The 115,343-nt window shown below is 49.6% G+C and carries 87 protein-coding genes, 2 tRNA genes and 2 pseudogenes (2 of these 91 only partly in view); 28 read left to right on the plus strand and 63 right to left on the minus strand.

Annotated elements, in window-relative coordinates; all coding sequences use genetic code 11:
* Positions 1-749, minus strand: the 5' portion of a protein-coding gene (sltY, locus tag K6Q96_RS13855; RefSeq protein WP_251876481.1) for a murein transglycosylase. The gene continues 1,177 nt to the left of window position 1, outside the view; 749 of the gene's 1,926 nt are visible here — the first part of the coding sequence; its start codon is at positions 747-749; the stop codon falls past the left edge of the window.
* A 463-nt stretch (positions 750-1,212) separates the two neighbouring features.
* On the opposite strand from sltY, the gene ettA reads away from it, so the two are divergent.
* The 3 genes from ettA (at position 1,213) to K6Q96_RS13870 (ending at position 4,516) form a co-directional block, all read left to right on the plus strand.
* Positions 1,213-2,880 (plus strand): energy-dependent translational throttle protein EttA, encoded by a 1,668-nt coding sequence (gene ettA / locus K6Q96_RS13860; RefSeq protein WP_251876482.1) that lies wholly within the window; start codon positions 1,213-1,215, stop codon positions 2,878-2,880.
* A gap of 185 nt (positions 2,881-3,065) precedes the next feature.
* A complete protein-coding gene (locus tag K6Q96_RS13865; protein WP_251876483.1) occupies positions 3,066-3,437 on the plus strand; it encodes a PilZ domain-containing protein in 372 nt (123 codons plus the stop codon).
* A gap of 44 nt (positions 3,438-3,481) precedes the next feature.
* The gene (locus tag K6Q96_RS13870) at positions 3,482-4,516 is read left to right on the plus strand and encodes a M23 family metallopeptidase (protein WP_251876484.1); all 1,035 of its coding nucleotides are present in this window, start codon (positions 3,482-3,484) and stop codon (positions 4,514-4,516) included.
* Between the two features lie 74 nt (positions 4,517-4,590).
* Here K6Q96_RS13870 and radA read toward each other — a convergent pair whose 3' ends face one another.
* The gene (radA, locus tag K6Q96_RS13875) at positions 4,591-5,970 is read right to left on the minus strand and encodes a DNA repair protein RadA (protein WP_062660509.1); all 1,380 of its coding nucleotides are present in this window, start codon (positions 5,968-5,970) and stop codon (positions 4,591-4,593) included.
* 150 nt (positions 5,971-6,120) lie between these two features.
* Here radA and K6Q96_RS13880 point away from each other — a divergent pair, with 150 nt between their 5' ends.
* Complete coding sequence (locus K6Q96_RS13880) at positions 6,121-8,457, plus strand: PilZ domain-containing protein (RefSeq protein ID WP_251876485.1); 2,337 nt, start codon at positions 6,121-6,123, stop codon at positions 8,455-8,457.
* A gap of 69 nt (positions 8,458-8,526) precedes the next feature.
* Here K6Q96_RS13880 and serB read toward each other — a convergent pair whose 3' ends face one another.
* Positions 8,527-9,492 carry a phosphoserine phosphatase gene (gene serB / locus K6Q96_RS13885; RefSeq protein ID WP_251876486.1) on the minus strand — a complete coding sequence of 322 codons (966 nt, stop codon included), beginning with the start codon at positions 9,490-9,492 and terminating at the stop codon, positions 8,527-8,529.
* 183 nt (positions 9,493-9,675) lie between these two features.
* On the opposite strand from serB, the gene K6Q96_RS13890 reads away from it, so the two are divergent.
* The gene (locus tag K6Q96_RS13890; protein ID WP_251876487.1) at positions 9,676-10,284 is read left to right on the plus strand and encodes a YtjB family periplasmic protein; all 609 of its coding nucleotides are present in this window, start codon (positions 9,676-9,678) and stop codon (positions 10,282-10,284) included.
* A gap of 99 nt (positions 10,285-10,383) precedes the next feature.
* On the opposite strand, the gene deoD is transcribed toward K6Q96_RS13890, so the two are convergent.
* The 7 genes from deoD to prfC all read right to left on the minus strand — a co-directional run bounded on the left by deoD (position 10,384) and on the right by prfC (position 19,018).
* Positions 10,384-11,109: a purine-nucleoside phosphorylase gene (gene deoD, locus K6Q96_RS13895; protein ID WP_002538934.1), complete on the minus strand. Its 726-nt coding sequence runs from the start codon at positions 11,107-11,109 to the stop codon at positions 10,384-10,386.
* Positions 11,110-11,209: 100 nt separating this feature from the next.
* A complete protein-coding gene (locus K6Q96_RS13900) occupies positions 11,210-12,430 on the minus strand; it encodes a phosphopentomutase (RefSeq protein WP_251876488.1) in 1,221 nt (406 codons plus the stop codon).
* Positions 12,431-12,440: 10 nt separating this feature from the next.
* Positions 12,441-13,772: a thymidine phosphorylase gene (deoA, locus tag K6Q96_RS13905; RefSeq protein WP_251876489.1), complete on the minus strand. Its 1,332-nt coding sequence runs from the start codon at positions 13,770-13,772 to the stop codon at positions 12,441-12,443.
* A gap of 68 nt (positions 13,773-13,840) precedes the next feature.
* Entirely contained in the window at positions 13,841-14,614 is a 774-nt protein-coding gene (gene deoC / locus K6Q96_RS13910; RefSeq protein WP_251876490.1) for a deoxyribose-phosphate aldolase, read from the minus strand.
* A 522-nt stretch (positions 14,615-15,136) separates the two neighbouring features.
* Positions 15,137-16,375 (minus strand): NupC/NupG family nucleoside CNT transporter, encoded by a 1,239-nt coding sequence (locus tag K6Q96_RS13915; protein WP_251876491.1) that lies wholly within the window; start codon positions 16,373-16,375, stop codon positions 15,137-15,139.
* Between the two features lie 201 nt (positions 16,376-16,576).
* Positions 16,577-17,344: a TatD family hydrolase gene (locus K6Q96_RS13920; protein ID WP_251876492.1), complete on the minus strand. Its 768-nt coding sequence runs from the start codon at positions 17,342-17,344 to the stop codon at positions 16,577-16,579.
* Positions 17,345-17,428: 84 nt separating this feature from the next.
* On the minus strand, positions 17,429-19,018 hold the full coding sequence (gene prfC / locus K6Q96_RS13925; RefSeq protein WP_002538944.1) for a peptide chain release factor 3: 1,590 nt from the start codon (positions 19,016-19,018) through the stop codon (positions 17,429-17,431).
* A gap of 449 nt (positions 19,019-19,467) precedes the next feature.
* Here prfC and K6Q96_RS13930 point away from each other — a divergent pair, with 449 nt between their 5' ends.
* The 6 genes from K6Q96_RS13930 to K6Q96_RS13955 all read left to right on the plus strand — a co-directional run bounded on the left by K6Q96_RS13930 (position 19,468) and on the right by K6Q96_RS13955 (position 40,693).
* A complete protein-coding gene (locus K6Q96_RS13930) occupies positions 19,468-33,021 on the plus strand; it encodes an Ig-like domain-containing protein (RefSeq protein ID WP_251876493.1) in 13,554 nt (4,517 codons plus the stop codon).
* An 87-nt stretch (positions 33,022-33,108) separates the two neighbouring features.
* Positions 33,109-35,286: a type I secretion system permease/ATPase gene (locus K6Q96_RS13935; RefSeq protein ID WP_251876494.1), complete on the plus strand. Its 2,178-nt coding sequence runs from the start codon at positions 33,109-33,111 to the stop codon at positions 35,284-35,286.
* Positions 35,279-36,661, plus strand: a complete 1,383-nt coding sequence (locus tag K6Q96_RS13940) for an HlyD family type I secretion periplasmic adaptor subunit (RefSeq protein ID WP_251876495.1) — start codon at positions 35,279-35,281, stop codon at positions 36,659-36,661. Before K6Q96_RS13935 ends, K6Q96_RS13940 begins: the two co-directional genes overlap by 8 nt.
* Positions 36,662-36,685: 24 nt before the next feature.
* Positions 36,686-38,104 (plus strand): TolC family outer membrane protein, encoded by a 1,419-nt coding sequence (locus K6Q96_RS13945; RefSeq protein WP_251876496.1) that lies wholly within the window; start codon positions 36,686-36,688, stop codon positions 38,102-38,104.
* Positions 38,101-38,694: an OmpA family protein gene (locus tag K6Q96_RS13950; protein ID WP_251876497.1), complete on the plus strand. Its 594-nt coding sequence runs from the start codon at positions 38,101-38,103 to the stop codon at positions 38,692-38,694. Before K6Q96_RS13945 ends, K6Q96_RS13950 begins: the two co-directional genes overlap by 4 nt.
* A 61-nt stretch (positions 38,695-38,755) precedes the next feature.
* Positions 38,756-40,693 carry an EAL domain-containing protein gene (locus K6Q96_RS13955; protein WP_251876498.1) on the plus strand — a complete coding sequence of 646 codons (1,938 nt, stop codon included), beginning with the start codon at positions 38,756-38,758 and terminating at the stop codon, positions 40,691-40,693.
* Positions 40,694-40,742: 49 nt separating this feature from the next.
* Here K6Q96_RS13955 and rimI read toward each other — a convergent pair whose 3' ends face one another.
* The 4 genes from rimI to ubiT all read right to left on the minus strand — a co-directional run bounded on the left by rimI (position 40,743) and on the right by ubiT (position 42,703).
* Positions 40,743-41,189: a ribosomal protein S18-alanine N-acetyltransferase gene (rimI, locus tag K6Q96_RS13960; RefSeq protein WP_251876499.1), complete on the minus strand. Its 447-nt coding sequence runs from the start codon at positions 41,187-41,189 to the stop codon at positions 40,743-40,745.
* Positions 41,179-41,574 (minus strand): DNA polymerase III subunit psi, encoded by a 396-nt coding sequence (locus K6Q96_RS13965; RefSeq protein ID WP_251876500.1) that lies wholly within the window; start codon positions 41,572-41,574, stop codon positions 41,179-41,181. The genes rimI and K6Q96_RS13965 overlap by 11 nt, the downstream gene beginning before the upstream one ends.
* A gap of 114 nt (positions 41,575-41,688) precedes the next feature.
* On the minus strand, positions 41,689-42,192 hold the full coding sequence (locus K6Q96_RS13970; protein ID WP_251876501.1) for a GNAT family N-acetyltransferase: 504 nt from the start codon (positions 42,190-42,192) through the stop codon (positions 41,689-41,691).
* Positions 42,176-42,703, minus strand: a complete 528-nt coding sequence (gene ubiT, locus K6Q96_RS13975; RefSeq protein ID WP_251876502.1) for a ubiquinone anaerobic biosynthesis accessory factor UbiT — start codon at positions 42,701-42,703, stop codon at positions 42,176-42,178. The genes K6Q96_RS13970 and ubiT overlap by 17 nt, the downstream gene beginning before the upstream one ends.
* A gap of 199 nt (positions 42,704-42,902) precedes the next feature.
* Between ubiT and K6Q96_RS13980 the strand changes: the two genes are divergently transcribed.
* The 3 genes from K6Q96_RS13980 to K6Q96_RS13990 all read left to right on the plus strand — a co-directional run bounded on the left by K6Q96_RS13980 (position 42,903) and on the right by K6Q96_RS13990 (position 46,987).
* The gene (locus K6Q96_RS13980) at positions 42,903-44,945 is read left to right on the plus strand and encodes a sensor domain-containing protein (protein WP_251876503.1); all 2,043 of its coding nucleotides are present in this window, start codon (positions 42,903-42,905) and stop codon (positions 44,943-44,945) included.
* Between the two features lie 168 nt (positions 44,946-45,113).
* Positions 45,114-46,109: a ubiquinone anaerobic biosynthesis protein UbiU gene (gene ubiU, locus K6Q96_RS13985; RefSeq protein ID WP_251876504.1), complete on the plus strand. Its 996-nt coding sequence runs from the start codon at positions 45,114-45,116 to the stop codon at positions 46,107-46,109.
* Between the two features lie 11 nt (positions 46,110-46,120).
* On the plus strand, positions 46,121-46,987 hold the full coding sequence (locus tag K6Q96_RS13990) for a U32 family peptidase (protein WP_251876505.1): 867 nt from the start codon (positions 46,121-46,123) through the stop codon (positions 46,985-46,987).
* A 45-nt stretch (positions 46,988-47,032) separates the two neighbouring features.
* Here the strand turns inward: K6Q96_RS13990 and nlpI are convergent, their stop codons facing one another.
* Positions 47,033-47,938: a lipoprotein NlpI gene (gene nlpI / locus K6Q96_RS13995; protein ID WP_251876507.1), complete on the minus strand. Its 906-nt coding sequence runs from the start codon at positions 47,936-47,938 to the stop codon at positions 47,033-47,035.
* A 78-nt stretch (positions 47,939-48,016) separates the two neighbouring features.
* A complete protein-coding gene (gene pnp / locus K6Q96_RS14000; RefSeq protein ID WP_046303875.1) occupies positions 48,017-50,146 on the minus strand; it encodes a polyribonucleotide nucleotidyltransferase in 2,130 nt (709 codons plus the stop codon).
* Positions 50,147-50,220: 74 nt separating this feature from the next.
* Between pnp and K6Q96_RS24880 the strand changes: the two genes are divergently transcribed.
* Positions 50,221-50,355: a hypothetical protein gene (locus K6Q96_RS24880; RefSeq protein ID WP_256481771.1), complete on the plus strand. Its 135-nt coding sequence runs from the start codon at positions 50,221-50,223 to the stop codon at positions 50,353-50,355.
* Between the two features lie 191 nt (positions 50,356-50,546).
* Here K6Q96_RS24880 and rpsO read toward each other — a convergent pair whose 3' ends face one another.
* From rpsO to rlmE, 13 genes and pseudogenes are all read right to left on the minus strand, one after another.
* Positions 50,547-50,816 carry a 30S ribosomal protein S15 gene (gene rpsO, locus K6Q96_RS14005; protein WP_002540321.1) on the minus strand — a complete coding sequence of 90 codons (270 nt, stop codon included), beginning with the start codon at positions 50,814-50,816 and terminating at the stop codon, positions 50,547-50,549.
* 131 nt (positions 50,817-50,947) lie between these two features.
* Entirely contained in the window at positions 50,948-51,898 is a 951-nt protein-coding gene (gene truB, locus K6Q96_RS14010) for a tRNA pseudouridine(55) synthase TruB (RefSeq protein ID WP_251876509.1), read from the minus strand.
* Positions 51,898-52,290 carry a 30S ribosome-binding factor RbfA gene (rbfA, locus tag K6Q96_RS14015; protein ID WP_002540323.1) on the minus strand — a complete coding sequence of 131 codons (393 nt, stop codon included), beginning with the start codon at positions 52,288-52,290 and terminating at the stop codon, positions 51,898-51,900. Before rbfA ends, truB begins: the two co-directional genes overlap by 1 nt.
* A gap of 85 nt (positions 52,291-52,375) precedes the next feature.
* Positions 52,376-55,075, minus strand: a complete 2,700-nt coding sequence (infB, locus tag K6Q96_RS14020; protein WP_251876511.1) for a translation initiation factor IF-2 — start codon at positions 55,073-55,075, stop codon at positions 52,376-52,378.
* 21 nt (positions 55,076-55,096) lie between these two features.
* Positions 55,097-56,584 (minus strand): transcription termination factor NusA, encoded by a 1,488-nt coding sequence (gene nusA, locus K6Q96_RS14025; RefSeq protein ID WP_251876513.1) that lies wholly within the window; start codon positions 56,582-56,584, stop codon positions 55,097-55,099.
* 21 nt (positions 56,585-56,605) lie between these two features.
* Positions 56,606-57,061: a ribosome maturation factor RimP gene (gene rimP / locus K6Q96_RS14030; protein WP_062667298.1), complete on the minus strand. Its 456-nt coding sequence runs from the start codon at positions 57,059-57,061 to the stop codon at positions 56,606-56,608.
* 169 nt (positions 57,062-57,230) lie between these two features.
* Positions 57,231-57,307, minus strand: a tRNA-Met gene (locus K6Q96_RS14035).
* A 74-nt stretch (positions 57,308-57,381) separates the two neighbouring features.
* Positions 57,382-57,468 (minus strand) — tRNA-Leu (locus tag K6Q96_RS14040).
* A gap of 101 nt (positions 57,469-57,569) precedes the next feature.
* Positions 57,570-57,809: pseudogene (gene secG / locus K6Q96_RS14045) on the minus strand (preprotein translocase subunit SecG); the annotation flags it as partial.
* Between the two features lie 211 nt (positions 57,810-58,020).
* The gene (gene glmM / locus K6Q96_RS14050) at positions 58,021-59,358 is read right to left on the minus strand and encodes a phosphoglucosamine mutase (protein WP_251876517.1); all 1,338 of its coding nucleotides are present in this window, start codon (positions 59,356-59,358) and stop codon (positions 58,021-58,023) included.
* Positions 59,355-60,206: a dihydropteroate synthase gene (gene folP, locus K6Q96_RS14055; protein ID WP_251876520.1), complete on the minus strand. Its 852-nt coding sequence runs from the start codon at positions 60,204-60,206 to the stop codon at positions 59,355-59,357. Before folP ends, glmM begins: the two co-directional genes overlap by 4 nt.
* Before the next feature lie 87 nt (positions 60,207-60,293).
* Complete coding sequence (ftsH, locus tag K6Q96_RS14060) at positions 60,294-62,243, minus strand: ATP-dependent zinc metalloprotease FtsH (RefSeq protein ID WP_251876522.1); 1,950 nt, start codon at positions 62,241-62,243, stop codon at positions 60,294-60,296.
* Between the two features lie 50 nt (positions 62,244-62,293).
* The gene (gene rlmE, locus K6Q96_RS14065) at positions 62,294-62,923 is read right to left on the minus strand and encodes a 23S rRNA (uridine(2552)-2'-O)-methyltransferase RlmE (protein WP_002540334.1); all 630 of its coding nucleotides are present in this window, start codon (positions 62,921-62,923) and stop codon (positions 62,294-62,296) included.
* A 131-nt stretch (positions 62,924-63,054) separates the two neighbouring features.
* Between rlmE and yhbY the strand changes: the two genes are divergently transcribed.
* Entirely contained in the window at positions 63,055-63,351 is a 297-nt protein-coding gene (gene yhbY / locus K6Q96_RS14070; RefSeq protein WP_002540335.1) for a ribosome assembly RNA-binding protein YhbY, read from the plus strand.
* A gap of 81 nt (positions 63,352-63,432) precedes the next feature.
* Here yhbY and greA read toward each other — a convergent pair whose 3' ends face one another.
* Positions 63,433-63,906, minus strand: a complete 474-nt coding sequence (greA, locus tag K6Q96_RS14075; protein WP_197475417.1) for a transcription elongation factor GreA — start codon at positions 63,904-63,906, stop codon at positions 63,433-63,435.
* 476 nt (positions 63,907-64,382) lie between these two features.
* Between greA and K6Q96_RS14080 the strand changes: the two genes are divergently transcribed.
* Complete coding sequence (locus tag K6Q96_RS14080) at positions 64,383-65,327, plus strand: porin (RefSeq protein WP_251876524.1); 945 nt, start codon at positions 64,383-64,385, stop codon at positions 65,325-65,327.
* A 102-nt stretch (positions 65,328-65,429) separates the two neighbouring features.
* The gene (dacB, locus tag K6Q96_RS14085) at positions 65,430-66,845 is read left to right on the plus strand and encodes a serine-type D-Ala-D-Ala carboxypeptidase (RefSeq protein ID WP_251876526.1); all 1,416 of its coding nucleotides are present in this window, start codon (positions 65,430-65,432) and stop codon (positions 66,843-66,845) included.
* Here the strand turns inward: dacB and K6Q96_RS14090 are convergent.
* The 10 genes from K6Q96_RS14090 to murJ all read right to left on the minus strand — a co-directional run bounded on the left by K6Q96_RS14090 (position 66,820) and on the right by murJ (position 81,541).
* Positions 66,820-67,671, minus strand: coding sequence for a magnesium transporter (locus tag K6Q96_RS14090; protein WP_251876528.1), 852 nt, complete (start codon positions 67,669-67,671; stop codon positions 66,820-66,822). The two genes, dacB and K6Q96_RS14090, sit on opposite strands and share 26 nt — an antisense overlap.
* Before the next feature lie 490 nt (positions 67,672-68,161).
* Positions 68,162-71,395, minus strand: coding sequence for a carbamoyl-phosphate synthase large subunit (carB, locus tag K6Q96_RS14095; RefSeq protein ID WP_251876530.1), 3,234 nt, complete (start codon positions 71,393-71,395; stop codon positions 68,162-68,164).
* A gap of 16 nt (positions 71,396-71,411) precedes the next feature.
* The gene (gene carA / locus K6Q96_RS14100) at positions 71,412-72,551 is read right to left on the minus strand and encodes a glutamine-hydrolyzing carbamoyl-phosphate synthase small subunit (RefSeq protein ID WP_046304409.1); all 1,140 of its coding nucleotides are present in this window, start codon (positions 72,549-72,551) and stop codon (positions 71,412-71,414) included.
* A 516-nt stretch (positions 72,552-73,067) separates the two neighbouring features.
* Positions 73,068-73,874: a 4-hydroxy-tetrahydrodipicolinate reductase gene (dapB, locus tag K6Q96_RS14105; RefSeq protein ID WP_251876532.1), complete on the minus strand. Its 807-nt coding sequence runs from the start codon at positions 73,872-73,874 to the stop codon at positions 73,068-73,070.
* 170 nt (positions 73,875-74,044) lie between these two features.
* Positions 74,045-74,989, minus strand: coding sequence for a 4-hydroxy-3-methylbut-2-enyl diphosphate reductase (ispH, locus tag K6Q96_RS14110; RefSeq protein ID WP_251876534.1), 945 nt, complete (start codon positions 74,987-74,989; stop codon positions 74,045-74,047).
* Between the two features lie 11 nt (positions 74,990-75,000).
* Positions 75,001-75,432 carry an FKBP-type peptidyl-prolyl cis-trans isomerase gene (fkpB, locus tag K6Q96_RS14115; protein WP_046304412.1) on the minus strand — a complete coding sequence of 144 codons (432 nt, stop codon included), beginning with the start codon at positions 75,430-75,432 and terminating at the stop codon, positions 75,001-75,003.
* A 149-nt stretch (positions 75,433-75,581) separates the two neighbouring features.
* A complete protein-coding gene (lspA, locus tag K6Q96_RS14120) occupies positions 75,582-76,094 on the minus strand; it encodes a signal peptidase II (RefSeq protein ID WP_251876535.1) in 513 nt (170 codons plus the stop codon).
* A 22-nt stretch (positions 76,095-76,116) separates the two neighbouring features.
* Positions 76,117-78,945 (minus strand): isoleucine--tRNA ligase, encoded by a 2,829-nt coding sequence (gene ileS, locus K6Q96_RS14125; protein WP_251876536.1) that lies wholly within the window; start codon positions 78,943-78,945, stop codon positions 76,117-76,119.
* A 33-nt stretch (positions 78,946-78,978) separates the two neighbouring features.
* Complete coding sequence (gene ribF / locus K6Q96_RS14130) at positions 78,979-79,920, minus strand: bifunctional riboflavin kinase/FAD synthetase (RefSeq protein WP_251876537.1); 942 nt, start codon at positions 79,918-79,920, stop codon at positions 78,979-78,981.
* 61 nt (positions 79,921-79,981) lie between these two features.
* Complete coding sequence (murJ, locus tag K6Q96_RS14135; RefSeq protein ID WP_256481772.1) at positions 79,982-81,541, minus strand: murein biosynthesis integral membrane protein MurJ; 1,560 nt, start codon at positions 81,539-81,541, stop codon at positions 79,982-79,984.
* A 297-nt stretch (positions 81,542-81,838) separates the two neighbouring features.
* Between murJ and rpsT the strand changes: the two genes are divergently transcribed.
* Entirely contained in the window at positions 81,839-82,099 is a 261-nt protein-coding gene (rpsT, locus tag K6Q96_RS14140; protein ID WP_062667270.1) for a 30S ribosomal protein S20, read from the plus strand.
* Between the two features lie 62 nt (positions 82,100-82,161).
* Here rpsT and K6Q96_RS14145 read toward each other — a convergent pair whose 3' ends face one another.
* The 4 genes from K6Q96_RS14145 to nhaA form a co-directional block, all read right to left on the minus strand.
* Complete coding sequence (locus K6Q96_RS14145) at positions 82,162-82,458, minus strand: ArsR/SmtB family transcription factor (RefSeq protein ID WP_062667269.1); 297 nt, start codon at positions 82,456-82,458, stop codon at positions 82,162-82,164.
* A 115-nt stretch (positions 82,459-82,573) separates the two neighbouring features.
* Entirely contained in the window at positions 82,574-83,461 is an 888-nt protein-coding gene (nhaR, locus tag K6Q96_RS14150; RefSeq protein WP_251876538.1) for a transcriptional activator NhaR, read from the minus strand.
* 60 nt (positions 83,462-83,521) lie between these two features.
* Positions 83,522-83,791, minus strand: coding sequence for a hypothetical protein (locus tag K6Q96_RS14155; RefSeq protein ID WP_251876539.1), 270 nt, complete (start codon positions 83,789-83,791; stop codon positions 83,522-83,524).
* Positions 83,763-84,953: a Na+/H+ antiporter NhaA gene (nhaA, locus tag K6Q96_RS14160; protein ID WP_251876540.1), complete on the minus strand. Its 1,191-nt coding sequence runs from the start codon at positions 84,951-84,953 to the stop codon at positions 83,763-83,765. The genes K6Q96_RS14155 and nhaA overlap by 29 nt, the downstream gene beginning before the upstream one ends.
* A gap of 424 nt (positions 84,954-85,377) precedes the next feature.
* Between nhaA and K6Q96_RS14165 the strand changes: the two genes are divergently transcribed.
* The gene (locus K6Q96_RS14165; RefSeq protein ID WP_251876541.1) at positions 85,378-86,523 is read left to right on the plus strand and encodes a Na/Pi symporter; all 1,146 of its coding nucleotides are present in this window, start codon (positions 85,378-85,380) and stop codon (positions 86,521-86,523) included.
* Between the two features lie 175 nt (positions 86,524-86,698).
* Here K6Q96_RS14165 and K6Q96_RS14170 read toward each other — a convergent pair whose 3' ends face one another.
* The 5 genes from K6Q96_RS14170 to rppH all read right to left on the minus strand — a co-directional run bounded on the left by K6Q96_RS14170 (position 86,699) and on the right by rppH (position 92,136).
* Entirely contained in the window at positions 86,699-87,538 is an 840-nt protein-coding gene (locus K6Q96_RS14170) for a thymidylate synthase (protein WP_251876542.1), read from the minus strand.
* A gap of 92 nt (positions 87,539-87,630) precedes the next feature.
* The gene (gene lgt / locus K6Q96_RS14175; RefSeq protein ID WP_251876543.1) at positions 87,631-88,431 is read right to left on the minus strand and encodes a prolipoprotein diacylglyceryl transferase; all 801 of its coding nucleotides are present in this window, start codon (positions 88,429-88,431) and stop codon (positions 87,631-87,633) included.
* A 13-nt stretch (positions 88,432-88,444) separates the two neighbouring features.
* Positions 88,445-89,251, minus strand: a complete 807-nt coding sequence (locus tag K6Q96_RS14180) for a sulfite exporter TauE/SafE family protein (RefSeq protein ID WP_251876544.1) — start codon at positions 89,249-89,251, stop codon at positions 88,445-88,447.
* Between the two features lie 80 nt (positions 89,252-89,331).
* Entirely contained in the window at positions 89,332-91,590 is a 2,259-nt protein-coding gene (gene ptsP, locus K6Q96_RS14185; RefSeq protein WP_251876545.1) for a phosphoenolpyruvate--protein phosphotransferase, read from the minus strand.
* A gap of 21 nt (positions 91,591-91,611) precedes the next feature.
* Entirely contained in the window at positions 91,612-92,136 is a 525-nt protein-coding gene (gene rppH / locus K6Q96_RS14190; RefSeq protein WP_251876546.1) for an RNA pyrophosphohydrolase, read from the minus strand.
* 602 nt (positions 92,137-92,738) lie between these two features.
* Between rppH and mutH the strand changes: the two genes are divergently transcribed.
* Complete coding sequence (gene mutH / locus K6Q96_RS14195; protein WP_251876547.1) at positions 92,739-93,422, plus strand: DNA mismatch repair endonuclease MutH; 684 nt, start codon at positions 92,739-92,741, stop codon at positions 93,420-93,422.
* Positions 93,423-93,424: 2 nt separating this feature from the next.
* Here the strand turns inward: mutH and K6Q96_RS14200 are convergent, their stop codons facing one another.
* A complete protein-coding gene (locus tag K6Q96_RS14200) occupies positions 93,425-93,724 on the minus strand; it encodes a DUF6482 family protein (RefSeq protein WP_062667251.1) in 300 nt (99 codons plus the stop codon).
* 256 nt (positions 93,725-93,980) lie between these two features.
* Between K6Q96_RS14200 and K6Q96_RS14205 the strand changes: the two genes are divergently transcribed.
* Entirely contained in the window at positions 93,981-95,015 is a 1,035-nt protein-coding gene (locus K6Q96_RS14205) for an NADP(H)-dependent aldo-keto reductase (RefSeq protein WP_251876548.1), read from the plus strand.
* A 95-nt stretch (positions 95,016-95,110) separates the two neighbouring features.
* Here K6Q96_RS14205 and K6Q96_RS14210 read toward each other — a convergent pair whose 3' ends face one another.
* Positions 95,111-95,362 (minus strand): hypothetical protein, encoded by a 252-nt coding sequence (locus K6Q96_RS14210; RefSeq protein WP_062667242.1) that lies wholly within the window; start codon positions 95,360-95,362, stop codon positions 95,111-95,113.
* A 573-nt stretch (positions 95,363-95,935) separates the two neighbouring features.
* On the opposite strand from K6Q96_RS14210, the gene K6Q96_RS14215 reads away from it, so the two are divergent.
* Positions 95,936-96,364, plus strand: coding sequence for a PACE efflux transporter (locus tag K6Q96_RS14215; protein ID WP_251876549.1), 429 nt, complete (start codon positions 95,936-95,938; stop codon positions 96,362-96,364).
* 55 nt (positions 96,365-96,419) lie between these two features.
* On the opposite strand, the gene K6Q96_RS14220 is transcribed toward K6Q96_RS14215, so the two are convergent.
* The 7 genes and pseudogenes from K6Q96_RS14220 to xerD form a co-directional block, all read right to left on the minus strand.
* On the minus strand, positions 96,420-97,754 hold the full coding sequence (locus K6Q96_RS14220; RefSeq protein WP_062667240.1) for a sigma-54-dependent transcriptional regulator: 1,335 nt from the start codon (positions 97,752-97,754) through the stop codon (positions 96,420-96,422).
* Between the two features lie 414 nt (positions 97,755-98,168).
* Positions 98,169-98,516 (minus strand): annotated as a pseudogene (locus K6Q96_RS14225) (amidohydrolase family protein); the annotation flags it as partial.
* 75 nt (positions 98,517-98,591) lie between these two features.
* Complete coding sequence (gene lysS / locus K6Q96_RS14230; RefSeq protein WP_251876550.1) at positions 98,592-100,106, minus strand: lysine--tRNA ligase; 1,515 nt, start codon at positions 100,104-100,106, stop codon at positions 98,592-98,594.
* 27 nt (positions 100,107-100,133) lie between these two features.
* Positions 100,134-101,232, minus strand: a protein-coding gene (gene prfB, locus K6Q96_RS14235; protein WP_152442392.1) for a peptide chain release factor 2 whose coding sequence is annotated in 2 segments (ribosomal slippage) — positions 100,134-101,156 and positions 101,158-101,232 — 1,098 coding nt in all. Because the reading frame shifts where the segments join, the coding sequence is not laid out codon by codon here.
* Between the two features lie 220 nt (positions 101,233-101,452).
* Positions 101,453-103,180 carry a single-stranded-DNA-specific exonuclease RecJ gene (gene recJ / locus K6Q96_RS14240; RefSeq protein ID WP_251876551.1) on the minus strand — a complete coding sequence of 576 codons (1,728 nt, stop codon included), beginning with the start codon at positions 103,178-103,180 and terminating at the stop codon, positions 101,453-101,455.
* Positions 103,181-103,343: 163 nt separating this feature from the next.
* The gene (dsbC, locus tag K6Q96_RS14245) at positions 103,344-104,084 is read right to left on the minus strand and encodes a bifunctional protein-disulfide isomerase/oxidoreductase DsbC (RefSeq protein WP_251876552.1); all 741 of its coding nucleotides are present in this window, start codon (positions 104,082-104,084) and stop codon (positions 103,344-103,346) included.
* 107 nt (positions 104,085-104,191) lie between these two features.
* Complete coding sequence (xerD, locus tag K6Q96_RS14250; protein WP_348651399.1) at positions 104,192-105,088, minus strand: site-specific tyrosine recombinase XerD; 897 nt, start codon at positions 105,086-105,088, stop codon at positions 104,192-104,194.
* Between the two features lie 183 nt (positions 105,089-105,271).
* On the opposite strand from xerD, the gene fldB reads away from it, so the two are divergent.
* On the plus strand, positions 105,272-105,790 hold the full coding sequence (gene fldB / locus K6Q96_RS14255; RefSeq protein ID WP_251876553.1) for a flavodoxin FldB: 519 nt from the start codon (positions 105,272-105,274) through the stop codon (positions 105,788-105,790).
* 81 nt (positions 105,791-105,871) lie between these two features.
* On the opposite strand, the gene brnQ is transcribed toward fldB, so the two are convergent.
* On the minus strand, positions 105,872-107,176 hold the full coding sequence (brnQ, locus tag K6Q96_RS14260; protein WP_251876554.1) for a branched-chain amino acid transport system II carrier protein: 1,305 nt from the start codon (positions 107,174-107,176) through the stop codon (positions 105,872-105,874).
* Between the two features lie 279 nt (positions 107,177-107,455).
* Between brnQ and K6Q96_RS14265 the strand changes: the two genes are divergently transcribed.
* From K6Q96_RS14265 to K6Q96_RS14275, 3 genes are all read left to right on the plus strand, one after another.
* On the plus strand, positions 107,456-108,190 hold the full coding sequence (locus tag K6Q96_RS14265) for a tRNA1(Val) (adenine(37)-N6)-methyltransferase (protein WP_251876555.1): 735 nt from the start codon (positions 107,456-107,458) through the stop codon (positions 108,188-108,190).
* Between the two features lie 60 nt (positions 108,191-108,250).
* The gene (srmB, locus tag K6Q96_RS14270; RefSeq protein WP_251876556.1) at positions 108,251-109,492 is read left to right on the plus strand and encodes an ATP-dependent RNA helicase SrmB; all 1,242 of its coding nucleotides are present in this window, start codon (positions 108,251-108,253) and stop codon (positions 109,490-109,492) included.
* Positions 109,493-109,739: 247 nt separating this feature from the next.
* On the plus strand, positions 109,740-111,281 hold the full coding sequence (locus tag K6Q96_RS14275; RefSeq protein WP_046303903.1) for an alanine/glycine:cation symporter family protein: 1,542 nt from the start codon (positions 109,740-109,742) through the stop codon (positions 111,279-111,281).
* A 70-nt stretch (positions 111,282-111,351) separates the two neighbouring features.
* On the opposite strand, the gene yaaA is transcribed toward K6Q96_RS14275, so the two are convergent.
* Together yaaA and K6Q96_RS14285 are read right to left on the minus strand one after the other, a co-directional pair.
* Positions 111,352-112,125 carry a peroxide stress protein YaaA gene (yaaA, locus tag K6Q96_RS14280; protein WP_251876557.1) on the minus strand — a complete coding sequence of 258 codons (774 nt, stop codon included), beginning with the start codon at positions 112,123-112,125 and terminating at the stop codon, positions 111,352-111,354.
* Positions 112,126-112,238: 113 nt separating this feature from the next.
* The gene (locus K6Q96_RS14285; protein WP_251876558.1) at positions 112,239-113,696 is read right to left on the minus strand and encodes an alanine/glycine:cation symporter family protein; all 1,458 of its coding nucleotides are present in this window, start codon (positions 113,694-113,696) and stop codon (positions 112,239-112,241) included.
* A gap of 613 nt (positions 113,697-114,309) precedes the next feature.
* Here K6Q96_RS14285 and K6Q96_RS14290 point away from each other — a divergent pair.
* Entirely contained in the window at positions 114,310-114,492 is a 183-nt protein-coding gene (locus tag K6Q96_RS14290; RefSeq protein WP_002540400.1) for a DUF3545 family protein, read from the plus strand.
* A gap of 211 nt (positions 114,493-114,703) precedes the next feature.
* Here K6Q96_RS14290 and K6Q96_RS14295 read toward each other — a convergent pair whose 3' ends face one another.
* Complete coding sequence (locus K6Q96_RS14295; RefSeq protein WP_353621768.1) at positions 114,704-115,129, minus strand: hemerythrin domain-containing protein; 426 nt, start codon at positions 115,127-115,129, stop codon at positions 114,704-114,706.
* A 182-nt stretch (positions 115,130-115,311) separates the two neighbouring features.
* A protein-coding gene (ung, locus tag K6Q96_RS14300; protein ID WP_251876559.1) for a uracil-DNA glycosylase crosses the window boundary here: on the minus strand, positions 115,312-115,343 show its end. 646 nt of this gene lie beyond the right edge of the window; the window shows 32 of its 678 coding nt (coding positions 647-678); its start codon lies beyond the right edge, outside the window; its stop codon occupies positions 115,312-115,314.

Consider the following 115,343-nt stretch of genomic DNA (forward strand, 5'->3'; position numbering starts at 1 on the left):
AGGCGTTCAAAGGCAATACGGGCCAGGTGTCGATTAAAGGCGGTGACTTTGCTTTTTTTGGAGAAATCCGCCACGCCATGAGGCTTGTTATAAAGCGCCAGAATTTCTTTGGCCTGACGTTTGGCATGAGTGGTGGTTAGTTGCTTCTGAAGATAGGTCATCAACGACTTGTTGCGGTTATCAAACGCCAGCAGCATGCGCTCGAGCACCAGATTATCTGTCAGCTTGCCATTGTCTTTGAGGTAATCAAACAGCTTGTCACACGCCCTATCGACAGACGAACCTGACAGATAGAGGGATTTCGCCCCTGACAGCGCCAGCGATTTGTCGCCAGCTTTGCTATGCGCATAGTAATAATTACATTGATAACTCTCTCCCCGGGGGACAGTGTCCTGAAACGTCAGTAATTGCGACCATTTCCCCCGTGAAGCTAATACATTGAGGTGACGCGCCCGCACGGTGCCGGTAAACGGCAAATCAGCATGCTTTTTCAAAAAAGCGTTCACGTCTTTAGTGCTGGCACTATTGAAATCGCGCATAAAATCGCGGTAGTCCAGATACGGATAAAGTGGGTAATCCTTCACATTGGACTTCAGGCGAGAAAACGTCGCCATGTCGTTGCGCTCAATCGCAGCGATAGCTTTTTCGTAACGGGTACGTTGTTCGTCGATCGTAAGTGCATTGGCAGGAAAAACACTGCCAAGCAGTAGCACCATGCCGAGAGGCGCTGCAAAGTAAAATCTATCCACTGACGTTATATATTCTTTTGTAATTATTGAGTTTTTCATTAATAGCATTTCAGATGCTTCTCCCCGGCGCGCTTAGCTTTAAGCTTATACCCAATCCATCGAATTAGATGGAAGATCAGGTCCGTTGCACCATCTTCTATATATCAAACTCCCTGGCCTCTCGCTGCAAAGAAACTGTTACTGAAAACGACAAACGAGACATCGAGCATGAGAGATGAAAGTGTGTCTCTTTTGTTTTGTTTTTTTTCGCAGCAAATGGTTCCCGAAAACTATACTCTGACCAGCTAAAGTCTGACCTTTAATCGGTTTGAGACCTAAGGTCTGTTGATCTTTGATGATGACTTTTGCAGCAAAATTTAATCAACAAAGGTCAACAGACCCTTGGGTTGTTACAATGCATCAACGAAGCAGGTAGAATATCCGGCTAATCATTTCCATTTAGTGACAAGAGAACGCGAGCAGAATGGCTGAGTACGTTTATACCATGTCGCGCGTTGGCAAAATCGTGCCACCGAAGCGTCAGATCCTGAAAGACATCTCTCTGTGCTTTTTCCCGGGTGCCAAAATCGGCGTATTGGGTTTAAACGGCGCAGGTAAATCCACCCTTCTACGCATCATGGCGGGTATCGATACCGATATCGAAGGTGAAGCACGTGCACAACCTGGCATCAAAGTGGGTTACCTGCCTCAGGAACCAAAACTGGATGAAGACAAAACGGTTCGTGAAACTGTGGAAGAAGCGGTTTCTGACGTGGTTGATGCCCTGTCTCGCCTTGACGCTGTTTACGCCGCTTATGCAGAACCAGATGCAGACTTCGACGCGCTGGCAAAAGAGCAAGGCGAACTGGAAGCATTGATCCAGGCAAAAGACGGCCACAATCTTGATAACGCCCTTGAGCGTGCTGCGGATGCACTGCGTCTGCCAGAGTGGGATGCGAAAATTAAGCACCTGTCAGGTGGTGAGCGCCGCCGTGTTGCTATCTGTCGTCTGTTGCTTGAACGCCCAGATATGCTGCTGCTCGACGAACCAACGAACCACCTGGATGCAGAATCTGTGGGCTGGCTGGAACGCTTCCTGGTTGATTACAACGGCACCGTTGTAGCAATCACGCACGACCGTTACTTCCTCGACAACGCAGCAGGCTGGATTCTGGAACTTGACCGTGGTGAAGGTATTCCATGGGAAGGTAACTACACTTCTTGGCTGGAGCAAAAAGACGCGCGTCTGCAACAAGAAGCGTCATCTGAAAAAGCCCGTCAAAAGACTATCGAGAAAGAACTTGAGTGGGTTCGCCAGAATCCTAAAGGTCGTCAGGCAAAATCTAAAGCACGTATGGCGCGCTTTGAAGAGCTAAACACCACTGACTACCAGCGCCGTAACGAAACGAACGAACTGTTCATCCCACCGGGTCCACGCCTGGGTGACAAGGTTATTGAAGTGAATAACCTGACCAAGTCATTCGGTGACCGCGTCCTCATCGACGATTTGTCGTTCAGCGTGCCTAAAGGTGCGATTGTGGGCATCATCGGTGCCAACGGTGCGGGTAAATCTACCCTGTTCAAGATGCTAAGCGGCACCGAGCAGCCGGACAGCGGTTCTGTTGAAATGGGTGAAACCGTACAACTGGCGTCTGTTGATCAGTTCCGTGACAGCATGGACGACAACAACACCGTTTATCAGGAAATCTCTGAAGGTGCAGAAATTATCCGCATCAACAACTTCGAGATCCCTGCACGTGCTTACTGTTCGCGCTTTAACTTCAAAGGCAGCGATCAGCAAAAACGTATCGGCGACTTGTCAGGTGGTGAGCGTAACCGTGTTCATCTTGCAAAACTGCTAAAAGCGGGCGGTAACGTACTGCTTCTCGATGAACCAACCAACGACCTGGACGTAGAAACCCTGCGTGCACTGGAAGAAGCGCTGCTGGAGTTCCCTGGCTGTGCCATGGTGATCTCGCACGACCGCTGGTTCCTTGACCGTATCGCGACCCACATTCTGGATTACCGTGATGAAGGTCAGGTGAACTTCTTCGAAGGTAACTACGCAGAATACAGCGATTGGCTGAAGCAAACGCTGGGCGCAGCAGCTGCACAGCCACACCGAATCAAGTACAAGCGCGTGACAAAATAATCACCGCATGTCGAATAGAGGGTCACATCATGTGGCCCTCTTTATTTTGGTTACCTGCCAGTTAGCTTTGACTATCGATTGATTCATTATTAAGACGCGCAGAACATCACGGAGACTAAACGTCGAAGTAGAGATATAACGTCGACTCTCCTACACTTGGTGTAAAAGGAATTGAGGGCTTTTCAATGGCAGAACGTCGTAAATTTTCCCGCGTGGTGTATCGTACGCCAGCCACTATCAGGCAAAACGATAAAAGCTGGGAAACCAAAGTACTGGATCTTTCATTGAAAGGTGCATTGCTTGCCACGCCCGCCGGCTGGGAATCCGGTAACGCTGACGACTATGATTTGAGTTTTCGTCTGAACGATTCAGACATTGAGCTGGATATGGATCTGAAGCTTATTCAGGAAAGCGATGAATACCTGCGTTTTCAAATCGACCATATTGATATCGACAGTGCCAGTCACCTTAAACGTCTAGTGGAGTTGAACGTCGGTAACGATGATTTGCTTCACCGTGAAATTGCACAACTGACAGATCTGAAAGATACCGTATAATCGCGGTGGTCATATTAAGCGCATATACATGAAGTAGTAGTAACATGCCTCACAACATCCGAATCGCCGTCTCTCATGCGAATGGCTCCCGACATTTTGTGCTTTCCCCTTCACTCAAGAAAGTGTTGCTCTCGCTGCTAGCGACCTTAATTATCGGCATCTTTGCCAGCATCGCGACGATTTATTATCTGAACCATCGCTCGACCACGGCAGAAGTGACGCTCAAAAACATGACAGAACAAAGCTCCGAACTTGTTGGTCAGCTTGAAGACCTGAAACAAAAGCGTCAGCAACTCGAGCAGTTGATAAACAATAAAGAAGAAGAATACGCTCAAATCATCGAAGAAAAAGACAGCCAACTAAGCTATCTGACACAACGTGTTTCGACAGTTGAAGAAGTGTTAGGTCTGGAAAAAGAAGGCGATGAATCTTTGCCTTTGGCGGAACGCTTGGACGTCGCAGCCATCAACTCTGCTGTCCGCGCTACTATGTTGCAATTGATCCCTAGCGGTAAACCGATCGAGAGTTACCGTCGCTCGTCTGGCTATGGCTCACGCACCCATCCAGTAACCGGAAATAAGAAGTTTCACCTTGGCTTGGATTTGACTGCTGATATCGGCACACCAGTATACGCACCTGCTGATGGTGTCGTGGAATACAAGCGACCAAGCCGTAAAAAAGGCTATGGCAACATGCTGAAGATTGACCATGCCTTTGGTTTTATGACCTTGTATGCGCACCTTGATAAGTTCAACGTTGAAACCCGTCAGTTTGTCAAAAAAGGCGACTTGATTGGCTGGTCCGGTAACACAGGATTATCGACAGGTCCGCATCTTCACTATGAAGTACGATTCCTCGGCCGAGCTCTAAACCCTAAACGCTTTATCGCCTGGACACCAGATAACTTCGAATCCCTGTTCGAACAAGAGGATAAAGTGAATTGGGCAAGTTTGGTGAAGATTGTCGAAAGCATGGTTTCTACACAGGTTCAGTTAGCATCAGATGCAGTGGCACAATCTGGCACAGTTACTGCGAAAAGCTTGGATGAACCTGTCGTCACTCTCGCTGCTACCGAGTAGATAAGAACAAGATACAAAAAAGGCGCCAATTCAAATCGGCGCCTTTTTTAGTTGAAGTATCAATAGTAGAGCTGTTAATCCATCTCATCCAACACGGTCAGCACTTCAGATAGCTTGTTCACTCCATACACCTTCATACCCGGAATATCTTTTTTAGGTGCATTGGCCATAGGCACGACAGCACGCTTAAAGCCGTGCTTAAATGCTTCTGACAAACGCTCCTGACCGCTTGGCACAGGGCGAATTTCCCCAGCAAGGCCCACTTCACCGAAGACCACCAAATCACGTGGCAATGGACGGTCACGGAAGCTTGAAATTAGAGCCAAAAGCAAGGCGAGGTCTGCACTGGTTTCAGTAACTTTGACGCCTCCGACTACGTTGACGAACACATCCTGATCCGACATTTGCAGGCCGCCGTGTTTGTGCAAAACAGCCAGCAATAACGCCAATCGGTTTTGCTCAAGACCCACAGCCACACGACGAGGATTAGCCAGTTGGCTGTAATCCACCAACGCCTGAAGTTCTACAAGCAGTGGACGCGTACCTTCCCAAAGCACCATCACTGAACTGCCAGAGGTGGCTTCTTCACCGCGCGAAAGGAAAATTGCAGATGGGTTACTGACTTCGCGAAGTCCCTGCCCTGTCATCGCAAACACGCCCAATTCATTCACCGCACCAAAACGGTTTTTATGACTGCGTAGGGTACGGAAACGACTATCACTGGAGCCATCAAGCAATACCGAACAGTCTATACAGTGTTCAAGCACTTTCGGGCCCGCGAGTGTGCCGTCTTTGGTGACGTGACCAACCATAAAGATCGCTACATTGTGCTGCTTGGCATATCGGGTCAGGGCTGCAGCAGATTCACGAACCTGCGCCACACTACCCGGCGCAGAGGCGATATCGGCACAATGCATCACCTGAATCGAGTCGATAACCATAATTTTTGGCTGCTCAGTGCGGGCAATCGAACAGATAGTTTCGACGTTGGTTTCTGACAGCATCTTGAGGTTGTCTTTCGGTAGGCCTAGTCGCTCAGCGCGCATGGCTACCTGCTGGAGCGACTCTTCACCGGTGACATATAGCGTTGGCATCTGACTAGCCAACCAACACATGGTTTGCAGTAAAAGCGTACTTTTACCGGCACCAGGGTTACCACCAATCAAAATCGCCGCTCCTGGCACAATACCGCCACCTAGCACTCGATCGAGTTCTTTAAAGCCACTGGTAAAACGCGGCACTTCCTGAAGATCGATAGCAGAGAGCGTCTGAACTTTGGCTTCCGTTGCACCTGCATAACCGGCATATTTTTCTGTGCGCGCCACAGTCGGTGAAGCGGCCAAACGTACTTCAGTGATCGTGTTCCAAGCCCCACAAGCGGTGCATTGTCCCTGCCAACGCGGATAGTCCGCTCCGCAGTCATTACACACGTAAGCACGTTTTGTTTTTGCCATGATTGCTCCTGTTACCAATTCTTACATGTATTGCATGCAAGTCTGCGCATAAGTTCACGCCAGAGAAGGGAAAAAAGGTAAGATAAAGGCGCGATTTGCCGATATACCTTGTGTATTAATTATTTCAGGATTCTACCAGACTTTATCGAGATGAAGGACTACGACAAGACGCTGTTCGATCAGCTACTCCCCCTCTACGAGCAAGACGCTTTCGATGCAGTTCTTGCAGAGCTTACACCGAATGATAACGCGTCCGAGCGGCTAATCGCCAAAATGGAAGTGCGACGCCTCATGTCTCCTTGCAGCAAGCCAGTTGACCTTCGCGGCAAGGTAGTTGGTGAGTGCCGCCGCTATTTCCTTCATGATGTAAATCACTGGATGGACGATGTCGCTATTAATCTGTACCACCGTCGAGTCGATATCTATCAGGGAAAAATGACCATTGGGCTTTGGGAGGAGCTCCACAACACACCGAACAGTTACCGTGTTTTGCAACGCGAGGGCGATGCGCGTGCGATGGAATCATTAGATACTGTCGACGCTGTACCTATTCGTTTTGGTCACTATCTGTCGAGAAGCGAAAACCGTATCCAGCTTTCAACCCGCATTCAAGCTTTCCTGCCTGATGGCACGGAAGTCAATGGGTCGACCATCGACATTTCCAATTCCGGTATGCAGGTCAAACTGCCCTCTTCGTTTCGCTATGAAACAGGTTCGACGCTGGTGATTTACTTTCCGCAGTTTGGCGATGAATGCCAGCTTGCAGAGCTTTTCACTGGGCTGAACTATCGGGTGGTAGGCGTTGAGCTCAACCTCAATGGCGACAATTTCCAGCGTTTACGCCTACGTTTGATGAGCAGTACCGATGCCATCAAAGAAGCAATCGAGATAAAATCCCAAACGGATAGTTTGGCTGCAAAAACCGAAAACGAAGACAAGTTCCTTTCTACCCGCTCCCGCGCTTATGAGCAGGTCTTCCTTGAACAAACACCTTCGTTGCCCCTGTTTTTCTGTGGCAACAAACTCAGATACAGTCTGCTCACTGAGCAAAACCGTGAACTTTGGGATTACTGGCATGACGAGCGAAACCAGCCGGTGATAGACAAACTGTTTTCTCCCAAGCGTTTGCAGTACTTGGCACTGGAAGGCTTAACAAACAGCGAAACCCTGGTTTATTGCTTCAATCATCAGCATGGTGAGAAAACCTACTTCTTCTCAGCCTGTCCAACAGAACTTGATGCAGAGCTTCGCCACTTGTTCTGGCATGTGGGTAGCTCACGCTCTTCCTGGCGCGTACTTCGTGTCACTATGGCGAAGATCAGCGAAGAAGATGCGCGACGGTTGCAGGAAGTCTCCCCTGCTTACATCCAGCAAATTGACGATCTGACCCATATTGCGACGATTCAGGACCTTACGCTTTCGCACGTAAACGGAGATTTTCGTATTCCAATCAAGCCAAAGCATTCGGTCAAAAACCTCAATCAGTTTGCCCATCCACGGGACCCTATTTTACCTGTAGAAGCCCTACCATCAGTATTGGCACCGCAGCGCAAAGAGCCGCGTTATCAACACCGAACTAAAACAACGCTGGTGCATCACCTAAGCGGCGAGTTACAAGGACAGACTATCGATTTCTCTACTCAGGGGCTGAATGTAGTGCTGGATGAACCTTTTAGCGGCAGTAAGCAGCAGGAAGTCTCGGTAACTTTCACTGATCTCAAGCGCGTTGACCCTAAAGCGCCACTCGGCAACGTGCCTTATAAGGTGGTTCAAATCAGTGAAGACAGGACTAACATTAGGCTGGCTCTGCTAAAAGACAGATATAGCAAGCACCGTAGTCACTACCTGCAACGCCTGATAGAGCACAATCAACACAAGCTTTTGCTCGACAGCGAAAAGCTTCCTGATGCACCGCTTTTGCACGCCATGCACCAGATGTTACTAACCCGTCTGTCCGCAACCCCTTATTTCATTGTTCGCCGTGGTGAAACGCTTCAGGTGACCGCGATTGGCGCCAATTTCCCGGGTAATGAGCTTAGCCGTCTGCTGCAGAAAAATGCGGGTTCCGGCATGATGTCGCTGCGCTCAGTGATTGGCGAGTATCTGTCAAAATACGCCAGTCCTGTCACCCGCATTCGCAACCGCGAAGCCCAAGTCCGCCATGAGTTTTATATTTCAGCAACAGTCACCGACGGTGCCATTATCGACATAACATCCCGACCACTGGAGAGCTTCAGCTCACCGGAAGAGCGCAAGATGTTTATCTCACAGGCTAGAAAACGCGGTAAGTTCTTTGCTGTCAGAAACTGGCTGCAACCGCTTGATGATGGCATTCAATGGCTGCCTCCAGAAACGCTCGAGTCGCTATTATCTCTATCGACCCAACGCGCCAGACAGTTGGAAATGGAATTCACTGACCTCTGTGCTTACGGTGAGATGAGTGATATTACGGATGAAGTACTAAGGCGCCTAGAAATCGGCGGCTGAGCCCAAAGAAACAATGAAAAAGCAAAAGGGATGTCATTCGACATCCCTTTCTTGTTTGGCTTGCTTAATTTACCAGCTCAGGCGCTGAGGCAGCAAAGAGGCTGACAACACACAGAGTACGCCTCCCAAATCGGCATGACGAACCGCCACCTGCGCCGCCTGCTGCACTTTTGGCTTAGCATGGTAGGCAATACCAAGACCTGCGGCAGACATCATGACCAAATCATTGGCACCATCTCCGACCGCTACTGTATTACCTGGCATAAGCTCATAGCGGTCAGCCAGATCACGGAGAATGTCAGCTTTACGCTGCGCATCCACCACCGAGCCTGCCACTTCACCAGTCAGTTTTCCGTTCTCAATCACCAGTTGGTTTGACTCAGCATAGGCCAGTGACAGGTCTTCTTTCAGCTTGTCCGAAAACCAGGTAAAGCCACCTGACGCTATCGCGACTTTCCAGCCACGCGCCTGCAAGGAGGCCGTCAGTTGCTTCATGCCCGGCATGTAAGGAATGTTATCGCGTACTTGCTCTAGCACAGACACATCCGTGCCTTTCAGCGTTGCAACACGTTGGCGAAGGCTAGCTTCAAAGTCGAGTTCGCCCCGCATGGCACGCTCCGTCACTTCCGCCACTTGCTCACCGACACCTGCCAATTTGGCGATTTCATCAATACACTCAATTTGAATCGCGGTTGAGTCCATGTCAAACAGCGCTAATCCCGGCTCATAAAGGTTAGGGATATTCTCCAGCGCAGCACAATCCAATGCCAATGCATCGCAAAGCTGCACCACTTCCGGAGTCAGCTCACCACGCATCAGCAGGACTTCGTAAAGTCCAACAGTCCAGCCTGTCAGGGGAAATACTGGCTCACCGAGCAGAAAAGAAAGGTCATCCAGAGAACCAGGGCTTATGTGCAAGCCATACAGAATCCATCCTGCCTGACGACTGTCGGAAGGACGAAATTCTCGGATAGAAGGAAAACGGTTGAGCAGCTTAACGTGCTTTTTGATCGGATAGGCTGAAAATGCATCCATTGCATAAATTCCTTTTAGTCAGATGTCCCTACTATATCAAAGAGTGCGGCAGATCACAGCAGGGGGCGTACTTGTCACTTACTTGCTTTTTTCCAATCAGAACAGCAAACTGAATCAGTGAGTGTTCACCCCACTCCATTTGTTGCGGTAACACGTTGGACACCGCCTTAGCTTGGACAGCTTATGCTTCAAATCAATAAAAAACGCCTAAAAAGGCTTTGGCAGTTTATTGTTGTAGTTGCTTGTTTTTCTACAGTAATGATGCTGTTTATGTACAGTAACCAACTGAATAATCGCAATTACAAAATGCTCTACGACCAGACAGAATCTCTGTCCCGCGTTATTCTCCGTCAAGCCGCAGCTTCTTTGAATAAAGCGCTCTCGAATGATGACATGGAAGCCGTGCAGCAGTTAGTCACTAACCTACAGAACGAACCGTTGATCCTTGATGCGGCTGTTTATGATGTAAAAGGGAATTTGGTGGCAAGCTCCTTAGGGGCAATGCCTCTAGAACAACTGACTGGCCTCAATACACCGCTCTCTGTCGCCAGTATTGGCAGGCAACAGCTTGTTGAACCGATCGCAGAAGATGGTCATATATCGGGCTTTGTGCGTATCACGCTTGAACATGGACAGGTGATTAAAGCGGCCTCAAACCGCCTTGAGCAAAGCATCAACTTAGTACGCGCCATGATTCTGGTGGCCATCGCCACAGGTGCCCTGCTGATCTTCACTTTCGCTAACCGCAAGGACTTATTGCGCTCCACGTTTTTGTTGAAGAGTAACGACTAGAAGAACAAAGAGCCGTCCTAGGTCCTAGCGGGAGTTTTCCCCAAAACACAAAAAGGATGGCCTAAGCCATCCTTCTTCATCGTCATCTGTCATTAGAACTTACGCTTCTTCCGCGTCGCCCAGCAGTACAGATTCCAGTGCGATTTCAATCATTTCGTTGAACGTGGTTTGACGCTCGTCAGAAGTGGTTTGCTCGCCAGTCTTGATGTGGTCAGATACAGTACAGATAGTCAGTGCTTTCGCGCCGAATTCTGCTGCTACACCGTAGATACCCGCTGCTTCCATTTCCACACCCAGGATGCCGTACTTCGCCATGGTGTCGAAGAAATCTGGTTCTGGAGAGTAAAACAGGTCAGCAGAGAAGATATTACCTACACGTACATTGATGCCTTTCGCTTTCGCTGCATCAACTGCATTGCGGGTCATCTCGAAATCAGCAATCGCAGCGAAATCGTGACCGTTGAAACGGGTACGGTTGATTTTCGCATCAGTAGACGCGCCAACACCGATGATAACTTCACGCAGTTTTACGTCTTCACGAACTGCACCACAGCTACCCACGCGGATGATTTTCTTCACGCCGAAGTCTTTGATCAGCTCAGTCGCGTAGATTGAGCATGATGGGATACCCATACCATGGCCCATGACAGAGATTTTGCGGCCTTTGTAGGTGCCGGTGAAACCGAACATGTTGCGAACATCACAAACTTGCTTAACATCTTCCAGGAAGGTTTCTGCAATGTATTTTGCGCGCAGCGGGTCGCCTGGCATCAGAACTACATCTGCAAAATCACCCATTTCGGCATTGATATGTGGAGTTGCCATTTTCTATTTCCTTTTGATCAAATTTCGGAGTCAACCGATGCTTATCTGGCCGCAGCTTAGGTAATTTTCCAAACTGCTGCGACCGGAATTTAGTGTGGAATTACAGGAAAGATTTTCCATATTCCATGTCTGATGTGCCGAAGTACCTCGCCAGAGTCTGACCGATGTCTGCGAAAGTGTCGCGACGACCGAGCGAGCCTGCTGGTACATGTTTACCGTAAACCAGAACAGGAATGTGCTCGCGGGTGTGATCCGTGCCTTCCCACGTTGGATCACAGCCGTGGTCAGCGGTCAGGATCAAAACATCATCTTCTTTCAGCATTTCGAGGATTTCAGGCAAACGCTTGTCGAAATACTCCAGTGCTGCAGCATAGCCTGCCACGTTACGACGGTGACCGTAGTGAGAGTCAAAGTCCACGAAGTTGGTGAAGATGATGCTGTTGTCACCTTCTTGGTTCATCGCATCTTTAGTTGCATTGAACAGGGCTTCCAAACCAGTCGCTTTCACTTTCTTGGTGATGCCAACGTGCGCGTAGATATCTGCAATCTTACCGATAGACATAACCTCACCGCCTTTCTCATCAACCAGCTTTTGCAGCACGGTCGCTGAAGGCGGCTCAACAGACAGGTCACGGCGGTTACCGGTACGCTCAAACTGGCCTTTACCCGACCCGATGAACGGACGCGCGATAACACGGCCAATGTTGTAGTCTTCCAGCTCTTCGCGGGCGATCTGGCAAAGTTCCAGTAGACGATCCAGACCGAAGGTTTCTTCATGACACGCGATTTGGAATACCGAGTCCGCAGAGGTGTAGAAAATTGGCAAGCCAGTTTTCATGTGCTCTTCACCCAGATCGTCAAGGATCTGCGTACCTGATGCATGGCAGTTACCCAGATAATCCGGCAAACCTGCACGCGCCAAAATGCGGTCGGTTAGCTCTTTCGGGAAGCTGTTTTCTTTGTCAGTAAAGTAGCCCCAGTCAAACAGTACAGGTACACCGGCAATTTCCCAGTGACCTGAAGGGGTGTCTTTACCAGAAGACAACTCAGCCGCATGGCCGTAAGCACCGATGATTTCCGCGCTTGAGTCCAGACCTTCAGGGAAGTAGCCTGATGATTCTTCACACGCTTTGCCCAAACCCAGTGCATTGAGGTTTGGCAGCGTGAGTGGACCTTGGCGGTCATCATTGTTCGCGTTACCTGCTGCACATGCTTTCGCGATCGAGCCCAGAGTATTCGCGCCCACATCCCCAAACTTGTGAGCATCTTCGGTTGCACCGATCCCGAAGGAATCCAGTACCAAAATAATCGCGCGTTTCATGATCGCCTCCTTAGACGTCTTGTGGGCCAATCTGGCGGTAAACTTCAGGGGTCGCTTCTGGCGCTTCGTCTTCGATGCGCATGGCAGCCTGAAGTGCTGCAGCTGCTTGTTGCCATGCAGCTTCATCCTTGGCATGTACTACCGCCAATGGCGTGGTGCTGTCAGCTTGCATCCCCAGACGGATAACATCGCTAAAGCCCACTGAATAATCGATCGTATCACTTGCAACACGGCGTCCACCGCCAAGGCCAACGACAGCCATGCCAATCGCACGGGTGTCCATCGCTGATACAAAACCAGCGCGGCTTGCAAACACAGGTTTCACCACGTTTGCCGCTGCCAGATACTTACTATAGTTCTCAACGAAATCGAGTGGACCACCCAAACCTGCCACCATTTTGCCGAAGCATTCTGCTGCCTTGCCGTTGTCCAGCACGGTTTGCAGTTTGTTCATGGCTTCATCTTTGTCTTTTGCCAGACCACTGATGGTCAGCATTTCCGCACAAAGTGCCATGGTAACGGCGTAAAGGCGCGGGTTACGGTATTCGCCCGTCAAAAACTGAACCGCCTCTTTCACTTCCAGTGCGTTACCTGCACTAGAAGCCAATACCTGATTCATGTCGGTGAGCAGTGAGCTGGTGAGGGTACCCGCGCCATTAGCAACTGCCACTATCGATTTCGCCAGTTCTTCTGATTTCTCGTAGCTCGGCATAAACGCGCCAGAGCCTACTTTTACATCCATCACCAGCGACTCTAAGCCTGCCGCCAGTTTCTTCGACAGAATAGACGCGGTGATCAGAGAAATATTATCGACGGTCGCTGTCACATCGCGGGTTGCATATACACGCTTATCCGCGGGTGCCAAATCACCGGTTTGGCCGATAATCGCCACACCTGCTTCTTGAGCCACCTTACCGAAGACATCGTTGTTCGGCGTGATGTTATAACCCGGAATCGCTTCCAGTTTGTCCAGCGTACCACCGGTATGACCGAGACCACGGCCTGAAATCATTGGCACGTAACCACCACATGCTGCCACCATAGGGCCAAGCATCAGGGAGGTCACATCACCCACACCGCCAGTACTGTGTTTATCGACGATGGGGCCATCAAAATTCATGTGTGACCAGTCAATCACCATGCCAGAGTCACGCATGGCACAAGTCAGTGCGACACGCTCGTCCATGGCCATGTCATTGAAGTACACTGCCATGGCAAATGCTGCAATCTGTCCTTCAGAAACAGTCTCTTTTGCAATGCCCTGGATAAAGAAATTAATTTCTTCAGAAGTCAGCGCAATGTTGTCGCGCTTCTTCCGAATGATTTCTTGGGGAAGGTACATAATCGACCTCACGTACTGGGTGTCAAAAACAGGGGGAGCCGAAATTGTCAGCTCCCCAACAGAAGTGCTTAGTAGCCGCCTTCTGCCGCTTTTTCGCCTTCACCCAGGGTGTGAAGCAAGTTCGCCAACAGGCTTGATGCACCAAAACGGTAATGCGCATTGTCAGCCCACTCGCCGCCCAGGATACGGTCAGCCATCGCCAAGTATTCCGATGCATCTTCAGCAGTGCGTACACCGCCAGCAGGCTTAAAACCAACCTTGTCTGCAACGCCCATCTCTTTAATCACAGTCAGCATGATTTCTGCTGATTCTGGTGTCGCGTTTACTGGCACTTTACCGGTAGAAGTCTTGATGAAATCTGCGCCCGCTTCGATAGAGATTTCAGATGCACGCTTGATGAGTGCTGCTTCTTTGAGCTCACCGGTTTCGATGATCACTTTCAGCGTCACGTCACCACAGGCTGCTTTACATTGTTTAACCAGCTCAAAACCGGTTTTCTCATCACCCGCGATAAGTGTGCGGTACGGGAACACAACGTCAACTTCGTCGGCACCGTAAGCCACAGCCGCTTTGGTTTCAGCCACTGCGATTTCGATGTCGTCGTTACCGTGTGGGAAGTTAGTCACGGTTGCGATTTTGATTTCAGGTGTGCCTTGCTCGCGAAGTTGCTTTTTCGCCACAGGAATAAAACGTGGGTAGATGCAGATAGCAGCAGTGTTACCTACTGAGGTTCTCGCGCTCTTACACAGTTCGATAACTTTCGCATCTGTGTCGTCGTCGTTCAGGGTGGTCAAATCCATCAGTTTCAGGGCACGAAGAGCTGCTGCTTTTAGATCGCTCATGACTTTCTCCAGTCGTAAATATTCAAAACCAAGTAACAAACTATGCGAGGCTCTGCTCGACATAATCTGATGAGCGGACTTGGCTCCTTGAAGTTTGGCGCGCTGCATGGTCAGCGCCAATCAACATTCCTTGTTGCCGCACACCCTTTGGCATTCTGCCGGGTGTCCACCTGTCTCATCGTGCTGCAATTTTTTACACGTTGGAGCAGGTTTGATGTCTCACCTTTCCGCTGTCTGTGAAACAGTAGTGAAATTAATGAAAGACCACTTCTGAAACTTTGACAGCGTTCACCAATTTTACCAATCTTCCTTTGGTTACACTAGGTGTTACCTGTTTCTGTTGAAAAACACTTTGTTGCCGATAGTGCAAACTTGAGCGGGCATTTTTAGGTGTTACTGGCATCACTATAAGTGGCGAATAAGCATCACTTTGTCTTATTCCTGACGATTGGGCTCCCGAAACTCCGGGCATAAAAAAACCGCCTCACAAGGAGGCGGTTTTAGAATCTCTTTACTTGCTGATTACAGCGTGGCCAGAGTCAGGAAGAAACCAGCGATTGTTGCACTCATCAGGTTAGACAGAGTACCCGCACATACTGCTTTTACACCGAAACGAGCGATATCGTGACGACGGGTTGGCGCGATGCTGCCCAGACCGCCCAGCAGGATTGCGATAGACGACAGGTTAGCAAAGCCACACAGTGCGAACGAAATGATTGCTGCAGTCTTCTCAGACAGGTCACCGATGATTGGAGTGAAGTTCAGGTACGCAACGAATTCGTTAACAACAATCTTCTGACCGATGAATGAACCCGCGATGTCAGCTTCTGCCCATGGAACACCAATCAGGAATGCCAGTGGCGCGAACACTTTACCCAGAATCCACTCTAGCGTCAGGCCTTCGATACCGAACCAACCACCAATGCCAGACAGCATGCCGTTGATCAGCGCAATCAGACCGATGAATGCCAGCAGCATAGCACCGATGTTCAATGCCAGTTGCATACCAGAAGATGCGCCGCCCGCTGCTGCGTCGATAACGTTTGCAGGCTTGTCTTCATCTTCGTCACCGTCTTGACCCAATTGCTCGATTGGCTCGTCAGTTTCTGGCTTGATGATTTTTGCGAACAGCAGACCACCTGGTGCCGCCATGAATGATGCTGCGATCAGGTATTCCAGAGGTACACCCATTGCAGCGTAACCTGCCAGTACACCACCTGCTACAGATGCCAAACCACCACACATAACTGCGAACAGTTCAGACTGGGTCATTTTTGGCACGTAAGGACGAACAACCAGAGGCGCTTCAGTTTGACCAACGAAGATGTTCGCGGTTGCTGACATTGACTCGGCGTGAGAAGTACCCAGCACTTTACGCAGTGCGCCACCCAAGATACGGATAACAAACTGCATGATACCCAGGTAGTACAGCACGCTGATCAGCGCAGAGAAGAATACAACGGTAGGCAGAACCTGGAACGCAAAAATAAAGCCGATACCATCTACAGAGAAATTTACCAGGCTGCCGAACAGGAAGCCGATACCGTCTTTACCGTAGTTGATGACGTTCTGTACAGCATTAGACATGCCATTCAGGATTGCTTGGCCCGCTGGGACAAACAGGATGAAACCACCCAGAATAAACTGGATCGCAAATGCACCACCTACGGTACGCAGGTTGATGGCTTTGCGGTTGTCAGATAGCAGTACTGCGATACCCAGCAGTACAACCATCCCTACAATGCTCATAATCAGGCTCATAAAAGGGTTCCTAAAAAAGTCTTGGCGTCTCGACAAATTGGGAGTGTTATTCCGGCGGCGATTATACGCATTGGTCGGGGAGCAAAGGAATGCACAAGTCACACTTGAAGTGAAAAATTTGGTGAAATTCACTCAAAAAGGTGACGAGGGTCTATTTTTGTGACCTATGCACGACGCAAACGTTTGGGCAAACGATGCCATTCAGACGTTCAATGCAAAACATGCTGTCGAGTTTTGTTTGGTGGCGTGAACAATTTCCCCGACATCGACCTCTTTTAGCGTGGCCAAAGCGTGGGCAATCAGTGGTAATCTCTCCGGTAAATTGGGTTCCCCCTGAAAGCCAAAAATGGGCATATCAGGTGCATCTGTCTCTAAAACCAAAGAAGAAAGTGGCAAGTTTTTCACAGCATTTCGAGTCTTATTCGCGCGTTCGTAAGTTATGGTGCCGCCGATTCCGAGTAAAAAGCCGCGCTTTATGTATTCAAGTCCGATCTGCTCGCTGCCGCTAAAGGCGTGCAAAACGCCTTTCAATGTTGGAAAGCCATTCAGAATTTGCAGTAATTCGTTGTGTGATTTTCGGCTGTGAAGAATCACTGGAAGCTGATATTTCACTGCCAGTTTAAGTTGCTCGTTAAGGAGCCATTTTTGGCGTTCAGGGTTAGCATTCTCTATCGCAAAATCCAGCCCACACTCGCCAACAGCAACCAATCCTTTCGGCGCGTCAGCCAAAAACGCATCTAGCTTTACAATATCTTCGTCTTGATGCGATGCCATCCAAACAGGATGCAATCCAACTGCATACGAGATCTCGGGAAATGTCTCAGCCAATGCTGCCACCCGACCCCAGTTTTCTGTCGCTACAGCAGGTACCACAAGATTGTTTACTCCCGCGGCTACTGAGCGCCTCACCCAATCTTCAGGGTGGTCAGCAAACGGAGGGAAATCAAAATGGCAGTGGGTATCAATCATTGCAGCAAAGACTCTGTGGGCTACGTCTATATAGAGGATACAAAAAAGCCGCCTTCTGGGGCGGCTTTCTTTTACGTCTTGTGATTAGTGCTCACGTGTTGCACGGAAGCTCACATCTGGGTGACGTTCTTGCGTCAGGCTCAGGTTCACCATGGTTGGCGCAATGTAGGTGAGGTTGTCACCGCCATCCAATGCCAGGTTGGTTTGGTTCTTGCGCTGGAAATCATCCAGTTTCTTCGCATCACTACACTCTACCCAGCGCGCTGTCGCAACGTTAACAGGCTCGTAAATCGCTTCCACATTGTATTCAGACTTCAGGCGTGCAACAACCACATCGAACTGAAGTACACCCACCGCACCGACTATCAGGTCATTGGATGTCATTGGGCGGAACACCTGTACCGCACCTTCTTCAGACAGCTGTACGAGACCTTTCAGCAATTGTTTTTGCTTCAGTGGATCACGCAGACGGATACGACGGAACAGTTCAGGCGCAAAGTTTGGAATACCTGAGAACTTGAGATCTTCACCTTGCGTGAAAGTATCACCAATCTGGATAGTACCGTGGTTATGAAGACCAATGATGTCACCAGCAAAAGCTTCTGCTGCGCGGGCACGATCACCCGCCATAAAGGTTACCGCATCAGAAATTGATACCATTTTACCGGTACGCACATGCTTCATCTTCATGCCCTGGCTGTACTTGCCAGAGACAATACGCATGAACGCGATACGGTCACGGTGTTTAGGGTCCATGTTCGCCTGGATTTTGAACACGAAGCCAGAGAACTTCTCTTCGCCCGCTTCAACCGCACGCTCATGAGTTTGACGTGGCAATGGTGCAGGTGCCCACTCAGTCAAACCGTCCAGCATATGATCAACACCAAAGTTACCCAGTGCCGTACCGAAAAAAACAGGTGTCAGTTCGCCGCTCAGGAACAGTTCCTGATCGAACTCATGAGAGGCACCCAATACCAGCTCAAGCTCTTCACGCAGTTGCTCTGCCAGACTTTCACCCACAGCTTCATCCAGCTCTGGATTATCCAGACCTTTGATGATGCGAGAGTCCTGTATGGTATGGCCCTGACCTGTTTGGTACAGAATCGTTTCATCACGGTGGATGTGATAAACACCTTTGAACTCTTTACCACAGCCAATCGGCCAGGATACTGGTGCACACGCAATATTCAGCTCGCTCTCAACTTCATCCATCAACTCCATTGGATCACGGATATCGCGGTCAAGCTTGTTCATGAAAGTCACGATTGGCGTGTCGCGCAGACGTGTAACTTCCATCAACTTACGGGTGCGATCCTCAACACCTTTCGCCGCATCGATAACCATCAAACAAGAGTCAACAGCCGTCAGGGTGCGGTAAGTATCTTCTGAGAAATCTTCGTGTCCCGGGGTATCAAGCAGGTTGACCAGACAATCATTGAACGGGAACTGCATAACAGAAGTGGTGACCGAGATACCACGTTCTTTTTCCATCTCCATCCAGTCAGACTTAGCGTGCTGGTTAGAGCCGCGGCCTTTTACCGTACCGGCAGTCTGGATCGCGCGTCCGAATAACAGCACCTTTTCAGTGATGGTGGTTTTACCGGCATCCGGGTGCGAGATAATCGCAAACGTACGACGCTTGCCGACTTCTTGCTGAAGTGGAGAGTTTGACATGCTTAAGCTTTTCCGGGTTAAACAGCGCGCAGGCATAAAATGGAGCTGCACGCAGTTGTAGATGAATTCAAATCGGCGGGTATTTTGTACGATCTCGGGTTGAGACTCAACGCTAGCCCGAAAAATCCTTAAATAGGAGCGAGAGAAAGAAAATTCTCTTCGGAAAACATACTCATATTTAGCACATCGAAAGTGTCCAATTAATGACACAACAACCAGTGCATAACGTCACTTTTAGAATCTGATCGCACCTAACCGCAACAAATCCTTCATATTAATTCAGACACTTAGCATCAATAAGTATAGTTTTTACAATCAGCGTCACTTTTTTGGCGATATTGTTTGAAGTCAAGTCTTATAACAAATCTATTTGCATAGTAATATATGCGATACTTATGTGTCCTTTTTGACACGAAAAATCAAAATTAGCCTTTCGCAGGAAGAGATTCATGGATTCGATTATCACCAAGCAGGCTGCAAAAGTAATTTCAGTAAACGGCAACGCATTCATCAAAGTGAACGGGAAAGACGTCCCCATCGCGGAGTTTCTAGACCTAAACGTCGGCACTGAAATCTTTATCCCTGAGGGTGCCAACGCCCTTCTATCGCTTGAAGACGGCACAATGCTCCCTGTTGGTGAACAAGACTCACCTGCACAAGATTTTTTAGACTCTCCTTTGGACGATGAAATCGCTGCTATTCAGGCATTGATTGAAGACGGTGTCGACCCAACGGAAGTTCTGGAAGCAACTGCAGCTGGTGGAACTCCTACAAGTTCAGGCTCGCAAGCGCCAGAGGCTATTGCTCGTATCGGTGAAGAAACTATCGCTCAAGCTGGTTTTGATACAACTGAAATCATACGTGGATTTAACACGTTTACCCCTTCTCGAGTGGAGACAACCCAAGTAGATAGTGATATCCAACCTGAAATTGTTGTTTTTTCACCGACATCAACTGTCAGCGAAGGACAGCCTGCGGTTTTCACTATTGCTCTAGCCTTTGAAGGACAAGCAGTAAGTCTGACAAGTAGCCTAACATTGAGTGTCCAACCTCTGACTGGTGGCGATTTCAGTGCAGAGTCAGAAGATCTTGGTGAGCTTGAGTACTTTGATGGTACGTCATGGCAACCAATTGTTGGTGGACAAATAACATTGCCTGCTGGTCAAGGAAGTATTCAAGTTCGTGTTAACACAGTCAATGAGGACGGTACGCCAGTTTATGAAGGACTGGAAAATTTTGGCCTTATTGTTTCAGAAGTAGTGGTAGGTACTTCCCCTTCACTGACTAGCAATGGCGAAGTAGGTGTTACTGGGGAAGCCAGCGTTGTAGATGATAGAACTGGTTCTGTAACAGAAGGCGTTGTGTCTGACGATGATCGCCCAACATTGACAGTTTCCAACGCAGGAGAAATTAGCGAAGGAAATGATGTTGTATTTGCTGTTTCACTCTCCAACCCTGTTGATGGAAGCTTGAACTACAAGTTTTCTCTACAGAACGCCGGTATCGAACGTGATGATATTACAGGTGTAACCATTAATGATGGAGAACCTCTAACTTCAGAACAAATTGATTTACTTTTCAGCGGTGGCCTAGAGCTAAATATTGACGGCTTCGACACTCTTTTCAACGTTGTTCTAAATACAAATCCAGATTCAGTTTTTGAAGGTGATGAGAGCTTTGAATTAAATGTCGAATCTGTAGTCGGTAGTCAGGTTATTTCTGACAGTGGTTCAGCAACCATCTCCGATGACGGAGTGATCGACGGCGAGCCCGGTGGCGACTCTGATATCCCAACCCTGACTGTCTCCGGCGGCGGCGAAATCAACGAAGGCAAGAACATTGTCTTTGATGTCAAACTCACCAAAGCGGTCGACGGCGACGTCACCTACGCCTTCAGCCTTGGCAATGCCCAGATTGATGCTGACGACATTGAAGGCATCACGGTCAATGGCACACCGGTCGACATCGGCGCGTTCCTGGCCGGTAACATCACGGCCGCTATCGATGGCAGCCAGCAAAGCTTCAAGGTGGTTATCGACACCAAGGGCGACAAGGTGTTTGAAGGTGACGAGAGCTTCACCCTCAACGTGTCGGCAGACACCGGTATCACCGTCGACGGCCAGAGCGGCAACCTGATCCTGAATGGCGATGCCAATGCAACTGTTTCCGACGACGGCACCACCCATGGCAAGCCGGGTAACGACGACCGTCCTGAGCTGACAGTCACCGGCGGTGGCGAAGTCAACGAAGGCAAGAACATTGTCTTTGATGTCAAACTCACCAAAGCGGTCGACGGCGACGTCACCTACGCCTTCAGCCTTGGCAATGCCCAGATTGATGCTGACGACATTGAAGGCATCACGGTCAATGGCACACCGGTCGACATCGGCGCGTTCCTGGCCGGTAACATCACGGCCGCTATCGATGGCAGCCAGCAAAGCTTCAAGGTGGTTATCGACACCAAGGGCGACAAGGTGTTTGAAGGTGACGAGAGCTTCACCCTCAACGTCTCGGCAGACACCGGTATCACAGTCGACGGCGATAACCGCTCACTGGTGCTGACCGGCAACCAGGACGCGACCATCTCTGACGACGGCGTGATCGACGACAAGCCCGGCGGCGATTCAGACATTCCAGCACTGACAGTCACCGGCGGTGGCGAAGTCAGCGAAGGCCAGGACATCACCTTCAACGTCGATCTGTCTAACAAGGTCGCCGGCCAGGTGACGTACACCTTCGGTATCGACCAGAACGGCGTCGAGCGCGGTGACATCACCGGCATGACCATCAACGGTAAAGCATTGACCACTGATGACATCGACGATGTCTTTGCCGGCACCTACACCCTCGATATCAGCGGCGGCAACACCAACTTTGACGTGGTCTTCAACACCCGTGATGACCAGCGCTTTGAGGGCGATGAAAGCTTCACCCTCAACGTGTCGGCAGACACCGGTATCACCGTCGACGGCCAGAGCGGCAACCTGATCCTGAATGGCGATGCCAATGCAACTGTTTCCGACGACGGCACCACCCATGGCAAGCCGGGTAACGACGACCGTCCTGAGCTGACAGTCACCGGCGGTGGCGAAATCAACGAAGGCAAGAACATTGTCTTTGATGTCAAACTCACCAAAGCGGTCGACGGCGACGTCACCTACGCCTTCAGCCTTGACAATGCCCAGATTGATGCTGATGACATTGAAGGCATCACGGTCAATGGCACACCGGTCGACATCGGCGCGTTCCTGGCCGGTAACATCACGGCCGCTATCGATGGCAGCCAGCAAAGCTTCAAGGTGGTTATCGACACCAAGGGCGACAAGGTGTTTGAAGGTGACGAGAGCTTCACCCTCAACGTGTCGGCAGACACCGGTATCACCGTCGACGGCCAGAGCGGCAACCTGATCCTGAATGGCGATGCCAATGCAACTGTTTCCGACGACGGCACCACCCATGGCAAGCCGGGTAACGACGACCGTCCTGAGCTGACAGTCACCGGCGGTGGCGAAGTCAACGAAGGCAAGAACATTGTCTTTGATGTCAAACTCACCAAAGCGGTCGACGGCGACGTCACCTACGCCTTCAGCCTTGGCAATGCCCAGATTGATGCTGATGACATTGAAGGCATCACGGTCAATGGCACACCGGTCGACATCGGCGCGTTCCTGGCCGGTAACATCACGGCCGCTATCGATGGCAGCCAGCAAAGCTTCAAGGTGGTTATCGACACCAAGGGCGACAAGGTGTTTGAAGGTGACGAGAGCTTCACCCTCAACGTGTCGGCAGACACCGGTATCACCGTCGACGGCCAGAGCGGCAACCTGATCCTGAATGGCGATGCCAATGCAACTGTTTCCGACGACGGCACCACCCATGGCAAGCCGGGTAACGACGACCGTCCTGAGCTGACAGTCACCGGCGGTGGCGAAATCAACGAAGGCAAGAACATTGTCTTTGATGTCAAACTCACCAAAGCGGTCGACGGCGACGTCACCTACGCCTTCAGCCTTGGCAATGCCCAGATTGATGCTGACGACATTGAAGGCATCACGGTCAATGGCACACCGGTCGACATCGGCGCGTTCCTGGCCGGTAACATCACGGCCGCTATCGATGGCAGCCAGCAAAGCTTCAAGGTGGTTATCGACACCAAGGGCGACAAGGTGTTTGAAGGTGACGAGAGCTTCACCCTCAACGTGTCGGCAGACACCGGTATCACCGTCGACGGCCAGAGCGGCAACCTGATCCTGAATGGCGATGCCAATGCAACTGTTTCCGACGACGGCACCACCCATGGCAAGCCGGGTAACGACGACCGTCCTGAGCTGACAGTCACCGGCGGTGGCGAAATCAACGAAGGCAAGAACATTGTCTTTGATGTCAAACTCACCAAAGCGGTCGACGGCGACGTCACCTACGCCTTCAGCCTTGGCAATGCCCAGATTGATGCTGATGACATTGAAGGCATCACGGTCAATGGCACACCGGTCGACATCGGCGCGTTCCTGGCCGGTAACATCACGGCCGCTATCGATGGCAGCCAGCAAAGCTTCAAGGTGGTTATCGACACCAAGGGCGACAAGGTGTTTGAAGGTGACGAGAGCTTCACCCTCAACGTGTCGGCAGACACCGGTATCACCGTCGACGGCCAGAGCGGCAACCTGATCCTGAATGGCGATGCCAATGCAACTGTTTCCGACGACGGCACCACCCATGGCAAGCCGGGTAACGACGACCGTCCTGAGCTGACAGTCACCGGCGGTGGCGAAGTCAACGAAGGCAAGAACATTGTCTTTGATGTCAAACTCACCAAAGCGGTCGACGGCGACGTCACCTACGCCTTCAGCCTTGACAATGCCCAGATTGATGCTGATGACATTGAAGGCATCACGGTCAATGGCACACCGGTCGACATCGGCGCGTTCCTGGCCGGTAACATCACGGCCGCTATCGATGGCAGCCAGCAAAGCTTCAAGGTGGTTATCGACACCAAGGGCGACAAGGTGTTTGAAGGTGACGAGAGCTTCACCCTCAACGTGTCGGCAGACACCGGTATCACCGTCGACGGCCAGAGCGGCAACCTGATCCTGAATGGCGATGCCAATGCAACTGTTTCCGACGACGGCACCACCCATGGCAAGCCGGGTAACGACGACCGTCCTGAGCTGACAGTCACCGGCGGTGGCGAAGTCAACGAAGGCAAGAACATTGTCTTTGATGTCAAACTCACCAAAGCGGTCGACGGCGACGTCACCTACGCCTTCAGCCTTGGCAATGCCCAGATTGATGCTGACGACATTGAAGGCATCACGGTCAATGGCACACCGGTCGACATCGGCGCGTTCCTGGCCGGTAACATCACGGCCGCTATCGATGGCAGCCAGCAAAGCTTCAAGGTGGTTATCGACACCAAGGGCGACAAGGTGTTTGAAGGTGACGAGAGCTTCACCCTCAACGTGTCGGCAGACACCGGTATCACCGTCGACGGCCAGAGCGGCAACCTGATCCTGAATGGCGATGCCAATGCAACTGTTTCCGACGACGGCACCACCCATGGCAAGCCGGGTAACGACGACCGTCCTGAGCTGACAGTCACCGGCGGTGGCGAAATCAACGAAGGCAAGAACATTGTCTTTGATGTCAAACTCACCAAAGCGGTCGACGGCGACGTCACCTACGCCTTCAGCCTTGACAATGCCCAGATTGATGCTGATGACATTGAAGGCATCACGGTCAATGGCACACCGGTCGACATCGGCGCGTTCCTGGCCGGTAACATCACGGCCGCTATCGATGGCAGCCAGCAAAGCTTCAAGGTGGTTATCGACACCAAGGGCGACAAGGTGTTTGAAGGTGACGAGAGCTTCACCCTCAACGTGTCGGCAGACACCGGTATCACCGTCGACGGCCAGAGCGGCAACCTGATCCTGAATGGCGATGCCAATGCAACTGTTTCCGACGACGGCACCACCCATGGCAAGCCGGGTAACGACGACCGTCCTGAGCTGACAGTCACCGGCGGTGGCGAAGTCAACGAAGGCAAGAACATTGTCTTTGATGTCAAACTCACCAAAGCGGTCGACGGCGACGTCACCTACGCCTTCAGCCTTGACAATGCCCAGATTGATGCTGATGACATTGAAGGCATCACGGTCAATGGCACACCGGTCGACATCGGCGCGTTCCTGGCCGGTAACATCACGGCCGCTATCGATGGCAGCCAGCAAAGCTTCAAGGTGGTTATCGACACCAAGGGCGACAAGGTGTTTGAAGGTGACGAGAGCTTCACCCTCAACGTGTCGGCAGACACCGGTATCACCGTCGACGGCCAGAGCGGCAACCTGATCCTGAATGGCGATGCCAATGCAACTGTTTCCGACGACGGCACCACCCATGGCAAGCCGGGTAACGACGACCGTCCTGAGCTGACAGTCACCGGCGGTGGCGAAATCAACGAAGGCAAGAACATTGTCTTTGATGTCAAACTCACCAAAGCGGTCGACGGCGACGTCACCTACGCCTTCAGCCTTGGCAATGCCCAGATTGATGCTGATGACATTGAAGGCATCACGGTCAATGGCACACCGGTCGACATCGGCGCGTTCCTGGCCGGTAACATCACGGCCGCTATCGATGGCAGCCAGCAAAGCTTCAAGGTGGTTATCGACACCAAGGGCGACAAGGTGTTTGAAGGTGACGAGAGCTTCACCCTCAACGTGTCGGCAGACACCGGTATCACCGTCGACGGCCAGAGCGGCAACCTGATCCTGAATGGCGATGCCAATGCAACTGTTTCCGACGACGGCACCACCCATGGCAAGCCGGGTAACGACGACCGTCCTGAGCTGACAGTCACCGGCGGTGGCGAAGTCAACGAAGGCAAGAACATTGTCTTTGATGTCAAACTCACCAAAGCGGTCGACGGCGACGTCACCTACGCCTTCAGCCTTGGCAATGCCCAGATTGATGCTGATGACATTGAAGGCATCACGGTCAATGGCACACCGGTCGACATCGGCGCGTTCCTGGCCGGTAACATCACGGCCGCTATCGATGGCAGCCAGCAAAGCTTCAAGGTGGTTATCGACACCAAGGGCGACAAGGTGTTTGAAGGTGACGAGAGCTTCACCCTCAACGTGTCGGCAGACACCGGTATCACCGTCGACGGCCAGAGCGGCAACCTGATCCTGAATGGCGATGCCAATGCAACTGTTTCCGACGACGGCACCACCCATGGCAAGCCGGGTAACGACGACCGTCCTGAGCTGACAGTCACCGGCGGTGGCGAAGTCAACGAAGGCAAGAACATTGTCTTTGATGTCAAACTCACCAAAGCGGTCGACGGCGACGTCACCTACGCCTTCAGCCTTGGCAATGCCCAGATTGATGCTGATGACATTGAAGGCATCACGGTCAATGGCACACCGGTCGACATCGGCGCGTTCCTGGCCGGTAACATCACGGCCGCTATCGATGGCAGCCAGCAAAGCTTCAAGGTGGTTATCGACACCAAGGGCGACAAGGTGTTTGAAGGTGACGAGAGCTTCACCCTCAACGTGTCGGCAGACACCGGTATCACCGTCGACGGCCAGAGCGGCAACCTGATCCTGAATGGCGATGCCAATGCAACTGTTTCCGACGACGGCACCACCCATGGCAAGCCGGGTAACGACGACCGTCCTGAGCTGACAGTCACCGGCGGTGGCGAAGTCAACGAAGGCAAGAACATTGTCTTTGATGTCAAACTCACCAAAGCGGTCGACGGCGACGTCACCTACGCCTTCAGCCTTGGCAATGCCCAGATTGATGCTGATGACATTGAAGGCATCACGGTCAATGGCACACCGGTCGACATCGGCGCGTTCCTGGCCGGTAACATCACGGCCGCTATCGATGGCAGCCAGCAAAGCTTCAAGGTGGTTATCGACACCAAGGGCGACAAGGTGTTTGAAGGTGACGAGAGCTTCACCCTCAACGTCTCGGCAGACACCGGTATCACAGTCGACGGCGATAACCGCTCACTGGTGCTGACCGGCAACCAGGACGCGACCATCTCTGACGACGGCGTGATCGACGACAAGCCCGGCGGCGATTCAGACATTCCAGCACTGACAGTCACCGGCGGTGGCGAAGTCAGCGAAGGCCAGGACATCACCTTCAACGTCGATCTGTCTAACAAGGTCGCCGGCCAGGTGACGTACACCTTCGGTATCGACCAGAACGGCGTCGAGCGCGGTGACATCACCGGCATGACCATCAACGGTAAAGCATTGACCACTGATGACATCGACGATGTCTTTGCCGGCACCTACACCCTCGATATCAGCGGCGGCAACACCAACTTTGACGTGGTCTTCAACACCCGTGATGACCAGCGCTTTGAGGGCGATGAAAGCTTCACCCTCAACGTCTCGGCAGACACCGGCATCACGGTCGACGGCGACAACCGCTCACTGGTACTGACCGGCAACCAGGACGCGACCATCTCTGACGACGGCGTGATCGACGGCAAGCCCGGCGGCGATTCAGACATTCCAGCACTGACAGTCACCGGCGGTGGCGAAGTCAGCGAAGGCCAGGACATCACCTTCAACGTCGATCTGTCTAACAAGGTCGCCGGCCAGGTCACTTACACCTTCGGTATCGACCAGAACGGCGTCGAGCGCGGTGACATCACCGGCATGACCATCAACGGTAAAGCATTGACCACTGATGACATCGACGATGTCTTTGCCGGCACCTACACCCTCGATATCAGCGGCGGCAACACCAACTTTGACGTGGTCTTCAACACCCGTGATGACCAGCGCTTTGAGGGCGATGAAAGCTTCACCCTCAACGTCTCGGCAGACACCGGCATCACGGTCGACGGCGATAACCGCTCACTGGTACTGACCGGCAAAGAAAACGCGACCATCTCTGACGACGGCAATGATGGCACCCCGGGCAATGGCGACGATGACGACGACCGTCCTGAGCTGACAGTCACCGGCGGTGGCGAAGTCAACGAAGGTCAGGACATCACCTTCAATGTCGATCTGTCTAACAAGGTCGCGGGCAAGGTGACGTACACCTTCGACATCGACCAGAACGGCGTCGAGCGCGGTGACATCACCGGCATGACCATCAACGGTAAAACATTGACCACTGATGACATCGACGATGTCTTCGCCGGCACTTACACCCTTGATATCCAAGGCGGCAACACGAACTTTGACGTGGTCTTCAACACCCGTGATGACCAGCGCTTTGAAGGCGACGAGAGCTTCACCCTGAACGTCTCGGCAGACACCGGCATCACGGTCGATGGCGATAACAGCTCACTGGTACTGACCGGCAACCAAGACGCGACCATCTCCGATGACGGCGTGATCGACGGCAAGCCCGGCGGCGATTCAGACATTCCAGCACTGACAGTCACCGGCGGCGGCGAAGTCAACGAAGGCCAGGACATCACCTTCAATGTCGATCTGTCTAACAAGGTCGCGGGCAAGGTGACGTACACCTTCGACATCGACCAGAACGGCGTCGAGCGCGGTGACATCACCGGCATGACCATCAACGGTAAAGCATTGACCACTGATGACATCGACGATGTCTTTGCCGGCACCTACACCCTCGATATCCAAGGCGGCAACACGAACTTTGACGTGGTCTTCAACACCCGTGATGACCAGCGCTTTGAGGGCGATGAAAACTTCACCCTGAACGTCTCGGCAGACACCGGCATCACGGTCGACGGCGATAACAGCTCACTGGTACTGACCGGCAACCAAGACGCGACCATCTCCGATGACGGCGTGATCGACGGCAAGCCCGGCGGCGATTCAGACATTCCAGCACTGACAGTCACCGGCGGCGGCGAAGTCAACGAAGGCCAGGACATCACCTTCAATGTCGATCTGTCTAACAAGGTCGCGGGCAAGGTGACGTACACCTTCGACATCGACCAGAACGGCGTCGAGCGCGGTGACATCACCGGCATGACCATCAACGGTAAAGCATTGACCACTGATGACATCGACGATGTCTTTGCCGGCACCTACACCCTCGATATCCAAGGCGGCAACACGAACTTTGACGTGGTCTTCAACACCCGTGATGACCAGCGCTTTGAGGGCGATGAAAACTTCACCCTGAACGTCTCGGCAGACACCGGCATCACGGTCGACGGCGATAACAGCTCACTGGTACTGACCGGCAACCAAGACGCGACCATCTCCGATGACGGCGTGATCGACGGCAAGCCCGGCGGCGATGATGACCGTCTGACTATTTCAATTGAGGGCAATAAAGAAGTTAGCGAAGGCAAAATCGCCTGCTATAAGATCACTCTGGACGGCCAATCAGATAAGGAAGTTACGTTCAAACTCGCATTGACAGAAGGCACTGCTGACTCTGATGACTACGGTAACGTCACTGTCTATTTCCTCAACACGTACAATAAGTTCGAGGCTATTACTCCTGACGCTGACGGTTACTACACTGTACCGGCTGGAGTGAATCAGTTACTAGCTTATGTCGATACGAAGCAAGACCATGTATTTGAGGGCGATGAAAGTTTCACTTTGACAGTGATTCCAGGAGAAAACGTTAAAGGCATTACTGATAACAAGTCTGCTACTGCGGAAACAATCATATCCGATGATGGCCAAATCAATGACAAGCCAGGTGGTGATGACGACCGCCCAACCCTTACCGTTGCAGACGCCGGCGAAGTGGCCGAAGGCACAAATGCCATCTTCGATGTGGCGCTTGGTAACAAGGTCAAGGGCGATGTCACCTACACCTTTACGCTTTCAGGCAACAGCGACAACGCCGCTGACATCAGCAGAGATATTATCGGCCTGACCCTGACCAATCAAAACGGCGACGCGATTGACAGTGTAACCGTAACGATGAACCCGGATGGTACCTACTCTGCCACCATCGATGGCTCTGTGACCGACTTCAAGGTGGTTGTTGAAACCAATCAAGACAGTGCGTATGAGGGAAATGAAGGCTTCAAACTTGACGTCAGCACCAACACCCCTCTGGCCACAACTGGCAACGATACCTCCGGCGTCGCAACCATCATCGACAACGACAACCCGCCTGTAGCCATTGATGACTACAAGGAGTCCAACACCTTGTTCCAAGAGTCCTTTGAGTTCGGCAACGGCTCAAAAGGCTGGGTCGTCGTTGATGAATTCAATGGCTGGAACATCACAAATGGCCTAGAAATTCAGACTGGGAACGTTGGAGGAAGCACCGCTTCTGATGGAAGCAGTCACGCAGAACTCGATAGCCATGGCGCAGTGAGTTCTGTTGAAATCAGTCGTGTTCTCGACTCCGGTGACGGCGTGATTGCAGGTCAACCCTATACGCTGACTTTCGATTTCAAACCACGCCCGCGCCACGAAGATGATAGCGACATGGTTTTCACATTTGGTGATTACAGCTACAAAGTTATCGTCAGTGCTTCAAAAAACATCTCTTTTGAAGCACTGCAGGAAGGCGCTCCCGTCATTACCTCATCGTCCGCTGGAAATGGTTGGACAACAATCTCAGTAACCTATACCGCACAAGATGATGCGGAGATTAAGCTTGCCTTTGCCAATGACGATGAAACCACGAATAACGACACCTATGGTGCTTACATCGACAATATCGAAGTCAACGGCCCACAACCGTACTGGGTAAACAACAGTGATGCAGAAGGCATTTTCATTGCCTTTACCGACATAGCGCATAATGATACCGATGCAGATGAAGGTGACACGGTTTCTGTCTGGAATAAAGACGATCTAAACAGCTTTGTCTTGGTGCCAAGCGAGGCTGGTTCGATCGAACTTAGCGACGATGGACAAGGCTTGGTATTCAAGCCAAATCCAGATTATAACGGCCCTGTGCAAATCGAATATTTTGCAACTGACGGTACCAACAAGTCGTTGGAGCCTGCAGATATTCATATCTATGTGAATGAAGTGAATGCCAACGATGATGGCACAGGCTTGGTGTTTGAAACCTCTAGCGACGATGGTTGGCAGAATCTTGATGGCAACAGCATTCTGACCATTAGTGCGGTTAAGATCGGTGAAAATGGACAGCGTGTGCCGCAAGGGGATTTAGTCACAGAAAACTCCAAGCACGTGCATAACAAACATGGTATCGGTGTGGCCGATGAAGCCCGCGAAGGTAATGCCGGCGATGTCAGCTATCAGGTCGAGTATGATCACGGTACGAACACCTCGGAAGCGTTGGAGTTGGTTCTCACCTCAGCAGCAGAAAAGCTAGAGATTGGCATTGCCCGTCTATTCCAGAATGAGCACGGCCAGGGTAACCATGAAGTTGCCAAATGGACCGCGTATGGCGAAGACGGCCAAGTTATCGCTACCGGCGAATTCAATTTTGGCGACAGAACCAGTGGTAAAGGTGTCATCACCATTGAAGCCGAAGGCATTTACAAAGTAGTTCTCGAAGCATTGCCACGTGTCAACGAAACCGGCTCTGACAAAACCAGTGGCGACTCATCTGACTTCACCATCACCTCTGTGGCGGTATACAGCGACCAAGCAAAGTACACCGTTACCGAAACTGAAACATTGGATTCTAAAACCACCGCGCAGGGCTCACTGTTGGATAACGATGGAGATCCCGAAGGACACAGTTTCAAAGTCACGGAAGTCAATGGCAAACCTCTAGAAGTATTCGACGCCGACGGTTTTTCCACTGTCATCTTTGATGAGGGAACACTGAACATAAATGGTGTGACGGGAGAGTTTAGTTTCACAGCCAATGACCGTGAAGAGTTGGGCAAAGGTGAAACAGATACCTTTACTTTTAACTACACAATCAAAGACGCGAAAGGCGATACAGATACCGCGAAAGTGTATATCGATATTATTGGTAAAGAAAACACACCGGTTGAGCCAAAGCCAACTTATGACAATAAGTTTGAATCAGGAAGTGGGAATGATACTTACCAATTTATGAGTTCTCACAACCTTCACAATATCAGTATTAGTAGCCCAGCCATTAGGCCCAACGATTATAAAAACTGGATTAAAGTTGATGACGAGCTTTACGAAAATGCCAATGCCGGTGCAATAGATATTAACGTTCTTCATAGTGAGTTTGGTCAACCAGTACTTGAACACCCATATAACGGCCATCAATCATTCATTAACCTGATTGATACCGATGACTTTATAAATAGTGGTGGAGGTAATGATAACGTTGAAGCCGGCGGAGGAAATGACACTATTTGGCTGGGAGACTCTGGCAATGAACCATCACCAAATGACCTAACCACTTTCGCGCGTTTCATTGAAAGTGAATTTACAACCGGACATGGAGATCAAGCTCAGCCAAATACAGATTTCTTAATAAATGGCGAAGACTCCAACTTCACGGGCGTGCTAACAGGTGACCCGAGTGCCGATATTGCGCATGGTCAAGCTGGGGATGATGTGATTTTAGGCCAAGCTGGAATTGATGTTATTTTTGGTGGCTCCGGCCAAGATAAACTGGATGGTGGCACCAGTAATGATTTCATCAGAGGTGGCTCAGGTAATGACACTATCATCGGTGGTGCTGGTAAGGACTTAATGCGCGGTGATTCAGGCAAAGATACCTTCGTTTGGACCCGAGACCACGTCGATCTAGCAACGGACAGTCAGACCTTCACCAAAGACACTATCGTTGATTTCAACGCAACGTCTACTGGAAAAGATAAAGATACCCTTGATATTTCAGGACTACTGCAAGACAACTCTGTTATCACCCTTAGTGGAGATGACAGCGGTACGACAATATCGATCGATATAGACGGTGACGGCTATGCAGATCAATTGATTGTGTTGGAAAACACCTCTTTCAAAGATGTTGAAGGGGTGATCAAAAACGGAATGTTTGATGAAAACACTACTGCTCGCCTTTCCGAGCAGAGTGGTGCTGAGACATCCGCCCCAGAAAGCAATAAGGTTGTTATTGACCTGAATGGCTTTGATAATCCGTAACCAAACTAATGGGCCTAACCTCAGCTAGGCCCATTTTTTGCTTTTAATTTTTGTAAGTTTATTTTTGACTTTTTAAGAGAGAAATAGGTGACTGACGCAGCGATTGCCGAACGCAAACCGCAGCAGTGGCGCATTAGTGCGTCAACGCAGGCGGTAGACGACCCGTTGTTAGATTGCTTGGTCTTTTTGACTGAGCACTATGGTTCGCCGTGCTCGGGGGATGCTCTAACGGCAGGCCTTCCGATGACAGACGCCCTGCTGACACCGGATTTGTTTCCTCAGGCTGCAGCCCGTGCTGGGCTGACGGCCAAGCTTTCTCGCAGGCAATTAAAAGCAATACCAAAGCTCTTATTGCCTTGCATACTTCTTTTGACTGACAAAAAATCCTGTATTCTTCGTGAGATAAACACCAACGAAAGCACGGCGCTAATCCAAACTTCTGAAACCGGCGGAGAAGAAGAAATCTCCCTTGCAGACCTGGAAGCCATGTATACGGGCTACACATTTTTGGTTAAACGCCAATACCGTGGTGACAATAGCGTCGATCTGCACCTTCACGACACCAAAATCCATTGGTTCTGGCAGACCGTCAAAGACGCCTCGCCCATTTATCGCGATGCGCTGATTGCCTCTGTACTAGTCAATATTTTCGCGTTGGTTTCACCACTGTTTGTCATGAATGTCTACGACAAAGTGGTGCCTAACCTTGCGTTTGAATCACTTTGGGTGCTGGCAACCGGTGCGTTGATTGCCTTTAGCTTTGACTTCCTGATGAAAAAAATGCGCTCTTACCTGATTGATATTGCAGGTAAGAAAGTCGATATCATTGTGTCTTCTCGTCTGTTCGCTCGCCTTATGGGGGTCCCACTTGAGAAGCGAGCAAAAAGTGTCGGCGGTATGGCGAAGCAGCTTGGCGAATTTGACAGCATCAGAGACATGCTGACCTCTGCCACCATCACCACCTTAGTAGATTTGCCGTTCGCGCTTTTCTTCCTGTTTGTGATTTATATATTCGCTGGTGATTTGGCAGCCGTCCCTGTCGTCGCTGGCATTCTTATTATCGGCTATGCCCTACTGGTTCAGCCAAAGCTCAAAGCTGCTATTGAAGAATCAAACAAATATGCAAGCCAAAAGCATGGCCATTTGATTGAAAGTCTCTCCGCACTGGAAGGCATCAAAGCCAATGTCGCGGAAGGCATAGTTCAAAAGAGCTGGCAACAGATGACCGCTCACACGGCAAACTGGAACCTTAAGGTGAAACAAATCACCAACTCGGTTTCCTATTTTGCTTCTTTTATAGTTCAGGTCACCTCTGTCGCCGTTGTTGTGCTCGGTGTTTATCGCGTGGCAGATGCGCAAATTACCATGGGGGGGATTATCGCGGCGGTCATGCTTTCAAGCCGGGCCGTGTCGCCAATGGCGCAACTGGCAGGTCTCATGAGCCGCTGGAATCAGACACAATCTGGTATGCGTCAGCTCAATGCCATGATGGATCAGGAAGATGAATTTGCGGACAAAGGCCACTTGGTTAGCCGCAAGCGCCTAAAAGGTGATATCTACGCAGACAATATTGGTTTTAGCTACCCAGAGTCAGAAAAACCAATCCTCCACCCCACCAGCCTGACCATCAACGCTGGCGAAAAAATTGCCATTCTGGGTAAGAACGGCACAGGTAAAAGTACCCTTATCCGAATGCTATCAGGCCTTTATCTGCCAACGGCAGGCAGCTTGCGATTTGATGGTGTCGATGCCAAGCAAATTCACCCAGCAGATCTGCGTCGCAATGTGGGTTATCTAGCACAGGATGTAACGTTATTCCACGGTACGATACGCGAAAATATCATGTTTGGCACAAGACAGGTGACAGAACACCAGTTAATCCGTGCCACACAACTGTCCGGCGTAGGGATTTTTACGTCACAGGACAGCGAAGGTCTTGATAAGCAAGTGGGCGAGCGTGGCGAGGCACTTTCCCGTGGTCAGCGACAATCTGTCGCACTGGCTCGCGCCCTGCTCAATGACCCGCCACTACTCATCATGGACGAGCCAACCGCCAGCCTTGATGCCCATGCGGAAAACCAATTTATTCATGCTATGAAGTTCGCGTCGAAAGACCGCACTTTGGTCATGATCACCCACAAGATGGCGCTGCTTCAGTTGGTTGACCGTGTGATAGTGATGGATAAAGGCCGCATTGTCATGGATGGACAAAGGGATAAGGTGCTTGAGCGTCTAAACGGCAACGGAGGAGGTCAAAATGACTAACGCACTAAAGCGTGAAGACATTGAAATGACCGATGACGTCTATGGTGCCATGCTGACAGACGCACCGGTGCGATACCGTCTTGTTATCTGGGGCGTATTTACTTTCTTCGCTGCCATTATCGCCTGGGCGGCATTTGCTTCTTTAGACCGTGTCACCCGCGGTGAAGGCAAGGTTATTCCTTCCTCTCAGGTCCAGCTCATTCAAAGCTTGGATGGCGGTATTTTACAAGCCATGTATGTGCAAGAAGGCCAGTTAGTCAAACAAGGCGAGCCCCTAGCCCGCATTGATGATACCCGCTTCCGTTCTGACTTTGCGCAGCAAGAAGAAGAAGTCTCCAGCCTACGTGCCAACATTATTCGTATGCGCTCAGAGCTTCGCAGCATTGAGCTGTCTCCTACCGCGCCAAATTGGCGGGAACAAATTGCCATCACCCTGTCTCCGCTTGAGTTTCCTACCGAGCTTGAAGAGTCAGAGCCTGCGCTTATTGAAGGACAGCGTCAGGAATACGAAGGTCGTTTATTGGATCTGAAAAACCGCCTTGAGATTCTGGCTCGCCAGATTTTACAAAAGCAACAAGAGAGTCAGGAAATTGAATCCAAAATCCGTACTTTGTCAGACAGTTTTGGCCTGATAAAGCGTGAACTCAAAATTACTATTCCATTGGCGAAAAAAGGCATCGTTTCAGAAGTCGATTTGCTCAAACTCGAACGCCAGGTCAATGATCTTAAAGGCGAGTTGAACTCCCTTCGTCTAATGCAGCCCAAAATCAAAGCGACAGTAGATGAAGCAATTTTGAAACGTCGTGAAGCAGTACTCGCATTCAGCAATGAAACCCGCTCAAAGATGAGTGAGTTGGAAACCCGTCTTTCTCGCTTAAGCCAAGCGCAGGTAGGTGCACAGGATAAAGTAGACAAAGCCGTCATCACGGCGCCAGTTACTGGCACAATCAAAACCATTCATATCAATACCCTCGGTGGCGTCGTGCAGCCGGGTGTTGATTTGATAGAAATCGTTCCTGCCGAGGATAAACTTCTTATCGAAGCCAAGATCGCACCGAAGGATATCGCTTTCCTGCACGCAGGCCTGCCCTCCGTCGTCAAGGTAACGGCATACGACTTCACACGCTATGGTGGCCTCAACGGTACGTTAGAGCACATCAGTGCGGATACCACGCAGGACGAGGAAGGTAACAGTTTTTATTTGGTTAGGATCCGGACGGAGAATTCCAGTTTGGAGAAAAAGGATGGCAGCGAACTGCCGATTATTCCCGGCATGTTGACCTCAGTCGACATCATTACTGGAAAACGAACTGTACTGGAATATCTGCTCAACCCAGTTTTGCGAGCAAAAGAATCCGCTTTACGTGAGCGATAAATAATAACAATCAAGGAGAGAGAAATGAGAAAGAATGTTGGCCACTCGCTCAGAAAAAGCGTGGCGGCATTGGCAGTGACTGTTGTATTGCTTCCGACGACCGGAGCAGCTCAGTCACTTGAGCAAGCCGTGGCATCTGCATTGGATACTCATCCTCAAATCAGGCAGGCATTCAATCGCTTTAAAGCAAGCGAAGAACTCATCAAACAAGCCGAATCCGGCTACTATCCAACCCTAGATTTTGATGCAGGCATCGGTAGAGAGTGGACAGAGAGCCCATCTACACGCCGTGACTCTGCTCAATATGGTGTGGGCGAAGAAGTCGAACTCACCCGCAGGGAAATAGGTGTTTCCCTGCGTCAGGTATTGTTCAACGGTTTTCAGACCATGAACGAAGTTGAACGTTCAGAATATGAAGCGAGTGCAGACCAATGGGCCCTCTTTTCCTCTGCGGAAGATTTAGCTCTTGAAGTAACCCGCGCATATCTTGAATTCCTGCGGGCTGAACAAATTGTTGTGCTAGCAGAGCGCAATCTGGAAAGTCACCAAATCATTTACGATCAAGTGAAGCAAAAAACTGACTCGGGTCTCGGCTCAACAGCGGATTTGTCTCAGGTAACCGGACGCTTAGCTCGAGCTCACTCAAACCTGATTTCGGCACAGAATAATCTTTCTGATGCTCGTATTGTCTATCAGAAATTGGTGAATACAACACCAGAAGATATGCGCATCCCTGTTCCTGATGCACTCATGCTTCCTGAGAGTCTAACTCAGGCCCTGGATATGGCAAAAACAAGCCATCCTACGTTGAAATCTGCAAACAATGATATTCAGGCAGCCACTGCCCAACGTGATGCGACAAAGGGTAACTACTATCCACAGGTAACCTTTGACCTCTCAGCTAGTTGGGACGATAACCTTGATGGAAACGACGGCACCACGGCAAACCCCTTTGACTCTCCAGCAGATGTAGGTGGTAATAGTGACGAAGTGCTCGCTATAGTTCGCCTGAACTACAACCTATTTTCCGGTGGTGCCGATCGCGCGCGTGAAAGAGAGGCGGCTTACAGCATCAACGAATCAAAGGCAATTCAACAAGAAGCTTACCGCGATATCGTTGAAGGCACGACATTGGCGTGGAATGCTCGAGAATTCCTGAACCAACAGATGCAATACCTACGCCAGCATGTCGAGGCTTCAATTGAAACACGCAACGCTTATGAAGATCAGTTCAAACTGGGTCAACGCACCCTCATCGACGTTCTGGACTCAGAAAATGAGCTGTTCCAGGCACGTCGTGAGTATCTCACGGCTGAATACGACGACCTGATAGCACGATACCGCTTGCTTAACGCCACAGGTCAGTTGCTTGAGTCTCTGAGAATCACAATACCAGAGGTTTGGAGCGGTGAAGATAACTACAAAGGAGGTGTTCAATCATGAAAAAACTTCTTATCGCTCTTCCTATGCTAGTTTTGGCTGGATGTTCTTCACAAGAAGTAATTACGATGAAAGACAGTTCGGTGCAGCTGAATGACCTTCGGGATCTCGATTACGATGGTGTTATTGAAGCGCGTGAACAATGCTCGGAAACACTGTCAGGTGCATTAGTGAATAATGATGGGTGCCCTAGTGATAAAACCGTACAACAAAGCTTCCGTTTAGATGTGAAATTCGCTAACGATTCCTCTGAATTGCGTCCAAGCAACTATGCCAAATTGGAGCAATTGGCTGACTTTCTGAATGATCAAAAGGAAGCAACCGTCACTATCGAAGGTCACGCCAGTAAGGTGGGTAACCCAGACTATAACCTCGCATTATCCCAGCACCGTGCTGATGCTGTTGCAAAGGCTTTGGTCAACGATTTTGGCATTGATGCGTCACGCGTTGAGGCCATTGGCTATGGCGACACCGTACCACTGATCGATGAAGAGTCTGAATATGCACATGATGTGAACCGACGTGTCATGGCCACCCTTTCAGGTAGCTACAGCACCACGGACATGCGCTGGACTATTTTCACAGCCAATTGATGGGTAAAGGCCGGCAGCTTCTGTCGGTCTTCACTTGCTGTGTGTTAATTAGAGACTCACTATGTTTACACGACGCTCGCCACTGGTTGGGGTTTACCTGTCGGCCATTTTGCTGCTCATGTTGTCGCTACTCGCTATGTTGTCGAGCGGCATTAGTCAACAACGACAACAATTGACCCGATATGCTGAAACAGTTGAAACCCAGTTGACCCAGATTCTGCCTACCTTGGTGGCTTATTACGACACAGATGCGATTTCTCGTATCACTGAGGCAACTCTTTCATCTGAATTGATCCAGATAACATTGACCGACCAGATCACGGCTGAGCAAGGTATTTGGTCTAGGGAAGACGCAGTTATCCAAACAGCCTTCTGGTTTGAAAAACTGGATTCAGTGCAGCCTATCGAGCGGGTTATTCAACTGCACCACGATGGTTCAGAAGTAGCGACCTTGACTCTGTCGTTCTCATCCCATTTCGCCAATCAGCAGATTGCGAAAGACTTCAATCAAAGCGCACTGACATTGAGTGCTGCGATTGCTGTATTGCTGGCCATTTTCACCCTAGCGTTCAACCATGGAAAGAGAGCCGTAGCACGCGTCACTAAAACACTAAATAGCTTGGCTGAACAAGACTTCACCTCCTCTCAGTCAAAGCAGCGTTCTGGCGTGAAGTCGCTGGATGCCGCATTGGATAACCTTTCATCTCACATCCAACGGATGATCCAATCGCTCCACAAAGAGCTAAAAACGCTGAATAACAGCATGATGTATGATGCAGCATCCGGTTTACCAAACCGTCAATTTTACATCCACCAGCTCAACAGTTGGATGGGTGATGATGAAAGTGTCCCGAGTGCTGTTGTGATCGCTAATATGGAGTGGCTAGACACCATCTATCGCCGCTACGGCTATGCCGCTCGCGACGAAACATGGCGCTTGTTGTCTGCCTCATTGCAATCAGCTTTCAGTGCCTACCCCAATGTGTGCGTGGCACGCATCAGCGAAACGGAGATTGCATTGCTTCTTCCTGAGTGTAGCGAAGAGCAGAGCCGTAATAGCCTTCACACTCTTATCAGTACCCTCAACAACGAAGTCAATATGGCAGGTTTTGATACCAATGAAGGTTTCCACATTGGCGTGGTACATGGCCATGGTTTGCCAGGAACGCAACTGATGTCACTGGCTGACAACGCCCTGCAACGGGCTATCAAGCAACACGATGTGTTTGTGTTTAACCGTGGGTCAGAAGAGCAGGTAATCGACCGCGAAACCTGGCGTTCATTGCTCAATGGGGCTTTAAAGAGTAAGGCTGTACGCCTGTTGTCTCAGCCTGTCTATCGTTTTTCTGGCGATACAACAGAGCCACTACACCAAGAAGTCTTTACTCAGGCGCACATTGAAGGAACCTGGCAGTCCGGTGGAAGACTGATGCCTTATATCCAGTTATTTGAGAAAGGCGTTGAGTTTGATCGTGTTGTAGTGGAGCAGTTGGTCAAACTTCACAAAAAAGCACCTATTTCGCAGCCTTATGCCCTAAACCTGACAGATGAGAGTCTGGAAAACAGACTCTTCATCAGTTGGCTTCAAAATGTACTGAAAAGCGAACTGCCGGCAGATAAGATCTGTTTTGAGATCAGCGAAGCCAGTACGAGGAGTAATCTGACTGCTTGCATCAGCTTTAGCGAAGCAATGCGAAAAGTCGGTGCTAGGATAGGCATCGATCACTTTGGGCGCTATTTGCAGGAGGTCGAGTACCTGTCTGCATTGAAGCCAAGTTACGTGAAGTTAGATCAGGCATTCAGTCAGAACCAGAACGCACAGAACCGCGTATTTACCGAAACACTGGCTAACATTGCTGAATCAAAAAACCTCATTGTGATTGCCACTGGCGTAAAAGACGATGAAAGTAAGGCGAGGGTCAATACCGACTTTATTGATGCTTACCAGGGATTCATTCATCCACCCAAGCCAATCAGTCAACCAGAACAAACCGCTTAAACAAGAAAACCCGCTATTGCGGGTTTTCTTTTAAGGGCATCTGGCCGATTTATTCGAACCAGTAGCTCATAATGAGCGCATCTTCTCTGCCGGATGCTGTCGGGTAGTAATCATACCGACGGTCGAACTCGTTAAAGCCAAAAGCTTCATAAATTCTGATAGCCGCTTGATTACTCTCACGCACTTCCAACCAAGCTTCTTCTCCACCCGCTTCGCGCATGCAATCAAGAAATGCCTGAAGTAGCTGCTTGCCATACCCCTTTCCCTGACATTCCGGAGAGACAGCAATATTTAACAAGGATGCTTCTCCTGCCACACATTGAGCAAAGAAGTAGCCTATCAGTTGATTATCCAGAACCAACACACGGTTACAGCCAAATTTGGCTTCTGGTTTTCTTAGCAGACTGTCAGCCCAAGGATGGGTATGTGCGTTTTTTTCTACGCGCACGACTTCGTCTAGCCATTGGCTGTCCATCGGAAGAATGTCAGGATTCATACTGCTTTATCTGCTGCCAAAGCTGTTTCTTGGCAAATTGATCATTTTCGAGTACTGCAAGTGAAGGTGACGTTAACATCTTCACCCCGTCAATATCCATTTGTTGGGTGCCAGCAAACCAACACCACTCTAACTGGTGTTTATCAAGCAAATTAACTGCCTGCGGTGGAAGATGAAGCGCTTGTTTAACGGATAATTTCATGCTGGCAAGTACCTTACTGAATAGCAGGGCTTCCTGCTCAGTGGGTTTGGATTCACACACCAGCAGCAGCTTACAATCGTCAGGCAATGAAACAGGCTGAGGAGACACATCAGGATAACACTCAGGACGTCTCACATCCCATACCGTGATCCCCATTTCCTTTAGTCTCTGTAAATCGTTCATGCCTGCCTCACTGACTCTTCTTTGTGGATAAATGCTATCAAAACCAAGTGGAAACAACACAAAGAACAAGAGCTGCCGCTGCAGCCCTTAACTTTTGGGTTAGAGCAAGACGACTTACAGCGCATCAAACTCTGGGCAGTAAGCCACTTCACCACTGGCTTGCTCGAATGCACCTTTGGCAAATTCAAACGCCATGAAGGCTTCTGCTGGTACATCCCATTTACAGCGGAGACCAAAGCCGGATGCTGGCTTGAAGCCAAAGCGGCTGTAGTAAGCCGGGTCACCCAGCACCACACATGCGGGATAGCCAAATTCGTTCAGCGTATCAAAACCTTCGCGAACCAGCTGAGCAGCAATGCCCTGTTGGCGATAATCAGGGTGAACACACAAAGGGGCTAAACCCTGAACACCAGTATCAGACTCGCCGACTTGTACAGGGCTGAACATAAGGTGTCCTACCAATTCACCGTCATCGTTACAGGCAACAAGAGACAGCGTGTTATGGCCATTCTCACGCAGCGCACGGACCAAAGCCGCTTCCGCTTCAGTCGGGAATACGTTTTTAAGCAATCTATCAATGGCCAGCTGATCAGCCAGCGCTTCAGATCTTATGAGCATATTGGGCCTCGTTGACATTGGGTGTCGATTGTAGCCCTTTTTGTACGAAGTCTGCCAATGGAAATAGTGCCTGACGCAATACAGATGGTAGTGAATCTAAGTCGACACTGTCCATCAGGTTTTTCACTTCCAAACCCAGCTCAGTATCACCCTCGATCAGCAGTCGGCGTTGGAAGAACAGAGTGTCTGGATCTTCCTTGCGAGCGGCAATAAGGATCAAGTCGTTAATATCACCACTAAAACGCACATCGGCATTTTCAATGTCACTGCGCACCACCAGCTCGTCATCGACAAAACTGATGAAGCTCTTCAAGTCTATGTCGCGCACATACACTTCAAGCCAACGATTTTCAAGAAACTCGAATTCACCATCATCCAGAGCTTCATGAAAAACACGCTTCAGGGTTTCCAGCATGACTTTTTGCTGGACCGAAGCAGGAACAAGCTTTACGGGAAAGCGAAGAAATCCAGGTGCCTGTTGCACCAGCGTTGAATGGAGTTTGTTGAACAAAGTGATGTTCCAATATGAATAGGCCGAAAGTACTCGCCATTGTATGACACTGCTCGCGTGTTTTTTTATGCCTTGAGTCAAAAAAACAAAGCTCTTCTCCATAAAGGTTTAACGTTGAGCTCTCACATTATATAGTGTTGTCTCAATAATGGAGTTGAATTTGGATATAGCTTTGCTAGCTACGATGTATGGTGCCTAAATGCCCGTTGAGCAGTTGACCTATTGGTTTTCACGTCTTACTCAAAACAGTCCGTTTCTCTTTGCCGTTCTCGATAAACATCACCAATACCTCTGGGTGAGCCAGCGCTATTGTGAAATAAGCGGACTGGAGCAGGACGAACTGGTAGGAAAACAGGATCGCGAAATCCTTGGTGCCAGTTTTTATGATGCGCTAAAGCCTCACTATGAGTGCGCCTTTGGTGGAGAAGCCTCTGAGGGAGAAATCGTCCTGAACGATGGTATTCATGACTCCAGCTTTCATTTCAGCGTGACGCCACTCGCCAACAGCGAGTGGGCCGACAGCGCGGTCATTTTCCATGCGGCAGATACCTCAGAGAGGCAGGTTCTTACCAGCGCACTCGAATCTTCAGAAAGTCGATTCAATAACCTTTGCCAGCTCGTGGGTGAAGGATGTTGTGTGCTGGACGACGGTGTAGTTCTGAGCGCCAATAAGCATGCAGTGAAACTGCTTGGTTTTGACAGCCAGAACGAGATTCTCGGCGAAGACATAGAAAACCTGCTGGTGCCAGCAGTTAAAGGCCAATCTGTTGTCGCTTCCCTGACCTCACTTAAATCGGGGCAACAGCTGGTATGCCAGACTAAAGGCACTGGCGACAGTCAAACCATCAATGTGTCCTATGGTTCAGTGAGTCTGCTGGGTGGCAGTGGTGCTATCATTACGCTTTCCCGTACCGCAGCCGTCTCTGACCACAAACAGACTATTGAAAAACTGGCCCAGTTTGATGCCTTAACTGGGCTCTACAACCGTCACGGCTTCTCCCGACGCCTAGAGCAGCTCATCAAAAGCAATACGCCGCTTCTGATGTTTTACCTTGATGTCGACAACTTCAAAAACATCAACGATTCCCTCGGACACCATATTGGTGACCGCGTCTTACAGGACATCGCACAACGTCTTCGTAAGCAACTACCGGCCGATACTATTCTTGGACACCTTGGTGGTGATGAATTTGCTATTTTGCTTCCAGAACAAAGCAGCGATGAAGTGGCTAAGGAGCTTTCGCAGAAAGTGGTCGACGTGATCAGCCAGCCGTTCGACCTCTACCATTTCAGCAAGTACCTCGCCTGCTCTATTGGTATGGTGAAATTTCCGGGCGATGGTAAAGATGCCCGCAGCCTGCTCCAAAATGCCGATACCGCGATGTACGAGGCGAAAGAGCAAGGTCGCAACCGTGTGGTGATTTACAACCAGCACATGAACAAAGAAGCGCGCATGCGTCTTTGGCTGGAAATAGAACTTCAAAAAGCTTTGCAAAACAACGGACTGGAAGTCTGGTATCAACCCAAAGTTAACGCCAAAGACTACACCATTAATGGAGCAGAAGCGCTGGTGCGCTGGAAGCACCCGGTGGAAGGGTATATCAGTCCAGGGCGCTTTATTCCGGTTGCTGAACGCTCCGGCATGATTGAATTGCTGGGTCGCAATGTCATGCGTGAAGTATTTCAGACTGTCCGCCGCTGGCAGAACATGAAAGTGTTGCCAGGTCGCGTGGCCATTAACCTGTCACCGCAGCAGTTTCGTAACCCAAACCTGACCTCGCACATGAAAAAGCTGCAGGCAGCAACCCAAACCGATCCCTCACTGATTACGTTTGAGTTGACAGAAAGCGCGGTGATGAATGACGGCGAACACGCAATACAGATGCTCAATGCCATCAAAGATCTCGGCTTCTCACTGTCGATTGACGATTTTGGTACCGGATACTCATCGCTATCTTATCTCGCCAAGTTCCCATTGGATGAGATTAAGATTGACCGCGCCTTTATCTGCGACATGGAGACTTTCCCCAAGCAGGTCACCTTGATTGAGAACATCATCAATCTCGGACGCTCGCTAAATATGTCCGTGGTGGCAGAAGGTGTGGAGTCCGGTAAGCAAGCCAGTGTGCTTGCAAACCTCAAGTGCGACACGATTCAAGGGTTCCACTTCTATAAGCCCATGCCTCGGGCTGAATTTGAAGCTTTATTGATCAACAACCGCAAAGCAAAAATTGCTTCGTGAGGAATGAGTAGAGGTGCCATCGGTACCTCTTTTCTTATCCCTCTTATCAGTTTGTTGGCACTAACCTGCCTTATATCAAAATCCCACTCCCAAACTCTCCCTACAATTCAGGGTTTATCGAAATACGAATAACCAGCCTGATGCTGACCACGCGAAGTGGGGAGAAATATGGAATTGCTTTGCCCGGCAGGTAACCTTCCTGCCCTGAAAACCGCCATCGATAATGGCGCGGATGCGGTATACATTGGCTTTAAAGACGGCACCAACGCCCGCCACTTTGCCGGTCTGAACTTTGATGGTAAGAAGCTGGAAAAAGCCGTTTCTTACGTTCACGACCGCCAGAAACATATCCATGTTGCGCTAAACACTTTCGCACATCCAGATGGCTTTCAACGTTGGACTGACGCCGTAGATGCGGCAGTGGATCTGGGCGTCGATGCACTGATCATTGCCGATCTCGCCGTGCTTGATTATGCCGCCACCAAACACCCTGATATGGAAATTCATCTCTCGGTGCAGGCGTCAGCCACCAACAGTGCCGCCATCCAGTTCTATAAAGATCATTTCAATGTTAAACGTGTAGTGCTGCCACGCGTGCTGTCCATGCATCAGGTGAAGCAATTAGCTCGCACCACAGACGTGGATTTGGAAGTGTTTGCCTTCGGTAGCCTCTGCATCATGTCAGAAGGTCGTTGTTATCTCTCCTCTTACCTGACTGGTGAGTCGCCGAATACCGTCGGAGCCTGCTCACCGGCCAAGTACGTGCGCTGGCAAGAAACCTCAGAAGGTCTCGAATCACGCCTGAATGACATTTTGATCGATCGCTATAAGGCGGGCGAAAACGCAGGTTATCCGACGCTGTGTAAAGGCCGCTTCGTCACTGACAGTGAGCCTTTCCATGCATTGGAAGAACCCACCAGTCTCAACACCCTATCAATTCTGCCTGAACTGTTTGAAGCCAATATCGCGTCAGTGAAAATCGAGGGCCGTCAGCGCAGCCCTGCCTATGTTGAGCAGGTCACCCGTGCATGGCGTCAGGCAATCGACAGCTATCAACGCAATCCGGACAATTACCAGGTGCTGCCTCAATGGAATCAATGCCTGGACAGTGTTTCAGAAGGCGCGCAAACCACCCTTGGTGCCTATCACCGTAAATGGCAGTAAAGGAGACTCCTATGAAATACTCACTTGGCCCACTCCTCTACTTCTGGCCAAAAAGCGATGTAGAAACCTTCTATCAAAAAGCGGTGAGCAGTGATGCGGATATCGTCTATCTCGGTGAAACCGTGTGCTCCAAGCGACGTGAAGTGCGTCCTGCAGACTGGATGAACTTGGGCCGCGAACTGGCAGCCGGTGGTAAACAAGTCGTGCTTTCCACTATGGCGCTGCTGGAAGCGCCAAGCGAAGTGAAAGTGATGCAAACCTACATCGACAATGGCGAATTCATTGTTGAAGCCAATGATGTCTCCGCTATTCAACTGGCGCACGAAAAAGGCATTCCGTTTGTTGCAGGACCGGCATTGAACCTATACAACGCGCAAGCACTTCAAGTGATGCTGAAAAAAGGTATGACCCGCTGGTGTATGCCTGTTGAGTTGTCACGTGAATGGCTACGCAAACTGCTGAAGGAAGCCGAGACGATTGGGATTCGCGATCAGTTTGAAGTGGAAGTCTTCTCTTACGGCAACTTGCCACTGGCCTATTCCGCCCGCTGTTTCAGCGCACGTGCTGAGAATCGCCCAAAGGATAAATGCGAGACCTGCTGCATCAACTATCCGCAAGGTCTTGAAGTAAAAAGTCAGGAAGGCCAGTCTGTGTTTACCCTAAATGGTATCCAGACTCAATCTGGCTACTGTTATGACCTAAGTGCAGATATGGCGTCGATGGAAGGCCTGGTGGATGTCGTACGTATCAGTCCGCAAAGCGGCGCGACGCTTGATGTGCTTGCCGGCTTTAAACACGGTGAATCGGGTTTTGCACCAAAAAGTCATTTCTGTAATGGCTACTGGCACAGCATTGAAGGGATGGCGACACAACGTTAAAAAGAAAAAAGCCGCGAACGCGGCTTTTTCTTTGTCTAAAACCCATCAAGAAGATGGTGGATGACTCAGATCGTAAGCGATACGGCTCAACTCCAGCATGGAGTAGCGGTGCTCGACGAAGTCATACACATTGCCAGACATTGCCAGCTTATAAAGGGCCACGGCTGAATTAATATCACCCTGCGCCTGATAGCGCTTGGCAAGATAGAAGTAGCCTTCGCAGAGTCGTTCTGCAAGCTGGGCATTATCCGTACTGGTGTTCATCACCTCAGTGAAGAAAGCTTCTTCACTGATATCATTCAGGTACATCCTTGCCAGCAACCAGCCCCAATCAAGCTTATCTGAGCGGTCATAGCGCACTCTCAGACCCTGCTGCGCTTTTTCCGGGCCATCTTTTTCGAGCTCCGCAAGATACAGCCACAATGCACGGTAGGCGTCATTCTCGTTATCGTTGTAGTGCTTGAGCAGATCGCGGACAGCCAGTTCGTAACGGCCGCCGTAATACAAAGCAATACCGCGGTTTCGCTCAGCAAACTGGTGCTGCTCGTTCAGTTCAAGGCTAGAGTCAAAAGCTTCATAGGCGGCGTCATACATGCCACTTTGGGTAAAGTAGACACCCAGAATATTAAACACATCCGGCTGAGCAGGGTTATAAGAAAGTGAGCGATTAAAATCCAGACGCGCCAGATCGCGAAGACCCAAGCTGTCGTTAATCAGGCCACGCTCGTAGAAAAGCTGCGCCCGGTCTCTTTCGGTTAAGTCATCACGCAGTAAAATTTGGTCGATACGCGCCAGCTGCACTTCCTGCTGCGTGGTTGGCTGCAGTGGCACCGCCATTGGCAACATATGCCAAGGCTGGTCTTTGTTCACTGAGTTGCCCGAGGTCACACAGCCTGACAACAGCAGTGCAGAGCCTAGAACCGTCAGTGGCAGCCAGTTAAGTTTTCGCATTAGCGCTTCTCTCCTGAAAAACAAAAAGGGGGCATTGCCCCCTTTGTTATACCGTGTTTCACGCTAAAGCGTAAACCGTTATGCGTCAGCTTCTGGCTGTGCGTCAGTTTCTGAAGCTTCCGGCGCTTGCTCTACCGCTTCTTTCATTGACAGACGGATACGACCCTGACGGTCGATTTCCAGAACCTTAACCTGTACTTCCTGACCCATTTCAACGTAGTCAGACACTTTCTCGATGCGCTTATCAGCCACTTGAGAAATGTGTACCAAGCCTTCTTTGGTGCCGATAACAGACACGAAGCAACCGAAGTCTACGATACGAGTGACTTTACCTGTGTAGATACGACCTACTTCCACTTCTGCAGTCAGCGCTTCGATGCGCGCGATAGCCGCTTTCGCTTTCTCGCCGTCGGTTGCTGCGATCTTCACAGTACCGTCGTCTTCGATTTCGATAGTGGTTTCAGTTTCTTCAGTCAGCGCACGGATAACCGCACCGCCTTTACCGATGACATCTTTGATCTTCTCTGGGTTGATCTTGATGGTATGGATACGTGGTGCGAATTCAGAGATATCGTCACGTGCAGAAGAGATAGCCTGATCCATCACGCTCAAGATGTGCAGACGCGCACCTTTTGCTTGGTTCAGAGCGATCTGCATAATCTCTTTGGTGATACCTTCGATCTTGATGTCCATCTGCAGTGCAGTCACACCGTCGTCAGTACCTGCTACTTTGAAGTCCATGTCGCCCAGGTGGTCTTCGTCACCCAGGATGTCAGACAGAACAACAAAATCCTCGCCTTCTTTCACAAGACCCATCGCGATACCCGCAACAGATTTCTTGATTGGTACACCTGCGTCCATCAGCGCCAGCGATGAACCACAAACAGACGCCATTGAAGAAGAACCGTTAGATTCAGTGATTTCAGATACTACGCGAACCGTGTATGGGAATTCTTCCTGAGATGGCATCACTGACTGGATACCACGCTTCGCCAGTTTACCGTGGCCGATTTCACGACGCTTAGGAGAGCCAACAAAGCCGGTCTCACCTACACAGTACGGAGGGAAGTTGTAGTGGAACAGGAAGTTATCCGTTGTTTCACCAGTGATTGAGTCGATGATTTGCGCATCACGCTGAGTACCCAGAGTTGCCGTTACCAGCGCCTGAGTTTCACCACGGGTGAACAGTGAAGAACCGTGGGTACGTGGCAGAACGCCAGTACGAACGTCCAGTGCACGAACCATGTCTTTCTCACGACCGTCGATACGTGGTTCACCAGCAATGATACGGCTACGTACTACGTTCTTCTCAAGGCTGTACAGCATGCCTTGGATTTCACGTGCGTCCAGCGTCTCGTCTTGCTCAAGCAGTTGCTCTTTCACGCTTGACTTGATTTCGCCAACACGGTCGTAACGCGCCATTTTCTCAGTGATTTGGTACGCTTCGGTGAATTGTGCTTCAGCCAGTTCAGCAACACGCGCTTTCAGCTCGGTGTTCACTTCTGGTGCAGTCCAATCCCAAGCTGGAGTAGCAACTTCTGCTGCGAACTCGTTGATAGCCTGAATAACCACTTGCTGTTGATCGTGACCGAACACCACCGCTTGCAGCATTTGCTCTTCAGACAGACGGTCAGCTTCTGATTCAACCATCAGAACTGCGCCTTCAGTACCAGCAACAACCAGATCCAGACGGCTGTTCTCAAGCTCTGTGTTGCTTGGGTTCAGTACCAACTCATCGTTGATGAAACCAACGCGTGCAGCACCGATTGGGCCGTTGAATGGGATGCCAGAAATCGCCAGCGCCGCAGAAGTACCAATCATGGTCACGATGTCTGGGCTAACGTTCGGGTTTACAGAAACCACAGTCGCGATAACCTGCACTTCGTTTTTAAAGTTGTCAGGGAACAGCGGACGGATTGGACGGTCGATCAGACGCGCAGTCAGGGTTTCGCCTTCAGAAGGGCGACCTTCACGCTTGAAGAAACCACCTGGGATTTTACCTGCCGCGTAAGTACGCTCTTGGTAGTTAACAGTCAGAGGGAAGAAGTCTTGACCTTCAACCGCTTCTTTTTTACCAACAACAGAAACGAATACTGAAGTATCGTCCATGCTAACCATAACTGCAGCAGTAGCCTGGCGAGCCATTACGCCAGTTTCCAAAGTCACGGTGTGGTTACCGTACTGGAACGTTTTTACGATTGGATTCACGGGAGATTCCTTGTAGTTGTGCGCGAATACGCGCGGTTTTACTTTTCTTTCAAAGGTCTCACCAATCGCGACTAATGAGAAAGTTTTCGCCTTGGCTGGAAAGCTTTCTCAATAGTCGCGACCTGATGGTCGACTTCGTTGACTGTGAGTCCGATGAAAGCGCCAACATTATACACGGCTACACGATGAACGGTAACGTGAGACCGTAAGTTTCGTGCGTAAATGCCACAAAAATCTACGGATGTTGAAGGTTTATCCGCAATCGCCCTTTTAGGTATTGTGCGGAAAGCGAACCGAAGGCTAAGCCTAGTCTAAGGGAGGAGGTTTCGGGGAGCAAAAACGAGAAAAGGAGCCACAAGGGCTCCTCTTCGGAATGCGATACTTAAAAGCCAAAGGCTTATTAGCGGCGCAGACCCAGACGCTTGATCAGCTCCAGGTAACGGTCAGCATCTTTACCTTTCAGGTAGTCAAGAAGCTTACGACGGCGAGAAACCATGCGCAGCAGACCGCGACGGCTGTGGTGGTCACCTTTGTGCTCAGCGAAGTGGCCTTGCAGGTGGTTGATAGAAGCAGTCAGCAGAGCTACTTGTACTTCTGGAGAACCAGTGTCGTTTGCGCCTTGCGCGTATTCAGCAACGATTGCTGCTTTAGTTTCTGCATTCAGAGACATAGTCTTTTCCTAAATGTAAAAGGTTTTAATTTGTGTCAGCCAATCTCTGATTCAGCCGACACCCGAGGCGGCGAATTCTACAGCGATTCCCAACATAAGGCAACCGCTGCAGGCTTCATCACGCCATAAATTTATACGTCGTGCGTACGCACCAAACGGCGCGGCTTCAACATGCCCTCAGCATCGATTTCACCGACACCGATAAAGGCATTGTCTTCACCCATGGTCACACGGACGACTTCGCCTTCTGCAGGCGCATTTGGGATTTGAACGGCCTGGCCTTGCAGTGCGTAACTCGCCACCACTGGCAACAAGTTCACTTCACGCAAATCCTGTACAGCAGTATCCAGTGGCAGAAGCAGTGGATCCAGCAACTCACGCGGCTGAATGTCTTGCTCGCGAGCTTGTTCAAGCAGCGCTTCCAATTGCTCAAGCGTCACCATTTTCTCGTATGGATAGCCTGAAACGCCAGTACGGCGCAGCATGGTCACGTGTGCACCACAGCCCAGCATCTCACCCAAGTCGTCAACGATAGTGCGGATGTAAGTGCCTTTCGAGCAATGGACTTCCATCTCAACTTCATGACCTTCAAAGCGTAGCAGTGAGATTTCGTACACAGTGATCTTGCGGGCTTCACGCGGGACTTCGATACCTTTGCGGGCATATTCGTAAAGCGGCTTACCTTCGTACTTCAATGCTGAGAACATCGAAGGAACTTGCATGGTTTCACCACGGAACGACGCTATGCTGCGCTCCAGATCACCCATGCTCACTTTCACTTCACGGGTTTCAACCACTTCACCGTCAGAATCTGAGGTGTTCGTGCGCTCGCCAAGCTTGGCAATCACACGGTAGCGTTTGTCAGAATCGAGAAGGAACTGCGAGAACTTGGTCGCTTCACCGAAGCAAATTGGCAGCATACCGGTTGCCAGTGGATCCAATGCACCGGTATGGCCTGCTTTTTCAGCGAAGTAGATGTTTTTAACTTTCTGTAACGCGGAGTTCGATGTAATGCCTGTCGGCTTATCCAGCAGGATAATGCCGTCGACAGGGCGTCCGCGACGACGTGGACGGCGACCCATTACTCTTCTTCTCCGTTTTCATCCACACGGCGCTCTTCGTCTGATTTCACGGCTTGAGAAACCAGGTTGGAGATACGCATACCTTCTGTAAGTGATTCATCAAAGAAGAAAGTAATTTCAGGAGTGACACGCAGACGAATCGCTTTGCCCAGCAGGCTTCGGATGTAGCCAGTTGCTTCTTGAAGCGCTTCAAGACCACCTTGTGGGGTTTGCTCACCCATAGTCAGGAAAGTCACGAATACTTTTGCGTAAGCCAGATCACGGGACACTTCTACGCCGGAAACTGTGACCATACCAATGCGTGGATCTTTAATTTCGCGTTGCAGGATCAGGGCAATTTCTTTTTGCAACTGCTGCGACACGCGTTGAGTGCGGCTAAATTCTTTTGCCATAACGCTCTTCTCTCATAAGAAATGGGGGGAAAGCGCTGAGCACTTCCCCCCATGGTGTTTATAAACAACCTGTTACAGTCGGTTATTATTCGATAGTACGTTTCACTTCGACGATTTCGAATACTTCGATTTGGTCGCCTACACGTACATCGTTGTAGTTCTTAACGCCGATACCACACTCGTAACCTTTCGCCACTTCTTGTACGTCGTCTTTAAAGCGACGCAGTGACTCAAGCTCACCTTCGTAGATAACCACGTTATCGCGCAGTACGCGGATTGGGTTGTTACGCTTGATGGTACCTTCAGTAACCATACAGCCTGCAATTGCGCCCAGTTTCGGTGACTTAAACACGTCACGTACTTCTGCCAGACCCATGATTTCTTGTTTGAACTCAGGTGCCAGCATGCCGCTCATCGCTTGTTTCACTTCGTCGATCAGTGCGTAAATCACTGAGTAGTAACGAAGATCCAGGCTTTCAGCGTCGATGGTCTTACGTGCAGATGCATCAGCACGTACGTTAAAGCCAACCAGAATCGCGTTCGATGCTGCTGCCAGTACTGCGTCAGTTTCAGTGATTGCGCCCACACCAGAGCCAACAATCTTCACTTTCACTTCGTCGGTAGACAGTTTCACCAGTGAGTCAGCAATCGCTTCAACCGAACCTTGTACGTCTGCTTTCAGAACGATGTTCAGTTCAGACACTTCGCCTTCAGCCATGTTAGAGAACATGTTCTCCAGCTTCGCTTTCTGCTGGCGAGCCAGTTTCACGTCGCGGAACTTACCTTGGCGGTAAAGTGCTACTTCACGTGCTTTACGCTCGTCACGTACTACAGTCGCTTCGTCACCCGCTTGAGGAACACCTGACAGACCCAGAATTTCCACAGGGATAGATGGACCTGCTTCGTCAATTTCTTTACCGTTCTCGTCGCGCATCGCACGAACACGACCATATTCCAGGCCACACAGAACGATATCGCCACGCTTCAGCGTACCTTCCTGAACCAGAACAGTTGCTACTGGACCACGGCCTTTATCCAGACGTGATTCAACAACCACACCACTCGCCATGCCATCACGTACTGCTTCAAGTTCCAGAACTTCTGATTGCAGCAGGATAGCTTCCAGCAGCGCATCAATGTTCAGACCTTGCTTCGCAGAAACGTGAACAAACATGTTCTCGCCGCCCCAGTCTTCCGGGATAACGTTGTGCTGCGCCAGCTCATTCTTCACTTGGTCAGGGTTAGCTGCTTCTTTATCGATCTTGTTCACTGCAACAATCAGAGGAACTTCAGCCGCTTTCGCATGCTGGATTGCCTCGATAGTCTGTGGCATTACACCATCGTCTGCAGCAACAACAAGAACAACGATGTCCGTTGCTTTCGCACCACGAGCACGCATAGACGTAAACGCTGCGTGTCCAGGAGTATCCAGGAAGGTGATCATGCCATTGTCGGTTTCAACGTGGTATGCACCAATGTGCTGGGTAATACCACCCGCTTCGCCCGATGCAACGTGCGCTTTACGGATGTAGTCCAGCAGCGATGTCTTACCGTGGTCAACGTGACCCATGATAGTAACAACTGGCGCACGTGGCTCACGAATCGCATCACCGTCACGATCTGACAGTACTGATTCTTCCAGCTCGTTTTCCTTACGAAGAACAACCTTGTGGCCCATTTCTTCAGCTACCAGCTGAGCGGTTTCCTGATCGATAACCTGGTTGATGGTTGCCATTGCACCCATCTTCATCATGGCCTTGATCACTTCGGTCGCTTTCACTGCCATCTTGTTTGCAAGTTCAGCAACAGTGATAGTTTCGCCGATTTCTACATCACGGGTAACTTTCTGAGCAGGCTTCTGGAAGCCGTGCTGCATTGAGGTTGGCTTAGCCATACGGCCTTTGATCTTGCCACCCTTACCACCGCGTGAACGAGAGGATGAGGAGTCATCTTTCTCTTGTGCTGATTTTTTCTTCTTACGACGACGTGGTGCAGCTTCTTGACGGCGATCTGCTTCATCTTCTGCTTCACGTGCGTACTTCGACGTCGTGGTGTGGTGATCAGCTGTTTCCATTACTTCAACAGCAGCTGCGTCTTGTTGACTCCAGCGCTCTTCGTTCAACTCTGCCATTTTGCGTGCCTCTTCTAGCTGGCGCTGACTTTCTTCTTCAGCTTTACGCTTGGCTTCCTCTTCCTGGCGACGCTTGAGTTCATCAGCTTCTTTCTTTGCTTGCGCCTCAGCTGCTTCACGAGCTGCGGTTTCTTCCGCAGTTTCGCTTGAAGCTTTTACTTTCTCAGCCGCAATACGTGCTTTTTCTTCTGCTTCGCGCTTGGCCTTCTCTTCAGCCTCACGTTTTGCTTTCTCTTCAGCTTCACGTTTCGCTGCTTCTTCAGCCTCACGACGTGCCTTTTCCTCGGCTTCGCGTTGTGCTGCTTCTTCAGCTTCACGTTGTGCAGCTTCCTGAGCTACACGCTGTTCTTCCAGTTCACTGCGCTTCACGTAGGTGCGCTTTTTGCGTACTTCTACCTGAACATCCTTACTCTTTCCGCCAGCACCTGAAACACTCAATGTGCTGCGTTTTTTGCGCTGTAACGTCAGTCGAGTTGGAGCGCTACCATCATCACCATGCTCACGCTTAAGGTGAGACAGTAAGGTTTGTTTCTCATCTTGGCTTACATTGTCGTCTGCCGATTTCTGAATGCCTGCATCTTGAAATTGCTTCAGCAAACGTTCTACCGGCGTATCAATTTCGCTCGCCAGTGCTTTAACTGTAACCTCTGACATTCTGCTCCTCCTTTGCTGCGCTTAAGCTTCGTCGCTGAACCAGCAAATATTGCGCGCAGCCATAATCAGCTCGCCCGCTTTAACTTCATCCATTCCCTCGATATCCAGAAGATCATCTGTGCCTTGGTCAGCCAGATCTTCCAGAGTGCAAACGCCTTTCGACGCCAGGCGGAACGCCATTTCACGATCCAAACCTTCCAGACCAAGCAAGTCTTCTGCTGGCTCTGCACCATCAAGGATTTCTTCTTTTGCCAACGCAATAGTGGTCAGTGCTTCTTTCGCGCGGTTACGCAATTCATCAACGGTGTCTTCATCCAGTCCATTGATTTCCAGAAGCTCTGCTGCTGGTACGTATGCCACTTCTTCTAACGTTGTGAAACCTTCTTCGACCAGCACTGCTGCGAAGTCTTCGTCGATATCCAGGTGCTTGCTGAACAGTTCGATAGACTGACCAGCTTCTTCCTGATGCTTCTTCTGAAGATCTTCAACGGTCATTACATTCAGTTCCCAGCCAGTCAGCTGAGAAGCCAGACGAACGTTTTGACCGTTACGGCCGATAGCCTGCGCCAGGTTGTCAGCTTCAACGGCGATGTCCATCGCGTGAGTGTCTTCGTCAACGATGATAGAAGCAACATCAGCTGGTGCCATCGCGTTAATAACGAATTGCGCTGGGTTATCGTCCCACAGAACGATATCGATACGCTCACCACCCAGCTCACCAGAAACAGCCTGAACACGCGCACCGCGCATGCCCACACACGCACCGACTGGGTCAATACGTTTGTCGTTGGTCTTCACCGCGATTTTTGCACGAGAGCCTGGATCACGAGCCGCGCCCATCACTTCGATCATTTCTTCGCCGATTTCTGGCACTTCAATACGGAACAGTTCGATCAGCATTTCTGGCTTAGAGCGGGTCATGAATAGCTGGAAACCGCGCGCTTCTGGGCGTACAGCATACAGCAAACCACGAACGCGGTCGCCTGGACGGAAGTTTTCACGTGGCAGTTGATCGTCACGCTGGATTGCCGCTTCTGCGTTGTTACCCAGATCGACGATAATCACATCGCGATTTACTTTCTTGACCACACCAGTGATCAGCTCACCTTCGTTATCCATGAACTGCTCAACCACTTGGGCACGCTCTGCTTCACGTACTTTCTGCACGATCACTTGCTTAGCAGTTTGGGTCGTGATGCGGTCAAACGTCACTGATTCGATTTCGTCTTCAACGAAACCACCCAGATCCAGTGTTTCATCTTCAAATTGCGCCGCTTCCAACGTGATTTCACGCGTTGGCAACGCCACTTCTTCTACCACCAACCAGCGGCGGAAGGTGTCAAACTCACCAGTTTTACGATCGATAGCAACACGTACATCGATGTCGGCTTCGTATTTTTTCTTTGTAGCTGTAGCCAGCGCCGTTTCCAGTGCTTCAAAAATGCGCTCACGTGGAACCGCTTTTTCGTTGGATACCGCTTCTACGACAGCCAAGATTTCTTTGTTCATGAACTAATGCCTCATTTAACCTTAAAATGAAGGAACCAGGTTGGCCTTGGCGATATTGCTCAGGGCGAACGCTTCTTCGTTGCCATCGACCTTGATGGTGACGGTTTCGCCTTCGACAGAAAGAATGTCACCTTTCCACTTGCGGCGGTTCTGCATGGCCATCTTCAGCACAATGTTCACTTCATGGCCAACAAAGCGCTGATAATGTTCAGCTTTAAATAATGGTCGCTCCAAGCCAGGAGACGATACTTCCAGGCTGTAAGCCACAGTGATTGGATCTTCAACGTCCATTACTGCGCTAACCTGACGGCTCACTTCTGCACAATCTTCGACTGTGATGCCGTTTTCGTGATCGATATAGATACGAAGGGTGGAGTGTTGTCCTGCGCGAACAAACTCAAGCCCGACCAGTTCGTAATCTAGTGCCTCTACAGGCGCTTCAAGCAAGGCATGAAGCTGTTTCTCTAGTCCGGTCATACAAACCCCAGAAATAAAAAAAGGGCCTAAAAGCCCAGTCATCCATCCGAATGGTCATCTTCAGATAACAAAAAACCCCGAATGTCGGGGTTTAATGTAACTGGACCCTGATGTCATGATTTCTCATGACCAGTGACTGTTTTGGTCTCTATAAACAATCACCTCAAAGTGGTTGCGGGGGCCGGATTTGAACCGACGACCTTCGGGTTATGAGCCCGACGAGCTACCAAGCTGCTCCACCCCGCGTCCGAACGGCGCACATTATATCGTCGCCTCATGCACTAATTCAAGTGCAATGGCCTTATTCAGGACTTTTAAATTGGTGCTGAGAGCGGGACTTGAACCCGCACGCCTGTTAAGGCACTGCCCCCTCAAGACAGCGTGTCTACCAATTCCACCACCTCAGCGAAAGGTATTAATTCGGGATGTCGCTGTTGTTACCAGCAGCTGGAACATCACCTGACTCGATTTGTTCTACTGGAACACTCAAGTCGTCATATTCTCCGCCAGCATTGGTCTGCTTTGCAGTCAGATTACCTAGCACTAGGCTGAGAATAAAAAATATCGTCGCGAAGATCGCGGTCATTCGGGTGAGGAAGTTTCCAGAGCCGCCAGAGCCAAACACAGTGTTTGATGCTCCAGCCCCAAATGAGGCTCCCATATCTGCGCCTTTACCTTGTTGAACCAGTACTAGGCCAATAACAGCAAGTGCGGCCAACAGATAAATCACAAGTAGAATTTCGTACATGGGTTCCACCTATGTTCCAAATTGTTGAGCCAGATGACCAATTCAAGTTCACCAGCGCAACTCCCATCATTGGGAGCGGGAGAATACTAACGAATGCCAGCAGGTGAAACAAGTGAAAAATGCAAAAAAACAGGACTTTTCATTTCGTTTGCACATCTTGTGACCAACTGGACGCTCCCGCCCCATCACCATCCTTGTAAGGACTTTGGAATTAGCAGTTTGCTCTCACCGCATCTGCAATTTCCAATGCGTAAGCTTTTACGTCATCCGCATTTTCGCCTTCCACCATAACGCGGATCAGGGGTTCAGTACCAGACTTACGCAGCAACACGCGACCTGTCTCGCCAAGTTTAGCCTCAACAGAGGCTTTCGCTGAAAGAACAGCGTCAGACTCCAGAGGGTCGCTATCGCCACTGAAACGCACGTTTTCAAGCACTTGTGGGAACATACTCATGCCGTCGCACAGCTCTTTTAAAGACATACCGGTACCGACAACACTTGCCAACACTTGCAACGCCGCAACAATCGCATCACCCGTCGTCACTCTATCCAGCAAAATGACATGACCTGAGTTTTCCGCGCCGATCGTCCAGCCGTTTTCCAACAGTTTTTCCATCACATAGCGATCGCCCACTTTGGCTCGGGTAAATGGAATGCCAAGGTTTTTCAGCGCAACTTCCATGCCCATGTTGGTCATCAATGTGCCCACTACCCCGCCTTTCAGTTCACCGCGGCGCAGTGACTCACGGGCGATGATATAAGCAATCTGATCACCGTCGACTTTGTTGCCCTCATGATCAACCATGATGACGCGGTCACCGTCTCCATCAAAAGCAATACCAAGCAAGGCTTGTTCTTCAACTACGCGAGCCTGAAGCGCACGTACATCAGTAGCACCCACTTCATCATTGATGTTGGTACCGTTCGGCTCAACACCCATTGCGATAACATCCGCACCCAGCTCTTTAAACACGGAAGGTGCAATGTGGTAGGTCGCACCGTGGGCACAGTCGATAACTATCTTCATACCCTTAAGGTTCATTTCAGAAGGGAAGGTGCCCTTGCAGAATTCGATATAGCGACCTGCGGCATCAACAATACGTTTTGCCTTACCTAGTTGCGCCGATTCTACACAGGTCAGAGGCTTTTCAAGCTCAGCTTCAATCGCAAGCTCAATGGCATCCGGCAGCTTGGTTCCCTCGGATGAGAAGAACTTGATGCCGTTATCGTAGTAAGGGTTGTGTGAAGCTGAAATCACAATACCCGCTTCAGCACGGAATGTTTGCGTAAGGTAAGCGATTGCTGGGGTAGGCATTGGTCCCGTAAATGCAGCCTGCAGACCTGCAGCTGAAAGCCCAGCTTCCAACGCCGATTCCAGCATGTAGCCAGAAATGCGCGTGTCTTTACCAATCAGTACTTTCTTTGTGCCCTGCTGGCTCAGTACGCGACCTGCCGCCCAGCCAAGCTTGAGGATAAAGTCAGGTGTGATTGGGAATTGGCCCACTTTACCGCGGACACCATCGGTGCCGAAGTACTTACGTTCTATCATTGTGTATCTCCAAATTTTCCTGCTGCTTCTCGCATTGTGTTCACAACACGGACGACATCTGAGGTTTCAGCTACGTCATGAACGCGGATGATTTGAGCCCCTTTCAAAGCAGCAATGGTGGCGCAAGCTAAGCTCCCCCCGAGAATCTCAGTTGGGGATTTTTCTAATAATTTAAAAATCATAGACTTTCGTGACATTCCTGCCAGAACTGGTAGGCCAAATCGATGAAAGTCTTCCAGCTTTGCAAGTAGCTGGTAGTTATGTGTCAGTGTTTTCCCGAAACCAAATCCCGGATCAAGAATAACCTTGCTCTTTTCGATTCCTGCACCTTCACACGCCTTCAAGCGAGCATCAAAGAAGCTAAAAATATCTCCAAACAAATCATCGTAAGTAGGATTGGTTTGCATGGTGCGCGGTTGTCCCTGCATATGCATCAAGCAAACGGGTACGTTGGCTTTTGCTGCCTCTTCCAATGCCTGTGGCTCCTGAAGAGCACGAACATCATTGATGATATCGGCACCGGAAGCCACGGCTTCACGCATAACTCCTGCTTTACTGGTATCTATAGATATCCAACAATCAAAGCGAGAACGAATAGCTTCAATAGCAGGAACCACACGTTCCAACTCATCTTCCAAGGAAACGTCTGCGGCACCAGGACGGGTCGATTCACCGCCAATATCCAAAATAGTTGCGCCTGCTTTTAGCATGGCTTCAGCATGATGGAGAGCTGTATCTAACCGGTTGAATTGTCCGCCATCAGAAAACGAATCAGGGGTCACGTTGAGGATCCCCATTACCTGTGAAGAAGACAGATCAAGGGTTTTATTTTTACTGAGGAGTTTCATATGAGGGCTTTGTTCGGGCAGAGAATTTTCTACAGATAAAAGAAAAACCCCGAGTTAGCCCGGGGTTTTGTCGGTTTGAATCACCAATTACGCTTCCGACTTACCGTCTGGGTCAACTGACTTGTTGCCAGTTTCCACTTCGTCCGAAGACGGAGGAACGTCGCTAGCGCTGGCGTCAGCACTTGGCTTGGTCGGTGTATTATCTGAACTGTCGTCAGCGGACCAGCCTGCAGGCTCACGAACAGGACGTCTTGCCATCAGGTCATCAATTTGTGCAGCATCGATAGTTTCGTACTTCATCAATGCATCTTTCATCGCATGCATGATGTCCATATTTTCTTCGATGATCTTACGCGCACGTAGGTAGTTACGGTCAATCAGTTCACGAATTTCACCATCGATAAGACGAGCTGTCTCATCAGACATATGCTTGCTCTGGGTCACTGAGCGACCCAGGAACACTTCACCTTCGTCTTCAGCGTAAAGCAGTGGACCTAATTTCTCAGAGAAGCCCCATTGAGTCACCATCTTACGGGCGATATCTGTAGCTCTCTCGATGTCGTTAGATGCACCGGTAGACACTTTGTCTACACCGTAAATGAGCTCTTCAGCCAGTCGGCCACCGTACAGGCTTGAAATCATCGACTCCAAGTGTTGACGGGACATACTGACACGGTCTTGCTCGGGCAGGTACATGGTTACACCCAGCGCACGTCCACGTGGGATGATAGAGACCTTGTACACAGGATCGTGCTCAGGCACCAGACGGCCAACAACAGCGTGACCAGCTTCGTGGTATGCCGTTGATTCTTTTATCTCTTCAGACATCACCATAGACTTGCGCTCTGCGCCCATCATGATTTTGTCTTTCGCCAATTCAAACTCAACCATTGAAACAACGCGCTTGTTACCACGTGCAGCAAACAGTGCTGCTTCGTTGACAAGGTTAGCCAGATCTGCACCCGAGAAGCCTGGGGTACCACGAGCAATGAGTGATGCTTCAACATCACTGCCTAATGGCACTTTACGCATGTGAACTTTCAGGATCTGCTCACGACCACGAACATCTGGCAGACCAACAACAACCTGGCGGTCGAAACGGCCGGGACGCAACAGCGCTGGGTCAAGAACGTCTGGACGGTTAGTTGCTGCAATGACGATGATGCCTTCATTACCTTCAAAGCCATCCATTTCAACCAGCATTTGGTTCAAGGTCTGCTCACGCTCATCGTGACCACCGCCCAAACCAGCACCACGCTGACGGCCAACTGCGTCAATCTCATCAATGAAGATGATACATGGTGATGCCTTCTTCGCTTGTTCGAACATGTCACGTACACGTGATGCACCCACACCCACGAACATTTCAACGAAATCGGAACCAGAAATCGTGAAGAAAGGCACTTTTGCTTCGCCCGCAATGGCTTTTGCGAGTAGGGTTTTACCAGTACCAGGAGGACCAACCATAAGAACACCGGTCGGGATCTTACCACCCAGTTTCTGGAAACGGCTTGGGTCGCGCAGGTAATCAACCAGCTCTTTGACGTCTTCTTTTGCTTCATCACAGCCAGCAACATCGGCAAAAGTGGTTTTGATTTGCTCTTCGCTCATCATGCGCGCTTTTGACTTACCAAAAGACATCGCGCCTTTTCCGCCACCGCCTTGCATTTGACGCATGAAGAAAATCCACACACCGATAAGCAGAAGCATCGGGAACCAAGAGATGAAGATAGATGCAAGAATGCTTGGTTCTTCAGGCGGTGTGCCACGCACCTGAACTTTAGCGTTGATCAAATCATCCAGCAGTTTAGGATCTTGGAGTACAGGCATATACGTGACATAACCAGTGCCATCACGACGTGTCACTTTCAGTTCCCGGTTATCGAACTGTACATCCTGTATTTTATCCTGTCCTATCTCTTGGACGAACGTTGTGTAGTCGACTTGACGGCCAGCACTGTCACCTGGTCCAAAGCTTTGGAACACAGACATCAATACGACAGCGATAACCAGCCATAAAATCAAGTTTTTTGCCATGTCACTCAAGGTGTTAGCCTCGCAAAAACTATATTAATAATGGTAGAGTACTACAGTTTATAGCCTGTAGCCACAATGTAGACCTCGCGCGAACGTGCACGGGAGGAATCAGGTTTGCGGATTTTAACCGCTTTAAACATCTTACGCACTTCAGCCAAGTACTGATCAAAGCCTTCACCCTGGAAAACTTTGACAATAAATGAACCATTCGGTGCCAAGACTTCACGACACATGTCCAATGCAAGCTCAACAAGGTACATGGCGCGTGGCTGATCTGAAGCCAAGTTTCCACTCATATTTGGTGCCATGTCTGACATCACCACATCAACCATGTCTGGCTGGATACGGTCAAGCAACGCATTCAGCACCGCTTCTTCACGGAAGTCGCCTTGCAAAAACGCCACGCCAGGAAGAGAGTCCATAGGCAGAATATCACAGGCAATGACCTGTCCACTATCACCGACTTGCTCTACTGCGTATTGAGACCAACCACCAGGGGCAGCACCCAAATCCACAATAGTCATACCCGGTTTTAGCAGCTTATCTTTCCCCTGGATCTCATCGAGTTTAAAAATTGCTCTCGAACGAAAGCCTTTTTTCTGGGCTTCCTGAACATATTTATCATCAAAATGCTCTTTCAACCAGCGACCGGAGCTCGCTGAGTGTTTCTTTTTGCTCATGTTTTACCTAGCCCACACTACTACCGCAAAGATCTTGCGAATGATTCAGGGGGATATTTGTTCAGTTTGGATAGAGATGGCGGTAGAATGTCACGTTTTCAACCCCGATAAAACAATAAATCGAGTCATCAATGAATCTAAGCACAAAACAAAAACAGTATCTGAAAGGTCTTGCACACAACCTGAAGCCGGTTGTACTCATGGGTGCGAATGGCCTGACAGAAGCCGTGCTTGCTGAGATTGAAATCGCTCTCGATCATCACGAATTGATCAAGGTGAAAGTGGCATCAGAAGATCGCGACACTAAGAACCTGATTGTAGACGCAATCGTTCGTGAAACTAAAGCAGAGAAAGTACAGGTTATCGGTAAAGTTCTGGTTCTGTACCGTCAAAGCGAAGAGCGCAAGATCGAATTGCCACGCAAATAAAAAAGGCCGCTTAGCGGCCTTTTTTACGTATAGTGCCTGTAACAATCGCTAACATTTTTATCGGCGGCAGGCATCCAACCTTTAAACGTATTCTACGCTATCAATCTCAAACTCTTTCACACCGCCCGGCACAGTGATTGACACTTCATCACCTTCTTCTTTACCGATAAGGCCTCGCGCAATTGGCGAGTTGATAGAAATTAGGTTCTGTTTAATATCCGCCTCGTCATCACCCACGATTTGGTAAGTCACCTCATCATCGGTGTTGCAGTCGATAAGCGTTACAGTAGAACCGAAGATAACTTTGCCGTTGTTTGGCATCTTCGCAATGTCGATCACCTGAGCGACAGAAAGCTTGTACTCGATATCACGGATTTGTGCTTCACAAATGCCCTGCTCTTCTCGAGCAGCGTGGTACTCCGCATTCTCTTTCAGGTCACCAAGTTCGCGCGCTTCTGCAATCGCTTGAGTGATTAGCGGACGGCGTTTTAACAGGCGGTCCAGCTCTTCTCTCAATTGCTGTTCGCCACGCACAGTCATTGGTACTTTATCCATAAATGACATTACCTCTGTGACCAAAACCATATGTTTTGGCAAAAACAAAGCCACGCCCAGACAGAGTTTGAGCGCAGCCAACGAATTACTTTCATCTCAGTGTAAACAAGTTATCTGCTCAGGTCACCAACGATTTGAAAGCCGGGCTCTCCAAGACCACGAGCGAAAAAACCGAAACATACTTTAGAGTATAATTCTCAAATACATGTCACACATCAAACCAACAATACGGAGATTTAGTTCGCAATCAAATATAAAAAGTTCTAAACCCTCCCATGTTCAATGAACCTTATGAAAAAGTTATAACCCACTGTTATTAAATACATTAAAAATCTTGGATCATATAAAAAACAGTGTTTTCTATTTGTTTTTTGATTGTTTTACTAACAGTCCCAAATCGGGAGCGGTTACAAACAAGGCATCGCGGCGTTTGGAGATAACGTCACGAAAATCAAATTCATATAAAGGACAACGTAATGAACAAAAAGTTGATTGCTCTTGCTGTAGCTGCTGTAGCTTCTACCTCTGTTTCTGCTGCTGAAGTTTTTAACGACGGCACTTCTTCTATGGCTATCGGCGGTCGCGCTGAAGCTCGCGCATCTATTCAAGATGGCGATATGACTGACAACAGCCGCGTGCGTATCAACGTTCTGGGTACAACCCAAATCGCTGAGGGTGCATACGGTGTTGGCTTCTTCGAGCGCGAATTTAAGTCAGACAAAGAGGGTGACGAGAACCGTTACATCTATGCAGGTATCGGTACTGAGTTTGGTCTGGTAACTTACGGTAAGAACGACGGCTCTCTGGGCATGATCACAGACTTCACTGATATCATGTCTTACCACGGTGCTGGTGCAAGCTCTAAAATCGACGTTGCTGACCGTACAGACAACAACATTGCATATGTTGGTGAGTTCGGTGGTCTGACTGTTAAAGCGAACTACGTTGGCGAGAACGACTCTGTTGAGAAAGGTTACTCTCTGGGTACGGTTTACGCAATGGACAACGGTCTGGCAATGGGTCTGGGTTATGCTGACCAAGACACCAATGCTAAGCTGACTGAAAGCCAAATCGAAGCAGCTATCTCTTACTCAATCAACAACATCTACGTTGCAGCACTGTACAAAGATGGCGAAGAGAAACTGTCTGGCGTGAAAAAAGACCTGACTGGTTACGAACTGGCTGCTGCTTACAAAATGGGTAACACCAAGTTCACCACGACTTACAACAACGCTGAATCTAAAGCTGGCTCAACTAAGTCAGATACTTACGACTCTATCGCTGTTGACGCAACTCACTACTTCAACGACAACTTCCGCACTTACGTTTCTTACAACTTCAATCTGCTAAATGAAAATGAAGTTGCTACTAAGAAAGATGCGGAAGACGAGATGGTATTCGGTCTGCGTTACGACTTCTAATTCTCTGTTAAGTTAAAGACTTAATATTGAATATCAAAACGCCTACCTACGTGTAGGCGTTTTTTGTACCATACTGGATCTGCCTTCTTTACCGGAGAAATCATGGTGCGCCTTCTTACCCTTCTGCTTTTACTCCCCTTTTCATTTTCAGTTTTCGCCATACCCCTCAATAAAATTGAGGCCATGCTCCCTGCTGGTAGTCAGCTTGCGCTTTCAGTTCAAGATGCAAATTCTGGTTCTTCCATCCTTTCCGTTGATGAAGACATTCTGTTGCCACCGGCCAGCACCCAGAAAGTGGTAACGGCACTTGCAGCAAGTCTTTATCTGCCGAAAAGCTTTGCGTTCGAAACAAGCGTGGATCAAGTAGGGAAAGACATCGTATTTACTTTTTCCGGTGACCCAACACTGACGCGAAAAGATCTCAAACTCTTGGTTGGCGCTCTCAAAGCAAAAGGTGTGAAGCGTATTAGGGGAGATGTTTGGCTTGATGGGACTGTTTTTTCCGGGTATGAAAGAGCAGTTGGCTGGCCTTGGGATATTCTTGGGGTCTGCTACAGTGCCCCATCCAGCGCTGTCGCTCTTGAAAGAAACTGTGTACAAGGTTCAATTTACAGTGAGAAGGGCCGACAGAAAACGCGTGTTTTTGTTCCTGAGCACCAACCTGTACAAGTGAGCACAGACGCTCTAGTCGTAACAAAAGCCGAGCAGGAAGCAAGTCTGTGCGCTTTGGAACTTCACTACGACAATAACAACCAATATCAACTAAGTGGATGCTTGCAACAACGCTCGAAACCTCTCCCTCTCAAGTTTGCTGTTCAGAATCCGCAAAAGTATGTCGAAGATGTATTGGCTGATGAATTAAAAACGGCCGCTATTCGACTGGATGGCAGTATTCGTGTTGGCTCCCCAAAAGGTAACCGCACTTTTCTGGCAAAACATTCCTCGGATACCCGTGATGCCTTGCTAAAAGTCATGCTAAAACGCTCTGACAACCTACTCGCTGACAATCTGCTTAAAACCATGGGTCATCGATACTTCGGTAAAGCTGGCACCTTCGCCAATGGCGCCGCTGCGGTGAAAGCTATCTTGCAGGAAAAGGCAGGGCTAGACTTAACCCATGCTGTAATGGTTGATGGCTCTGGCCTTTCACGAAACAACCGCATGACCGCATCTCAACTAATGAATGTCATGCAGTATGTATATGAAAACCCAAATCTTGGCGTGCTTACCATGTTGCCGGTATCTGGTGTTGACGGCACTTTAAAGTACCGCTCCAGTGTACGCCATGCCCCTTTAAAGCAAAGACTCTCAGCAAAAACAGGCTCGGTCTACGGAAGCTATAATCTCGCTGGTGTGCTTAAAAACGAGCAAGGTAAAGATATCTTGGTGGTGCAATTGGTGACGAACTATCACATCCCTAAATCGGATGACAGGCCAGCCAATGTCGCCAGCCCGATCACCCAATTTGAACGGGAACTTTATCAGGCACTACTCACGTCAAGCCTAACCATGCGTTAACAGTGACGAAGTAAATCGCCATTCCACTGATATCAACCACTGACGCCAACACAGGGCTGACCAACACGGCAGGGTCGAGCTTGAGCTTTCTTGCCACCAAAGGCAGCACTCCGCCAAGTGTGGTCGAAATTGTTACTTGAATACTCAGTGCCAGGCCTATGGCTATGGCGATATCAATTAAGGTCATGCCTGCTGGCAGCGCACTGTCATCACTGAATAACATCACCCTTGCCATGATGACAGCGGCAAGGGAAATAGCGATGATCGACGCGATCCTCACTTCTTTCCACATCACGAGCAGCCATTGTCCCGGTCCGACTTCATTCATAGCCAGCGCCCTGACTACCAGTGTCGCGGCTTGCGAGCCTGCATTGCCGCCTGCAGCTGCAATGACAGGCATATAGATAGCCAGTAACACGAGCTGACTCAATGTATCCTCGTAGTGCGAGATGATAAGTCCCGAAACAATGCCAAGCAGTGCTAATCCGACAATCCAACCAATCCGTTGACGGACATGGCTCAATACCGAGTTAGTCAAGTAGTTGCCATCAGGCTCTGCTTCTGAGCTTATAAGCCCAAGTCCAGTGGCAATTTGCCTCACACGTACTACCTCCCCAGTTTCAGCCAAGTCATCAAGCAGCCGTCGAACCAATGCCACTGGGCACTGATTTAATACTGCAATCGCCTCACTAACGGGCATCACGGAGAGCAAGCGAACACGCTCATTGTTTTCATGAAATAAAAATGCGCTTCTTGCTGCTTCAATTTCTCTCGCAGCAAAAGCAGTTGGCTGGTTTCCCAGCGAAGTAGCGTTCATTACCGCCATAGCGAACCTCCCGATTGGCTAGGTGTAACGACCATAGAAAAGCGACTGATTTCAGACGAAAAAGTGCAGAAGCCTTTTAGCGACATACGAATACAGTCAGTTTTCTCACTCAGAATTTTCGGGAAGCACAGGGAATAAAAAGGAGCTTTAAAGCGGAGCATTCCAACCGGACGATTGAAACGCGAAATGATCACGAATGTTACCGTCTGGGATTACAGGCTTCCCTTGCAACTCGGAGGCTGGTCGATAACGTTCATGGTTTTCTCCAATTCAGTCGCAGCATTGCGACTCGTAAATTCTATGTAAAACGTAAAAGAACTCAACTAAAAACAAGGCAAAAAATATCAAGGACAAAAAACTAAAAACATAAAAAAGCCCACCATTAAGGCGGGCAAGGAGGTTATCGTAACGGTCGGCTTACTGCCGACTCATTAGTCTCCCCTCACAACTCAAAGCGCAAGCTCCAAATCGATCGGGGCTGTTTTGTTAATTATTTACCGTACTTTTCTGCCACACGTGCATGCAGTTCTTGTACTGAATTCACTTTCGACAGGTCAGCCGCAGCGTGAGCCATGCAGGTTGCGAATGCTGCATTCAGCGTAGTGGTGTAGTTCACTTTCTCTGCCAGTGCGCCGCGACGCAGTACCTTCGAGTCTTCAATCGCTTGACGACCTTCAGTGGTATTGATGATGTAGCTGTACTCACCGTTCTTGATGCGATCAAGGATGTGAGGACGACCTTCGTGTACTTTGTTCACCAGGCGTGGGTTGATGCCCGCTTCGCCGAGAACAACCGCAGTACCGTGAGTCGCATCTAGCTCAAAGCCCAACTTGATAAGCTTGGCTGCCAGGTCAACAACACGTTGTTTGTCGTTGTTACGAACAGACAGCAGAGCACGACCTTGATCAGTGTACGTTTTGCCACAGCCAAGGTCTGCTTTCGCAAATGCTTCTGCAAACGTGTCGCCCACACCCATGACTTCACCGGTTGAACGCATTTCAGGGCCAAGTAGTGGGTCTACGCCAGGGAACTTGTTGAATGGCAGAACCACTTCTTTCACTGAGTAGTAAGGAGGAATGATTTCTTGGGTGAAACCTTGTGACTCCAGAGACTGACCCGCCATGACACGAGCTGCAATCTTCGCCAGTGGTGCGCCGGTCGCTTTTGATACGAAAGGCACGGTACGCGCTGCACGTGGGTTTACCTCAATCAGGTAAACTTCGCCGTCTTTTACAGCAAACTGAGTATTCATCAGGCCACGAACACCCAGCTCGAAAGCCAGTTTCTCTACCTGACGGCGCATTTCGTCCTGAATCTCTTGGCTCAGGGTGTAAGCAGGCAGTGAACATGCAGAGTCACCAGAGTGAACGCCCGCTTGTTCGATGTGTTCCATGATGCCGCCGATAACCACTCGCTCGCCGTCGCAGATTGCATCGACGTCAACTTCTGTCGCGTCATCCAGGAAACGGTCCAGCAGTACTGGTGATTCATTAGATACGCTTACCGCTTCGTTGAAGTAACGGCGCAGATCGCTCTCGTCGTAAACGATTTCCATTGCGCGGCCGCCCAGTACATAAGAAGGACGAACCACCAGCGGGTAACCAATTTCACGGGATTTCTCTACCGCTTGCTCCAGTGCCGTTACTGTCGCGTTTTCAGGCTGTTTCAGGCCAAGACGCTCAACCGCCGCTTGGAAACGCTCACGGTCTTCTGCACGGTCGATAGCATCAGGGCTGGTACCAATGATTGGCACACCTGCTGCTTCCAGCGCACGCGCCAGTTTCAGTGGCGTTTGACCACCGTACTGAACGATAACGCCTTTTGGCTTTTCGACACGCGCGATGGCCAGTACGTCTTCCAGTGTTACCGGTTCGAAGTACAGACGGTCTGAGGTGTCATAGTCAGTCGAAACCGTTTCAGGGTTACAGTTAACCATGATGGTTTCGTAGCCGTCTTCACGCAGTGCCAGTGACGCGTGTACGCAGCAGTAATCGAACTCAATACCCTGACCGATACGGTTTGGACCACCGCCCAGAACCATGATCTTGTCTTTGTCTGAAGGGTTCGCTTCACACTCTTCATCGTAAGATGAGTACATGTACGCCGTGTCAGAAGAAAATTCTGCTGCACAGGTATCAACACGCTTGTAAACAGGGTGAATGTCGTACTGGTCGCGCAGTTTGCGGATTTCGCTTTCGCTCACACCCAGCAGCTTGCTCAGACGTGCATCGGAGAAACCTTTACGCTTCAGTTTGCGCAGTACTTTCGCATTCAGGCCAGCAAAGCCGCCTTCTTTGATTTCCGCTTCCAGCTTCACAATCTCTTCGATTTGAACCAGGAACCAGCGATCGATGTTCGTCAGTTTGAATACGCCGTCTACGGACATGCCCGCACGGAATGCATCTGCGATATACCAAATACGTTCTGCGCCTGCATCTTTCAGCTCATGGCGGATTTTGGTCAGTGCATCTGGCTCATCCAGGTCAACCATTTCGTCGAAACCGGTCGCACCAACTTCCAGGCCACGCAGCGCTTTGTGCAGTGATTCCTGTTGGTTACGGCCGATAGCCATGACTTCACCCACGGATTTCATCTGGGTAGTCAGGCGGTCATTTGCGCCCGCAAATTTTTCGAAGTTGAAGCGTGGGATCTTGGTAACCACGTAGTCGATGGTCGGTTCAAAAGACGCTGGCGTTGCACCGCCAGTGATGTCGTTCATCAGCTCATCAAGGGTGAAACCAACAGCCAGTTTCGCTGCCACTTTTGCAATCGGGAAACCCGTTGCTTTCGATGCCAGTGCAGAAGAGCGAGATACACGTGGGTTCATCTCGATGATAACCATACGGCCATCTTTCGGGTTGATACCGAACTGAACGTTAGAGCCACCGGTTTCAACGCCGATTTCGCGAAGAACTGCCAGCGATGCATTACGCATCAGTTGGTATTCTTTATCAGTCAGGGTCTGCGCAGGTGCAACCGTGATGGAGTCACCGGTGTGGATACCCATGGCATCGAAGTTCTCGATAGAACACACGATGATACAGTTGTCCGCTTTGTCGCGAACCACTTCCATTTCGTACTCTTTCCAACCGATCAGAGATTCGTCAATCAGCAGCTCGTTGGTTGGAGACAGGTCCAGACCGCGGCGACAGATTTCGTCGAACTCTTCTTTGTTATACGCGATACCGCCACCGGTACCACCCATAGTGAAAGAAGGACGGATGATACATGGGAAGCCCACCATATCGAGGACTTTGTAAGCCTCTTCCATGGTCTTCGCCGTGTCAGCACGTGGACATTCCAAGCCGATAGACTTCATGGCTTTGTCGAAGCGTGAACGGTCTTCTGCTTTATCAATCGCGTCCGCCGTTGCACCGATCATTTCCACGCCAAACTCAGCCAGTACGCCGTGTTTTTCCAGATCCAGTGCACAGTTCAGAGCTGTCTGGCCACCCATGGTAGGCAGAACCGCATCTGGACGTTCTTTTTCAATGATGTTGCGTACCACTTCCCACTGGATTGGCTCGATGTAAGTCGCATCAGCCATCTCTGGGTCAGTCATGATGGTTGCAGGGTTAGAGTTCACCAGAATAACGCGGTAACCCTCTTCACGCAGCGCTTTACACGCCTGTGCACCTGAATAGTCGAACTCACACGCCTGACCGATAACAATCGGGCCTGCGCCAAGGATAAGAATACTTTGAATATCTGTACGTTTTGGCATTCTCTGCTACTCCGGATTACGCGCTGTGTTGCTTGATCAGTTCAATAAAGTGGTCGAAAAGCGGTGCCGCATCGTGCGGACCTGGGCTCGCCTCAGGGTGGCCCTGGAAGCTGAATGCAGGTTTATCCGTGCGGTGGATGCCTTGCAGTGAGCCGTCGAACAGAGATTTGTGCGTCGCGCGCAGGTTAGCTGGCAGCGTCTCTTCGTCTGCTGCAAAGCCGTGGTTCTGGCTGGTGATCATCACGACATTGCGGTCCAAGTCTTTAACCGGGTGGTTCGCACCGTGGTGACCGAACTTCATCTTCACGGTTTGTGCACCTGATGCCAGTGCCAGGATTTGGTGGCCCAGACAGATACCAAAGATTGGCAAGCCTTTCTCCAGGAACACCTTGGTCGCTTCGATCGCATAAGTACATGGTTCTGGGTCGCCAGGGCCGTTTGACAGGAACACACCGTCTGGATTCATTGCCAGCACTTCTTCTGCTGACGTCTGAGCTGGAACCACAGTCAAGCGACAGCCACGGTCAACCAACATACGCAGAATGTTACGTTTCGCGCCGAAATCATAAGCCACTACGTGATAAGGCAGTTCGCTGTCATCTTTCGCTTCTGGCAGGCCGCCTTCCAGCGTCCATGAGCCTTGTTTCCACTCGTACGCTTCAGCTGTCGTCACTTCTTTCGCCAGATCCATGCCTTTCAGGCCTGGGAACTCTTTGGCTTTTGCCAGTGCCAGCGCTTCATCGATGTTGTCGCCCGCAACGATGCAGCCATTCTGAGCGCCTTTTTCACGCAGCAAACGGGTCAGCTTACGGGTGTCGATGTCAGCGATGCCAACGATGTTTTGGGATTTCAGATAATCAGAAAGGGATTGCTGATTACGGAAGTTAGAAGCGATAAGTGGGAGGTCGCGGATTACCAGGCCTTGAGCATGGATTTTTGAGGATTCTTCGTCTTCGGTATTAGTACCGGTATTGCCAATGTGGGGATAAGTGAGAGTAACGATTTGCTGGGAATAGGAAGGGTCGGTGAGAATTTCTTGGTACCCCGTCATCGAGGTATTGAAAACAACTTCACCAACAGCGGTTCCATCAGCACCAATGGATTCACCGTGGAATACAGTCCCGTCTTCCAGGACTAAGAGCGCAGACTTGCTCAAGACAACCTCCAAATCAATAAAGATGCAGAAAAACTATATAATCTTGCATCAAAGCATTCCATACAAGTGCCAAAAATCACTAAAGCTGAATTTTGACAAATTGCGCGCATTCTAGAGATCGATTCACAAGCTGTCAATAAGTGGCAAAAAAAAGAATATTACTTATGGTCTACAACTGCGGTTTTGACTACCAAGCAGGTAAAAGTGAGGGTTATCTGAGGATTTCACGCAAAATTATGCAGCACAGGTTAACACTTTCTCTACGCCGTAGCATTTGAGACAAATAAAGCAGTCAGGTAGAGACGCAACCGTTTTTATCAATAACGTTTAGATAGTATTTTATGGGCTTAACAAAGAAAACAAGAATAACATCAAATTAAAAGCAGTTAAGTGGCAGGAATTTTGTAATCTGCGACCATTTAAATAAAATCGTCGCTTATTAAAAAAAAACTATGCAGCATACAGAGAGACACTGCATAGTTATATGAATACGTATTGACTGGAAAAACGAGTAATTTACAGGGCGTCCAGCTCAAGCACGTCTTGCATGGTGTAGAAGCCCGCGTCTTTAGCTGCCAGCCATACCGCTGCGCGAACCGCTCCATTGGCGAAGGTCATACGGTTAGATGCTTTGTGGGTGATTTCCACACGCTCACCAATGTCTGCAAACATCGCAGTATGCTCGCCGACGATATCGCCCGCTCGGATGGTCGCAAAACCGATCTCATCTCTAGTACGCTCACCAGTGATTCCTTCACGGGCATATACAGCGACATCACTCAGCTTATTACCCATGGCACCCGCGATGGCTTCACCCATACCAATAGCGGTCCCTGATGGAGCATCCACTTTATGTCTGTGGTGCGCTTCAACGATTTCAATGTCACAGTAACCGCCCATCACCTTGGCGGCTTTCTCGAGCAGCTTGAAAACCAGGTTCACGCCCACGCTGTAGTTTGGCGCCATGACGATACCAACATCGGTCGCCGAATCAATCTGTGCGCGCTGCTCTTCGCTAAAGCCAGTCGTACCAATCACCAGTCGCTTACCATGAGCGCGGCAAAGCTCAATGTTTGCCAACGTCGCTACTGGTGCGGTGAAGTCAATGATGACATCAAATTGATCGGCCACTTTCGCCAAATCATCAACGATTGTTACATCGCGCTTACCAATACCTGCCAGTTCACCTGCGTCGGTACCAATCAAGCTCGACTCAGGACGCTCACTTGCTGCAGCCAAAACCGCGCCTTCCATCGCGTCAGTCGCTTGAATAAGCTGTCGGCCCATGCGTCCGGCAGCGCCCGCAATTGCAATGCGAACCATCTGTTTCCCCTTTTAACTTCCTGTCATCACGCAGCTTTGCGCGCGTTATGTTCGTAACTGGATAACCACTCTACCCTTTTCGTGGCGTGATGTGAATCAACCTCTGCGCGGTCAATCGCGGAAGTGGCGGCGTAAAAAAGGGAGCCTTCGCTCCCTTTCGGTTTTATCGATCAATGCACTTCTTTTACCTGAAGCTCTCGTGGCACTTCAAAGAACATATTCTCTTCACGACCTTTCAGCTCTTCAACTGATGTACCACCCAGCTCTTCAATGCGGGCGATAATCAGGTTTACCAGCTCTTCTGGCGCAGATGCACCTGCGGTAATCCCGACTTTGGTTTTCCCTTCAAACCATTCCGCTTTCACATCTTCTGCACAATCGGTCAGATAACCCGGTGTTCCAAGTTTTTCACTGAGTTCACGCAAGCGGTTTGAGTTAGAGCTGTTTTTCGAGCCCACTACCACCAATACATCACACTGGGTCGCTAAATCACGCACGGCATCCTGACGGTTTTGCGTTGCGTAACAGATGTCATCTTTACGTGGGCCTTGAATTTCCGGGAAGACCTTACGCAAAGTTTCAATCACCTCTGCTGTTTCATCCACCGACAAAGTCGTTTGGCTCACGAAATGAAGGTTGGATGGGTCTTTCACGTCCAACTTGTAAACGTCTTCCGGTTTCTCTACCAGATACATGCCACCAGTTTCACTGGCATACTGTCCCATGGTGCCTTCTACTTCAGGATGCCCAGCATGACCAATTAACACCACTTCCATATTACGGCGGCTAGCACGTGCCACTTCCATATGGACTTTGGTCACCAACGGACAGGTTGCATCAAACACGGTCAACGCACGGGCTTTAGCTTCATTACGTACCGCTTGAGAAACGCCATGCGCAGAGAAGATCACAATGCTGTCGTCTGGCACTTCGCTGAGCTCTTCAACAAACACGGCGCCGCGCGCTTTTAGGCCTTCAACGACAAAGCGGTTATGCACCACTTCATGACGTACATAAATCGGTGGCTGGTAAAGTTCCAGAGCACGTTCAACGATACTGATCGCGCGATCAACACCGGCACAAAACCCTCGTGGGTTAGCTAGCATGACTTTCATGGGATAGCCTTTTAAGCAACACTGACAATTTCAACGTCAAAGATAACACGATGGCCCGCCAATGGGTGATTGAAGTCCACCGTCACAGATTCGCCCGCCACTTCCGTAATCAGACCCGGGATCTCCTGACCGCCTGGACCAGAAAAGGCAATAATGGTGCCCTCTTCAGCGGGAGCATCACCGGCAAACAGGCTGCGGTCCATGTGCTGAACATTATCTGGGTTTGGCTGACCAAAAGCATCTTCAGGCTCCAATGTGAAGCTTGCCGACTCTCCTTCGGTTAAGCCCAACAGACACTTTTCGAAGTTCTCTGTCAGACTGCCATCCCCCATCACCAGCTTCGCAGGTTTACCTGAAGTTTTGGTGCTGTCTGCTACTGAGCCGTCTTCAAGTTTGATGGTGAAGTGCATGATGACTTCACTGTTTGCAATAATTTGCGCCATTAACTCATTTCCTTTGTTGGCGGGCAATTTACCAAAAGCAACAGCCCCTAAGTCCCCAGTTTCAATTGGGTTATCAAGGTTTTTTATACGACTTGGCGCCGACTACAGAGCAGTCAGCGCCAATTTTTATTTTCGAAGCGCGATAGGTTCTACTCGGCTTCAGCCTGAGGCTTTTTTGATGCGATGATACTTTCCAGAACAATGAGTACTGCACCAATCACAATCGCAGTGTCAGCCAAGTTGAATGCTGGCCAGTGATTGTTCCCGATAAAGAAATCAAGGAAGTCCACCACATAGCCATGCACCAGACGGTCAAATAGGTTACCGATAGCGCCACCAATAACCAACGCATAGGCAACATTCAGAATTCGATGACTGGCAGGCGTTGAACGCATCCAGTAAACAAGCATACCTGATACGCCCAGTGCTATTGCCGCGAAGAACCAACGCTGCCAACCACCGGCGTCGCTCAGAAAGCTGAACGCGGCGCCGTAGTTATGAACATAAAGCAGGTTAAAAAACGGCAGGACCTCAATGCGGTTCGACCAGCCGTAACCCATGGTATTCATCACCAGCAATTTGCTGCCGATATCCAGAACGAACACCAGAAGCGCTAGCCATAGCCAACGCAATCCTGATTGTTTCGCTGTCAGATCTTTCATCCAGCTTTCCTATCGTTGCCTGTTACGCGAACTGGCGCTTTTCGCCTTCGCCATCGATGTTGCTTACGCAACGGCCACAAATCGCTTCATGACCTTCGATGGTGCCAACATCCGCAACATGGTGCCAGCAACGATCGCACTTCTCTGCGTCAGACTTGGCAACAGCAACAGACAGACCTTCAACGTCAGTCGCTACCGCCGCTTCTGGTGCTGCATCAGTAGCAACGACCTCAGCTTTTGAAGTTAGCAGCACGAAGCGCAGTTCATCGCCCATTGCCTGCAGCTTGGCGGCAAACTCAGGTTTGGCATAAAGCGTTACTTCAGCTTCCAGAGAACCACCGATAGTTTTCTCGTTACGAGCAGCTTCCAGAACCTTGTTCACTGCACCGCGCACGCGAAGCAGTTCAGCCCAGAATGCGTTGTTCAGTTGCTCATCTTCACCCAGACCGAACAGACCGTCGTACCATACTTCAGTGAAAACGAACTTGTTACGGTTGCCTGGCATCTCGTTCCAGATTTCATCTGCAGTGAACGACATGATTGGCGCCATCCAGCGAACCAGTGCTTCCACAATGTGGAATAGCGCGGTTTGACAGCTACGGTGTGCGTGACCACCCGCTTTCGCGGTGTACTGACGGTCTTTAATGATGTCCAGATAGAATGAACCCATCTCAACCGAACAGAACTGCATCAGACGTTGCGTAACAGCGTGGAAGTTACACTCTTCGAACGCTTTCACGATCTCTTCCTGAGCTTCTAGTGCTTTACCCACTGCCCAGCGGTCTGCAACTACCAGATCTTCCGCTGCAACCATATCAGTTTCAGGGTTGAAACCGTTCAGGTTCGCCAGCAGGAAGCGCGCGGTGTTACGAATACGACGGTATGCGTCTGCACTGCGTTTCAGGATTTCGTCAGAAACTGTCATCTCACCGGTGTAGTCAGTCGATGCCACCCAAAGACGCAGGATGTCGCCACCCAACTTGTTCATCACGTCCTGAGGGGAAACCACGTTACCGATAGACTTCGACATCTTGCGGCCTTGGCCGTCAACAGTGAAGCCGTGCGTCAGAACCTGCTTGTAAGGGGCGTGGTTCTTGATAGCCACAGAGGTCATCAGGGAAGACTGGAACCAGCCGCGGTGTTGGTCAGAACCTTCCAGATACATATCGGCTTCATGGCCAGCAAACTCTTCGCGCTGGTTAACCACTGCATAGTGCGTTGCACCTGAATCGAACCATACGTCCAGAGTATCCAGCACTTTCTCGTAGTTTGTCGCTTCTGCACCAAGCAGTTCTTCAGCGTCTAAATCCCACCATGCCTGGATGCCAGACTGCTCTACTTTCTGAGCTACTTGCTCAATCAGTTCAACGGTGTTCGGGTGAAGCTCTGCCGTTTCTTTATGAACGAACAGGGCAATTGGCACACCCCAAGTACGCTGACGTGAAATACACCAGTCAGGACGACCTTCTACCATTGACTCAATACGGTTCTGGCCCCACTCAGGGATCCACTGTACGTTTTTGATTTCTTCCAGTGCTTTTGCACGCAGGCCCGCTTTCTCCATAGAGATAAACCACTGAGGCGTTGCACGGAAGATAATTGGCGTTTTGTGGCGCCAGCAATGCGGGTAGCTGTGTTCGTAAGCGTGGTGATGCAGCAGCGCACCGTGCTCTTTCAGCACTTCAACCACGTTATCGTTCGCTTTCAATACGTGCTGACCGGCAAACAACTCTGTGTCTGGCAAGTAAACACCGTTGCTACCTACTGGGTTTGCTACTTCAAGGTTGTACTTTTGACCAACCGCGAAGTCTTCCTGACCGTGACCTGGTGCGGTGTGAACAACACCCGTACCTGATTCAGTCGTTACGTGATCACCCAGGATCACAGGAACATCGAAGCTGTAGAATGGGTGGTTAAAGCGCAGCAGTTCCAGCGCATCACCTTTACAGAAGCCCAGATTGTGGAAGTGCTCGATACCGGCACGATCCATCACATCTTTAGCAAGCTCCGCAGCCATGATCAGACGACGAGGCGTGTCACCTTCCACCTGAACCAGCACGTATTCCAGCGCATCAGAAACCGCAACTGCACGGTTCGCTGGCAGAGTCCAAGGCGTGGTGGTCCAGATAACGATGGACACATCGCCTTGACCTGCATGACCTTCGTTCAGGTTGAACTTAGACAGCACTGCTGCTTCATCGACAGCACCGAACATGACATCGATTGAAGGAGAAACTTTGTTGTAATACTCGACTTCAGCTTCTGCCAGTGCAGAACCACAGTCAGTACACCAGTGAACAGGTTTAAAACCTTTATGCAGGTGACCATTACCCGCGATTTTACCCAGTGCACGGATGATGTTTGCTTCGGTGTCAAAGTCCATGGTCAGGTATGGCTTGTCCCACTCACCCAACACGCCCAGACGTTTGAAGTCTGCCTTTTGGCCTTCAACCTGCTTCGCAGCATACTCACGACACTTCTGACGGAACTCAGCCGCAGACACTTTCTGTCCTGGCTTGCCGACTTTCTTTTCAACCATCAGTTCGATAGGCAGGCCGTGACAGTCCCAACCTGGTACGTAAGGTGCGTCGAAGTCCGAAAGGGTTTTGGACTTAATAATAATGTCTTTAAGAATTTTGTTTACGGAGTGACCAATGTGAATATTGCCGTTCGCATACGGAGGGCCGTCATGCAAAATGAAAGATTTTTTGCCTTTCTTCGCTTTACGGATTTCACCGTAAAGATCTTCGTCATACCAGCGCTTGAGCATCTGTGGCTCGCGCTGTGCAAGATTACCTCGCATCGGAAACCCAGTTTCCGGCAGGTTTAAGGTATCTTTAAAGTCACTCATTGATTGTTCATTCCGTATATGGACGTTTAGACATTATTTCTCATCATGCTCAGCCAGCCACGCACGCGCTGTCTGGGCATCAATTCCGATTTGGGCTTTCAACTCATCGAGCGAGCCAAATTTCATCTCGTCACGCAGTTTATGTAAAAGCTGCACTTCGATTTGAAGACCATAGAGATCACGCTCCAGGTCAAAAAGGTGTACTTCCAGTTGTTGGCGCACACCGTTGACAGTAGGCCGTGTACCGACATTCGCTACACCACCCAGCCATTGTTCTTCTTCAATTCCGCCAACTCGCACCACATACACACCGGAAACAGGAGATACACGACGCTTGAGCGGAACATTTGCCGTCGGGAAGCCGATGGTTCGACCCAACTTTTTACCATGGGAAACGCGACCGCTAATGCTATAAGGGCGACCAAGCATAGCTTCTGCTTCACTCTGGTGCCCTGCAGCCAATTCGTTACGAATGGCTGTACTGCTGACACGTTGTTCTGAAACAGTAAAACTGTCAGTGCTTACCACTTCAAAACCAACGCTTTTGGCTTCGTTTTGCAGATAACAAAAATCGCCCTGACGCTTAGCGCCAAAGCGAAAATCATCACCAACCACGAGAAACTTAACACCCAATTGTTCAGCCAACAAGCGATGAACGAAGTCATGCGGCGTGATAGAGGCGAATTTGGCGTTGAAGTTGACCATGACAAGACGCTCAACACCTAGCTTGGCCAGTTGAACGTACTTATCTCGAAGCCGGGTAAGTCTTGCCGGAGCATTTTCTCCCGAAAAAAGCTCCCGTGGCTGAGGTTCAAACAGCATTACCGTTGAAGGCAAACCAAGTTCGCGTGCTTTTTCCACCACGCGGCGCAGCACTTCCTGATGACCGAGATGGACACCGTCAAAGTTACCGATTGTTAGCACGCAGCCACGATGTCTATCGCGGATGTTATGGATACCCCGAATTAATTCCATAGCGGTAAAACAGCTTTCCCCTTAAAAAACCGACGGATTATATACTAATCAGAAGCCGCAATCAGCCTTCCGCGCGAAGTTGATGCGGTCGCAAACCCAAAATCACCAGTGAGACTACGTAAGTGATTGCGCCCGCAGCAATTAAGCCGGTCAGCGTATAAACTCTTTGCCACAAATCCATCATCAGCCATTGCTCAAATACCGGCATAAAGTGATAAACCACCGCGCCCATGAGAGCCACACCCACGACAAGACGCAAAGTAAACACCACAGTATCTTTACTGACGCGGTAAACCTGCTGCTTGTGAAGGCCACGGTATAGCAAACCTGCATTGACCAGCGCTGAGAGCGCAGTAGCAATCGCCAAGCCTACGTAGCCATAGAAGTACGCAAAAATTAAATTAAAACCCATGTTGCTTGCCATGGCGATAATGCCATAGCGCACCGGTGTTTTGGTGTCCTGTCGGGCGTAGTACCCAGGCGCTAAAACCTTGATTAACATAAAGTTAAGCAGACCTGACGAATAAGCAATCAGTGACATGGCTGCCGCATTCACATCGTCAGCGCCAAACTCCCCACGCATAAAGAGAACCATCAGCATCGGTTTCGCCAGCACAATCATACCGACCATGGCAGGAACGCCAAGCAGCAGCACCATGCGCACGCCCCAATCCATGGTCGACGCAAAATGTCCTGAAGATTGCTCCACATGTTTTTTGGAAAGCGCTGGAAGAATCACTGTCGCAATGGCAATCCCAAACAAACCTAATGGAAATTCCAGCAGGCGATCTGAGTAGTAAAGCCAACTAATAGAACCTGTTGCCAGGAAACTAGCAATAAAGGTGTCGAGTAGCAGGTTAATCTGGCTAACAGAAACCCCAAACAATGCTGGAATCATCAGAGTACGAATTTTGACCACGCCCGGATGCGACCAGCCCCATTTAGGGCGAACCAGCATCCCTTCACGATAGAGGAACGGGATTTGGAAACCAAACTGAATAAGGCCCCCCAGAAATACACCAATACCCAGACCAATCTCAGGCTGTTCCATATTTGGTGAAATCCAAATCGCCGCTGAAATCATCGCAATGTTCAGAAACACTGGTGTGAAAGACGAAACTGCAAAACGACCCAAGGTATTGAGAATCGAGCCGGCTAGCGCCACAAAAGTGATAAACCAAAGATATGGGAACGTGATCTTGAGGATCAGAGAGGCCAACTCAAATTTGTGGGCAGAAGGGCCATCGTTTACCCAATCGAGGAACCACCCCATCCCGAACAATGCCGTGATAACTGGTGAGGCAATCACACCAATCAAGGTGACTATCGTTACCAACAGACCCAGTGTGCCTGACACATAGGCAATCAGCTCGCGAGTTTTGTTTTTATCATCACTGGCTTGGTATTCGGCCAGCACCGGAACAAATGCCTGAGAAAAAGCCCCCTCTGCAAAAAGGCGTCTCAGGAAGTTGGGGATTTTATTAGCAAAGAAGAAAACATCCGCTGCAGCACCTGCCCCCATTAAATTCGCGATAACCACATCACGCACGAGACCCATCACACGCGAAATCATAGTCATCGAACTGACAATCAATCCGGAGCGAAGTAATCGCTTTGACACCTATATCCCCTTAAAAAAACAAAAGGAAGTAAACCTGCCCGCCTGTCGCAGGAGCCCCCTGTAGTTATGAAAAGAAAGGAGGCACCTTGAATAGCACGAAAAGCACAGATAAAAGGCTTACTTCAAGTAAAGAATGCTGGTAGAATCTGCCGCCATATTAACCGCGATGTTCGCAGCACGCCAATCCTAAGGTGAGTGCGGCGGATATTTGCACAAATGAATTGACAACTCGGGTAAAACGAGGCATATTCCTCGGCCTTAAATTGTCACCGAATATAAGATTTGGGAGTTAGACCCTTGGCGAATATCAAATCTGCTAAGAAGCGTGCAATCCAATCTGAGAAGCGTCGCCAGCACAACGCAAGCCGTCGCTCAATGATGCGCACTTACCTGAAAAAAACTATCGCAGCTATTGCAGCAGGCGATAAAGAAGCGGCTACTAAAGCATATGCTGAAGCGCAACCTATCTTGGACCGCATGGCTACTAAAGGCCTGATCCACAAGAACAAGGCTGCTCGTCATAAAGCTGCTCTGGCTGCTCAAATCAAAGCTCTGTAATAGCGCTCCGATTTGAAATAAAAAAACCGGCTCATGGCCGGTTTTTTTATTTGTTCTAATTTTTATTTACTGCAATACAACTGGTGTAGTGTTGTCATGATGGTTTGCACTTCTACACTTTTCAGCGAATAGTAGACTGTCTGCGCTTCTTTTCTTGTCGCCACCAGGCCATCCCGTCTCAACCAAGCTAGGTGTTGAGATAATGCAGACTGACTGAGTTCTAGCTTCTCACTCAGCGTGCCAACCGACATTTCTCCTTCCAGCAGATAACACAGTATGAAGAGTCTGCGCTCATTAGCCATTGCTTTCAGCAACTGCACGGCCTTAGGCCCAGCTTCTTGCATCTGTTTTAATTCCATACTTACTGCCTGCTAAAAATACGTCTAAAGGTTTGTTTGTGTTTGACTTAAGTTTAACACTGTTCAGAGCAGTAACAATGGTCCGCGCTTAAGAATGCTATACAGATGTTGAGACTTAGTGAAACAATTTGCTGAAATCGGCTTCACATATGCGTTTTACTGCAGGGTGCTGAATCATGCGTTCCGCAAAAATGACATAGTATTCTTCTTTCAGCGCATCCACTTTTGCCACTTCCATAACATTGGGAAGTTCCAGCACATCTGAAGAGTAAAATGTCGGCGCAACAAACATGGCTTTATGATTCGATCCAAATGATTTCATCAATGCCGCATCATCAAACTCCCCCAGAATGGTAGGCGTGATGCCCTGGCTATCAAACCAATGCATTAGCTTGCGTCCCATGGCAGTACGTGTGCTTGGAATAAGCAGCTTATGCTCTTCAATGACAGCAGGAAAACGCTTCTTGGAGGTATCTCCTGAACAGAAGAAACTCATCAAGCTCTCACCTATTTTCACGCTGAAAAGACCGGGGCTTTGTGTTGAATCCACAGGGCAGTCTGACAGGATCATATCCAGTTTGTGCTGACTAAGCTGCTCAAGCAAAAGTTCGTGGGTCGATTCGAAGCAGCGAAGGTGAATACCATCGTCTTCAGGCAATGCTTTTAACAGCACACGGCTAACAAGGCTTTTGGAGAGTGCGTCCGCGACGCCAACATCGAACAACTGGTGCTCACGTTGGCTATAATTCACGATATCGAGCATTTCATAACTCAAGCCAAACATCTTATCGGCGTACTTAAAAACAAGCTGTCCGAGCTCTGTAGGTTCGATATTTCTCCCTACACGCTTGGTCAATTTGCCTTTAAGGCGCTCTTCAAGCGCTCTGATCTGTCCTGTAACCGTCTGTGGCGTTAGGAACAGAGCATCAGCCGCCTTTGATACTGAACCTTGCTTACAGACCATCCAGAAGTAATAGAGGTGGTTATAATTTAAGTGTGACATGTGTTCTCAACGAAAAAACGCCAGACGCGTTATCCACGGCTGGCGTTTTGGGATGATAGCCTATCCTTTTTTAGCAATGGTGGAGGTCTTGTAGCGACCTCCTGCACGCTGTTCCAGCGCTCTGCCTAATAGGGTTTCTTTGTCGACGCGTGGCGTTGTTGTCAGTAAGGCTTTTTCAACAACCTCAGGTTGAGTCGTTTCCAGCCCAGCAAGGAAAGCCTTGCACACATCAGTCGAATTATCATCGAAACAGTGTGAGTATTTGTTCGCAGCCAATGCTGGTGTAGCGAAGAGCACTCCGCTAATAATCAATGCTAACTTTTTTCTCATCGCTATCTTCCTCAACCTCACTCGATTTCGGCAATACAGCATTAAGCAAGGCGTAACCTGCCACGGCCGAGATAGTTGAACCAATCAAAATGCCCAGTCTTGAGAAGGTAATGTAGCTTTCATCCACTCCGACAAACGCCAGAGACGAAATGAAGATGGACATGGTAAAGCCGATACCACACAACAAAGACACAGCGAAGATTTGCTTAAAGTTTACGTTTTCAGGCAGGCGAGCAATACCCAGTTTTACTGACGCCCAGCTCAGGGTAAAGATACCCAGAGGCTTACCAATCAACAGGCCCAATGCAATCCCCAATGGAAGCGTATTAGTCAAACTTTCAATCGATACGCCTTCCAGTGATACACCAGCATTTGCGAACGCAAAGACAGGCAGAATAAGGAAAGCAGCATATGGGTGAATAGCATGTTCAAGCTCTTTCAGTGGTGACTTACCGTCCTTTCCACCTTCAAGCGGGATCACAAAGCCCAGCACCACACCCGCCAGTGTCGCGTGAACACCTGACTTCAAAACGCTGACCCAAAGGATGGCACCGACTAACAAATACCACTTGGTTGCAGTCACCCCTTTTGCATTCATCAAGAAGAGCGCGGCCGTCGCGAGGAAAGCAACTGTCAGTGCTGTCACAGACAGATCGCTACTATAGAACAGCGCAATGATAACGATAACGCCTAGGTCATCAATAATCGCCAATGCGAGTAGGAAGACTTTCAGTGCCAACGGAACACGTTTGCCCAGCAGCGCCATCACACCCAGTGCGAATGCAATGTCCGTCGCAGCTGGAATTGCCCAACCCGCTTGGGTAACAGGGTCGCCAGCATTGAATGCTAGATATACTGCAGCAGGTGCTACCATACCGCCGACAGCAGCAATAGCAGGGAAGATGGCTTTCTCTTTGGTATTCAGAGCGCCTTCAATCAGCTCCCTTTTAACCTCAAGTCCAATCAGTAAGAAGAAGATGGCCATAAGGCCGTCATTGATCCAATGTGCAACAGACAAACCAGCTATATAGCTATGAAGAGCGCCGTCATATAGTGGCTGCAAAGGCGAGTTGGCAATAATAATCGCCAGAATCGCAGCAATGATCAGCACTAAACCACCAGCTGATTCCATCTTCATAAACTGACGAATCGCATCAGTCATTAAAAGCACTCCGTTAAATTAGTTAATCTCTACTAGTCTAGGCGCCGATCATCGATAAAGAAAAATCGGTTCTTCGGAGATTAAACATCGAAATATCCGAAGTATCCAATCAAAATTGTTACTTTTTTCGCAACGAAAATCGGTAACTCTGTCATAAACGTCACAGCCCAGCCTGCATCAAGCATTAAAACGGTTCAAGTGCCTATTTTTTATACTGCGATTTCACCCCTCACATAAACAACTTATCTTCATGTTTTTTATAGTAAATTGAACATATGACACAAAGTCTTTACACCCTCTCTTATGAATGGCTGATACACCACCTCATAACTGTCATATTAGTGAAATATTTCGTACCTAATATCCGCGCCAGATTCTTTCACTGACACAAATCTGACATTTAACTGTCACGGAGATTTCTCTTATGACCTCCCAAGCTTCTACTGCTGCACCGATTAACAGCTCTAAGAATTGGGTACGTTGGGCCAACCTGGCACTTATGCTTTATGTACTGCTTCTGGCAGTTTCCATGGTTGGAAGTGGTTTCAAATGGGCTGCGGGTGACGAGGCTAGAACCTTGTTTGAATTCGCTTCTCATCCTGTTGCAGGTCTGATGATTGGTATCGTAGCGACAGCGCTCATCCAGTCTTCCAGTACTGTAACTTCTATTATCGTTGGTCTTGTCGCTGGCGGTCTGCCAGTTGAAACCGCCATCCCTATGGTGATGGGTGCAAACATAGGCACTACCGTGACCAATACACTGGTAAGTCTGGGTCACGCTCGTTGCAAAGATGAATTCCGCCGTGCATTTACCTGTGCAACTGTTCACGATTTCTTTAACCTGATTGCTGTAGCTATCTTCCTGCCGCTGGAAATGATGTTCGGCCTGCTGGACAAGATCTCAAGCTGGTTGGTGGCACCTTTCATGTTTGAAGGTAGCCTGAGTATGAAAGGTTTGGACTTTATGGGTCCAATCACCAAACCACTGGTTAATGGCACTAAAGATGTGCTGTCTTCACTGCCGGGTAGTTGGGGCGGCATCGTACTGGCTCTGCTGGGTATTGCACTGATCTTCGCTTCTATCACCATGATGGGCAAACTGATGCGCTCTCTGATGGTCGGCCGTGCAAAAGAAATGCTGCACAAAGCGATTGGTCGTGGTCCTATCCACGGCATTATGTCCGGTACTTTGGTCACTATTCTGGTTCAGTCTTCTTCTACGACCACCAGCCTGATGGTTCCGCTAGTAGGTACCAACGTACTGAAAGTACGTGACGTGTATCCGTTCACTCTGGGCGCGAACATCGGTACCTGTATCACCGCCCTGCTGGCAGCAACGGCAGTGACGGGTCCTAACGCTGTATTTGCCCTGCAGATCGCTCTGGTACACCTGGCGTTCAACATCATGGCAACCCTGCTGATCTTCGGTACACCATTCCTGCGTGAAATCCCACTGAAGTGCGCGGAAATGCTGGGTGAAGCTGCAGCGAAGAACAAGATGGCTGTCGTGGCTTACTTAGGTCTGGTATTCATTGCGATTCCTTCGCTAGTGATGCTGGTAACCCAATAAGCAATACTGACAAACTGATTTGAAAACGCCCGCTGATGCGGGCGTTTTTGTATTTAGGGCCCTGGGTCCTGCAGGAATTATTCAAGACCATCGAGACATTAAAAAAGCGGCACTGGTGATCAGTTGCCGCTTTTTCTATTCCTAGGATCTTCTTTTCCTGGAACCCTAAACCCTCTTATACCGCAATCGGCGCTTTAATCGATGGTTGAGCTTCATAGCCTTCTATCTCAAAGTCTTCCAGCTTGTAATCGAAGATAGAGTCTGGCTTACGTTTGATTGTCAAGGTTGGACGATTACCAGGCTCACGTTTGAGCTGCTCGAAGACGATGTCATCGGTCAGGTGATTGTGATAAAGGTGAACATCACCGAAGGTATGGACGAAATCACCCACTTCCAAATCACACTGCTGCGCAATCATGTGAGTGAACAGCGCGTAACTCGCGATATTGAAAGGTACGCCCAGAAAGTAATCGGCGCTGCGCTGGTAAAGCTGGCATGACAACTTGCCATCAGCTACATAGAACTGAAACAAACAGTGGCATGGTGCCAGTGCCATCTTGCCTTGCTCTGCATTTGCTTGCGGGCTGATGGTCTCGTCAGGCAGGTCAGCAGGGTTCCACGCCGTAATAATGTGGCGACGCGAATTTGGCTTGGCTTTGATCTGCTCAATCAGCTCAGCAATCTGGTCAACCGTTGAACCGTCCGGACAGGCCCATGAACGCCACTGAGCTCCGTAAACCGGGCCTAGATCGCCCTCTTCTGTCGCCCACTCGTCCCAGATTGTTACATTATTTTCTTGGAGATACTTGATGTTGGTATCGCCATTGAGGAACCAAAGCAACTCATGGATGATGGCGCGAGTGTAAAGCTTTTTGGTGGTCAGCAGCGGAAAGCCTTCACTAAGATCGAAACGCATCTGACGTCCAAAAACAGAGCGTGTACCCACTCCAGTACGGTCACCGCGGTCGGTGCCGTTATCAATGATATCCTGCATCAAATCAAGATATTGCTTCATGACTCTTCCTTTCTTTTACTACCCGCCATAGCGGGGTGACAAATCACAAATATAAAGAAAGCCGCAGAGATCTGCGGCTTAAACTGAAATTATTATATGGAGCGCGCTGCGCTTGGGTCTCTGCGATAAGCCCAGACTACCATTAACACACCCACAATAATCATTGGCGTCGACAATATTTGTCCCATGCTGATCCAATCACCAAATAGGCCCAAATGTGCGTCAGGCTCGCGATAAAACTCAACAATAAAGCGGAACGCCCCGTAGCCAATCAGGAAGAGACCGGAAACGGCACCGGCAGGTCGCGGCTTCTTGATAAACCAGTTAAGGATGAGGAACAATACGATGCCTTCCAGCAAAAATTCGTAAAGCTGCGAAGGATGACGTGCAATTGGGCCTCCTGTCGGAAAAATCATTCCCCATGGCATATCTGTCGCACGCCCCCAAAGCTCACCATTGATAAAGTTACCCAGACGGCCTGCACCCAGCCCAAATGGTACCAGCGGCGCAATAAAGTCTGAAACAGCGAAGAAAGTCCGCTTGGTCTTGCGGGCATACCAAGCCATGGCTGCAATCACACCCAACAATCCACCGTGAAAAGACATGCCGCCTGTCCACACTTTGAACAGGAATAAGGGATCGGCAAGGAAAGCGTCAAATTGATAAAACAGCACGTAGCCAATACGACCGCCTAACACGACGCCTAAGAAACCTGCGAACAGTAAGTCACCTACTTCATCTCTTGTCCATCCACTACCCGTTTTGTCTGCACGGCGGTTAGCTAACCAGAGCGCAAACGCAAAACCAGCAAGGTACATCAAGCCATACCAGCGAACTGCCAGCGGCCCGATTTCAATCAGGACAGGATCTATTTGGGGAAATGTCAGTGACATGAATTCGTCTTCCTTAGCTAAAAAACATGCTTGCGCCCACTACGAGCAAAAAAACCGCGAATACGCGTTTTATGATGGGTGTCGGTAATTGGGTCGCAAGTCTAGCACCGTAGCGTGTTGTCATTACGGAAGTGACTACAATACCAATCAACGCAGGTAAGTAAACATAACCAACACTGTAGGGTGGTAGCGCTTCGGGTTGATTCAGCCCGAAAAAGATAAAACCAATGACACCGGAAAACGCCAAAAAGACACCGCACAGTGAAGCACTTCCGATGGCTTTTCGCATTTCGACGCCATGATAATGCAGGTAAGGCACGGTCAATGAACCGCCACCAATTCCCGCAAGGCTGGCTATCATACCAATCGCTGCCCCGCTGGTCATACTTCCTAGGGTGGAAGGTAACGGTCTGGCAGACTTAACCCTCAGCGATAATGCCATTTGAAGAGCAAGCAGCAACACAATAGCCCCAAACACTTTCGGTAAATATTCAGTTGGCATTCGGTCAGCTATACCACTACCCAGCAGACCACCGAAAAGAATGCCCGGCAACAGTGTGCGGATAACCGAAGGTTGGACATTGCCCAAGCGATAATGGGTATAAGCAGATGAGGAAGAGGTGATAACAATGCTGGCAAGCGAAGTGGCGAGCGCCATCGGCATCACGAGGTTGGCAGATATTCCAGCCCAAGGCAGAAGAACACTCAACGCAGGCACGACAATCAGGCCGCCACCAATACCTAATAGCCCAGCTAACAGACCAACAATGCCACCGACGAAAAGACAAACGCCAAACAACCACAATGTGGCTTCTAACATGAAAGATTCCTATTGGCGCAAGACAAAAGCCAAGTCACCTTATTATTTTCCCTTTACCTAACATCCCAGTAAAGCTCGGGTTATTTACCTACCCGGATCAAACCGCCGAGATTGTACTGCTCTAAAAAGGCTTCAGAGGCGTTTCTTATGTCACCCGCTAATGACAGTTGTTGGACAGCCGCCGTATGCGATTCCAACTCCTCACTGGGAATATGGCGCAGTACGTATTTAATCTTCGCCACACTTCGTGTGTTCATACTGAGCTGTCTGTACCCCATACCTACCAGTAACACTGCACCGATAGGATCACCAGCAAACTCACCACAGACACTGACTGGCAACTTGAGCCGTTTGCTATTGTCGAGAATTTGTCTAAGCACCGCCAATACTGACGGGTGGAATGTATCATAGACCTCAGCGACCCGGGCGTTGTTCCTGTCTACAGCCAATAAATACTGTGTCAGATCATTGGTACCTACTGAGAGGAAATCGATATGCGGCGCGATGGTATCCAGCTGGTAGAGGACAGAAGGCACTTCTACCATGATACCCAACCTTGGCAGCTTTAAAGTCTCTCCTTGCTGATCAGCGATTTCTGATACTTCTGAGAATGCCCTTTCAATCAAGGTCTTGGCTTCAAGAAGCTCTGATAAGCCAGAGATCATGGGAAGTAGAACAGAAAGGTTGTCGCGCCCGATACTGGCACGCAGCATGGCGCGAACCTGAATTAGAAATATATCCGGATGGTCCAGAGTGAATCGGATACCACGCCAGCCCAGAAAGGGGTTGTCCTCTTCAATTTTAAGGTAAGGCAACGGCTTGTCGCCACCAATATCCAGCGTACGCATCACCACAGGTTGCTTAGGATAACAATCTAGAATTGCGCGGTATTGATTTACCTGGTCGTCTTCCGACGGGAAGCTTCGTTGCATCAAAAACGGCACTTCGGTGCGATACAGGCCAACACCATCGACCCCACGGTTGATAGCAATGCTGGTATCAGCACTGAGTCCCGCATTCAAGTGGACTTCGACCCTCACCCCATCGGCAGTTTCTGTTTTCTTGGTGAAAGTACTTTCGACTTCCTGTTGCAGTTCGAGCTCTTCATCCCGAAGGCGTTCGTACTCTTCAAGCACCTGCGGAGCTGGCTCAACCAGTAATCGCCCTTTGAAACCATCGAGCACAATCTGTTTGCGGTGAACCAACTGCGGGCTGAATTCAACCCCCATAACAGCAGGAATACCAAGCGCTCTTGCCAGAATGGCGGCATGTGCGTTCACTGCGCCTTCTTCAGCGACAACACCAGCTAAGCGATCACGAGGGATCGCAGCCAGCATGGCAGCCGTCAATTCACGGGCGAACAGCACGATAGGCTCATCAAAATTCCACTGCTTAATCTCCTGGTTCTCGAGGAAATAAAGCAGGCGTTGTCCAAGCTCCTTCACATCGTTTGCACGTTCACGAAGATAAGGATCGGACATATTCTGGAAACGCTCAGAAAACGCGTCAATGGTTTGCTTTACCGCCCATTCTGCTAAGTCGCCATTCTGAATGCGTTCATTCATGGCCTTTCGCAACATGGGATCGTTAAGAAGGTGGATAAAAAGATCGAAGATCGCCAGCGTGTCCTGATTCAGTTCACTATCAAAACGCTTTCTCAGTCGGCGGAATTCGGTAATGGCTGCACTGATAGCACCATCCAATCTATCGCGTTCTTTTTGGGTATCAAGACAAGAAGCAGGGAATACCAAATCAAGCCGTGGCTGTGAAACATCACACCAGGCTTTGGCAATAGCAACACCTGGCGAAGCTGCCGCACCCTCGAGCAATAACGCCCCTTTTGCATTATTAGGCCAGAAGCCCTGCGCTTTGGCATGGGCAAACACCACGGCCAACTGGGCGGCGAGTGTAACAAGGAATGACTCTTCACTTTCATCGAACTGGCGAGAGTCACGCTGCTGCACAACAAGAATACCCAGCACTTTTCGGCGATAAATAATAGGCGTACCCAGGAAGGCGTGGAAAATGTCTTCGCCGATATCAGGAAAGTGTTTGAAGTCGCTGTGGGAACTGGCAAGTGCAAGGTTGATAGGCTCAGCGCGGCGACCAACCAGCCCGACCAAACCTTCATTAAAGGAGAGGGAAACACGGCGTGCACGGGCATTGAGTCCCTGCGTCGCCATAAGATCATATTGTTCGCGCTCATAATCGGCGATGTAGACAGAGCAACACTCCGTCTCCATCGCAGAGCAGGTCTCACGCACTAAGACATTGAGCGCTTGTTTGACGTCGGTGGACGACGCTACATTGTTAACGATATCCCGCAGTTTCGTCAGCATCAGCGCCCTCGACGTTTATCCTTAGTTCTTCGCTGTGCCCCGCTTGCCTTTCCGTTTGTTTTTTCTTTCGCGAAAAGGCATCGCCATAGGCGCAAACTCTTTCATCGCACGTCGATAAACTTCGCGTTTAAACGACACCACTTGCCTTACGGGGTACCAATAGCTGACCCAGCGCCAGCCATCAAATTCCGGCGTTCCCCCGCGTTGCATGTTCACCTTTGACTCGTCACACTCCAGCTTCAGCAAAAACCATTTTTGCTTCTGGCCGACACACACTGGCTTGGAATCCCAGCGTACCAGACGTTTAGGTAATTTATAGCGTAGCCAGTGACGACTGGTAGCCAGAATTCTTACGTCTTTCTTTGTTAACCCTACCTCTTCGTAGAGTTCACGGTACATGGCCTGTTCAGGAGTTTCACCGTCATCAATACCACCTTGTGGAAATTGCCAAGAGTGTTGTCCGTATCGACGAGCCCAGAGAACTTGACCGTGGCTGTTACAAATTACTATCCCTACGTTGGGACGGTAGCCATCGCCATCTATCACTGGACGACCTCAAATATAAATCTCTATTACCAGTGATTTTTTCACACTATGTGCACAGTGGTAAACAAACATTGTGTATGAGACGCATTTTTTGGGGGCTTCAACCGCCTTTATGGATAATTCCACCAGTTACCCAAAGTTATAAACAGCTCGGTGAGACTAAGCGCACATTTATTCACGCTTTCTGTGGATACATTTGTGCAGAACAGACTTCAAACTGATTAAAAGTGTCTCACCATGACGAATTAAAGACACATCACGGACTGAGCATAAAAATATATATAATTATATTTCAATTACATAGTGAAAAATCTCACTGTGGTCAACCTGAGATTTAATGGCCAAATTTAGAACGATCTTAAAGTGGTCAAAGATCCATCAAACTTTGACTTACCCACACTGCTCGTTCACTTTGTCGCCAGTCTGATCCAAGATTAACCATATTCTGTGAGCAAAACCACTGTACAGGCATCCATGATCCATTTTTATACCTTAAGTCAGCAGATCAATGTGGATAACTCAAAGATAAATGCAAAAATCGGTGGATCCATTTTGTGGAGGCTGATAGCGTTCTCATCAGATTAATCGTATTCAAAGCCATTATGATCCCAGCCCCAACATCTGAAGTTGAACTCCTTGAACGCGCCTTTTCCTTGGCGGGTTATACGCTTGGCGAGCTTGCTGAGCAACACGGGCTGGAGTGTCCGGCTGATCTTCGCCGTGAAAAAGGCTGGGTAGGCATGTTATTGGAAACATGCTTGGGAGCCACGGCGGGCAGTAAACCCGAACAGGATTTCCAGGAGATCGGGATCGAGCTGAAATCGATTCCGATCAGCCATACTGGAAAACCACTGGAAACCACGTTTGTCTGTGTTGCACCACTGACAGGGGTTCAGGGACTGACTTGGGAACAAAGCCACATTCGCAATAAGTTATCCAAAGTGCTTTGGATCCCGGTTGAAGGTGAACGGGAAATACCGGTATGTGAGCGTCATGTCGGCATGCCTTTGCTATGGCAACCCTCTGAAGATGAAGAAGCGCAGCTCAAAGCGGATTGGGAAGAGTTAATGGAGTTTATCGTGCTGGGCAAGGTACATGAAATCAGCGCCAGACATGGTGAGTATTTACAGCTTCGTCCTAAAGCAGCAAACAGCAAAGCAAAAACGGAAGCTTATGGTGCAAAAGGCCAACCCATCAAAACCTTGCCCCGTGGCTTTTATCTTCGCACCCAGTTCACGGGCAAGATACTCGCCCGCCACTTTATGCTGCCAGAAAGCGAAAGCTAACCTTACAGCGTAATTTCCATGTCTTCGTTACAGCTTGTGTCTGCGGGTCCAAATTCGTCATAGGGGTCAAGCAGGCGAAGCGTGGCTTTTTTCACGCCGACCTTACGAAGTTTCTCCGACACCTGCTCCATGTTGTCAAAATGCAGCACCTCGTCGGTATTGTCATCTTTCAAAGGCTCAAGTTTGTGTCTGACTTCTACTTCCACCACATACTGCGCACCACCTGCATGCGCGATCACATAGCAATGGGGTACGTTGTCGGGGTGAGCCTGTATCCAGCTCTTCAATTGCTTTAATTTCATCTTGTTACCCGCATTGTTAATCGAATGTTAACTCTAGTATAAGGTCTCAGAATAGGGTGTGTGATTTAAAACTGATATTTCTGAGCGCTTCCACGTAATCCATTTGCGACTGCTCAAAATCTTCATCCAATTCCGACACCGCTCCACCACTTTTTCGCTTGTACCGACAGGAAAATTTCCTAAGATGGAAAGTAAACCCCGCACATCTCGTTAACGTATTTCCCGTCGTCCATGAGATGCAGCCCAAGGAGAAAGGATGCAATACCACACACTTCCCCATACCAACCTGGAAGTCAGCAAGATTTGTCTCGGTACCATGACGTACGGTCAGCAAAACACGGAAGCGGATGCTCATCAGCAAATGGATTTTGCGCTCGACCACGGTGTGAACTTTATTGATACTGCGGAAATGTATGCGGTGCCGCCGACACCAGAAACTCAAGGGCTGACAGAGAAGTACATTGGTACTTGGCTACAGAAATCCGGCAAACGTGACAAAGTCATTATCGCCACCAAAGTCGCTGGCCCCCGTGGCGTACCTTATATCCGCGAAAATATGTCATTGGATCGTCGTAATGTCCGCCAAGCGGTCAACGACAGTCTTGCGCGCTTGCAGACTGAGTACATAGATCTTTATCAGGTGCACTGGCCGCAGCGACATGTGAACAGCTTTGGTCAATTAAACTACGACCATCAGGACGAAAATTCAGGTGTTACTCTGTTAGACACTCTGGATGCGCTAGCAGAATTGGTGCGTGAAGGCAAAATCCGTCACATTGGTGTATCAAACGAAACCCCATGGGGTGTGATGAGCTATCTTCGTTTGGCTGAGAAACATAGCCTGCCGCGCATTGTCTCTATTCAAAACCCTTATAATTTACTCAACCGCAGCTTTGAAGTTGGCTTGTCTGAAATCAGCCATCAGGAAGGTGTCGAACTGCTCGCCTACTCACCGCTCGCGTTTGGTGTGTTGAGCGGAAAGTATCTCAATGGCGCCAAACCTGATGGGGCGCGCTGCACCCGCTGGGAACGTTTCGCACGATACTTCAACGAGCAAGGGCAGGCAGCAACTCAGGCTTATGTCGATCTTGCTGAGGAGTTCGCCATTGACCCATCACAGATGGCACTGGCCTATGTGAATACCAGATCATTTGTCGCCAGCAACATCATTGGTGCTACAACAATTAAACAGCTCAAAACCAACATCGACTCTATAGATGTCGAGCTGCCAGAAGAGCTACTGAAACGTATTGAAGAGATTGGTAAAAAGTACTCCAACCCTTGCCCTTAGAAGTGGCACCAATAAAAGAAAAGCGCCTTACGGCGCTTTTCTTTTATTGGTTGTTTTCCGGGAGCCACACACTCAGAGATGCAGCTCCCGAAAGATTACGTAGTCAGGTTCAGCCTTAGCTTCCTGCGCATTCGTGCCACTTCGCGTTGAGCCTTGAATTGAGGTGCAACGGTGTGACCGATAGATAAGCCATCTTTCTCGAAGCCAATATCTCGCATTAGATGCTCTGACAAAGGCTCGCCAACGTAGCGAATTCGGCGATGGGCTTTTCTCCAGGCTGCTTCTTCACGTTTGATATCCATACGGACGAAAAACACGGCCAGACGCAGGTACATAGATTGGTTCATGACGGACTCCTTGATGAGTTACAGGAGGCCTTGGATAGATTGCGGGAGAGGTATCTTGACTAGGAAGTGTCGCTCAGAGCCGCAGTCATATCCGCGGCCCATTTGCTAAAAGGGTGCGGATTAGTGTACAGGTTTTCGCATATCTGCGCGCAGATGGGTGGCGCAAGTCATGACGGATGTAAACATTTGATTTGTCATCTTATTGCCTCCTTTCTGCGTAAACCTGCGGAACATTCCGCACTTGTAAATTCACTGTTAATACTAATGATTTAGATCAATATATCAACGCGTTATTTAATATAACCATGAATTTAGTGGCATGTGCTTTATTAAACAATTTGAGTAAAGTTTCACCGTATCCTGTTCGAGGTTTTGCCTATTTAAAAGGACATCTTGCTTTTCACTAGCCAATTTTAAAATCAATCGCTCCAATAATAGTACTCCCGCAAATCATCAAGCTGTTACAAACCCGAATAAAGAACACTCAAAACCCATCTCTTTTACGGATAGTAAGTAACTATGTTCAATCTCATTAGTAGATATAATGTCGTTATTGATTGAGAGGAATGAACCATGAGAACTATCGCCGACCGTATTCGACACGCCATCGCTTTTGAGGTGATTGGCCTTATTCTCATCGTGAGCATTTTGTCCCTGTTTGGTTTTGATGCGGCGCACACTGGAGCACTGGGTGTGGCCTTCTCCATCCTGGCGACTGGTTGGAACTACATTTATAACCTGTGGTTTGACAAAGCCATGGTGAGATTCACAGGTAAGACTGAGAAGACACAAAAGCATCGTATCCTGCATGCGATACTGCTTGAGCTGGGACTGCTTTGGTTGACGCTGCCTGCTATTGCATGGTGGCTTGACATGAGCCTTTGGCAAGCGATCCTGATGGACATTGGTCTGGTGGCTTTCTACCTGGTTTACGCATACGTCTACAATCTGGCGTACGATAAAGTCTTCCCTATCAATGAAGGGAAGCTAGTCACCCAGTAATCTATCAGACGAAAAAAACCGCCTAATAAGGCGGTTTTTTATTTCAGCTAATCAGTTAGCGAAAGCTACGCGGTGCTGGAATCAAGCTGTGCTTGTTCAACAGACGGTACATAGTCGCACGGGATACACCCAACTCTTTCGCTGCCGCAGACACCTGACCATTGTTGCTTTCCAAAACAGCGAGCAGTGCATCGCGCTCAGATTCTTCACGAATCTTACGAAGACTTTGTTTGTAATCGCCCTGACGCGGCAGATCAAGATGCTCTGCTTCAATCACCAAATTATCTGCTAGCAGTACTGCACGTTTAACCTGGTTAATCAGCTCGCGTACGTTTCCTGGCCAGCTGTAGTTGGTCAGGATTTTGTTGGCTTCTTCAGAGAAGGTACGCGCCTGAGTGTTGTACTGACGTGCAAACTTCAACAGGAAGTGTTCAGCCAGCTCTGGAATATCTGCACTACGCTCTTTCAGCGAAGGCACTGAGATACGAAGAACATTCAGGCGGTAGAACAAATCTTCACGGAACTGGCCTTCAGCAACTGCTTTCTCCAGATCCATGTGTGTTGCCGCAATCACACGCACGTCAATTTCTTTCGAGTATTTGTCGTCGTGTGTTTCCACTGTACCGTCTTGCAGTAAGTGCAGAAGGTTCGCCTGAAGGTTCAATGGCAAGTCGCCGATTTCATCCAGGAACAACGTCCCTTGGTGTGCTTGCTGTACTTTGCCTTCAGTTGTGCCATCGCCAAAGAGCTCATTTTGGATGAGCTTTTCTGGCAGCGCACTACATTTCACTGAAATAAACGGGCCTTTCGCACGGGTTGAGGCGTTATGAATCGCCATACCCACCAGCTCTTTACCTGTACCGCTTTCACCGTTGATTAGCACCGACACATCCGTCGGAGCAACACGACGAACCTGATCGCGCAGCTTCTTCATCACTGACGTTTTACCCAGTAGACCCATGTCACTGTGGTCGCCCAGTTGAGGCCATACGTGGCGCTCAAGCTTCAGCATACCCAGCTGGTGACCGATGGTGCTCATCAGTTGGCTATCTGGAATTGGAGAGGTGAAGTAGTCGATGCAGAAGCTCACGATGAACTGACAAATTGCATCATTGTTGAGTTGATCTTCGCGGATCAGCGCCAACCAGCGAACCTGCTTGTTGCGGTTTACCAGTGATGCGACACCGTTAAGACTGAAATCATCGTGGCTGATGTCCACAATACCAATGCAAGGACCAATGTCCTGAAGGAGAGATTGTGCTGCTCTGAGGTCATAACAGCGGTGACAACGCCAACCTGCTTGTTCCAGTGTTGCCAGCCATGGTTCGTAAGTTCCGCCCACTACGACGAGAGAACTTGGAACCGCCTCAGATCTGAATTGCATACCCATAACGCCTGCCTTTAGTCATCCATTAACGACACGTGTTCAAAATGTTGTGAGTATCATTATATTTTGTAAGACAAGCAGGTCTGTCTCAATGTAGATACAAAGTCCCTCTCGAATCAGCACAGTTCCCAGATCAGACACTTTTGCTGTTCGATTTGCTGACAACATAGGCATCCAGTAGCTGACATAATTATCAGTAATATTAGTAAGATAGACTATTCTACAATGCCTAAAAAAGCCATCAAAATGGCCAACATTTCAAACACTTCTCATTTTTGAGAAATTTGGGATTCTCTATTTAATTTCTTAAATCATAGACTATGACCCGCTTTCGTGAGGTTATCTATTGATAGAGAAAGCAAAAAAACCGCATCCGGTTGAGACACGGTCTTTCAATTAAGGCAAATAGGTATACAACTATCTCACTTCTTCGCCATTGGCGATGACTGTCTCGCGGACTTTGTCTGCAAATTGCAACGCTTTCTGGCATACTTTGTCTTCATTCACAGTCAGGATGTCTCTCTCTTGCATCAGCACGCGACCATCCACAATGGCGTGTTTCACGTTCGATGCATACGCTGAATACACTAATGCGGGATATGGATTGTACATTGGAACCATGTTTGGTGCTTTCGTATCGGTTACGATGATATCTACCAACTTACCTACTTCCAATGAACCTATCTTATCTTCAATATGGAGCGCGCGGGCAGCGCCCATCGTCACCATCTTAACTACCTTGGTTGGCTGCATTGCGTCACGGTCTTAGTACATACAAAAAAACACTGGCATAAGCCAGTGTTTTTGGTGTCTCCGAGACGTCTCAGAAGTCAGTTGGGTTTAGTCTTTCTTCTGGTTCTGTGGACGCATCGCCGGGAACAGAATCACGTCACGGATAGTGTGCGTATTGGTAAACAGCATTGCCAGACGGTCGATACCGATACCTTGACCCGCTGTTGGTGGCAGACCATGTTCCAGTGCAGTGATGTAGTCTGCATCGTAGAACATCGCTTCGTCGTCACCTGCGTCTTTCGCATCAACCTGCGCTTTAAAACGTGCGTCCTGATCTTCTGCGTCGTTCAGCTCCGAGAAGCCGTTCGCCACTTCACGGCCACCGATGAAGAACTCAAAGCGGTCGGTGAAGAACGGATTGTCATCGCTACGGCGCGCCAGAGGAGAAATGTCTGCCGGATAGCCAGTGATGAAAGTTGGCTGGATCAGTTTAGGTTCTGCAGTTTCACCGAAGATTTCTTCCAGCAGCTGACCACAAGTCCAGAATTTCTCAACGTAGATCTCCAGTGACTTCGCAATAGCCACCAGCTTCTCGCGATCCTGAACCTCTTCAACGGTCAGTGCTTGGATATCAGCGTGCTCTGGGTTGTAGTGCTTTATCGCTTCCAGCATGGTCATACGTGCGTATTTACCACCGAATTCCACGGTGTAATCGCCGTATGGCATAGAGGTTTCACCCAGAACTTCAACGGCTACGGTACGCAGCATGTCTTCAGTCAGGTCGATCAGGTCGTTGTAATCTGCGTACGCCATGTAGAACTCAATCATAGTGAATTCTGGGTTGTGGCGTGGAGACAGGCCTTCATTACGGAAGTTACGGTTGATTTCGAATACGCGCTCGAAACCACCAACAACCAGACGCTTCAGGTACAGTTCAGGCGCGATGCGCAAGAACATTTCCTGATCCAGTGCGTTGTGGTGAGTGATAAACGGACGTGCAGAAGCACCACCCGGGATCACTTGCATCATTGGCGTTTCCACTTCCATGAAGTCTTTTGACTCCATGTAACGGCGAATCGCAGAAATCAGCTTAGAGCGCACCTTGAATGCGTTGCGCGAATCTTCGTTCACGATCAGGTCAACGTAACGCTGACGGTAACGCATTTCCTGATCAGTCAGACCGTGGAATTTTTCTGGCAGAGGACGCAGTGCTTTAGTCAGCAGTTGGTACTCTTCCATGTTCACGTAAAGATCGCCTTTACCAGACTTGTGTAGTGCGCCTTTCACACCGATGATGTCACCGATATCCAGACCTTGATATTGCTCTTTCAGCACGTTCTGAACGTCTTTCGCTGCGTACGCCTGAATGCGACCGCTCACGTCCTGAAGTGCCAGGAAAGGACCACGCTTTGCCATCACACGGCCAGCAACGCTGACTTTATGATCCAATGCTTCCAGCTCTTCCTTGCTCTTTTCGCCAAACTCAGCCTGAAGATCAGCCGCTTTGTGCTCACGGCGGAATTCATTTGGGTGGCCGTTTGCATTGCAGCTTTGACGAATGTGGTTCAGTTTTGCACGACGCTCCGCGATCAGCTTGTTTTCGTCTTGTAACTGGTCAGTCATAGTGAACCTTTGAATTAACTTAAAAAATTACAAACCAGATTTCAGGCTGGCTTCAATAAACTTATCGAGATCACCGTCAAGCACCGCTTGGGTGTTACGGTTTTCGATACCGGTACGCAGGTCTTTAATGCGTGAGTCATCCAGAACGTAAGAACGGATCTGGCTACCCCAACCGATGTCAGACTTCGCTGCTTCATTCGCCTGTTTCTCCGCGTTCTGCTTTTGCAGTTCCAGTTCAAACAGTTTTGCGCGAAGCTGCTTCATCGCCTGGTCTTTGTTCTTGTGCTGGCTTCGGTCATTCTGGCACTGCACCACAGTATTGGTTGGTACGTGTGTAATACGCACCGCTGATTCAGTGGTGTTAACGTGCTGACCGCCCGCGCCCGACGCACGGTATACGTCGATACGCAGATCAGACGGGTTGATATCGATGTCGATATTTTCGTCCACTTCCGGGTAAATAAACGCAGAAGAGAACGACGTATGACGACGACCGCCTGAATCGAACGGAGACTTACGAACAAGACGGTGAACACCGGTTTCGGTGCGCAGCCAGCCGTAAGCGTATTCGCCGCTGATACGAACGGTTGCTGATTTCAATCCAGCCACATCACCTTCAGACACTTCAATCACTTCGGTCTTGAAGCCTTTTGCGTCAGCCCAGCGCAGGTACATGCGCAGCATCATGGATGTCCAGTCTTGCGCTTCAGTACCGCCTGAACCTGCTTGCAGGTCGATATAACAATCAGAACCGTCATGATCGCCAGAGAACATACGACGGAATTCCAGCTTCGACAGCTTCTCTTCCAGATCGCTTAGCTCCGGCTCGATTTCATCGAACGTATCCTGATCGTTTTCTTCTACTGCTAATTCCAGCAGTTCGGTGATGTACTCGCCACCCTGATCAAGCTGGTCGATAGTTTCTACTACTGCTTCCAGCGACGCGCGTTCGCGACCCAGCGCTTGAGCGCGCTCAGGTTCGTTCCACACATCAGGTTGTTCGAGTTCGGCATTAACTTCTTCTAGACGCTCTTTCTTGGCGTCATAGTCAAAGATACCCCCTAAGGACATTTGCACGTTCGGCAATGTCCGCTAGGCGGTTTTTGATTGGATTGATTTCAAACATGGTCACTTTTCTGTGTTCGGAATGAGTTTTAACCGCCGAATTCTACAGAATTGCGGACGGAATATACAGAGTGTGATGGGGATCAAAGGAGAAATTTTCAGAGAAAAATGAGAGAAAAGGACCTAGGTCCTACAGTATTTGAACTGTTTGGCTGAGCCTCTGGCTCTTGCTTCTCCTAGCACCTTCTTTTCCTAGGCCCCTAGGACCTGCTCTTCCTTACCTAAACCGCTGCCATATGTTCAACCATCAACTGCACCGTGCGGTTGCCACGGAACTCATTCACATCGAGGCGATAAGCGACCTCGACCATTTGAACAGAAGGATCTGGCCAGCGGTGCAAGTCAATATTGAAGGCGATGGCGTCCACCATTTGTCCGCCCATGACAGGTTCCAACATCATTTTCAGGTGTTTTCCGCCCACCAGCTTTTGATGTAGCAACTTGAACTTGCCATCAAACAAAGGTTCAGGGAAGCCTTGCCCCCAAGGACCACCAGAACGCAGCGTTTCAGCCACATCCAGATTGATCTCATTGGAAAGGAGTTCACCGTCTGAAAGCAGTACCCCTTTCAACTCTTCTTCGCTGATGATGTTTTTCACGGCTTCATCGAACAGCTTGGAGAAACGTTCAAAGTCCGCTTCGGCGATCGTCAGACCCGCTGCCATGGCGTGACCGCCGAACTTTTTAATCAGGCCCGGGTTTTGCGTATCAATCACATCCAGGGTGTCACGCATGTGCAGCCCCTGAATAGAACGCGCGGATCCTTTAATGGTGCCTTCACCGCCATCCGCGAAGGCAATCACAGGACGGTGGAACTTGTCTTTAATACGTGATGCGAGGATACCAATCACCCCCTGATGCCATTCGCGCTGGAACAGTGCAAGGCCACAAGGCAGGCTGCTACCTTCACCAAATTGAAGACGCTCACAAATCGCCATCGCCTCTTCTTTCATGCCCTGCTCGATTTCCTTACGGCTTTGGTTCAGGGCATCCAGCTCACTTGCCATCTGGCGCGCAGCTTGAAGGTTTTGACACAGTAAAAGCTCAATACCAAATGACATATCATCCAAGCGGCCTGCCGCATTGATACGTGGCCCCAAGGCAAAGCCGAAGTCACTCGCCACCAGCGTCGTCATATTGCGGTTCGCCACTTCAATCAAGGCCTGAATACCCGGTCGACACTTGCCCGCGCGGATTCGCATCAAACCCTGATGCACCAAAATGCGGTTGTTGGTATCCAGCGATACCACATCGGCCACTGTACCCAATGCGACCAAATCCAACAGTTCCGCCAAGTTCGGCTCAGCCATACCACGCTGGGCAAACCAGCCGTTATCACGAAGATGAGCACGCAGTGCCAACATCAGATAAAACGCTACGCCAACACCTGCCAGCGATTTGGACGGAAAGCCACATTCACTGAGATTCGGGTTCACCATGGCATCAGCATCCGGCAACACTTCGCCCGGTAAGTGGTGGTCAGTCACGACGACTTGAATATCGCGGGCTTTGGCCGCCGCAACCCCTTCAATCGAAGACACACCGTTATCCACGGTCATGATAAGCTCCGCGCCTTTGGCCGCAGCTTGCTCTACCACGTCTGGGCTCAAGCCATAGCCATCGTCAAACCGGTTCGGCACCAGATAATCGACGTTAGTGCAGCCCATCATGCGAAATGCCGTCACTGAGAGCGCCGAGCTCGTTGCGCCATCAGCATCAAAATCCCCTACCACGATAATGCGTCGCCCTTCTGCCATTGCAGTTGCCAGCAGTTCTACGGCGCGTTCAATACCATGCAGTTCGTTGTAATTCAGCAGCCCGCGAGCGCTTCGCTCCAGTTCACCTTCAGAGGTGATACCTCGGTTAGCATAAATACGCTGGAGTAATGGCGGAATTGAAGCAGGAAAAGCAGCATCCTGTGCCGCGTGACGACGTTTAATTTCAATCATGGAGAGAACCTGTGAGTCATCGCTTATACCGATGAGCATTAAGAATGCGGATTGAGCCTCCATTTTAGCGGGTGGTTTTCAAAGCGGAAGACTTTGGAACTGAATGCTGTGAAGACAGAAAGAAAAAAGCGCCATCAAGTCGGCGCTTTTTGAGAAAAAATATTTAACCTTTGAATTTCTGTTCAAGATTCTGCAGCAAACCCTTTGCAGGGAGATAGCCGCCCAAAAGCGTGCCATCTTCAAGCATAATGGCAGGTGTACCCGTCACACCCATTGCGTTGCCCAATGCCATATGGCGACGGACAAGATCCGTGCACTGTTTGCTGTCCTCATCGAAGTTGCGCGCTTTTGCCAGGTTCATAGCGTCCAATTTGTCATCTGCACACCAAATGGCACTCATTTGGCCGATGTTTGGGGAACGCTCCCCCGAGCGAGGGAATGCCAGATAACGAACGGTAATCCCCAGATCGTTGTATTCCTTCATTTCACTGTGGAGCTTCATGCAGTAACCACAAGTGGTATCTGTAAACACGTTAACCACGTATTTCTCGTCTTTCGCCGGATAGACAATCAGTTCTTTTTCAACATCCGCTTCTTCAAACAGCTTTTTATTACGCTTCGCCTGAGTGATTTCAGTCAGGTTGATAGATTCCGTTGGCGTGGTATGGAAAAGCTGGCCGTAAATAAAGTAAGAGCCATCTTTATTGGCGTAAACTACGCCACCATTCGTCACGACTTCGTAAAGGCCTTCAACCGGCGCTTTTTCAATAGTTTCAACATTCAGGCGGTATTTAGCCAGTACATCAGCAATTGCTGCTTTATCTGCTCCATTAGCAGCCTGTGCGCCAAAAGACAACATAACAGAGGCAATCAGAGTACGCGCCATCAGTTGTTTAAAATTCATAGTGTTCAGATCCTGAAAAATGGGTTTGCGGGCAAACTATCACTCACTCAGACCGGACAGTGACGAAATAAATCCCAAGTGCGATAAAAAAACGCCCGTTCGTCTCATTATGCCCGAGGATGGTGCTCCTGATGCAACTGTTTTAATCGCTCAGTCGCGACGTGAGTATAAATTTGCGTGGTCGACAGGTCACTGTGCCCCAACAACATTTGCACTACACGTAAATCTGCACCGTGGTTCAGCAGGTGCGTTGCAAAAGCATGGCGCAAAACGTGTGGCGAAAGCATGTCACCATCAATGCCTGCCAGCGCCGCATAAAATTTAATGCGGTGCCAGAAAGTCTGACGGGTCATCATCCGGGCGCGGCGACTAGGGAAAAACACATCCGAGCTTTGCTCACCGAGCAATGCAGGGCGACTGTGCGCCATATAACGCTCCAGCCAGTCAATCGCCGCTTCCCCCATCGGTACCAGACGCTCTTTTCCACCTTTACCAATAACACGCACTACGCCCTGACGCAGGCTGACGTTTTCAGTGGTCAGGCTAATAAGTTCAGTCACGCGAAGACCTGTGGCGTACAGCAACTCCATCATGGCTTTATCGCGAAGCTCGATAGTGTCTTCCACATCCGGCGCATCCAATAGCGCTTCCACCTGCTCTTCCGACAAATCTTTTGGCAGGCGCTTAGGCAATTTGGGGCTGATCAATGTGGCCGTTGGGTCATCTTCACGCTGCTTTTCGCGGTAAAGGTATTGGAAAAGACGACGCATTGCAGAGAGCATACGGGCGCGGCTGCTTTGCTTGTAATCCTGATCAAATAACCAATGCTGATAATCCTGCAGTTTGGACGATGTCACCTTCACCAGAGCCACACTGTCATTATCCAGCCACTGGCAAAGTTTGGTCAGATCGTTTCGATATGAGGCCAGGGTGTTCTCAGATAACCCCCGCTCCATCCACATAGCATCCAAAAACTGCTCTACCAACGCCGCGTTTTGTTCCACGATTCACTCACTTAAGTTCGATTGTTGCTTATCTCAAACTACCTAACCCCCGCATGAATGCAAGGTTTACCCTGATTAAGCAAAACGATTGCATCAAAATACGCCAAATTCTCGTGGTTTACGGGGTAGAGATACAACGCCACGAGGAGTAGAATCCCCACGACGCAACAGCAGGAAAAGCACATGAAAATAGGTTTGTTTTACGGCTCCACTACCTGTTACACCGAAATGGCGGCGGAAAAAATCCGCGATATCCTGGGTGACGACTTGGTGGATATTCACAACATCAAAGAAACGCCGGTTGACCAAATGAATCAGTACGATTTGCTGTTGCTGGGCATTTCCACCTGGGACTTCGGCGAGTTGCAGGAAGACTGGGAAGCGGTGTGGTCACAACTTAATGGCCTGAACCTGCAAGGTAAAGTCGCTGCCCTTTTCGGTCTTGGCGATCAGGAAGGATATGCCGAATGGTACCTTGATGCCATGGGCATGCTACATGATGAACTACTGCCAACCGGCCTGAAATTTATCGGCTACTGGCCAAATGAAGGTTATACCTTTGAAGCATCAAAAGCGCTGACCGAAGATAGTAAACAGTTTGTCGGACTGGCATTGGATGAAGACAGCCAATACGAGCTGAGTGATGAGCGCATCGCTACCTGGTGTGAGCAGGTGTTGGTTGAGTTTCAGGAAACGCTATAGCCCCTGAACTTGCAAGCCGCCTTTCATACATAAAAAAAACCACCGCATCCGGTGGTTTTTTTGTATTCCAATGACTTTGCTTTACGCGTGTGACGTTTCGTCTTTACGCTTACCCGCAAAGCTTACTACTACCAGCGCAATTGCCGTTGGCAGCAGCCATGCCATGCCATAGTCAAACAGTGGCAGCACTTTCAGCGCAGACACATCAACGCCCGCGACTTTCGCCGCATCCAACAGCGCGAACACCAGAGACACACCCAGTACCACGCGGTATGCCAGTTGTGGGTTAGGCATAAAGCGGCGCAGGAACGTCAGAGCAATCAGTGCAATCGCAACCGGGTACAGTGCAAACAGGACAGGAACAGATATGGCGATCAACTGGTTCAGGCCAACGTTCGCTACCACTGCACAAGCAATAGACAGGATAACGACCCATTGACGGTAAGTGATATTGGTCAGAGTACTGAAGTAATCAGAGCACGCTGAAACTAGACCAATAACCGTCGTCAGACACGCCAGTACAATGATGGTCGACAGGATGATTTGACCAGCAGGGCCAAACAGCGCCAACACGTAAGCTGACAGAATCGCACCACCGTTTGCCGCGCCCGGTGCCACCCCCGTCGCTGTCGCACCCAGATAGAACAGAGAAACGTAAACAAATGCCAGACCTGCGGCTGCAATCACACCTGCATAAATCAGGTACTGACAGGTTTTCGCCTGATCAGTCACGCCTTTCTTACGGATAACATCAACAATCAACATACCGAACATCAGTGCGGCGAAGGTATCCATGGTGTTGTAACCCTCAAGGAAACCTGTCGTGAAGGCCTGACCCACATACGCACCCTGCGCTGCCACGATATCGCCTTGTGGGTTCACCACGACTGCAATCGCCAGTACTGCCAGTGCCGCAAACAGCGCAGGCGTCAGCAGCTTACCAATAGTGTCGATAAGCTTGCCTTGAGACAGGGAGAAGAACATTGCGATGGCAAAGAACACCACCGAGAAAAGCGACAATTCGAATTGGCCCGGTGCATTCAGGAAAGGCTTAAAGCCCATCTCATAGGCCACCAAACCCGCACGTGGCGCTGCAAAAGCAGGACCGATAATAATGAAAATCAGCACCGCCATCAGTGTTGCCACTGACGCTGGAAGATCGCGGGTCAGGCCTTTCCAGCCGCCACCGGCCACAGCAACCGCAACGATACCAATAAGAGGAAGGCCTACAGCAGTGGTCAAAAAGCCAAGCATTGCAGAAAAGGTGTGTTCACCAGCCAGAAAGCCCGCCAGAGGAGGAAAAATGATATTTCCGGCCCCGAGGAAAAATGCAAAGGTCATAAACCCTAGCGCGAGTATATCGCTAACCTTTAAACTCTCTTTCACTTCGTACTACCTATGTGTGTTTGCTTAATAATTGTGTAATCAACCGGTTAGCCTTTTGGTTATTTTTACTGCGCAATACCGATTGCGCAGAATAATGACGAAGTTTCACCGCACAGACAATAGAGCATTAAAAAATAGATTATAAATCTATTTTTTAATTATTAATTGGTAATTACAACCAAACATTAACCTTTAAACGATACATATTAAAGATATTAAACGCTATAACCCATAACGTAGCAGTAACATAATTATCTATTTTTTAAGCAGTTATCGACAATGACAACGAGTAGAGATCAAGAGGGTACCGTGAGTAAAGGCTTCAGATTCAAGCAATTTACTGTCGAAGATAGAGGCTGTGGCATGCCCGTCAGCACGGATGGCGTGCTGCTTGGCGCTTGGGCTGAGGCGGGAGAGTCTGATGAAGTGCTCGACATTGGTACGGGCTCTGGCTTATTGGCACTGATGATGGCGCAGCGATTTCCCGCAGTTAAAATCACCGCGCTGGATATCGATGAACACGCCGCCAACACAGCGCAGTTCAATTCAGAACAATCTGCTTGGGCAGATCGGATAAATGTGCTGCATCAGGATATTGACGAGTGGGAAAAACCGCTGCAGTTCAATACTATTATCTGCAATCCCCCTTACTTTAACTCCGGCGAGCAAGCAGGCGATTCTCGGCGAGCCACTGCGCGCCACACCGACACCCTTTCTCACGACACCTTATTAAAAGTGATAAAGACTCGACTTTTACCCAACGGACAGGCGCATTTGATCTTACCTTCAGTGGAGGCTGATGCCTTGCTGGCGAAAGCCAAAGAGTATGGACTTTATTGCCAACGGCTGTTGAACGTACAACCAACCGCCAACAAACCGGTGAGTCGAAAGTTGATGTCGCTATCGAATCAGGAAGAACATGGTTTAGATGCCAAAACCTTGGTGATCCAGGCGGCGGGAGGCTATACAAACGACTTTATTTCGCTCACAAGAGATTTTTACCTCAAGATGTGATGATCGTACTTGAATTAGTCTCTATAATTCGCCCCCTAACTTTGAGTGGAGAAACAACGCGTGCGAACTTTTGCTGAACTAGAACTGGATCCTCAACTGCTACAAGCGCTGGATGACATGAGCTTCGAGCGACCAACAGCGATCCAGGCTGGCGTGATCCCTCATGGTATGGATGGCCGTGATATTTTGGCGTCTGCGCCAACGGGAACAGGGAAAACGGCGGCTTTCGTATTGCCATTGCTGCAACACCTTATTGACTTCCCTCGTCAGAAGCCGGGTCCTGCACGCGCCCTGATCCTGACTCCAACCCGTGAACTGGCCATTCAGGTTGCTGATCAAGCCCGCGCGTTGGCGAAATACACAGATTTAAAGATCATCACCATCACAGGTGGTATCTCGTACCAAGAGCATGCTGAGATTCTGGGGAAAACCCAAGACATCGTGGTTGCGACTCCTGGTCGTCTGATGGAATACATCGAAGCTGAACGCTTTGACTGTCGCGCAATTGAAAGCCTGGTACTGGACGAAGCCGACCGCATGCTGGACATGGGCTTTGGCCCTGCTGTTGATAAACTCTCTACCGAATGTCGCTGGCGCAAACAAAGTATGCTGTTCTCCGCGACGCTGGAAGGTAAAGGCATTGAAGGTTTCAAGAACACCCTGCTGACCGATCCGGTAGAAGTAGAAGCTGAGCCACCACGCCGTGAACGCAAGAAGATCACTCAGTGGTACTACCGCTGTGACGACATGGCGCATAAAAATGCCCTGTTAAAAGCAATTCTGACGGAACAGGCTGAGCGTGCGATCATCTTTGTGAAAACCCGTGAGCGCCTGGCTGCACTGCGTGAATTCCTGACCAAAGAGAAAGTGAATTGTGCATGGCTGCAAGGTGAAATGGCTCAGGCAAAGCGTACTTACGCGATCGAGCGTTTCACCACTGGTGAAATTAATGTTCTGTTAGCGACTGATGTTGCAGCACGTGGTATCGACGTGCCAGACATCGACCACGTCATCAACTTCGACCTGCCACGCAAAGCCGACGTGTACCTGCACCGTATCGGTCGTACCGCCCGCGCGGGTAAGAAAGGTAACGCCATTTCTCTGGTAGAAGCACACGATCAACCAATGATGGACCGTATCTGCCGCTACATGAAAGAAGACGTGAAAGAACGCTATGTTGATGGCATGAAGCCAAAACATAAGAAGCCGGAATTTAAGAAGAAAAAGAAAAAGCTTTCTAACAAAGAAGTAAAAGGAAAAGCTAAGAAAGCGGCGAAGAAATCAGCGAAAAAATCCGCATAATCAAGCTTTTACTGGATTTTCAATTTAATTAACGTTAGAAAAGGAGGCGAAAAGCCTCCTTTTTTATTTGTTTGCGATCAGTCGCAGAGAAATATTCTAGTTTGCTAATGGAGGGCAGACTAAAGATCGGGCTCACAATCCGTCACATTGACAACACAAAATGTTAACAATATGTGTCATTTTCGGATTATCCTGCCGTTTGATAAAAAATCATCTATCCAATATTTTTTATTTGAGGGATCTTGTAATGCAATCTGTTGTTGATTTTTTAAACAGCATTATCTGGAGTCCAGTGCTTATTTACACCTGTTTGGGTGCTGGCCTGTTCTACTCCATCGTAACGCGCTTTGTTCAGGTTCGTCAGTTCAAAGAAATGACTCGCCTGCTGTTCTCTGGCAAAAGTTCTGAGAAAGGTATTTCGTCTTTCCAGGCGCTGGCCGTTTCACTCTCAGGCCGTGTTGGTACCGGTAATATCGCAGGTGTCGCTGCAGCGATCGGTTTCGGTGGTCCGGGTGCCGTTTTCTGGATGTGGGTTGTTGCCTTCCTTGGCGCTGCAACGGCTTACACTGAATCTACCCTTGCGCAAATCTACAAAGAAGAAGACAAAGGTGAATTCCGTGGTGGTCCGGCTTACTACATCGAGAAAGCGATGGGTCAGAAGTGGTACGCATGGATTTTTGCCATCGCAACTATCTTTGCCTGTGGTGTTCTGCTGCCGGGCGTACAGTCAAACAGTATCGGTAACGCCGTTGAAGCCGCATTCGGCTCTGGTGAAATGATTGAAACCGCGATTGGCACCTACAGCCTGGCGAAAATCATCACCGGCACCCTGATCTCCATTTTGCTTGGTTTCATCATTTTTGGTGGCGTGAAGCGAATCGCGAGCTTTACTCAGGTCGTCGTGCCTTTCATGGCTTTGGCTTACATCATCATCGCATTCGTTATCATTGCGCTGAACATCACTGAAATCCCAGGTATCGTTGCGATGATCATTGGCGACGCATTCACCCCTATGGCAGGTGTTGGTGCGGCTATTGGCTGGGGTGTTAAGCGTGGTGTTTACTCAAACGAAGCGGGTCAGGGTACAGGCCCACACGCAGCGGCAGCTGCAAACGTTCAGCACCCTGCGCAACAGGGTCTGGTTCAATCCTTCTCTATCTACATTGATACCCTGCTGGTATGTTCTGCCACCGCGTTTATGATCCTTATCACTGGCGCCTACAACGTTCACGGTGCTGGCGAAGCCTTCATCATCCAAAACGTTGCAGCAGACATTGCTGCGAATGGTCCAGTCTTCACCCAGATGGCAATTGAAAGCACCATGCCGGGTTGGGGCAAACCGTTCATTGCGATTGCATTGTTCTTCTTTGCGTTCACCACGATTCTGGCTTACTACTACATCGCAGAAACCAACGTGGCATACCTGCGCCGTACCATCAAACTTCCAGGCATGATGTTTGTGCTGAAAGTGATTCTGATGGCAGCGGTATTCTACGGCACCGTGAAAACCGCCAACCTCGCGTGGGCGATGGGTGATGTGGGTGTGGGTCTGATGGCTTGGCTGAATATTGTAGGCCTTGTGATCATCTTCTTCCTGAGCAAGCCTGCCCTTAAAGCGCTACATGATTACGAGCGTCAGCAGAAAGAAGGCGTGGAAGAATATACCTTCGATCCTGTGAAGCTTGGCATAAAGAACGCTGACTACTGGGAGCGTCGTCTGGCACGTCGTACTCAAGACAGCGAAGCTTCGGATGAAGTCTCCGGTAAGCCAGTCAATCCAACGGCTTAATCGAGATTATTGAGATACAAAAAAGGTTAGCCTCGGCTAACCTTTTCTTTTTAATGACTTTAAATCGCGATTACTGTTCTTCGCGCTTAAACACCAGTTCCTTGTCGCTCGACTCTTCAGCACAGAACCAGTATCCCGCCGTATCAAACTGCTTTAACGCTTCAACCGAATCAATGCGGTTGTCGATGATGTAACGCGCCATCATGCCGCGTGCTTTCTTAGCGAAGAAGCTGATGACTTTGTACTGGCCGTTTTTCTGGTCTTTGAACACTGGCGTGATGATCTGCCCGTCCAATTGCTTCGGTTTGACTGATTTGAAGTACTCGTTCGATGCGAGGTTCACCAGTACCTTATCGCCCTGCGCGGCCAGTGCCTGATTTAGCTCATCCGTGATGATGTCACCCCAGAACTGATAGAGATTAGTGCCGCGTGGGTTCGCCAGTTTAGTGCCCATTTCCAAGCGGTAAGGCTGCATCAAATCTAGAGGACGCAACAGACCGTATAAACCTGACAACATACGCAGGTGATTCTGCGCCCAGTCAAAGTCCTCTTCACTAAAGGTTTCCGCTTCAAGGCCGGTGTATACATCGCCTTTGAATGCCAAAACCGCAGGACGGGCATTGTCGGTCGTGAACTCCGGCGACCACTCAGCGAAGCGTGCCGCGTTCAAACCTGCAATCTTGTCACTCACCTTCATCAGACTCGAGATATCTGCCGGTGTCAGTTTACGGCATACATCGATCAAAGCTTCAGAGTGCTCGGTCAGCGTCGGTTGCGTGTAACGCTCCGTCGCGAGCGGTGATTGGTAATCCAAGGTTTTTGCCGGAGAAACCACAATCAACATAGTGTCATTCCTTTCAATCTCTTATTAGCGCAAAGAGTAACACCGACCATCAAAAAAGCCACGCGATCAAGCGTGGCTTTTTCCGATAACTGCCATTGATGAAACCGAATGAATTACAGTATAGACGAACGATTTTCCGATTCTGTTACTTGCGGTTTACCCCAAACGCCAGGCTCTATCTGGTTGAGCATGTCAGGGTGATTGCGGCTATTGAATGAAGGCACTTTGCCCTGTTTCACCTGCTGGTTGTAGTCTTTCGCCAGTGTCATCACAGTGCCGGATAGCAGCAGGATTGCAATCATATTGACGATCGCCATCAAGCCCATTGAGGTATCCGCCATGATCCACACCACGGGTAATTCAGCCATCGCACCAAACATCACCATGCCAAGTACCACGCAACGGAACAGGTTCAAACCAGCCTTGTGGTTGTGCTCAAGGAATATCAGGTTAGTTTCCGCATACGAGTAGTTGGCAATGATCGAGGTAAACGCGAAGAAGAAAATCGCGACCGCCACAAAAATGCCACCCCAGTCACCCACTTCGTTAGAAAGCGCACGCTGGGTCAGTTCAATGCCGGTAATTTCACTACCCGGCATGTATTCGCCGGACATCAGGATAATTGCCACGGTGGCTGAACAGATAACGATGGTGTCCACAAACACGCCCAGCATCTGCACATATCCCTGAGACGCAGGGTGTGGCGGGTACGGCGTTGCGCTGGCTGCCGCATTCGGCGCTGAGCCCATGCCCGCCTCGTTGGAAAACAGGCCACGCTTAATGCCTTGCACCATGCCTTGTGCCACTGTGTAGCCCAACGCGCCCGAAGCAGCTTCTTCCAGACCGAAAGCGCTGCGGAAAATCAGTGACAGTACATCAGGCACTTTTTCCAGATTGGTCAGCATGATGTAAATGGCAAGCGCCAGATAAAGGAGTGCCATCACAGGCACAATCAACTCAGCCGTGCGGGCAATTTTTCGAATACCACCAAAAATAACAAAGGCAGCAAGTACTACAAGCACAGCACCAACATGGAGGGGATCAAAGCCAAAAGCGACGTAAGCTGCCTGAGTAATGGAATTAGCCTGTACAGAGTTGAACACTAAGCCAAAGGCGATAATAAGCAGCACGGAGAAGACCACGCCCATCCAGCGCATGCCGAGTCCTTTTTCCATGTAATACGCTGGACCACCACGGAAGTTTCCATCGTCATCACGGGTTTTGTAAAGCTGCGCCAGCGTGCTCTCGGCAAAAGCCGTTGCCATACCCAGCACGGCTATTAACCACATCCAGAAAATCGCACCTGGGCCACCAAGGGTTAACGCAACAGCAATGCCCGCCATATTGCCCGTGCCCACGCGCGCCGCCAAGCTGGTGCACAGTGCCTGAAACGAGGAGATACCCTCTTTGTCTGATTTACGGCTGTTTTTCATCACCTTGAACATGTGCCCAAAGTGACGAATTTGAATAAACCCGAGACGCAGCGTAAAGAAAATACCGCCACCGATCAGAAGATAGATGAGCACCGATCCCCAGATCAGGTCGTTTAAAAAGTTGATGAGACTTACCACGCCTACCTCTCTGTACGCATAAACTGATTCGCAGTGTCGTTGTTCTCCGGTGCGGAGAAAATGCGATTTGATGCGACTGACGCAAGCCTAGCGTCTGCCGATAATGATGCGGGTCTCGTCGGCAAGAAAGCGTCACAAGAACCCCCAAATGTGTCGGTTTTGCGGTAGATCCCGCAAATTGCCGCGAGATGATGCTATCAGTCACGATAAAAATCAATATGAATTGAATTTCATATTAAGTGAACAAAAAATGCCCACACATCAAGACCAAGCGTTTGCGTTACTGCTTTTCCATAACAGGAATAGAACAAGCCATTCACCTTGTCTGGCACCGTTTATGCATTTTATTCAATGTGTGACCAAATTCCCGATTTCCCCGGTCTGTTGCCAAGACAGGGGCTTGGGGAACACCTCCCCACAAGAATTTGATGTTGTAGCTGTAAGACAATCTAAGGCACTGCAACTGCACACATTTTACCCAGCGACGGGATAAAGGTGATTGCGTTCTCATAAAAACTTCACTGAGGTGCAACAAATGAGAAACACTTCAATTTTATTTTGTCGGAGGTTTGATACTTAATTAGCGACCGCAACGGTAAAACGAGGTGAATTTATGGATAGCTTTGCCTTTGATGATGTATTCGATCAAGAGCGACCACAACGCGGTGGACGAACCAAACAAGCAAAACGTAAGTGGAGAGAAATTGAGGCGTTAAAAGACAGACAACGCCTGCGCAAAGAGCTGCAAGATATCGATATGCTCGGTGACTTCAACGACAGCGATTTCGATTTTTAAGTAGCGTACTCACTGGTTTAAATCGTCAATTTACTGACAACATAACATTGGAATTTTAAAGAAAAGGCACCCAACATGGGGTGCCTTTTTTTGTCTTTTTGTCTTGGGTTTATATATGAGCGGCAAGCTCTTTGAACCTGTCTGCCACCTGTTCACCAAACAGCGGATCAATCTCCTCCTCTTCCCACTGTGTCTGGAGGTATTCCCAATCCTAAGCTGTCAGGGTTTGCTCCAACACAGGCAGGATGGTTTTCTCTTTCAAATCCAGATGTTCTTTCTGACAGCCTACAAATCGGTTGAGTTTGTCTGCAAAGAGATCGAGCGGAATGAAAGCGTCCATCAATATCATGTCGACAGTATCCGCAAAGTCCGCGGTTAAACCTGCCAGTGCTTGGTGTTCATCATCCAATCTGGCCACCCCCTCTGAATCAGGGTAATGCTGTAAGTAGTAGTGGTAGATAAGATCTTCTTTTGGATGGTGATACTTTTCAGCGTGCTCTTGCAAGTAGCTGACCGTGTCCTTAATCAGGCTGTAGTTAACAGGCTTTTCCTGCTGAATGGCCGTCAGCTTTTTCGATAGTAGCTTAAGCAGTCGGCTGATGTTCCGGTGATCTCTATGAATGCTGGCTACTAACATAGCTCCTCCCTTTCTTCATTCACACCACGAGATCAGTCTATCGAACCGGACTGTTCACAAATTGCGCGAGGTCGTTTTTTTGCTCAGTTTCACCTTTGCACTACTGACAAACAAAAAGCCCGCGATGAAAATCACGGGCTTTAGGATCTATTGATATCAGGGAAATCAATGAAACGCTGTTATCAATCGAGTTCCGGTTGCCAGTTAATCGGCG

Source organism: Grimontia kaedaensis (genome assembly GCF_023746615.1).
Classification (GTDB): Bacteria; Pseudomonadota; Gammaproteobacteria; order Enterobacterales; family Vibrionaceae; genus Enterovibrio; species Enterovibrio kaedaensis.

Bases quoted from the DNA above. Each gene is read 5' to 3' on its own strand.
- ettA (WP_251876482.1), top strand. From the start codon at position 1,213: ATGGCTGAGTACGTTTATACCATGTCGCGCGTTGGCAAAATCGTGCCA.
- K6Q96_RS13865 (WP_251876483.1), top strand. From the start codon at position 3,066: ATGGCAGAACGTCGTAAATTTTCCCGCGTGGTGTATCGTACGCCAGCC.
- K6Q96_RS13870 (WP_251876484.1), top strand. From the start codon at position 3,482: ATGCCTCACAACATCCGAATCGCCGTCTCTCATGCGAATGGCTCCCGA.
- radA (WP_062660509.1), bottom strand. From the start codon at position 5,970: ATGGCAAAAACAAAACGTGCTTACGTGTGTAATGACTGCGGAGCGGAC.
- K6Q96_RS13880 (WP_251876485.1), top strand. From the start codon at position 6,121: ATGAAGGACTACGACAAGACGCTGTTCGATCAGCTACTCCCCCTCTAC.
- serB (WP_251876486.1), bottom strand. From the start codon at position 9,492: ATGGATGCATTTTCAGCCTATCCGATCAAAAAGCACGTTAAGCTGCTC.
- K6Q96_RS13890 (WP_251876487.1), top strand. From the start codon at position 9,676: ATGCTTCAAATCAATAAAAAACGCCTAAAAAGGCTTTGGCAGTTTATT.
- deoD (WP_002538934.1), bottom strand. From the start codon at position 11,109: ATGGCAACTCCACATATCAATGCCGAAATGGGTGATTTTGCAGATGTA.
- K6Q96_RS13900 (WP_251876488.1), bottom strand. From the start codon at position 12,430: ATGAAACGCGCGATTATTTTGGTACTGGATTCCTTCGGGATCGGTGCA.
- deoA (WP_251876489.1), bottom strand. From the start codon at position 13,772: ATGTACCTTCCCCAAGAAATCATTCGGAAGAAGCGCGACAACATTGCG.
- deoC (WP_251876490.1), bottom strand. From the start codon at position 14,614: ATGAGCGATCTAAAAGCAGCAGCTCTTCGTGCCCTGAAACTGATGGAT.
- K6Q96_RS13915 (WP_251876491.1), bottom strand. From the start codon at position 16,375: ATGAGCCTGATTATGAGCATTGTAGGGATGGTTGTACTGCTGGGTATC.
- K6Q96_RS13920 (WP_251876492.1), bottom strand. From the start codon at position 17,344: ATGATTGATACCCACTGCCATTTTGATTTCCCTCCGTTTGCTGACCAC.
- prfC (WP_002538944.1), bottom strand. From the start codon at position 19,018: ATGTCAAACTCTCCACTTCAGCAAGAAGTCGGCAAGCGTCGTACGTTT.
- K6Q96_RS13930 (WP_251876493.1), top strand. From the start codon at position 19,468: ATGGATTCGATTATCACCAAGCAGGCTGCAAAAGTAATTTCAGTAAAC.
- K6Q96_RS13940 (WP_251876495.1), top strand. From the start codon at position 35,279: ATGACTAACGCACTAAAGCGTGAAGACATTGAAATGACCGATGACGTC.
- K6Q96_RS13945 (WP_251876496.1), top strand. From the start codon at position 36,686: ATGAGAAAGAATGTTGGCCACTCGCTCAGAAAAAGCGTGGCGGCATTG.
- K6Q96_RS13950 (WP_251876497.1), top strand. From the start codon at position 38,101: ATGAAAAAACTTCTTATCGCTCTTCCTATGCTAGTTTTGGCTGGATGT.
- K6Q96_RS13955 (WP_251876498.1), top strand. From the start codon at position 38,756: ATGTTTACACGACGCTCGCCACTGGTTGGGGTTTACCTGTCGGCCATT.
- rimI (WP_251876499.1), bottom strand. From the start codon at position 41,189: ATGAATCCTGACATTCTTCCGATGGACAGCCAATGGCTAGACGAAGTC.
- K6Q96_RS13965 (WP_251876500.1), bottom strand. From the start codon at position 41,574: ATGAACGATTTACAGAGACTAAAGGAAATGGGGATCACGGTATGGGAT.
- K6Q96_RS13970 (WP_251876501.1), bottom strand. From the start codon at position 42,192: ATGCTCATAAGATCTGAAGCGCTGGCTGATCAGCTGGCCATTGATAGA.
- K6Q96_RS13980 (WP_251876503.1), top strand. From the start codon at position 42,903: ATGCCCGTTGAGCAGTTGACCTATTGGTTTTCACGTCTTACTCAAAAC.
- ubiU (WP_251876504.1), top strand. From the start codon at position 45,114: ATGGAATTGCTTTGCCCGGCAGGTAACCTTCCTGCCCTGAAAACCGCC.
- K6Q96_RS13990 (WP_251876505.1), top strand. From the start codon at position 46,121: ATGAAATACTCACTTGGCCCACTCCTCTACTTCTGGCCAAAAAGCGAT.
- nlpI (WP_251876507.1), bottom strand. From the start codon at position 47,938: ATGCGAAAACTTAACTGGCTGCCACTGACGGTTCTAGGCTCTGCACTG.
- K6Q96_RS24880 (WP_256481771.1), top strand. From the start codon at position 50,221: ATGAGAAAGTTTTCGCCTTGGCTGGAAAGCTTTCTCAATAGTCGCGAC.
- rpsO (WP_002540321.1), bottom strand. From the start codon at position 50,816: ATGTCTCTGAATGCAGAAACTAAAGCAGCAATCGTTGCTGAATACGCG.
- truB (WP_251876509.1), bottom strand. From the start codon at position 51,898: ATGGGTCGCCGTCCACGTCGTCGCGGACGCCCTGTCGACGGCATTATC.
- rbfA (WP_002540323.1), bottom strand. From the start codon at position 52,290: ATGGCAAAAGAATTTAGCCGCACTCAACGCGTGTCGCAGCAGTTGCAA.
- infB (WP_251876511.1), bottom strand. From the start codon at position 55,075: ATGTCAGAGGTTACAGTTAAAGCACTGGCGAGCGAAATTGATACGCCG.
- nusA (WP_251876513.1), bottom strand. From the start codon at position 56,584: ATGAACAAAGAAATCTTGGCTGTCGTAGAAGCGGTATCCAACGAAAAA.
- rimP (WP_062667298.1), bottom strand. From the start codon at position 57,061: ATGACCGGACTAGAGAAACAGCTTCATGCCTTGCTTGAAGCGCCTGTA.
- glmM (WP_251876517.1), bottom strand. From the start codon at position 59,358: ATGATAGAACGTAAGTACTTCGGCACCGATGGTGTCCGCGGTAAAGTG.
- folP (WP_251876520.1), bottom strand. From the start codon at position 60,206: ATGAAACTCCTCAGTAAAAATAAAACCCTTGATCTGTCTTCTTCACAG.
- ftsH (WP_251876522.1), bottom strand. From the start codon at position 62,243: ATGGCAAAAAACTTGATTTTATGGCTGGTTATCGCTGTCGTATTGATG.
- rlmE (WP_002540334.1), bottom strand. From the start codon at position 62,923: ATGAGCAAAAAGAAACACTCAGCGAGCTCCGGTCGCTGGTTGAAAGAG.
- yhbY (WP_002540335.1), top strand. From the start codon at position 63,055: ATGAATCTAAGCACAAAACAAAAACAGTATCTGAAAGGTCTTGCACAC.
- greA (WP_197475417.1), bottom strand. From the start codon at position 63,906: ATGGATAAAGTACCAATGACTGTGCGTGGCGAACAGCAATTGAGAGAA.
- K6Q96_RS14080 (WP_251876524.1), top strand. From the start codon at position 64,383: ATGAACAAAAAGTTGATTGCTCTTGCTGTAGCTGCTGTAGCTTCTACC.
- dacB (WP_251876526.1), top strand. From the start codon at position 65,430: ATGGTGCGCCTTCTTACCCTTCTGCTTTTACTCCCCTTTTCATTTTCA.
- K6Q96_RS14090 (WP_251876528.1), bottom strand. From the start codon at position 67,671: ATGGCGGTAATGAACGCTACTTCGCTGGGAAACCAGCCAACTGCTTTT.
- carB (WP_251876530.1), bottom strand. From the start codon at position 71,395: ATGCCAAAACGTACAGATATTCAAAGTATTCTTATCCTTGGCGCAGGC.
- dapB (WP_251876532.1), bottom strand. From the start codon at position 73,874: ATGGTTCGCATTGCAATTGCGGGCGCTGCCGGACGCATGGGCCGACAG.
- ispH (WP_251876534.1), bottom strand. From the start codon at position 74,989: ATGAAAGTCATGCTAGCTAACCCACGAGGGTTTTGTGCCGGTGTTGAT.
- fkpB (WP_046304412.1), bottom strand. From the start codon at position 75,432: ATGGCGCAAATTATTGCAAACAGTGAAGTCATCATGCACTTCACCATC.
- lspA (WP_251876535.1), bottom strand. From the start codon at position 76,094: ATGAAAGATCTGACAGCGAAACAATCAGGATTGCGTTGGCTATGGCTA.
- ileS (WP_251876536.1), bottom strand. From the start codon at position 78,945: ATGAGTGACTTTAAAGATACCTTAAACCTGCCGGAAACTGGGTTTCCG.
- ribF (WP_251876537.1), bottom strand. From the start codon at position 79,920: ATGGAATTAATTCGGGGTATCCATAACATCCGCGATAGACATCGTGGC.
- K6Q96_RS14145 (WP_062667269.1), bottom strand. From the start codon at position 82,458: ATGGAATTAAAACAGATGCAAGAAGCTGGGCCTAAGGCCGTGCAGTTG.
- nhaR (WP_251876538.1), bottom strand. From the start codon at position 83,461: ATGTCACACTTAAATTATAACCACCTCTATTACTTCTGGATGGTCTGT.
- K6Q96_RS14155 (WP_251876539.1), bottom strand. From the start codon at position 83,791: ATGAGAAAAAAGTTAGCATTGATTATTAGCGGAGTGCTCTTCGCTACA.
- nhaA (WP_251876540.1), bottom strand. From the start codon at position 84,953: ATGACTGATGCGATTCGTCAGTTTATGAAGATGGAATCAGCTGGTGGT.
- K6Q96_RS14165 (WP_251876541.1), top strand. From the start codon at position 85,378: ATGACCTCCCAAGCTTCTACTGCTGCACCGATTAACAGCTCTAAGAAT.
- K6Q96_RS14170 (WP_251876542.1), bottom strand. From the start codon at position 87,538: ATGAAGCAATATCTTGATTTGATGCAGGATATCATTGATAACGGCACC.
- lgt (WP_251876543.1), bottom strand. From the start codon at position 88,431: ATGTCACTGACATTTCCCCAAATAGATCCTGTCCTGATTGAAATCGGG.
- K6Q96_RS14180 (WP_251876544.1), bottom strand. From the start codon at position 89,251: ATGTTAGAAGCCACATTGTGGTTGTTTGGCGTTTGTCTTTTCGTCGGT.
- ptsP (WP_251876545.1), bottom strand. From the start codon at position 91,590: ATGCTGACGAAACTGCGGGATATCGTTAACAATGTAGCGTCGTCCACC.
- mutH (WP_251876547.1), top strand. From the start codon at position 92,739: ATGATCCCAGCCCCAACATCTGAAGTTGAACTCCTTGAACGCGCCTTT.
- K6Q96_RS14200 (WP_062667251.1), bottom strand. From the start codon at position 93,724: ATGAAATTAAAGCAATTGAAGAGCTGGATACAGGCTCACCCCGACAAC.
- K6Q96_RS14205 (WP_251876548.1), top strand. From the start codon at position 93,981: ATGCAATACCACACACTTCCCCATACCAACCTGGAAGTCAGCAAGATT.
- K6Q96_RS14210 (WP_062667242.1), bottom strand. From the start codon at position 95,362: ATGAACCAATCTATGTACCTGCGTCTGGCCGTGTTTTTCGTCCGTATG.
- K6Q96_RS14215 (WP_251876549.1), top strand. From the start codon at position 95,936: ATGAGAACTATCGCCGACCGTATTCGACACGCCATCGCTTTTGAGGTG.
- K6Q96_RS14220 (WP_062667240.1), bottom strand. From the start codon at position 97,754: ATGGGTATGCAATTCAGATCTGAGGCGGTTCCAAGTTCTCTCGTCGTA.
- lysS (WP_251876550.1), bottom strand. From the start codon at position 100,106: ATGACTGACCAGTTACAAGACGAAAACAAGCTGATCGCGGAGCGTCGT.
- recJ (WP_251876551.1), bottom strand. From the start codon at position 103,180: ATGATTGAAATTAAACGTCGTCACGCGGCACAGGATGCTGCTTTTCCT.
- dsbC (WP_251876552.1), bottom strand. From the start codon at position 104,084: ATGAATTTTAAACAACTGATGGCGCGTACTCTGATTGCCTCTGTTATG.
- fldB (WP_251876553.1), top strand. From the start codon at position 105,272: ATGAAAATAGGTTTGTTTTACGGCTCCACTACCTGTTACACCGAAATG.
- K6Q96_RS14265 (WP_251876555.1), top strand. From the start codon at position 107,456: ATGACAACGAGTAGAGATCAAGAGGGTACCGTGAGTAAAGGCTTCAGA.
- K6Q96_RS14275 (WP_046303903.1), top strand. From the start codon at position 109,740: ATGCAATCTGTTGTTGATTTTTTAAACAGCATTATCTGGAGTCCAGTG.
- yaaA (WP_251876557.1), bottom strand. From the start codon at position 112,125: ATGTTGATTGTGGTTTCTCCGGCAAAAACCTTGGATTACCAATCACCG.
- K6Q96_RS14290 (WP_002540400.1), top strand. From the start codon at position 114,310: ATGGATAGCTTTGCCTTTGATGATGTATTCGATCAAGAGCGACCACAA.
- K6Q96_RS14295 (WP_353621768.1), bottom strand. From the start codon at position 115,129: ATGTTAGTAGCCAGCATTCATAGAGATCACCGGAACATCAGCCGACTG.